We start from the raw sequence: 113,902 nt of genomic DNA, 5'->3' as shown, positions 1-113,902 counted from the left end.
AGACCCAGGAAGCGGTGGACGCGGCCCATCCACTCCGAGTCGCGCTTGGCGAGGTAGTCGTTGACGGTGACGACGTGCACGCCGTCACTGGAGATCGCATTGAGGTACGCCGGCAGCACACAGGTCAGGGTCTTGCCCTCGCCGGTCTTCATCTCGGCGACGTTGCCGAAGTGCAGCGCCGCGCCACCCATCACCTGGACGTCGAAGTGGCGCTGGCCGAGCACGCGGCTCGCGGCCTCCCGGGCCACGGAGAATGCCTCGGGCAGCATCTCGTCGAGCGTCTCGCCGTCGGCGTAACGCTTCCGGAATTCGTCGGTCTTGGCCCGGAGTTGTTCGTCGGACAGCTTCTCGACCTCGGGAGAGAGGGAGGAGACATGGTCGGCGATGTGCTTGAGCCGCTTGACCATGCGACCTTCACCTACACGGAGCAGCTTCGATAGCGACAGTGACGGCACGGTCCTCTTTGTCCTCAATCCTCGGTGTCAGGTAATGACAAACGGAATCCGGCCGAGGTCGGGTGACCCCAGCCGGATCCCATGGTATGCGCAATCACGGTCGGGCGAGTAGACCGACCGTCCGCGACATCACGCCAGACGTATCAACCCGTAGTCGAACGCGTGGCGTCGATACACGACAGAAGGCCGATCGGTCTCCTTGTCGTGGAACAGATAGAAGTCGTGCCCGACCAGCTCCATCTCGTACAGCGCGTCGTCGACGGTCATCGGCTCGGCGGAGTGGACCTTCGTGCGCACGATCTGACCCGGACCGGGCGGAGCCTCGCCGTCCAAGGACAAATCGCGGTCGATCGCCAGCGAGTCGTCCTGTGCCAGCGCGGCTGTGGCCTGCGCGACGGAGACGGGAGTCTTCTCTCCGTAGTGGACCTTGCGGCGATCCTTGGTTCGACGCAATCGACTTTCCAGTTTGGCAGTCACGGATTCGAATGCCGCGTAGAAACTGTCCGCGCTCGCTTCGGCGCGGGCGACAGGGCCCTTGCCGCGAGCCGTGATCTCGACTCGCTGGCAACTCTTCGCCTGTCGGCGATTACGTTCGTGCTGGAGTTCCACGTCGAAGTGGAAGATGGTGGGATCGAAACGCTCGAGTCGTGCGAGCTTCTCGGAAACGTAGACCCGGAAATGATCCGGCACTTCCACGTTGCGTCCTTTGACGACGATTTCGGCGTTGTTCGCGCCCGTAGTACTTGGAGCCTCCGCGTTGGCGGTGTCTTCGTCGACGAAAACCGAGGCTTGCGTAGGGGTCGTCACTCGTACCTCCCGATAAACGGCCGGCTCACATTGGTGGAGACCGGCGAGTTCGATCTCGACCGGGCGGGGAACCACCCGGCTCAGAACGTGAAATATCACCTCCCACCTGTGACTTCGGGTGTGAACGCGACGCTAGTACGTAACCGCTCCGTGTGCCACTGTTCAGCCATATTTCACCGGTGTGTCGTCTGTGACATCTGTCCCGATCCCGCGATTTCGTCGCGCCTCGAGAAGCCCCCCGGAAGGACTCGGAAGGACCCCGCAAGCCTCCGGAAGCCGTCGCGATATCCGCCCGGGATCGCCGCCGGAATTGTCCGATCAGGCCGCGGCGACAACCAATACCGCCCCGACCTGCACACCTTCCGATTCGAGAACCCGAACCGCCTCCGCCGAGGTTGCCCCGGTGGTGACGACGTCGTCCACGAGAACGACCTCGGCACCCATGCAACCGAGCCTGACGATCTCGTCGCGACGGGAAGCGGACACGCAAATCCGGCCCGCCAGATTGTCCTGCCGCTGCGCCGCCGACAGCCCGACGGAATCACGCACACCACGTCGCATCGACAGCGCCGGACAGACGTGGCAACCGGTCTCCAGCAGACGCGCGGCGGCCTGCGTGGACCGCAGCACCGGGTCTCCACCACGGGTGCGCGCCGTGCGGGCCCGCGTCGGGGCCGGAACGAGCACCAGCGGCGCCAGCTGCGGCGGATCCAACTCGCCCCAGCGCCGCAGCGTGTCGACCGCGTCCGCGAGCGCAGCGCCCAGCGGGGCTGCGAGATCTCGCCGACCCCGTTCCTTCGCCGCGATCACCGCACGCCGCCGTGGACCCGCATACGGTCCCAGCGCCCACACCGGGACGCCGGGATCCACCCGAGGATGCACCGCCACCGGGTCGTCGGACAGGGTGCGCCTGCACCGGTCGCACCACCCCGAACCGGGTTCACCGCAACCCCCGCACTCGGCGGGGAGGACCAGGTCGAGGAGCGCGCGCATGCCGGGAGTGTGCCCCGTGCCCCCGACAAGCGCCGACAGGCACCGGCAGACACCCTCGAGCACCGACGGCGGCGAGGTCAGCCCGGCAGCACCGGGACCGCATTCGTCCCGGTCAGGCCCGGAACCTCACGCCAGTACCGGTCGCCGGCCGGGTCGTTGTTGTTGAGCTGGAACACCGCTCGCGAGTCCGCGACGAACTCGGTGGTCGACGACGCGTCCACCGCCACCACCGGCGAGGTGAGGTTGCGGCTCGGCAGCGAGTCCATCCGCGAACCGTCGACGGCCAGCTGCACGACCGGCACGTCCGAACCCGAACGGGCCACGACCACCGTGTCCCCGGTGCTCCAGTCGAGCGACACCGCGGGACTGCCGAGACCGTGCGCGATGGCGCGTGGATTGGTGAGCGAGAACTCGCCGTCCGGCTGCTGCATCACCGTCGCCACATAGACCTTGCCGTCGACGATCAACGCCGCCCGGACCCCGTCGCGGGACAGCCGCAGCTCGGTGATCGGCCCGCCGATCGCATTGATCGCGCCGGTCTCGACGTTCATCGTCGTGAGCTTTCCGGTTCCGGTCTCGCGAACCACCCGCACGACGGTCGAGCCGTTGACGGCGGCCCACACGGTGGAGCCGTCGAACGCCCACGACGGCCGGGTGATCGACTGCGCCTCGAGCGCGGTCGCCACGTTTCCGTCGTAGGTCCCCACGACCAGCGCGGTCTGCGGCTCCGGCGCCGGCCGGCGTGTCTCGGCCACCGCGGCCGTGAGCGTGCCGTCCCGCGACAACGCGATCGACCGGAGATTGTCCGACGCACCGAAGTACCCGGGGACCGGCGCGACGACCCCGTCGTTCACGGAGGCCAGCCCGCCGCCGCGCAGCGCGTGGAGGCCGACGGTCGCGCTGGTCGTCGCGAGCGGATTGAGCGACGCCACGTCCGCCGTCGTCCATCCTTCGGGGTACCGCTCGTCGAGCGGCTGGCCGTCGGCCAACAGGACGTACGGACCGGAGATGTCGGCGTTTGCCAACGTCCAGACCACCTGCGCGGCAAGGAGTTCGCGCGACTGCGTGTTCATCCGCCCGAGGCCCTGGAAGTCGACGCTCACACCGCCCAGCCCCACCCCGACCTGGGAGGCTCGGCCGTCGGCCTTGGTGATGGTGCCGAGCACGGAGACCCCCGAACCCAGTTCGTTGCGCACCGCACCGGCCAGCGACGGTTTGGGACCGTCGATGAGGAGACCGATCAGCTGCGTGACCATCTGGTCCGGGCTCGCCGCGATCCAGCGAGGGTCGGGGACGACCGTCTGAGCCGTCGGGTCGAGGAAGTACAACGATTTGCGCTGATACGAATTGAGGAACTGGGGACGGTCCATGATCACGCCGTTGGGCAGATCGTCGATCCGCCATTCACCGTCCACCTTGGCCCAGCTGAACTTGGCCTCGAACGTGCCCTCCTGCGCCTGGTACAAACCGCCCGGTTCGAGCTCGCCCACCCGGTTGGCGCGAATCGTGTAGACCGCGCGGTCGGCGGTGCGTGACTCGAGGATGAGATCGATCTTGTCGACGATCGTCGCGCTCGCGGCATCGTCCCACCGCGCCGACATGTCCTTGGTCAGGTACTGCCGGGCGGCAAGATGCCGATTGGCCGGGTCGGTGCTGGCCTTGACGAAATCTCGCAGCAGCAGATCCGGCTCGCGTCCGGGCGCCGGGGCCTCCACGCTCGTACTGACCGGCGCACGCTCGATGGTCCCGATCGCCTGCGGCGTCGACGAGTCCGGCAGATTCGCACAGCCCGCCGTGCCGAGCAGCAGCGCGGCCAGCGACGCCGCGGCCACTACCGTCCGCGAGCGCCTGCCGTGGCGCACCCGAATGCCGGTCACGACTCACGCTCCCGCACCCGGGGCACCGTCGGAGACTCGTCCGGGTCCAGCTGCCGGGGAGGCCGCTCAACCGGCTGCGTCGCCGACTGGGCAGCGCCCGACCCGGCGGGCGCCATCTCGTCACCGGCCGAGGACGCGGCCGCGGGCTCAGGTTCGGGCTTGGTCGGAGGCAGCGGTTGTCCCTGGACGAGCTTCTTGGTCGACGGCTTCAGCGGGAGCGGGCTCCGGGTGACCTTGCGCCCGCGCACACGCGGCAACGTCAGGCGGAAGCACGCGCCCTCGCCGGGTTCGCCCCACGCCTCGAGCGTGCCGTTGTGCAGGTTCGCGTCCTCCACGCTGATCGCCAGGCCCAGCCCGGTTCCGCCGGAACGCCGGACGCGGGACGGGTCCGACCGCCAGAACCGGTTGAACACCAACTTCTCCTCCCCAGGGCGCAGTCCCACACCCTGGTCGCGGACGATGAAGGCGGCCGCGTCGTCGTCGGCCCGCAACCGCAACAGGACGGGCTTGCCCTCGCCGTGGTCGATCGCGTTCGCGAGCAGGTTCCGCAGGATGCGCTCCACACGGCGCGGATCGACCTCCGCGATCACTGCCTCGTCCGGCAGATCCACGATCAGTTCCGTCGAGGTCTCCTTCGCGAGGTGGCGAACGGTCGAGACCGCCGCACGCGCACACATCCGCAGGTCCAGTTGTTCGGCCGCCAGCTCCGCGACACCGGCGTCGTGCCGGGAGATCTCGAGCAGGTCCCCGAGCAGGCTCTCGAACCGGTCCAGCTCCGCGACGAGCAGCTCGGACGACCGCTTCAGGATGGGGTCGAGCTCGTCGCTGCTGTCGTGGATCAGGTCCGCGGCCATCCGGACCGTGGTGAGCGGGGTGCGCAGCTCGTGGCTCACGTCCGACGTGAACCGTTTCTGCAGATTGCCGAACTCCTCGAGCTGCGTGATCTGCTTCGACAGACTCTCGGCCATCTCGTTGAACGACATCGCGAGCCGGGCCATGTCGTCCTCGCCGCGGACCGGCATGCGTTCCTTGAGCCGGCCGTCCGCGAACCGCACCGCGATCCGGGACGCCGACCGGATCGGCATGACGACCTGGCGTGCGACGAGCATCGAGATCGCGGCGAGCAGCACCGCCAGCACCGCACCACCGATCAGCATCGTGCCCCGCACCAGGGACAGGCTGCGGTCCTCGCTCGCGAGGGGGAACACGAGGTACAGCTCGAGAGTCGAGATGTCCGACGCCGTGGGGCTGCCGATGATCAGCGCCGGACCCGAGTACCCGTTGGGGTCGGACACCGTCGCGAACTGGTAGCTGATCTGGTTGGCACGAACGAAGTCGCGCAGGCTCGCCGGGATCTGGTTCGCCGGCCCGCTCGTGGTCGGTTCCCGTGGGCCGTCCCCTGGCACGATGAGCACCGGATCGAAGGTACCTGCGGATCCGGACGTCTGACCACCGTCGGGCTGGCGGTTCGTGAGCGCCAGACGGGCAGCGTCGAGCCGCACCTGGAGCGAGCCGCTGTCGTCGGCGCCGGAGAGCTGCGCCTCGACCGTGCTGCGCGCACGATCGAGTTCCTCGGTGGCGGCGGTGATCTTCGCCTCGAGGAGCCGATCGGTGATCTGGCTGGTCAACACCACACCCAGAATCGTGATCACGATCAGCGACAGCGACAACGTCGACACGACGACGCGGAGCTGCAAAGACCGGCGCCATGCGTGGGCAAGCCAGTTGCCGCACGCTCGACACCAGCGGATCAGCGGCGAGAAAGCCCGGCTGGCTCGCCGCCGGTTCCGGCGGGCACCGATCACGGCGGTCCGGCCTTGTAGCCGACCCCCCTGACGGTAAGCACCACCTCGGGATTCTCGGGATCCTTCTCGACCTTGGCGCGCAGACGCTGCACGTGCACGTTCACCAGTCGGGTGTCCGCCGCGTGACGGTATCCCCAGACCTGCTCGAGTAGGACCTCACGGGTGAACACCTGCCGCGGCTTGCGTGCGAGGGCGACCAGCAGGTCGAACTCGAGCGGCGTGAGCGAGATGAGCGCGTTGTCGCGTGTCACCTTGTGCGCCGGCACATCGATCATGATGTCGCCGATGCTCAGGACCTCGGCCGGCTCCTCCTCCGTGCGGCGCAGGCGAGCGCGCACCCGGGCAACCAGTTCCTTCGGCTTGAACGGCTTCATGATGTAGTCGTCCGCGCCGGACTCGAGGCCCAGGACGACGTCGACCGTGTCCGTCTTGGCGGTGAGCATGACGATCGGGACACCCGATTCGGCCCGCAGCACCCGGCACACGTCGATACCGTTCATGCCCGGCAGCATGAGGTCGAGGAGCACCAGATCCGGTCGGGTCTCACGAACGGCCGACAACGCCTGGCTGCCGTCACCGACCACGAAGGGTTCGAATCCCTCACCGCGGAGCACGATGGTGAGCATCTCGGCGAGCGCCGTGTCATCGTCGACAACCAGAATCCTTGGCTTCATATCCCTATCGTTACATCTCTGAGGCTGCTAAATGCGGAAAGGCGCGTTCACTGCCGCGGCGTGCCGCTCAATGTTGCCGTCACGGACCGCCCGGTATTACTGCGCCGCGCCGCGCCGCTTATGCAAGAGTGCCAGTTTATCGGCGAGAGTGCCCGGATCCACATCGGGCGCGACGGACAACCACGGCGAGTTCCAGTCCGCGGCGGCCAGCTCCCGGTACACCTCCCCCGTGCGAGCCTGCAGGCCGCTGTCCTTCTCGTAGGCGTCCAGCGCGCGCGAACTGTCCGCGGCCTCGCGCCGACGCGCCCGTTCCTCCGCGAGCGCCACGGGCACGTCGAGGTACATCTGCAGGTCCGGCCGTGGCAGACCCAATCGGTCGAACTCGAGCTCTTCGATCCAGGTGACGAACTCGCCGTCCCCGTGCTGGTGTAGCCGGGCCGCGCCGTACGCCGCGTTGGAGGCGACGTAGCGGTCCAGGATCACCACGTCGTGGCGGGCGACCAGATCCCGCAGTTGCGGTGCGGCACCGGCACGGTCGAGCGCGAACATCACCGCCATCGCGTGGACCGACTCGCTCAGGTCGCCGTGCTCCCCCTTGAGCGCCTCCGACGCGAGATCGGCATGGATCGACGCACCGTAGCGCGGGAAATCCAGCGTTGCGACCGTCAGACCGTCCTGCTCGAGCTGCGTGACGACCTTTCCGACCAGTGTCCGCTTGCCGGCACCGTCGAGCCCTTCCAGGGCGATCAGAGTTCCCACGATCGCCGAGCCTATCGGTGCCCGCGGCCGCGCCCGCGGATCCGGCCCTGCGAGGGCCGTCACAGCGCTGTCCGGATCATCCGGGGCGAACAGCAGTGGCCGGGGATCGTGTCACGATCCCCGGCCACCGTCGTCAGTGCGACCGACGCGGTCCTACGACTCGGGTCAGTAGCGGTAGTGCTCCGGCTTGTACGGGCCCTCGACGTCGACGCCGATGTACTCGGCCTGATCCTTCGTCAGCTTGGTGATCGAACCACCGAGCGCCTCGACGTGGATCTTCGCGACCTTCTCGTCGAGGTGCTTGGGCAGGCGGTAGACCTCGTTGTCGTACTCGTCCGGCTTGGTCCACAGCTCGATCTGCGCGATCGTCTGGTTCGCGAACGAGTTCGACATCACGAACGACGGGTGGCCGGTCGCGTTGCCCAGGTTCAGCAGACGTCCCTCGGACAGCACGATGATGCTGTGACCGTCGGCGAACGTGAACTCGTCGACCTGCGGCTTGATGTTGATCCGCGTGACGTCACCGGCGCGCTCGAGGCCCGCCATGTCGATCTCGTTGTCGAAATGGCCGATGTTGCCCAGGATCGCCTGGTGCTTCATCTGCTTCATGTGCTCGAAGGAGATGATGTCCTTGTTGCCGGTCGCCGTGATGACGATGTCGGCCTCGCCGATGAACTCCTCGACGGTCTTGACGTTGAAGCCGTCCATCAGCGCCTGGAGGGCGTTGATCGGGTCGACCTCGGTGACCGTGACGCGGGCGCCCTGGCCGCGCAGTGCCTCGGCGCAGCCCTTGCCGACGTCGCCGTAGCCGCACACCAGCGCAGCCTTGCCACCGATCAGCACGTCGGTGCCGCGGTTGATGCCGTCGAGCAGCGAGTGGCGGGTGCCGTACTTGTTGTCGAACTTGCTCTTGGTGACCGAGTCGTTGACGTTGATGGCCGGGAACGCCAGCTCACCCGCGGCGGCGAACTGGTACAGCCGCAGCACGCCGGTGGTGGTCTCCTCGGTGACGCCCTTGACGTTCTCCGCGATGGCCGTCCACTTGCCGCCGTCGGCCTCGAGCGACTTGCGCAGCAGCGCCAGGAACACCTTGTACTCGTCCGAGTCGTGCTCGTCGTCGGTGGGCGGGACGACGCCGGCCTTCTCGTACTGTGCACCGCGCAGCACCAGCATCGTCGCGTCACCACCGTCGTCGAGGATCATGTTGGCGGTGGTACCGGGCCATGTGAGCATCTGCTCAGCCGCCCACCAGTACTCCTCGAGGGTCTCGCCCTTCCATGCGAACACGGGGACGCCCTTGGGCTCCTCGACGGTGCCGTGCGGGCCGACGACGACGGCCGCGGCCGCGTGATCCTGCGTCGAGAAGATGTTGCACGACGCCCATCGAACTTCAGCACCGAGAGCGACCAGCGTCTCGATCAGGACCGCGGTCTGGATGGTCATGTGCAGCGAGCCGGACACGCGAGCGCCCTTGAGCGGCAACACGTCTGCGTACTCACGACGCAGTGCCATCAGACCCGGCATCTCGTGCTCGGCCAGCCGGATCTCCTTGCGTCCGAACTCGGCGAGCGACAGATCCGCCACCTTGAAATCGATACCGTTACGGTGCTCGGCCACGGGCGCCGCTGAAACTGAGGACGTCATGTGTCTCTCCTGTTCGCTGTCTGGAATGACACCCAGGTTATCGGGTACCGATCCCACCCGGGGACGGGCCGTACCCCGTCACACGTGTGCGACGACGTCCACGAACGGGGCCAGCAGCGCGGCAAGGTCACGCGCATCGTCACCATCGGACGCGGGAGGCATCGAAACGTAACTCAGCGCGACTCGTACGACACCCCGCGCCAAGATCACCGAATCGGCCTCGGACGCCTGAATCCAACTCCGCCGGAACGTCTCCGCCAGACGCCCCGACGCCCGCTCGATGAGCGGGGCGCTGTCGGTCGTGACGATCCGCAGCAGGTCCGGTTTGGCGGCACCGGTCCGCAACGAGCACACCAGCGGGTCCTCGGTGCTCGCCTGGAAGAACGCGGCGAACCCGTCCACGAGGGCCGCGCGGGCATCCCCGACGTGCGCGTACACCGCCGACGCCACCGCATCGACGAACCGGTCGACCAATTGCAGCGCATACCCCTCCGCGAGCCCCTGACGCGACCCGAACTCGTTGTACAGCGTCTGCCGACTGATCCCGGCGACCGCGGCGACATCGGTCATCGTCACCTTCGACCAGTCCCGCTCGAGCAGCAGGTCGTGGACGGCGCCGAGGATCGACTCGCGCAGCAGCAGCCGCGAGGCCTCCTGATAGGGCACGCGGGGTTGCGACTCGGTCATGCCACCGACCCTAGTGACACTGCTCGGCTGCGCTCGACCGGCACACGGCTCAGCTTCGCTCGACCTCGACCATGAAGAAGTCCGCCTTCGCCGCCCCGCAGTCCGGGCAACGCCAATCGTCGGGAATGTCCCCCCAGCGCGTGCCGGGGGCGATGCCCTCGTCGGGCCAGCCCTCCGCCTCGTCGTACTCGAATCCGCACTGTGCGCACTGGTAGAGCTTGTACTCGTTCACGATCACCCTCCTACGGGCTCGAAATCGATCTTCTCGCGGACACCGCAGTCGGGGCAGCACCAGTCGTCCGGCACCGAATCCCACGCCGTGCCGGCCGGGAATCCCTCCCGCGGGGCGCCGACGGACTCGTCGAACACGAACTCGCACACGGGACACCGAAACGCACTCATGCCCGGCCTCCGCCCGCTCCGTGCCGCGCCAGCAACTTCTCACGCTTGGCCGGCTGCAGGTTGGCCCGCGTGACGTCGCCGTCGTAGTGCGCGAGCACGCGGCGATCCATCACCGCCCGCCAGAGCGGCGGCACGTACGCGAGCATGATCATGCTCGCGTACCCGCTGGGCAGGTTCGGCGCAATGTCCATGCTGCGCAACGTCTGATAGCGCCGTGTCGGGTTCGCGTGGTGATCGCTGTGCCGCTGCAGGTGGTAGAGGAAGATGTTGGTGCAGATGTGATCGCTGTTCCAGCTGTGCGCCGGCGTGCAGCGCTCGTAACGTCCACTGTCGGTGCGCTGCCGGAGCAGGCCGTAGTGCTCGAGATAGTTCACCGTCTCGAGCAGGGAGAATCCGAACACCGCCTGCAGCAACAGGAACGGGGCCACCTCCCAACCGAAGATCGCGATCATCGCGCCGAAGAGCACGACCGACATCAACCAGGCGTTGAGGACGTCGTTGCGAATCGTCCACGGCCCCTTGCCGAGCCGTTCCAAACGAACCTTCTCCAGCGCCCAGGACGACCGCAGACTCCCCCACACGCTGCGCGGCAGGAAGGCCCAGAAGCTTTCGCCCAGGCGGGAACTCGCGGGATCCTCCGGCGTTGCGACCCGGACGTGATGGCCACGGTTGTGCTCGATGTAGAAGTGTCCGTAGAAGGCCTGCGCGAGGGTGATCTTCGACAGCCACCGCTCGAGATCGTCCTTCTTGTGCCCCAGCTCGTGCGCGGTGTTGATTCCGATGCCGGCCACACACCCGACACTGATGGCCAGGCCGATCTTCGACACCAGCCCCAGCCCGCCGTCGATACCGAGCCAGCTCAGATCGTCGGCCGACCACAGGTAACAGGCGACCACCACCGTCACGATCTGCAGCGGGATGTAGGCGTAGGTACACCAGCGGTAGTACCGGTCGTTCTCGAGTTGCTCCATCACCTCATCGGGCGGGTTCTGCCCGTCCGCACCGAAGGCCAGGTCGAGGATCGGCAGTAGCACGTACACCAGCAGCGGGCCGATCCACCACCAGATGGGCGCCACCGCCTCCAGGCCCACCCGGTTCGTCAGCCACACCAAGCCCAGCGCCAGGAAGATCGCGGTGGGCGGGATGAGCCCCAGTAGCCACAGATAACGCTTCTTGTCCCGCCAGACCCCATCGTCGGCGGTCGCATGCGTCGCCATCGGCGTCCCCTTCCACGAGCCCGCCCACTATGAGCAGGATCACCATGAAATGGACGATACGCGTCGATACGTATGACGTCTAGACAATCACGCCGATTTGTAAAACGATCAGGTGGTGTCGCTTTTCGCCGCACGGGCCCGGATGCTCAGCATCGAGTGCCGGCGACTGTAGGCGAAGTACACGACCACGCCGATCGCCATCCAGACGACGAACCGCAGCCACGTCTCGACCGACAGATTCACCATGAGCCACACACACGCGATGACCGCGAGGATCGGGACCAGCGGCACGAGGGGCACCCGGAATCCGCGCGGCAGGTCGGGACGGGTCCGCCGCAGCACCACGACGCCGATCGACACCAACACGAACGCGAACAGCGTGCCGATGTTCACCATCTCCTCGAGCGTGCCGATCGGGAAGAAGGCCGCGAGGAGTCCGACGATGACGCCGACGAGCACCGTGATCCGCACCGGCGTCCCGTGCTTGCCGGTGGGCGCGAGCGACCGGGGCATCAGGCCGTCGCGGGACATCGCGAACAACACGCGTGTCTGCCCCAGCATCAGGACCATCACCACCGTCGTGAGGCCCGCCAGCGCGCCGAACGAGATGAGGTTCTTGGCCCAGTCCATTCCGTTGAGTGCGAACGCCGTCGCGAGCGTGGAGTTGTCGCCCGCCAGTTCGGTGTAGTTCACCATCCCGGTGAGCACGAGCGAGACCGCCACGTACAGCACCGTCACGATCGCGAGCGAGCCGAGAATGCCTCGCGGCAAGGCGGTCTGCGGATCCTTGGTCTCCTCCGCGGTGGTCGCGACCACGTCGAAACCGATGAACGCGAAGAACACCAGACTGGCGGCGGCGAGCAGGCCGTACCAACCGAACGTGCTGCCACCGGCGCCCGTGACGTACGAGAACAGCGACTGGTGGATGCCCTCCCCGGTGGAGCCGGACTCGGACGGCGGAATGTAGGGCGAGTAGTTGGATGCCTTGATGAAGAAGGCCCCGACCACCACCACGAAGAGCACGACCGCCACCTTGATCGCGGTGATCACCGCCGAGACCCGCGACGACAACTTCGTGCCCGTCGCCAACAGCACCGTGATGACCGCGACGATCAGGACCGCACCCCAGTCGATCTTCAGCGACCCGACATGCACGATCGGCGTGGCACTTCCGAGGACCTCGCCGAGATACAGCGACCAACCCTTCGCAACCACCGAGGCCGCGAGCGCGAACTCGAGGATGAGATCCCAGCCGATGATCCACGCGACGAACTCACCGAACGTCGCGTACGAGAAGGTATATGCGCTGCCCGCGACGGGCACGGTCGACGCGAACTCGGCGTAACACAGCGCGGCCAGTGCGCACGCGACCGCGGCGAAGGCGAACGCGAGCGACACCGAGGGTCCCGCAACGTTGCCGGCGGTGCGGGCCGTCAAGGTGAAGATGCCGGCGCCGATCACGACCGCGACCCCGAACACCGTCAGGTCCCACGCGGTCAGGTCCTTGCGGAGTTTGGTCTCCGGTTCGTCGGTCTCGAGAATCGACTGTTCGATCGACTTGGTCCGAAACAGCACGGAGCGGGGCTTCGCCGCCTTCCGGTCGGGTGTCACCATCACGTCCTCCTCGGGAGGTAGGGATGGTCGTCAGCCTATGCCCGGACGCGGACCGCAGCACGGTTTCCGGATCGGCTACCCCGCGGTGGCGCGGTACAGGTCGGGTTCGAGATAGATCAGGCGAGCGGCCGGAACCGCGGCCCGTACCCGTGCTTCGGCCTCGTCGATCGCGGTCGCGACGTCCTCGATGTCGGCGCCCGGCGTGATCGCGACCTTGGCCGCGACCAGGATCTCCTCGGGCCCCAGATACTGGGTCCGGCAGTGGATCACACGATCGATCCGGACACCGTCGACGAGCGCTGACAGGATCCGGTTCTCCTCGTCCTGCGTCGCGCCCTCACCGATCAGCAGGCTCTTCATCTCGATGATGAGCACGATCGCGATGATGCCCAGCAGGGCACCGATGCAGAGGGTGCCGACGCCGTCCCACACCGGATCGCCGGTGGCCATCGTCAACCCGACGCCGCCGAGCGCGAGAACCAGACCGATGAGGGCACCGGTGTCCTCGAGCAGTACGACCGGCAGTTCGGGGGTGCGCGACGTGCGGATGAAACCCCACCAGGTCGCCTTCCCCTTCAGCGGGCGGGATTCCTTGACCGCGGTGAGGAAGCTGTACGACTCGAGTCCGATCGCGACCAGCAGGATCACGATCGCCACCATCGGCGACGACAGGCCCTCCGGGTGCTGGATCTTGTGGATGCCCTCGTAGATCGCGAACAGCGAACCGAGGGTGAACAGCACGAGCGCCACGACGAACGAGTAGAAGTACCGGTTGCGCCCGTAGCCGAACTGGTGGAGCTGGTCGGCCTGCTTCTCGGCACGGTTCTGACCGAACAGCAGCAGCCCCTGATTGGACGTATCGGCGACCGAGTGAACCGATTCGGCCAGCATCGACGACGACCCCGTGATGAGGAAGCCGGTGAACTTGGCGACCGCGATTCCCGCATTCGCGGTCAGTGCCGCGAGGATCGCCTTCTTGCCCCCGTGAGCCGTCACCGGCTTCTCCTCTCGTCGAATTCGAGTGGATCACACGCTACGGGCACTCAGTGGGTCACATCGCCGACGGCAGCACGGAAGATCTGGGTGTCGTCGGCACATGCCTGAATGTGAACCGCGTTGTCCGACGCGGAGATCCACGCGGCTGCACCCCGCTCGAGCATCAGCGACTGCGAATCGCACTCCAGTTTCGCGGCACCCGACGTGCACAGCAGGATCTGCGGACCGTCCGGTTCGACCATGGTGGCCGCGTCCGGACCCGCCCCCGACGCATCGAGGTCGATCCGGGACAGTACGAACTCCGGGGCCGGCGTCCGGTACGTCGACTCCCCCACCCGGCCGGTCGCGACCGACGTCAGAACGGGAACGTCCACCGACTCGAAATCCAACACCCGCAACAGTTCCGGGACGTCGACGTGCTTGGGCGTGAGGCCACCGCGCAGCACGTTGTCGGAGTTCGCCATGATCTCCACCGCGGTCCCGTGCAGGTAGGCGTGGAGGTTGCCGGCGTCCAGGAAGAGTCCCTGCCCCGGCTCGAGGGTCACCCGGTTGAGCAGCAGGGACGCCATGACCCCCGCGTCCCCGGGATAGCCCTCGCTCAGCTCCAGCGCCGTCCGCGCCTCCTGTGCGAACTCCGCCGTCCCCGACCCCGTGGCCGACAGGTACGCGACGCACCCGTCGAGCACCGCCGGCAGCAGGGCCGCGAGCGCGTGCGGCGGCAACGTGATCCACGTCGTGAACAGGGCCCGCAGGCCGTCCGGGTCGGGCTGCCCGGCGAGCAAACCCGCGTAGGGCTCGAGCTCCGGCACGTTCAGGGCGCTCAGCAGGCGCACCGTCCGGTGTGGATCACGGAAGCCGGCGAGCGCCTCGAACCGGGTGAGCGCCACGACGAGTTCGGGCTTGTGGCTCGCGTCGCGGTAGTTCCGTTCCGCCGAGTCGACGGGGATACCGGACGCCTCCTCGCGCGCGAAGCCCTCGCGGGCCTGCTCGGCGCTCGGGTGAGCCTGCAAGGACAACGGCTCGTCGGCGGCGAGCACCTTGAGCAGGAAGGGCAGCCGCTCCCCGAACGCAGCGATGCTCCGCTCGCCCAGTTCCCGGGCCGGGTTGTCGTCGACGACGTCGCGCAAGGAACGGCTGTCGCCGTCCTCGATCACTCGCGCGGGATCACCGGGATGCGCTCCCAGCCACAGTTCTGCCTCCGGATGTGCGCTGGGGCTCGGACGTCCGCACAGTTCCGCGAGCGCGGTCCGTGACCCCCAGGCGTAGGACCGGAGCGCACCTTCGAGTTGGCGCACTAGTTACCACCGATCAAACGTAGGTAGGCCGCGCTCATCTCGAGCCGACCGACGAGTACTGCTATCTGCTCGATCTCCGTCCGAGTCGCGGACACCGCCGGGGAATCGGCCGGTGATCCGGGCGGCGCGTCGTATCGGGGACCGGCCGTCGCCGCTTCCGATTCCGCGACGACGAGGTCGACATCCGGCAGTGCCGCGACGCGACGCTCGACGAGCGGCCGATTCGCCTCCGCGGCGAACACCAGCACCCGCAGCGGCGCGCCCGGTGGCGGGCCGTCGAGCTGATCGTCGTGGAAGAACGGGTCGTATCCGGCCGGTGCAGCCGGATTCGCCGCCGAGAACTTCCGCACCCCGGAGACGACGTCGGCCAGCTCCGCAGCCGCGGCCACGCCCGCACCCATGCGGAGCAGGGTCTCGCTCCCGTGGCGCGCGAGGTGGGTGGTGGCGCGGGTGTCGCCGCTGAAGACCACCCGGCGGCCCTGCATGCGCGCCGCCAGGGATTTGGCCGGATTGTGGAAGACCTCGTTGCGGGGGTGGTCGCGGAGTGCCTCCTCGTCGACCGCGTCCGCGAGCCGACCCAGGTCGGGGCACACCTTGGCGGTCCGTTCCCCCTCGACCGCGATCAGCACCGCGAGGAACGCTGCGAGGTACCGCAGCAGGCCATGATGATCCGGAACCGCGATCCGCGGCGGGAGGACCGTCGCACGACCCGCGCCGGCGGCACGGAGGGGGCCCTCGTCGGGTGCGGCGACGACCACTTCCGCGCCTCGGCGCAACGCACTGTCCACGGACTCGACGAGCCGTGGATCGCCGGCATCGTCACCGGCGACGACCAGGACGTCGAGTGGCCCGACCCACGGCGGCGCACCGACGCTGACGACCAGCGGCATGCCGGTCCGGCCGCCGAGGGCCGCCACGACGATCTCGGCGGCCCGCGACGCACTTCCGTCACCGGTGACGAACACGATGCTGCGCGGCTGCAGGCCGCGCAGCCTGACCAGCCCGTCCTCCTCGACGGCGGCTTGGGTGGCACGAATCTGAGCGCCGCCGAGCGCGGCGAAACGGAGCACGCCGTCGACGTCGGCGGCCAGCAGAGCATCGGCGTCATCGAGATCGAGCAGAGACGACGGAGCTGTCATCACGAACTCACCTCCCTTTCCCCGAGTCCCTGTTCCCCGACGAGATCAGGTGCCTCGAGTATCCCAGCAATTCGATGACTAGGCGCGGACTGCTCCGAGGATCTCGGCAACGAGAGCGTCGACATCGGCCGACGTGCGCGCCTCGACGTTGAGGCGCAGCAGCGGCTCGGTGTTGGACGCGCGCAGGTTGAACCATGCCCCGTCGCCGAGGTCGACCGTGACGCCGTCCAGGCGATCGACGGAGACGGTCCGGTCCGCGAAGAGGTCGACGACGGCGGCCGTCCGTTCGGCGGCGTCGGCGACCGTCGAGTTGATCTCCCCGGACGCGGCGTAGGCCTCGTACGACTGCATCAGCTCCGACAGCGGACGATCCTGTTCGCCGAGGGCCGCCAGTACGTGCAGGGCCGCCAGCATGCCCGAATCGGCGCCCCAGAAGTCACGGAAGTAGTAGTGGGCGGAGTGCTCGCCGCCGAACACCGCACCCGTCTCGGCCATCTGCTGCTTGATGAAGGAGTGACCGACGCGGGTGCGCACGGCGGTGCCGCCGAGCTTCTCGACCAGTTCCGGCACGAAACGGGACGTGATCAGGTTGTGGATCACCGTGGCCCCGGGCTCCTTCGCGAGCTCGCGGTCGGCGACGAGCGCGGTCACCGCGGACGGCGAGACCGGGTTGCCCTTCTCGTCGACGACGAAGCAGCGGTCGGCGTCGCCGTCGAAGGCCAGACCGATGTCCGCGCCCGTGGCACGCACGTGTTCCTGCAGATCCACCAGGTTGGCGGGATCGAGGGGGTTGGCCTCGTGGTTGGGGAAGCTGCCGTCGAGCTCGAAGTACAGCGGAAGCACGGTGACGGGCATCGGCCCGAAGACGGCCGGGACGGTGTGTCCGCCCATGCCGTTGCCGGCGTCGACGGCGATCTTCAGCGGCCGCAGCTCGGCAAGGTCGACCAGGCCGCGGACAAAACTGGCGTACTGGTCGAGGAGCTCCTCCTCGGAGACCTGTCCGACCGGACCGTCGTACGCGGGGACGCCCTCGGCGACCTCGCGCGTGATCACGCCGAGGCCGGTGTCCTGGCCGACGGGCTTGGCACCGGCGCGGCACAGCTTGATGCCGTTGTACTTGGCGGGGTTGTGGCTCGCGGTGAACATCGCACCCGGGCAGTCGAGGATTCCGGACGCGAAGTACAGCTGGTCGGTGGACGCCAGGCCGATGTGGATCACGTCGAGGCCCTGCGCAACGACGCCTTCCGCGAAGGCACGGGACAGTTCGGGTGACGACTCACGCATGTCGTGGCCGATCGCGACCCGGGTCACGGCCTCGGCACCGGACTGCTCGTCACGCACCAGTCGGGCGAACGAGGCGCCCACGTCACGCACGAAGTCTGTATCGATCTGTTCTCCCACGACGCCACGGACGTCGTAGGCCTTGATCACGGCATTCACGGATTCGACAGATCGAGCCACTTCTGGTTACTCCTGCTTTTCGTAGATGCGACACATAGTTCGTCCACTGAGGTTTGTTCGCCGACCGAGTTGGTTCGACTTGGCCGTCCCACAGAGCCTAGTGGGGAGCAGGCCAACCGCGCTTCCTGAGCGAGATGTCCGGATACGTCGGCCGAGGTCGAGCAGGAAAAGGACAGATCAGGCACGGGCCGAAGCCCCGATAGAACCGATCAGTTCGCGGGGTCGGGTAAGACCCGGAGGTGCCCGCGACGCCCGGTGCGGGCGGTGGGCGGTGCCGACGGAGAGGCTGCGCCGGAGCGCGAATCGGATGCGGATCCGTCGTTGCGGGGACGCTCGCCGAGGCCGGCCTCCCGGACCGCTTCCGCAAGCGCGGTGAGGTCGTCCTCGTCGGGTGTGCTGGAGGAGAATCCGCCCTCGTACCGCACGAGTTCCCAGCCCTTGGGGGCGGTTATCCGCGATGCGTGGGTCTCGCACAGATCCCACGAATGGGGCTCGGCGACGGTGGCCAACGGGCCGACCACAGCGGTCGAATCGGAGTAGACGTACGTCAAGGTCGCGACAGCAGGGTTCTTGCACCCAGGCCGGCAGCATCGACGCAGTGATCTCACAAGGAAGGAGACTAACCCCATGTGTCCGGTTGGCCTACTCGGACACACCGACGCGACCGAGACGTGATGCGGAGGGCGGGCCGGAACGTGACGCGGTGGGGATGTCGGGGCACCGCTGTAATGTCCCCTTCATGGCCAGAGCTCGTCGTCCCCGCCCGCTGACGTCACGTTCGGTCGCGCGGCGAGGTCGCGGAATCCGCGGTCCATTGTTTCCGCCGGATCTACCGGCGGCGCGGACGCGCGCAGAGAAGTTCGATCAGCTGGTTCTGGGCGCGTTCGAGCCCATCGACGCGCGTTGGCACGATCGCTTGACGAAGCTCGACATTGCGGTGGACGACGTGCCACGGATACGCGCGATCGATCCGGATTCGGTGAACTGGCCGCCGGAGGTGGTGGCGGACGGTCCGGTGCCGCTGTCGCGGCTCATTCCGGCCGGCATCGATCGTCACGGGACCGCGACGCGGGCACGTATCGTGCTGTTCCGGCGCCCGATCGAGTTGCGCGCCAAGGATCCTCACGACCTCGAGGATCTGGTTCACGACGTGCTCGTGGAGCAGGTGTCGACGTATCTCGGGGTCGACCCCGACGTTGTCGACCCCGATCTCCCGGAGGCCGACGAGTAGTGACGAACTAGACGATTCCGCGCTTGAGGCGCCGGCGCTCCCGCTCGGAGAGCCCACCCCAGATGCCGAATCGCTCGTCATTGGCGAGCGCGTACTCGAGGCATTCCCCGCGCACCTCGCACCCCATGCAGATGCGCTTGGCCTCGCGGGTGGATCCACCCTTTTCAGGGAAGAACGCCTCGGGATCGGTCTGCGCGCACAGCGCGCGGTCCTGCCACTGATCCTCGATGGAGTCGAACATCTCGTCGAAACCTGGGATCAGACTGAGCTGCGGCACTGTCACTCCGAGCTCGAACTCGTCGTAGCTGACGCCTACTGCTGCGCCCGCTTCGGAATCGGTCCGCGGTTCGTCGCCGACCACGCTCAGAGGAGTTTCGAACTCGTATTGCTGATAGGGCATCGCTCCGCCTCCTCACCTGTATTAGCGCAGAAAATGTCGATTGATCTCGAATTCCGTGCTGTCGTTCCCACCCCGACACCCGTCCTGACAACCGCCCGAACGATGGTTCGAGTCGAGGGCCGCTCCAAGTGAACTCGCCCCTCGAACTTGGAATGACATACATGTGATTAGACATGCCCTGGCGTGTCGGGTCAAGCTGAAACCGAAAAGTCGTTTACCATCCGCCGCCCGTCGCACAGCGTGGTACAACCCGGCCGATGAGACGGCGTCGACCAGCACGCGGCGGGACCGCATAGGCTTCGAGTTGTGAACGTGACTGTATTGGTTGGCGGCGTCGGAGGGGCCCGTTTCCTCCAGGGAGTTCGAAGTCTGCTCGGCGGCCTCGACACCGGAGACGCGAATTCCGGCCCTGCGAACGACCATCGGATCACCGCGGTGGTCAATGTCGGAGACGACGTGTGGATGCACGGCCTGCGCATCTGCCCGGACCTCGACACCTGCATGTACACCCTCGGCGGCGGCATCGATCCCGAGCGCGGATGGGGCCACATCGGCGAAACTTGGAATGCGAAAGAGGAACTCGCGGCGTACGGTGCGCAGCCGGATTGGTTCGGCCTGGGCGACCGGGACATCGCGACACACCTCATCCGCAGTCAGATGCTGCGCGCCGGCTACCCGCTCTCGGCGGTCACCGAGGCCCTGTGCAACCGCTGGAAGCCCGGCGTGGCCCTGTTGCCCGTGTCGGACGATCGCAGCGAAACACATGTCGTCGTAACCGATCCCGAAAACCCCACCGGCGAGCAGCAGCGAGCGATCCACTTCCAGGAATGGTGGGTCCGTTACCGCGCACAGGTTCCCACGCACAGTTTCGCGTATGTCGGTGCGGAACAGGCGAAACCGGCTCCCGGAGTCCTCGAGGCGATCGAGTCCGCGGACGTCGTGCTGCTCGCACCGTCGAATCCGGTCGTCAGCATCGGCGCCATCCTGGCGGTGCCCGGCATCCGCGGCGCGCTGCGGACCACGAAGGCCAAGGTTGTCGGCCTCTCCCCCATCATCGGCGGAAAGCCGTTGCGCGGCATGGCCGATGAGTGCCTCGAGGTGATCGGAGTCGAGACCTCGGCGGAGGCGATCGGCCGCCACTACGGCGCGCGGTCCGGCACGGGCATCCTCGACGGCTGGCTGATCCACTCCACCGACGAGGCCGACGTGCCCGGTGTCGAGGTGCGCAGCGTCCCGCTGCTCATGACCGATCCCGATGCGACCGCCGAGATGGTCCGTGCCGCATTCGACCTGGCCGGAGTGAACTTGTGAACGACGAGTGTCGCGGTAGTGAACTCGTGACGGTGCGTGATCACGGGGCGGGGCGCGCGATCGAGATCCTGCCGGTCCCCGGGCTGCCCGAGTTCCGTCCGGGCGACGACCTGGCCGCGGCGATCGTCGGCGCGGCACCGTGGCTGGCCGACGGCGATGTCCTCGTCGTCACGAGCAAGGTCTTCTCGAAGGTCGAGGGCCGGATCGTCGCGTCGCCCACCGACCCCGAGGAACGAGACGCCGCGCGTCGACGTCTGGTCGACCAGGAGGCGGTGCGGGTGGTGGCCCGCAAGGGACGCACGCTCATCACCGAGAACCGGTTGGGCATCGTGCAGGCCGCGTCGGGGATCGACGGATCGAACGTCGACGGCGCGGAACTCGCCCTGCTGCCGGAGGATCCGGACGGAAGCGCCCGGAGGCTGCGCGAGCAGATCCGGGACCGCCTCGGTGTCGACGTCGCGGTGGTCGTGACGGACACGATGGGTCGCGCGTGGCGGATCGGCCAGATCGACGTCGCGATCGGCGCGTCGGGAGTCCCGGTCCTGCACGCGTATGCCGGCGCGGTCGACGGTCAGGGCAACGAATTGATGGTCACCGAGGTCGCGGTGGCCGACGAGATCGCGGCCGCGGGCGACCTCGTGAAAGGCAAGCTCGGCGGCATGCCGGTCGCGGTGGTCCGTGGGATCAGGCTCGACGACGACGGTTCCGTCGCCGACAAGCTGATCCGCCGCGGTCCGGAGGACCTGTTCTGGCTCGGCACTGAGGAGTCGATGGAACAGGGCCGCCGCGAGGCACTGCTGCTGCGACGGTCGGTGCGCGCGTTCTCCGAGGAGCCGGTGGACCCCGAGGTGCTGCGCGAGTCGGTCGCCGAGGCACTCACGGCGCCCGCGCCGCATCACACGCGTCCGGTACGGTTCGTGTGGCTGCGCACACCCGAGACCCGCAAGCGTGTGCTCGACGCCATGCAGCAGCGCTGGCGGGACGACCTCGCCGCCGACGGGATGAGCGCCGAGCGGATCGAGCGTCGAGTGGGCCGGGGCGACATCCTCTTCCGCGCCCCCGAGGTCGTGATCCCGTTCTGTGTGCCGGACGGTGCGCACGACTACCCGGATGAGCGGCGCACCCGGGCCGAGTCGACGATGTTCACCGTCGCGGTCGGCGCGGCCGTGCAGGGTCTGCTCGTCTCGCTCGCGACCCGCGGCGTCGGGAGCTGCTGGATCGGGTCGACGATCTTCGCGGCCGACACGGTCCGGACCGAGCTCGGTCTGCCGGACGACTGGCAGCCGCTGGGTGCGATCGCCGTCGGACATCCCCTCGAGGCGCTCACGCCGCGCGACCCCGTCGCGCCCGGCGACGCGCTGCTGGAGCTGTAGATGTCGGCACAGTCACTGCACGCGTCGGCGGTGGACTCACTCTGGAACTGGGACACCGATTCCGACGATGCGGAGTCGCTGCGGCACACGATGCTCGCGTTCCTCGATTCCGCACCCGACGGTTGCCTGCGTTCGCATGTGCCCGGGCACATCACGGCCTCGTCGCTGGTGTTGGACGAGGACGGCTCCCACGTCCTGCTGACGCTGCACCCGAGGGTGGGCCGGTGGATCCAGCTGGGCGGGCACTGCGAGCCCGGGGACGGCACCGTCGTCGACTCGGCGCTGCGGGAGGCACGCGAGGAGTCGGGGATCGAGGGGCTACGGATCGATCCGCGGTTGCTGTCGGCGCACACGCACCCCATCACGTGCTCGCTGGGTGTTCCGACGCGCCACCTGGACCTGCGGTTCCTGGTCCGGGCGCCCGGGCCCGCCTCGGCGGTGCCGGCCGTGATCAGCGACGAGTCGCAGGATCTGCGGTGGTGGCCGGTGGCCGACCTGCCCGAGGGGGCCGAGAAGGAGACGATCGACCACCTGGTCCGGTTGGCGGACGGGCGTTGAGCCCGTCCGCCGGCCGGCGGTGAAGCTAGACCAGCAGCTTCGCGGCGGTCGCGGCGACGACTTCGTCGACGCTGATGCCGGGGGCGGTCTCGACCAGGCGCAGGCCCTCGTCGGTGACGTCGAGGACGGCCATGTCGGTGATGATCCGCTGCACGCACGCCTTGCCGGTGAGCGGCAGGGTGCATTCGTCGAGGATCTTCGACTCGCCCTTCTTGGACACGTGCTCCATCATCACGATGACGCGCTTGGCGCCGTGGACGAGGTCCATCGCGCCGCCCATGCCCTTGACCATGTGGCCGGGGATCATCCAGTTGGCGAGATCACCCTTGGCGCTGACCTGCATCGCGCCGAGGACGGCGACGTCCACCTGACCGCCGCGGATCATGCCGAACGACTGCGACGAGTCGAAGTACGACGCGCCCGGCAGGACCGTGATGGTCTCCTTGCCGGCGTTGATGAGCTCGGGGTCCAGTTCGTCCTCGGTGGGGTACGGCCCCACGCCGAGCACACCGTTCTCGGAGTGCAGGACGACGGTGATGTCCTCGGGGATGTAGTTCGGCACCAGCGTCGGCATGCCGATGCCGAGGTTGACGTACTGGCCGTCGGCGAGTTCCTGGGCGACCCGCGCCGCCATCTGCTCGCGGGTCAGCTTCTGCGCAATAGCCTGAGTCATGCTCGTACCGTTCGCTTCTCGATTCCGACAGTGACCTTGCCCACGTGCACGACGCGCTGCACGTGGATGCCCGGGGTGTGGATCTGGTCCGGGTCCAGCTCGCCGGGCTCGACGAGGTGCTCGACCTGCGCGATGGTGATCCGGCCCGACGCGGCGGCCGGGGGGTTGAAGTTGCGGGCGCTGCGGCGGAACACGAGGTTGCCGTGGCGGTCGCCCTTCCATGCGTGGACGAGGGCGTAGTCGGCGGCGATGCCGCGTTCCATCACGTAGGTCTGCCCGTCGAACTCGCGGGTCTCCTTGACCGGGCTCGCGACGGCGATCCCGCCGTTGCCGTCGTAGCGGCGGGGCAGCCCGCCCTCGGCGACCTGGGTGCCGACGCCGGCCGGGGTGAAGAACGCGGGGATGCCGGCGCCGCCGGCGCGCAGCCGCTCGGCGAGCGTGCCCTGCGGCGTCAGCTCCACCTCGAGCTCGCCCGAGAGGTACTGCCTCGCGAACTCCTTGTTGTCGCCCACGTACGAGCTGATGGTCCGGCGGATACGGCCCTTCTCGAGCAGCACACCGAGGCCGAAGCCGTCGGTGCCACAGTTGTTGCTCACCGTCTCGAGATCCGTGGCGCCCTGCTCCAGCAGCGCGTTGATGAGGATCTCCGGCACTCCGACCAGACCGAATCCACCGACGGCGATCGTCGCGCCGTCCGGCACGTCTGCGACGGCCTCGGCCGCTGTGGCAATGACTTTGTCCATCATGCAGGCCAGCATACGACGACTCGTGCGTATTGTGAACCACTGTCCGCATAACGAACACGAGCGTGGCGGATCATTGATTGCGCCACAGAAAGCCACTAGCGTGTTCGCATAGCGTCCTGATGTCCACCTAGCGAACAATCTCGATTCCCCCTCACCCACCGCCCCCACTACGAGGTCGTCACATGCTTCATCTGCCCCCGCAATATCGGCCGGTCAGCACCGGCGTGAATGCCCCGCCGGACTTCGCGGACTACAAGACCACCGGGCTCCGCAGCCCCCGGCAGCCGCTGAAGCTGCTACCGCAGCGACTGGGCGAGCTCACCGGACCGGTGTTCGGCGAGGACCGCGTGCAGCCCGGCGACGCCGACCTGACGATCGCGAACGGCGGCGAGGCCCAGGGCCAGCGGATCGTCGTGCACGGTCGGGTGCTCGACAGCAACGGCAAGCCCGTCCCGAACACGCTGCTCGAGGTGTGGCAGGCCAACGCGGGCGGCCGCTACCGGCACATCGGCGACAACTGGCCCGCGCCGCTCGACCCCCACTTCGACGGCATCGGCCGCTGCGTCACCGACGCCGACGGCCACTACACCTTCACCACGATCAAGCCGGGCGCGTACCCCTGGCGCAACCACGACAACGCGTGGCGGCCGTCGCACATCCACTTCTCGCTGTTCGGTCAGGCGTTCACGCAGCGCCTCGTGACGCAGATGTACTTCCCGGACGATCCGCTGTTCTTCCAGGACCCGATCTACAACGCGGTCCCCGCCGCCGCCCGGCACCGGATGGTCAGCGTCTTCGACTACGACGCGACCGTGGCCGACTGGGCCCTGGGCTTCCGTTTCGACATCGTCCTGCGCGGACGCGACGCCACCCCGTTCGAGGACGACGAGGATCACGATGACTGACACCGCCCCCAAGAACACCGCACCGATCTACGACGTCACCCCGGGCGACTTCACCACCGCCGAGTTCGGCGTCACCCCGTCGCAGACGGTGGGCCCGTACTGGCACATCGGTCTCCCGTGGGCGGACGGCCCGGACGCCGCGCCCGAGGGCGCACCCGGCCGGATCACGCTGCGCATCACCGTCATCGACGGTGATCGCGTGCCGGTCGCCGACGCGATGATCGAGACCTGGCAGGCCGACGCCGTGGGCCGCTTCGCCCACGCCGACGATCCGCGCGGCGCTGCCGAGCCGGTTCCGGCGGGATTTCGGGGCTTCGGCCGTGCCGGGGCCGACGAAACCGGCACCGCCGCGATCCACACCGTCAAGCCGGGACCGCTGCCCGCCGAGAACGACACCGTCGAGGCCCCGCACGTCAACGTGGGCGTGTTCGCCCGCGGCATGCTCGAGCGCCTGTACACCCGGCTGTACTTCCCGGAGGACACCGACGCGCACGCCGTCGACCCGGTCCTGAAGTCACTGCCCGAGTCGCAGCGGCCGAAGCTGATCGCGCGCAAGACCGACGACGGCTACAGCCTCACGGTCTATGTTCAGGACAGCGATCCCGACGGCGTCGAGACGCCGTTCTTCGAGCTGTGACCAGGAGCATTTCGTGACCCACACCCGCGGTGAACTGTTCGATCCTCTCTTCGGCGCCGGCGGCGAGCCCGCTCTCGCCGAGGAGATCTCGGACCACGCCTGGGTTGTGGCGCTGCTCCAGGTCGAGGCCGCCCTGACCCGGGCGGCCGCGACCGTCGGACTGGTGTCGGCCGAGCACGCGGCGACGGTCACCTCCGTCGCCGCGGCGCTCGGCGCGCCGGACGGGATCGACATCGCCGACCTCGGCCGCAGATCCGCCGCCGGCGGCAATCCCGTGATCCCACTGGTCCGCCTCCTCCGGGCGGCCTGTGCCGCCGAGGGGGTTCCGGCCTCGGCCGTGCACGTGGGCGCCACCAGCCAGGACGTCATGGACTCGGCGCTGATGCTGTTGTCGCGCAGGGCGGGCCGTCGGGTGCTCGCCGATCTGCAGGCGGCGGCGAACGCCGGTGCCGAACTCGCGCGAGCGCACCGCGACACCCCGATGGTGGCGCGCACGCTCGGGCAGCAGGCCCTGCCGACCACGTTCGGCGCGCTCGCGGTGTCCTGGTTCACCGGCCTCGACGACGCGACCGCGCAGCTCGAGCGCGCCCTGTCCGCGCTGCCCGTCCAGTTCGGCGGTGCGGCGGGCACTCTCGCGGCCGTCCACCCCCACGGTCTCGCGATGGCCGAGGCCCTCGCGGACGAACTGGGCCTGGCGCGGCAGGTCGTTCCGTGGCACACCACCCGGACCCCGATCGCTGCCCTGGCGTCCGCGCTCGGCGTCGCCGCGGGAGCGATCTCCAAGCCCGCCACCGATATCACCGCGATGGCCTCGACCGAGTTCGGCGAGGTCGCCGAGGACGCACCGGGAGGCTCGTCGGCCATGCCGCACAAGCAGAACCCGGTCGCCGCGATCACGGCTCGCGCCGCCGCCCGGCGGGTGCCGGGACTGGTCGCGACGGTCCTGTCGTCCATGGACCACGAGTTCGCGCGGGCCGCGGGCGCGTGGCACGCCGAATGGGAGACGCTCACCGATCTGCTGCGCCTCACCGGCGGGGCGGCGCACCGGCTGGCCGCGAGCCTCGGCGGACTACGCGTCCACGGCGCCGCGATGGCACGCAACCTCGATATCACCGGCGGGCTCATCCTCGCCGAACGGGTCACCGGAGCACTGTCCGCGCACACCGACTCGGCGCGCGACATCGTCACCGCCGCAGCGGCTTCCGGAGTCCCGCTCGACCGGGCGCCCCAGATCACGGCCCACCTGTCCGCCGACGAACTGCGCGACCTGCTGGATCCGTCGAACTACCTCGGCCACGCCGGCGACCTCGTCGACCGTGCGCTCGCCGCCCGGACCACACAGACCGACCGAACCTTCGGAGGACTCGTATGACCCAGGACGGGCCCTGCGCCCTGCACTACGAACTACACGGCGACCCCGCCGCCCCGCCGGTCCTGCTGCTCGGTTCGCTGGGCTCGGACCTGCACATGTGGGATCCCCAGATCCGTGCGCTGTCGAGCCGCGCCCACGTGATCGCGGTCGACCACCGCGGCCACGGCGGCTCCCCCGCTCCCGCGGGCCCGTACACGATGGCCGATCTCGGCGGCGACGTCATCGCACTGCTCGACACGCTCGGCCTGGACGCGGTGCACTTCGTGGGCCTGTCCCTCGGCGGGGCCGTCGGACAGTGGCTGGCGGCGCACCACCCGCAGCGCGTACAGACGCTCACGGTGATGTGCACGGCCGCGCAGTTCGCCCCGGCCCAGCCGTGGCTCGATCGCGCGGCCGCCGTCCGCGCCGACGGCGTCGCATCCATCGCCGAGTCCGTCGTCGGACGCTGGTTCACCCCCGAACTGGCGCAGCGTGATCCGGAGCTCGTGTCCCGCCACGTCACGATGGTCTCCGGTACCACGAACGAGGGCTACGCCGCGTGCTGCGAGGCGCTGTCCTCGTGGGACGGCCGCGCCGACCTCGCCCGGATCGTCGCGCCCACGCTCGTGATCGCCGCGGAGCAGGACGGCCCGACGCCGCCGTCGGCGCTGCAGTCGATCGCCGACGGCATCGCCGGTGCCGAACTCCACGTCGTGTCCCCCGGCGCGCATCTCGCGAACGTCGAGCAGGCCGGCGCCGTGACCCGGCTGATCGAGGCGCACGTCGCGGGCTCGACGCCGGTGGGTGTGGCCCGCCGCGCGGTGCACGACGTCGGAATGTCGGTGCGCCGCTCGGTCCTCGGCGACGCGCACGTGGACCGCGCGATCGCGGGCAGCACCGCGTTCACCGACCCGTTCCAGGACTTCATCACCCGCACCGCGTGGGGCGACATCTGGGCCCGCGACGGCCTCGACCACCCCACCCGCCGCCTGCTGACGATGGCGATCCTCACCGCGGTCGGCAACGAACACGAACTCGACATGCACATCCGGGCCGCGCTGCGCGCGGGCATGGACCCGGACCTGCTCGTGGAAGTATTCCTCCATACCGCGGTGTACGCGGGTGTGCCGAACAGCAACCGGGCCTTCGCGCTCGGCAAGCAGGCCCTCGCCGACCTGGCGGGTGCCACCGAGGGGAGTACCTGACAGTGAGCAACTCGAGCGGGAGCAACTCGAGCGGGAGCAACTCGAGCGGGAGCAACTCGAGCGCGACCGAACCGACCGCGGCCTCGACGGATTACGTGCAGTCGCTCGCACGCGGCCTGTCCGTCATCCGGGCGTTCGACGCCGAGAACCCGCAGCGCACGCTCAGCGACGTCGCCCGGGCCACCGATCTCACCCGCGCGACGGCTCGTCGGTTCCTGCTCACCCTGGTCGAACTCGGCTACGTCCGCACCGACGGCTCGGTGTTCTGGCTGACCCCCCGGGTCCTCGAACTCGGCTACAGCTACCTGTCGAGCCTGTCTCTGCCCGACATCGCCCGACCGCACCTCGAATCGCTGTCGAACCAGGTCCACGAGTCGACGTCGGTGTCGATCCTCGACGACGGCGACGTCGTGTACGTCGCGCGCCGGCCGGTCAGCCGCATCATGACGGTGTCCATCACGATCGGGACCCGGTTCCCCGCGTTCGCGACGTCGATGGGCCGCGTCCTGTTGGCCGGGCTCGAACCCGCCGACCTCGACGCCTACCTGGACCGCGTCGACCTGACCCCGCTCACCGGCCGCACCATCGCCACCCCCGATGCGTTGCGCGCCGAACTCGACAAGATCCGGGCCGACGGCTACTGCGTGGTCGACCAGGAACTCGAGGAGGGCCTGCGTTCCCTCGCCGCACCGATCCGCGATCGGTCGGGCGCCGTGGTCGCCGCAGTGAACATCTCGACGCAGGCCGCGCGCTACTCGACCGAGGCGGTGTACGCCACGCTCGTCCCCGCCGCCGTCGCGACCGCAGAGGCCATCTCGGCCGACCTCGCCCGCACCCAGACTCAATCATCACCGCACCAAGGAAAACGACATGTCTGACGCAGTCATCTGCGAACCGCTCCGCACCCCCGTCGGCCGATTCGGCGGCGTCTTCCGCGACGTCGCCCCCGAGGATCTCGCGGCCACCGTCATCACCGAACTGGTCACCCGCACCGGCATCTCCGGTGCCGACATCGACGACGTGATCCTCGGCCAGGCCTCCCCCGGTGGCGAGGCCCCGGCCATCGGCCGCATCGCGGCCCTCAATGCCGGACTGGGCGTGGACGTTCCGGGTCTGCAGGTGGACCGCCGCTGCGGCTCCGGCCTGCAGGCGATCATTCAGGCAGTGATGCAGGTGCAGTCCGGCGGCAGCGACCTCGTCCTCGCCGGCGGCGTCGAGTCGATGAGCCAGGCCGAGTTCTACGCCACCGGCATGCGGTACGGCGTCCGCGGCGAATCCCTCGCCCTCAACGACCGCCTCGCCCGCGCCCGCGTCACCGCCGGCGGCCGCAACTACCCGGTGCCCGGCGGCATGATCGAGACCGCCGAGAACCTGCGCGCCGAGTTCTCCATCAGCCGCGAGGACCAGGACGCCCTCGCCGTCCAGTCGCACCAGCGCGCCGTCGCCGCACAGCGCGGCGGCATCTTCGCGCAGGAGATCGTCCCCGTGTCGGTGCCGCAGCGCAAGGGCGATCCGCTGGTCGTCGACACCGACGAGCACCCGCGCGCCGACACCAGCGTCGAGTCGCTCGCGAAGCTGCGCCCGATCCGCGGCAAGTTCGACCCCCAGTCCACCGTCACCGCCGGCAACGCCAGCGGCCAGAACGACGGCGCCGCCATCGCCATCGTCACCACGCCGGAGAAGGCGAACGCCCTCGGCCTGCGTCCGCTCGCCCGGCTCGCCAGCTGGGCCGTCGCCGGTGTGCCGCCGCGCACGATGGGCATCGGCCCGGTGCCGTCCACCGAGAAGGCCCTCTCGCGGCTCGGTCTGTCGCTGGCCGACATGGGCGTCATCGAACTCAACGAGGCGTTCGCCGCACAGGCTCTCGCGGTGACCCGCACGTGGGGTCTCGAGCCCGACGACCCGCGCCTCAACCCCAACGGCTCCGGCATCTCGCTGGGCCACCCCGTCGGCGCCACCGGCGCCCGCATCCTCGCGACGCTGCTGCGCGAGATGGACCGTCGCGAGGCCCGCTACGGCCTCGAGACCATGTGCATCGGCGGCGGCCAGGGCCTGGCCGCGGTGTTCGAGCGCCTGGGCTGACCCGAGCCTGACCCGAGTACGACCTGAGTACGACAAAGGGCCGGTTCCACCGAATCATTCGGTGGAACCGGCCCTTTCGCGTATGTCAGCCCGCAGTCGCGGCCTTCACGATGTCGTGCATCTCGGCGATCGCCCGCGCGCAGTCGTTCCGCGTGTAGGCCAGCAGTTCGACGTCGGCGGCGGCCGGTTCGTACGAGATGACGTTGCCGCGGCCCTGCACGATGAAGCTGTCGGGCAGCAGCGGATGCTCCTCGTCGCGCTCCTCGATGACCCGGTCGCCACCGGCGGCGTCGACGAGCAACTGGAAGTACTCACGGAAGGTGAGGTTCTGGTCGCCGATCAGGTACGCCTTGCCCGACTCGGCGCGCTGCAGCGCACCCCAGATCGCCTCGGCGAGCGAGCCCGCCGACAGATAGTTGGTGCCGCCCGCGGGCGCGAAGTCCGGAATCTGCGGCTCGTTGCCGGCCGCCCACGAGAACAGCTTGCGGTAGCGCTTGGCCGACACCCCGCTGATCGCGCCGAGGATCGACGGCGGGTTCAGGGTCGAGACGTTGAAGTTGTCGTCGGCCAGCGCGCGGGCGCCCTCGTCGGCCGCCTGGCGCGCCGCGACGTACGGCATCGTCTCGGCGTACTCCGGCCGCAGGTGGTGGTAGTAGCTGCCCACCTGGACGAACCGGGCGACGCCGGCCTCCTTGGCCAGCGCGGCGAACCGCGGCACGCCGCCGGTCTGGGTCTTCTCCCAGAACTCGTCCTCGGCAGCGGCATCTGCGACCCGACCCATGTGCCGGATGTCCTGGCCCGCCGCGAAGACGATGCCCTCGAAGGGCGCCAACTGCGCGGCGGTGAAGGTCTGTTCGGTGTAGTCGCCGAGCAGCACCGGGAACTCGCGCACCGGTGAGTCGTCAGCGAGCGGGTTACGCGCGGCGACGGTGACGTCGTTGCCCTGCTCGCGGAGGTGAAGTGCCGCGTGGGCACCGATCATGCCGGTGCCGCCGACGATCAGGATCTTCATGGAAAGCCTCTTCTGTAGGTGGTGCGGTGCTGCAATTTCCGAACCTACGGAACGTCGACTCCACCACATCACGGCTTTCCCGGACAGCGAGAAATGCGCCGCCCCGGGTTTCGGGGCGGCGCATCGCTGCCGTGCGAATCAGCCCAGCGGGGTGCCCACGTAGTTCTCGGCGATCAGCGTGCGACCGGCGACCGAGCGGGTCACCATGTCGAGTTCGGCGACCTGACGCTTGTGGTCGAAGCCGGACGCGTCGGGCAGGCGGTGCAGCATCGAGGACATCCACCACGAGAAGTGCTGCGTGCGCCAGATCCGCGGCAGCACCGTCTCGGTGTAGCGGTCGATCCGACCGCGGTTGCCGGTCTCGAAGAACTCGGCCATGCCCTTCGACAGCTCGTACACGTCGGCGACGGCGAGGTTGAGGCCCTTGGCACCGGTCGGCGGCACGGTGTGGGCGGCGTCGCCCGCGAGGAACAGGTTGCCGTGCTGCATCGGCTCGCACACGAAGCTGCGGAACTGCAGGATCGACTTCTCGAAGATCTTGCCGTCCTTGATCTCCGCACCCTCACCGTCGACGCGGGCGTGCAACTCCGACCAGATGCGGTCGTCGGACCAGTTGTCCACCGAATCGTCCGGATCCACCTGGAGGTAGTGGCGCTGGACCTCCTGGGTGCGGGTGCTGATGAGCGCGAATCCGCGCGGGTGGTTGGCGTAGATCAGTTCCTCGGACGACGGCGGCGCCTCGGCGAGGATGCCGAACCACGCGAACGGGTACTGGCGGAAGTGGTCCTGGCGGATGGACGGCTCGGGGATCAGCTTGCGGGTCTTGGTGCGCGAGCCGTCGCAGCCGCCGACGAGCGCACACCCGAGCTTCTGCTCACTGCCGTCCGCGTCGGTGTAGGTGATGTACGGGTTGTCGGTGGTGTGGTCGTGGACCTCGACGTCGGAGACGCCGAACCGGATTTCGCCCCCGTCCGCGATGCGCTTGGCGATGAGGTCCTTGAGGACCTCGTGCTGCGGGTAGACCGTGACCGCGCGTCCGTCGGTGAGTTCGTCGAACGCGATCCGGTGGCCGCGGCCGCCGAAGCGCAGTTCGATGCCGTGGTGCTCGAGGCCCTCGGCCTTCAGCCGGTCGCCGAGACCGGTCGCGGTCATCAGGTCGACGGTGTTCTGCTCGAGCACACCGGCACGGATGGTGCCCTCCACCTCTTCCCGGGTGCGCGCCTCGAGAACGACGGACTCGATGCCGCGAAGGTGCAGGAGGTGGGACAGCATCAGTCCGGCCGGGCCGGCGCCGACGATGCCGACCTGAGTGCTCGAGTGGGTCATACGGTTACTCCTCGGTAGATCGTGATGGCCACCACTGTTCCCGCGGCCGATCCGCGGCAACACCTCGACTTTCACTCAGCGAAAGACCAATCCCGTGGGGTCGGAGAGATCTCGGTCACGCCAGGCCGCGTGAGACGCCTCGCGCGGCGGCCCGCAACGCGGGGATGAGAGGGGTCGGATCCGCCGACGCGGCCACCACGACGGAGATCGACGCGGCCACCTCCCCGCCGGCCCTGAAGACCGGAGCGGCGACCGCGAGCGTGCCGATGTTGAGGTGCTCGCGGCACACGACGAAACCCTTGCGGCGGATCTGATCGAGGGTGGATCGCAGTCGATGCTCGGTGGTGATGGTGTTGGGCGTGAATCGCTCGAGCCCGGCAGCGAGCACCTCACCGAGGAGTTCCGTCCCACCGTGCGCGAGCAGAACCAGCCCGCCACTCGATGCGTGCAGCGGCAGCCGACCGCCCGCGCGCCCGACCACAGCGACCGCCCCACGTGCGGAAAGTCGCTCGATATAGAGCGCCTCGAGGCCCTCGCGGACGATCAGTTGGACGTTCTCGTGCGTGGCCTCGTAGAGGTCCTCGAGGTAGGGCATCGCCACCTGCCGGAGCCCGTGCGCCCCGGGCGCGAGGGCGCCGATCTCCCACAACCGGACACCGATCTCGTAGCTGCCGTCGGCAGCGCGTTCGAGCGCGCCGTTGTCCGCCAATTGGATGCACAACCGGTGCACGGTCGGCAACGGCAGACCGGTTCGCCGACTCAGGTCGGACTGCGTCATCCGCGGTCGATCCACAGAGAAGGAATTCAGTATTCGGAACGCCCGACCGAGCATGCTGCGGTCGATCTCGCCTTCGTCGATCACCTGTCCAGTGTGGCCGGACCACACGCCGACGGGGCCACCAACCCACCGGTTCGTGGCTTGACATTCACATGTGACCCACCAAACAATGGCCGAGTTCTGAAATTGAACGGTGGTTCGTATTGCGAACACCTTGGCTTCTGGAGATCGAATGAGCACCATCGAACGACCCGCGACACGCGGTCGCGCCGCGATGTGGGTCGCCCCACTGTGTTGGATCGCCGTCCTTCTCGACGGATTCGATCTCGTGGTCCTGGGTGCAGTCATCCCCTCGCTGCGCGAGTACGGCGACTGGAACCTGAGCACGAGCGCGATCACGACAATCTCGACGTTCGGGCTCGTCGGCATGACGATCGGCGCGCTCGTCATCGGCACCCTCACCGACGTCATCGGACGGCGCCGGGCACTGATCTACGCCGTCGCGGCGTTCTCGATCCTGACCCTGCTGTGCGCGGTCGCCCCGAATCCGTTCATCTTCGGTCTGCTCCGCTTCCTCGCGGGCGTCGGACTGGGTGGCGCACTGCCGACCGCCCTGGCACTGGTCAACGAGTTCTCCAAGAAGCAGGGTGGCGGATCCGCGTCCACGATGCTGATGACCGGGTACCACGTCGGCGCCGTCGCCACCGCGGCCCTGGCCCTCGTGCTCATCGACCCGTTCGGCTGGCACTCGATGTTCGTCGTCGGCGCGGCACCGGCCATCGTGCTGATCCCGCTGATGATCAAGTACCTGCCGGAGTCGCCCTCGTACCTGCTGTCCAAGGGCCGCCGCGAGGAAGCCGAGGCCATCGCGGCACAGTACGGTCTCGCGCTCGAGGCCGCGACGGCCGCCGACGCGCCCGTCGCCACGGCCACCGATCCCGTGAAGACGCTCTTCTCGCCCAAGTTCCTGCGGAACAGCATCGCCATCTGGGTCACGTCGTTCATGGGTCTGCTGCTGGTGTACGGCCTCAACACCTGGCTGCCGACGATCATGCGTGAGGCCGGCTACGAGCTGGGCGCGGCCCTGACCTTCCTGCTGATCCTCAACGCCGGCGCCGTCGTCGGCCTGCTCATCGCGGGCCGCGTCGCCGACAAGGTCGGCCCCCGCACCGCGGCCATCGTGTGGTTCACCGGCGCTGCCATCTTCCTCGCGCTGCTCAGCATCGACGTCGCCGGCGGCATCTACGTGATGGTGTTCCTGGCCGGCTGCTTCGTGTTCAGCGCCCAGGTTCTCGTGTACGCCTTCACCAGCGCCAACCATCCCGCGAACATCCGCGCGACCGCGCTGGGCTGGTCGGCCGGCGTCGGACGCGTCGGCGCGATCTGCGGCCCGATCCTCGGCGGCGCGCTGCTCGGCGCCGGATACGCGGTGCCGTGGGGCTTCTACGCCTTCGCGTTGGTCGGCCTGATCGGCCTGGTTGCGATCTCCTCGACCCGCAACCTCGGTACCGACTGACGGACCTGACATGAGAGAAGGCCGACCGAGATTCCCGGTCGGCCTTCTCTCGTCGGTCGGTATCCGCTAGCGAATGGGCGCGAGCGCGGGCCGCTTGGCGCTGACGCCGTCGCCCGACGACGTGCCACGGACGCGCCGCCCGATCCACGGAATCAGGAATCCCCTGGTCCACTCGAGATCGGCGCGACGCTGGGAGGCCTTGTCGGTGGGCAGATCGGGACCCAGCGGATCCATCACGATGTGGTGCTCGACGCCGAGCGTCTCGAGCACCCGGATCGCCATGTTCTGGTGGCCCGGCGTGGACATGTGCAGCCGGTCCCAGTCCCACATCCGCAGATCCTGGTACTCGTCGAAGCGCCAGAAGTCGACGAGCTTCGCGCCGTGCCGATCCGCGACCTCACGGACCAGTTCGTTGTAGACGGCCGAGCGGCCACGGATCTTCGAGAACACCGCAGACCAGCCCGCGTCGTACGCGGTCCACACCAGCACGGTCGCGCCGGTCGCGGTCAGCTTGCCGATCGCGTCGTCGTACCGCGCGACGAGGGCGTCGAGGTCGATCTTGGGGCGCATCAGGTCGTTGCCACCCGCGTAGATCGTCACCAGATCGGGTTCGAGCGCGACCGCGGCGTCGAGCTGTTCGTCGACGATCGGGCCGAGCAGCCGCCCCCGGATCGCGAGATTGGCGTAGCCGAAGTCGGCGCTGCGCCGGGCGAGCTCCTCGGCCACCCGGTCCGCCCAGCCGCGCAGGCCGTTCGGTCGGGTGGCGTCGGGGTCGCCGACACCCTCGGTGAACGAGTCACCGAGGGCGACGTACCTGTGGAAGACGGGTTCCTGCGACATCATGCTCCCAGTATTTCAGTAGCAAGACTAAGGAAGCCGGCTCAGTGCCGAATCACACGTCGCCGAATCACACGTCGGTGCTGAAGCGCACTCCGCCGTCGGGCAGCTTGACGCCGGGCCACACTCGCGCCCCGCCGATCAGTTCGCACCGCGCACCGACATCCGCGCCGTCGCCGATCACGGCGTCGCGGATCAACGCGCGCGGACCGATACGGGCGCCGAAACCGATGATCGACCGCTCGACCACGGCACCGGCCTCCACCTGGGCGCCGTCGAACAGCACCGCGCCGTCGAGTCGGGCGCCCGCGCCCACCTCGGCGCCCCGCCCCACGACGGTGCCGCCGATCAGCAGCGCGCCCGGTGCGACACCCGCGCCGGGATGGACCAGCGACTCGCCGCGCGGACCCTCGAGTGCCGGCGACGGCGCGATGCCGCGCACCAGGTCCGCGGAGCCGCGGACGAAGTCGTCGGGGGTACCCATATCACGCCAGTACGACGTGTCGACGTGACCGAACACGCGGGCCCCGTCGGCCAGCAGGGCCGGAAACACCTCACGCTCGACCGACACCGGGCGATCCGACGGGATCTTCTCGATGATCTCGCGGCGGAAAACGTAGCAGCCGGCATTGATCTGGTCGGTCGGCGGATCCTGGGTCTTCTCCAGGAACGCCTTGACCCTGCCGTCGTCGTCGGTGGGCACGCAACCGAACGCTCGCGGATCGCCGACCCGCACGAGGTGCAGCGTCACATCGGCGTTGGTCCGGTGATGGGTGTCGAGCACCGCGCCGAGATCGGTGCCGCCCAGGACGTCACCGTTGAAGACCATGATGTTGTCCGCACGCAGGCTCGGCAGCACGTTGCGGATGCCGCCGCCGGTACCCATCGGCTCGACCTCGGTGACGTACTCGATCTCGAGTCCCAGGTCGCTGCCGTCACCGAAATGCTCCTCGAACACCTCGGCCTTGAACGACGTGCCCAGCACGACGTGCGTGATCCCGGCCTGCTTGATCCGGGCCAACAGGTGCGTGAGGAACGGCACCCCGGCAGTGGGGAGCATGGGCTTGGGGGCGGACAGCGTCAGCGGACGCAGCCGGGTCCCCTGACCCCCGACCAGAATGACGGCATCGGTCGCCGAAGCAGTTGTCATGCTTTCCCCTCAATCTCGATCTCTCGACGCTCGTTCTGCTTGCGCTCGTCTTCCCGGCGCTCCCGAACCGCTGCCGCGACCGCGAGCTTCGAACGCAAGGCGAGTCCACCCCGCAGAGCCCACCGCAGCGGGGCCTGCCACCACGCGGGGTGGCGATCGGCCTGGAAGCGGTAGGCGCTCTGATGATGGGCGGGCAGCATCAACTCGGGATGCCGGCCCGCGGCATGGCCCTTGGCATGGGTCACCTCGGCCGACGGCACGAAGACGTTGAGCCAGCCCGCCTTACCGAGCCGGTCACCGAGGTCCACATCCTCCATGTACATGAAGTAGCGGGAGTCGAAGCCGTCGATCGAGTCGAACGCGACCCGGCGCAGCAGCAGGCACGAGCCGGACAACCACCCGGCGGGACGCTCGGTGATGGTCTCGTTCTCCTGGAGGTACCGCTGCGTCCACGGGTTGGACGGCCACACGGAACCGAGGACGGCGTGGCCGGCACCGGAGATCAGATCGGGCACGCGACGGGCCGAGGGGTACATGCTGCCGTCGGGTTCGCGGACCATCGGCCCGAGGGCACCGGCCCGCGGCCAGCGCGCTGCCGCGGCGAGCAGTTCGTCGATCGCGCCGGGCGACCAGCGCACATCGGGATTGACGACGACGACGAACTCGATGTCGGGGTCGATCTCGGCGACGGCGCGATTGATCGCACCGCCGTACCCGATGTTGCCGCCGGTGCGGAGCAGTCGGACGTGATCGTGAGCCGCCGCAGCGGCCTCGGGCGCCCCGTCGGTCGACCCGTTGTCGGCCAGGATGACCTGCGGGTTTTCGACCGTCGCATCGGCCAACGTGTCGAGGAAATGCTCCAGATGCTCGCCGGGCGAGTAGGTCACCGTCACCACGGCCAGCTTCGAACTCACGCGGGCAAGCGTATCCCGAAAGCCCGCATCGTCCTCATTCGAGCCGGGCCAGCGCGTCGCCCAGCGCGTCCTGCCACGGCCGCAGCGGGGTCAGACCGGCTGCAACCCACGACGCGGGCGAGAGCACCGAGTAGGCGGGTCGCGGCGCGGGGCGCACGAACTCGGCGCTGCTGCACGGCCGGACCCGCGCGGGGTCGGCGCCCACCCCCTCGAACACGGCACGGGCAAGGTCGAACCATGTCGCGGTACCCGAGTTGGTCGCGTGCAGCGTGGTCGCGCCCCCGCCGCCGGTGCGGGCCAGTTCGAGCAGTCCGGCAGCGAGGTCCGCGGAGTACGTGGGCGAACCCACCTGGTCCGTGACCACCTGGACGGTGTCGCGGTCGCGCTCGAGCCGCAGCATCGTCGCGACGAAGTCGTTCCCGACTCCCGTGTACACCCATGCCGTCCGGACGATCTGCGCGTCGGGCAGCACCTCGCGGATCGCAAGCTCGCCGGCGAGCTTGCTCCGGCCGTACACCGTCTGCGGATCGGTGGGGTCGTCCGTCTCGTACGGCACGGCACGGTCCCCCGCACGGTCCCCCGCGAAGACGTAGTCGGTGGAGACGTGGATCAACCGCGACCCCGCACGCGCACACGCCGACGCCAGGTTCCGCGGCCCGGTCGCGTTGACCGCGGCGGCGGTCTCCTCGTCCGACTCCGCCGCGTCCACGGCGGTATAGGCCGCGCAGTTCACCACCACCGAACCGGGTTCCACCCAGGCGTCGACGGCACCGCGGTCGGTGATGTCGAGCTCGTCCGAACCCACTCCGACGATCGGAACGTCGACGAGGTTCTGTAACGCCAGCAGGCGACCACCCAACTGCCCGCGTGCGCCGGTCACCAGAATCCTCTTCACGGGTTCCGAGTCTGGCACGCCGGACAGCTGTATCGCGTGCTGCGCGCAGAACACCAGTAGCCTTGACAGCGGTTGTAATCGCGCAGTTGCTCGGATTGCGATTCGGAATGCAGTTCGGATCTGCTCGGATTTTCAAGGATCTTCAGGGAGGGGCCACAGGTGCCGCAGGAGCCCACCGCATCGGAAGTGCCGCGACCGCCAGCCCCGGTCTCGCGCATCCAGATCGCCATCGCGGTCGCTGCGGTGCTGGTGCTCGTGATCACCGGATTCGCTTGGCGCAGTGTCGACTCGCTGCGGTCGAGCCTCTCGACGATCGGCGATCTCGGACTGGGCGGCACCAAGGACGGCGCCGTCGACATCCTGCTCGTCGGTACCGACAGCCGCACCGATGCCCACGGCAATCCGCTCAGTCAATCCGAACTCGAGTCGCTGCGTGCGGGCGAGGAGGTCGCGTCCAACACCGACACGATCGTCCTGGTGCGCGTGCCCAACGACGGCAGTTCGGCCACCGCCATCTCCATTCCCCGCGACGCGTACGTGGACGTGCCCGGGATCGGGATGTCGAAGATCAACGCCGCTTACGGCGCGACCAAGGAAACCGAGCGGCAGAAGCTGGTCGAGGACGGGGAATCCGATTCCGACGCCGAGAAGGAATCGACGCAGGCGGGCCGCGAAGCGCTCATCAAGTCCGTCGCGAAACTGACCGGCATCACCGTCGACCACTACGCGGAGATCGGCCTGCTCGGCTTCGTCCTGCTAACCGACGCGGTCGGCGGGGTCGACGTGTGCCTCAACGCGGCTGTCGACGAACCGCTCTCGGGTGCGAAGTTCCCCGCCGGCGACCAGACACTCGACGGCTCCGATGCCCTGAGCTTCGTCCGCCAGCGACACAACCTGCCCCGCGGCGACCTCGACCGGATCGTCCGCCAGCAGGTGTTCATGGCCTCGCTGGTGCGCGAGGTGCTGAGCGCGCAGACCCTCACCAACCCCGGCAAGCTGAACCAGCTCAGTTCCGCGGTGCAGCGGTCGGTGGTGCTCGACGCCGACTGGGACATCATCGAGTTCGCCACCCAGCTCAAGGACCTCGCGGGCGGCAAGGTCAAGTTCGAGACCATCCCCGTCGTCGACATCAACGCGATGACCGACTACGGCGAGTCGATCGTGCAGGTCGATCCCAAGGCCGTCCGCAAGTACGTCGCCGGACTGGTCGGTGAGGAACCCACCGAGGACAAGTCCGACCAGAGCACCACGTCCGCCGTCCCGACCGAGATGCCCGACATCGATCCGTCCTCCGTCACCGTCGACGTCTCCAACGACAGCAGCATCAGCGGTCTCGCCTCGAGCGTCGGAACGACCCTCGACGGCAAGGGCTTCGGCCTCGGCGAGGTCGGGAACAACACGGGCAAGTCCGTGACGCGATCCACCGTGTTCGCGAACAAGTCGGACAGCAAGGGTGCCCAGGCCGTCTCGGTGACTCTCGGTGGCCTGCCGATCGAGACCGACAAGTCGCTGTCGTCGGGCACCGTCCGTGTCGTCCTCGCCGGCGACTACAAGGGTCCCTCCGGAACCTCGTCGGGCTCCGGATCCGGATCCTCGGGCATTTCCAGCGCCGGCACCTCGCCCACCCCCGTCGAACCCGGTCCCGCGATCGACGCGGGCAACAACGGCCCCCACTGCGTAAATTGAGCGGTCACCACTGCGTCGACCGAGTACAGATCGGAACACCGTGCCCAACCTGACCACCGCGCTGCTCGAACCGATCCTGGCCACCGACCCGGCCGGCCCGCGGATCACGTACTACGACGACGCCACCGGCGAGCGGGTGGAGCTGTCCGCGATCACGCTGGCCAACTGGGCGGCCAAGACCGCCAACTTCCTGTGCGACGAGTTCACGCTGATGCCCGGCGCGCGGGTCTCGGTGCTGCTGCCGGCGCACTGGCAGACCGCCGCCGTCCTGCTCGGCGCGTGGTGGGCCGGGCTCGAGGTGACGCTGGAGGCCGATCCCGACGCCGACGCGGCCCTGGTCACGGCGGATCGACTCGACGACGTCGCCGATGCGCCCGAGGTTGCGGTGCTGTCGCTGGACGCCTTCGGCCGTCCGGTCCCCGACCTGCCGGTGGGCGTCACCGACTACGCGACCGCGGTGCGTGTGCACGGCGACCAGTTCCGTCCCGGCAGTGCCGGGTCCGCGGCGCTGGACGGCCGCGGTGTCGACGATGTCCTGACAGCGGCCCGGGCGGTGGCCGTCGCGCAGAACGTGAGCGGCTCGGACCGGGTCCTGTCCACCCGTTCGTGGGCGACCACCGACGACCTGATCGCGGGGCTGGTCTCGGTCCTCGCCGCCGGGGCGTCGCTGGTGCAGGTGTCGAATCCGGACGACGCGGCGATGACGCGGCGCGTCGAATCCGAGAAGGTCACCGCTCAGCTCGCGACGTAGCCGCCGTCCTCGAGTCCCGCCGCGATCTCGTATCGATTGCGGGCGCCGGGATGACGGATCTCCTCCCACAGGTACATCAGCGCGAAAACCGCGCCGTGCCAACCCCACTGGTCGGCGTGGACGGCCTCGTGCCGGATCACGCGATCGGCGGTGTTGCCTCGCGTCAGGTAGGCGCCGCCGAGCGTGGTGCCGCCGCGACCGAATCCGCCCCGCATCCCCGAACACACGAAGATCCCGTACCGGTCGTCGAATTCGATGCGGGCCCGCCACAACCGGGCGTACCGCAGGGCCACGACGGTCACGAGGCGCGAGGTCCGACTGCCGCGAGCGGCCCGGGTCAGCATGGTCTGCCGATCCCGGGCCCCTCGCGTCGTGCTCACACACCTCACGCTAGCGTCGTCACCCGGCCAGCGCCGCCACCGGCGCGGTGCGCGCTGCCCGCCGCGCCGGCAGGATCGCGGCGAGCACTCCGGCCGCTCCCCCACCCAGCACGATCAACGCGAGTGTCGGCCACGGCAGCGTGCCCAGCACGAGGTCGTCGAAGCCGAACACCGACGCCGATCCGGTGATGCCGAACGCAAGGCCCAGCGCCACACCGAGCGCCGACGCCACCCCGGCGATCAGCACCGCCTCCCACAGCAGCAACGACCGCAGGCCCGCGCGTGTGAGCCCCACGGCGCGCAGCAGGCCCGACTCCCGGCGCCGCTCGAGCACCGACAGCGCCATCGTGTTGCCGACGCCGATCAGTGCGATCACCACGGCCACCGACAGCAGTCCCGCCACGACCAGCAACAGCGTGTCGAGGACACTGTCGAGGGTCGCGCGCATCGCCAGCGATCCACCGACCTCGCTTCCCGGTGCCAGTTGCTCCGCGAGCGCAGTGATCTCGTCCTGCACCACACGGCGCTCGTCGTCGCTCAGTCCGTCGGCGAGCCGGATCCACATCTGGTCGGTCGTCACCTGCGACGACAGGGCCGCGAGCAGGCGCGCCTCGGTGAGGGCCGGCTGGCCCGTGGACGCGCCGACCGTCAGCTCGCTTCGTCCGACGTTGCCCGTGAGGGACACCGTCTCGCCGAGGTCGAGCCCCAGATCGAGCCGGTCGTCCGGCGACAGCAGCAGCTGGTGCGGACCGGGCAGGTCGACGTCGGTGCGCAGGGTCGCCCGGACCGCCGCGACGTCCACGCCGACCACCGGCAGCGTCCGGCCGTCGGGCAGGGAGACGTCGGCAGTGCCGAGCGGGGCCACCGCGTCCACACCCTCGAGGCCGCGGATGCGCTCGGCCAGGTCGCCGGGCAGTCCGGTGCTGCCACCCGCCTCGACGCTCACGTCCACCGGGAACTGGTCGTCGACCGCGCCGGGCGCACTGGCCTTCGTCACGGCGATGCCGACGACGAGCGTGCTCGTGAGCGTGACGCCGATCAGCAGGGCCGTCGCGGTCGCCGCGGTCCGGCGCGGATTGCGGCCGGCGTTGCCTGCGGCGAGCAGCCCCACCGGCCCACCGAACCGTCCCAGCAGCGCACCGACCCGAGAGATCACCGCCGGGACGATCCGCTGACTCAGCATCACGATCGCGACGAACGTCAGCAGACCGCCGACGCACGCGATCAGCACCTGACCGGTGGTGGCCCCCAGCGCGAGGATGCCGACACCCGCGATCAACGCGAGCGTCCCGAGGACGCGGCGCGCCCGTGACACCGCGACGGGTTCGGGCGTCGATTCGAGCGGCTGCAGCGCCGCGAGCGGGGAGACCCGGGTCGCGGCACGGCTGGGAGCCGACGCCGCGGCCAGGGTCATCACGACGCCCACCACCACGCCGACGATCACCGTCACCGGCGTCACGCTCAACCCGCGCAACGGGATCGGGACGTCCGCCGCGGCCGCGATCCGGGCCACGAGCCACGCCGTTCCGACGCCCAGCATCACGCCCAGGACCGACGCGGCCACGCCGACACCGGCCGCCTCGACCCGCACACTGCGGCGGACCTGCGCCGCCGTCGCGCCCACGCACCGCAGCAGCGCCAGTTCCTGCGTCCGCGCGGCCAGCAACACCGCGAACGTGTTGGCGATCACGAGCGCCGCGACCACGACGGCGATGGCACCGAACGCCAGCAGGACGCTCGCGAGGAGGTCGGAATCGCCGAGGAACTGCTGCGATGCCAGTTCCGCCTGGTGGACACCGGTGTCGACCGTCGCATCCGCGGGCAGCGCGCCGCGCACCCGGTCCGCGAGCTGCTGCTGCGACATCACGCCGTCGCCGGCGATCCGGATCTCGCGGTTCCCGCCGCCCGACGTCCACGCGTCGAGCTGCTCGACCGTCGCGAAGACGGTGGTGCCGTTCATCTGCTGTGCCGTGCCGGACAGATCGACCAGCCCGACCACCTTCGCGGTGTCGCTGATCTGCGCCTCGGAGCTCAGCGTGGTGACGGTCAGATCGGACCCGATCGGCACGCCCGAGCCCGCATCCACGGCGATCTCGCCCGGCGCCTCGGGGAATCGCCCGTCGGACAGGGTCTGCCAGCGCAGTCCCGGATCGTCGGACAGCGACTGCGCCGACCCGAACGACGAGCCCTCCCCGTCGCGGCGCACCTTGACGCTCGCCGAGACGTCCTCGGTGACCGCGTGGACACCCGGCACCGCCCGGATCGCCGCCAGGTCGTCGCTGCCGCTGACCACGACGTCCGTCGTCGCGTACTGCCCGGCAAGCGAATCCGTCACGCCCGCCTTCAACGTCGAATTCAGCGTCAGTGTCGCCACGATGAACGCGACGGCGATCACGACCGCCAGCACCGACGCGAGGTAGCGTCCCGCATGTGCGCGCATCTGCGCCCACGCCAGCCCCCGCATCAGCGCGCCCGACTCAGGTCGTCGGCGCCGAGGAGGCGCATCGTCTCGATCACCGAATCGGTCGTGGGACGGTCGATCTCACCGGCGATCCCGCCGTCGGCGATCAGCACCACCCGATCGGCGTACGACGCGGCCACCGGGTCGTGCGTCACCATCACCACGGTCTGCCCCGTCTCGCGGACACTCGACCGCAGCAGGTCGAGCACCTCGGCGCCGGTCCGCGAGTCGAGGTTGCCGGTGGGCTCGTCCGCGAAGATGACATCCGGCTGCGGCAGCAACGCCCGCGCGACGGCGACGCGCTGCTGCTGACCCCCGGACAGCTCGTGCGGGCGATGTCCGAGCCGGTCGGACAGCCCGAGCCGGCGCACCACCTCCTCACGCCATTTGGGTTCGGGCACCCGGCCCGCCAGTCGCATCGGTAGCAGCATGTTCTCCTCCGCCGAGAGCACCGGCAGCAGGTTGAACGCCTGGAACACGAACCCGATCCGCTCGCGACGGAGTTCGGTGAGCGCCTTGTCGCCCAGCGCCGTGATCTCGGTGCCGCCGATCGTCACGGTCCCCGACGTCGCCGTGTCCAGTCCGGCCAGGCAGTGCATCAGCGTCGACTTGCCCGAGCCCGACGGCCCCATCATCGCGGTGAACGCCCCGGCCGCGAAGTCCACATCCACGCCACGCAGCGCGTGCACCGCGGTCTCGCCGGCGCCGTAGGTCTTGGTCAGGCCCCGCGCCCGCACCTTCTGGTCATCAGTTCTCATGGTTACGACGTTATGGCTGGTCAGTGGCCTTCCACATCGGAGCGCGGGGCGATCTCTCGGCGGATCGCGTCATCCCGGAGTAGGACGCCGGGTCAGCCCCAGAGCCCACTCCTGCGCGATCGCCGCGGGATCCCGCGCTGCGGCCCGAGGAGTGGGCGCTCAGGCCGAACTGTCCACAGCGCCCAACTGATCCACAGGCGAACTCCTGCGCCCGAGCCTGTAGCCGACTCCGTCACCGGGCGCCCCCAGGCTGCAGCCATGAACCACTTCGGAGTCCACACGTTCGAGGAGTTGACCGCCGCCGGGGTGCCGCCGAGCACGATCGGCAGCCGCTGTCGCACCGGCCGGTACCGGCGCGTCCTCCCCCGGGTCTACGCGACCGGCGAGCCGACCACGCTCGCACTCTGCTGCGCGGTGACGCGCTGGCAGCCGACCGCGACCCTCAGCCACCGCACCGCGGCGTGGCTGCACGGGTGGACGGACGAGCCGAAGATCCTCGAAGCGACGGTCCCGCCGAACATCCGGGCCCGCGCCCCCGAGTGGCTCCGGATCCACCGCCGGGTCCTGGACCCGGCCGAGGTCGTCGAGCGCCGTTCGCTGCCGACGGTGTCGGCCACGCAGGCACTCGTCGACTGCGCGACCGTGATGCCCGCGCCCGAGTTCGAGCCCCTCGTCGACGCCGAACTGTGCCGGTCCGTGAATCCGGAGCGCGTGCGGGACCTGTGCACTGCGCACCCCGGGCGCTGGGGAAACACCGCGGCGGTGGCGCAACTGCGGGTCGCCGCGGTGCGCGCGGCGTCCGAACCCGAGCGGATCCTCGCACGGGCGTTCCACGCTCGACGCTGCCCGCTCGCCGCCAACGAAGCCGTCGGGCCGTACGTCTGCGACTTCGTCGATGCACCGGGGCGGGTGGTCGTCGAGGTCGACGGCCGCGAGTTCCACAGTGCGCCCGAGGTGTTCCGGTCCGACCGCCGACGGCAGAACTGGCTGGTCCGTCAGGGGTGGCTGGTGCTGCGGTACGCCGCGTACGACGTCCTCGAGGACTCCGGGCGGGTCGCGGACGAGGTGGTCGAGGTGGTTCGACGGCGCAGGCACGCGCGGCGCTGACGGCGTGGATGTCCACTCCTCGAGTGTGTGCGCGGGAATCCGCGCCGCGGCCTGAGGAATGGGCGCGCAGGCCGACGTCAGTCGGAGCCCAGGAGATCCTGCGGCCGCACGAGACCGATCTGGAACGCATACAGCACGGCCTGCACCCGGTCCCGCGAGCCGGTCTTCGACAGCACCCGTCCCACATGGGTTTTCACGGTCGCCTCGGAGACCACGAACTTCTCGGCGATCTCCGAGTTCGACAGCCCGCGCGCCATCGCCTCGAGCACCTCGACCTCGCGGGGCGTCAGGTCGTCCGGAAGCGACGGCCGTACCGCATTGCCCAGCATCGGGCCGACGTGCTGCAACAGCTTGCGGGTGGAGCGCGCCTCGATGACGGCGTCGCCGCGGTGCACGGTCCGGATCGCGTCGAGCAGTTGCTCCGGCGGGACGTCCTTGAGCAGGAAGCCGCTGGCGCCCGCGCTGATCGCCGACATCACGTACTCGTCGTTCTCGAACGTGGTGAGCACCACCACCTTCGGGGACGCGTCCTGCGCGGTGAGCCGGCGGGTGGCCTCGATGCCGTCCATGATCGGCATCTGCACGTCCATCAGCACGACGTCGGCGGGGGTGCGCGCCAGCTCGTCGACGCCGCGGGCACCGTCGGACGCCTCCATCACCACTGTCAGGTCCGGCTGCGAATCGATCACCATCCGAAACCCCGCCCGCACCAGTTGCTGATCGTCGACGAGGGCGACGCGGATCGGCTGCGTGGCGGTTTCTTCCATGTCGACCAGCCTAGGGCGCGACGTACGGCAAACGGCCGCGCACCCGATAGCCGCCGCCCGGGACCGGGCCCGCGACGAGCTTGCCGCCGTGCAGCTTGGCGCGTTCGGTCATGCCGATGACGCCCTGCCCGCCCGGGGACGCGTCGATCAGGGCCGCCGCGCCGCCACGGCCGTCGTCGTCGACGACGAGTTCGAGTTCGTCGCCACCCCAGTTCACCTCGACGCGCGCCACCGCCCCCGGCCCGGCGTGCTTGAGGACGTTGGTGAGGGACTCCTGGACGATGCGGTAGGCCGTCAGACCCGTGCCGGTCGACAACTCGCGCGGCTCGCCCGTCACGTGCAGGTCGACGTCGAGTCCGCCACGCTGCAGCTCGGCGACCAATCCCCCGATGTCACCGGCGCCGGGCATGGCCGCGAACTCGCGGGGCCGATCCTCGCGCAGCACCGACAGCAGCGCCCGCATGTCGGTGAGCGCCTGCCGGCCCGTCGACGAGATGGTTTCGAGCGCATCGATCGCGGCCTGCGGATCCTGCGCGGCGCCGTAGCGGCCGCCGTCGGCCTGCGCGATGACGACGGTGAGCGAGTGCGCGACGATGTCGTGCATCTCGCGGGCGATGCGGGTGCGCTCGTTGACGGCCGCGAGTTCCGCCTCCTGGGCGCGTTCGAGTTCCAGCAGTCGCGCCCGCTCGGCGAGGCCCTCGAGTTCCTGGATGCGCACCCGCCGCAGGTCGCCGAACGCCCACACCGCGAGGACGAACACGATGAGGAACATCGCGGTGATCACGGCCTGTTCCCAGCCGCGTCCCTCGTACGCGAAGTACTCGGCCCCGGCCGCCGCGGCGCCCAGGATCGCGATCGCCAGCGCCGTGTAGCTGCTCCACCGCGGCGTGTACGCCGCGAACGCGTACAGCGCGACCGGCACCGCGAATGCGCTCGGCAGCAACGTGTCCGGGATCAGCACCAGGTGCGCGACCGCGAATGCCGCGACGACGAAGCCCGAGATCACGGTCCGCGACCGACGCCACGCCAGCGGCAGCGTCATCCCGAGGGTCACCGCGACGCTGACGGCGTTGCCGTCGATGAGCGCGTTCGGCAGGCACACCAACGTGAGGAGCACCGCCTCCACGCGGTCGATTCCGACCGCGTGGGCGGCGCTCCAGCGATACCAGCGCTCGCTCAGGGGGAACCGGGCCATGCCGTCAGCCTAGAACCCGGATCGAACCGGTCAGCCGAGCAGCTTGGCGCGCAGCGCCTCGTCCTTCTCCAGGACCATCTGCTCGAGACCGGCCTGGAAGGCGGCCATCCGCTGCTGCAGGGCCGGATCCGACGCACCGAGGATGCGTGCGGCCAGCAGGCCCGCGTTGCGCGCGCCGCCGATCGAGACGGTCGCGACCGGGACGCCCGCGGGCATCTGCACGATCGACAGCAGCGAATCCATGCCGTCGAGGTACTTCAGCGGGACGGGCACGCCGATCACCGGCAGCGGGGTGGCCGACGCGACCATGCCCGGCAGGTGCGCGGCACCGCCGGCGCCCGCGATGATGACTTTGAGTCCCCGAGCTGCGGCGTCGCGGGCGTAGTCGAGCATGCGCTGCGGCGTGCGGTGCGCGGACACGACACCCACCTCGAACCGGACACCGAACTCGGCAAGCGCCTCGGCGGCGGCCTCCATCGTCGGCCAGTCCGAGTCGCTGCCCATGATCAGCCCGACTGCGGGCCCGTTCGATTCAGTCACTTCGTGTCGCTCCCGTGCTCGTTCCGAACAGTGTCATTCCCGCCCATGTTCATCCCACCCGTCAGTCCATTCGGCGTGCGACAGCCAGTGCGCCGCCCGCTGCGCGCGCTCGCGCACGGCCGCCACGTACTGCGGGTCGTCCGGCGAACCGTCGGCCCCGCCGAGCACGTTGACGTGCCCGATCTTGCGGTCCTTGCGCTCACCCTTGCCGTACAGGTGCACCTTCGCGTCGGGCATCCGTGCGAACAGGTGGTGCAGACGCTCGTCCATGCTCATGACGGGCGCAGTCGGTGCCCCCAAGACGTTCGCCATAACCGTGACCGGGGCGAGGGGCGACGTGTCACCGAGCGGGTAGTCGAGGACCGCGCGCAGGTGCTGCTCGAACTGCGACGTCCGCGCACCGTCCTGGGTCCAGTGACCCGAGTTGTGGGGGCGCATCGCAAGCTCGTTCACGACGAGCCGGCCGTCGGTGGTCTCGAACAGCTCCACCGCCATCGATCCGACGACGCCCAGCTCGGCAGCGATCCGCAGCGCGAGCTGCTCGGCCTCGGACGCTCGCTCGCCCGACAGCTGGGGCGCGGGCGCGAGGACGACAGCGCACTGTCCGTTCAACTGCACCGTCTCGACGACGGGCCACGACGCGCCCTGCCCGAACGGCGAACGCGCGACCATCGCGGACAGCTCACGGGTGAAGTCGACGGCCTGCTCGACCATGAGCTCGACGCCCTTGTCGAGCTGCTCGGTGACGATGGCCTCGGCCTCGTCGGAGTCGTCGGTGATCCAGACGCCACGGCCGTCGTAGCCGCCGCGCACAGCCTTGAGGACGATGGGCCAGCCGTGCTCGGCACCGAAGCGGACCACGTCCTCGGCCCAGGTGACCGCGGCGAAGGCCGGGACCGGGGCGCCCATCTCGCTGAGCTTGCGACGCATCGCCAACTTGTCCTGCGCATACACGAGCGCCTGCGGCGGCGGCTGCACGTTGACGCCCTCGGCCACCAGCACGTCGAGGTGCTCGGTGGGGACGTGCTCGTGGTCGAACGTCAGCGCGTTCGAGCCGAGCGCTGCCTTACGCAGAGCCGCGAGGTCGGTGTGGCTGCCCAGGACGACGTCGGGGCTGACCTGAGCGGCGGGCTCGTCGATGCTGCCCGCGAGCACCCGCAGCGTCTGTCCCAGCTCGATCGCGGCCTGGTGGGTCATGCGCGCGAGCTGGCCACCACCGATCATCGTCACCACGGGCATACCGCTGGGGAGATCGCGAGGAGGCGCGGGGCGAGGTTCGGAATCAGATTTGCCGGTCACGACACACCATGGTGTCACGTTCACCTCGGACCGGTTCTTCCGAGGTCATCGACGGTGTCAACCTGTGAAGAACCTGATAATGGACGATCCGCTGCATCGATCGAGATCCCGGGTTCGTAGAATACGATGTTGTGTCTTTCGTCGACGCGGCGATGAGCCGAGTTCCACAGCCGTTCAGAGCCATCGTTCTTCGCCACCACGAATTGATCAAGTTCGCAATCGTCGGCGGCACGACCATGGTGGTCGACCTCGCCATCTTCTACTCCCTGAGCCTCACGATCCTCGAGCAGAAGCCCGTGGTCGCGAAGGTCCTCTCCGGCGTGGTCGCGACCATCCTGAGCTACGTCCTCAACCGCGAGTGGTCGTTCAAGCATCGCGGCGGGCGCGAGCGCCATCACGAGGCGCTGCTCTTCTTCACGATCAGCGGCATCGGTGTCCTCATCGCGGCGGCACCGCTGTGGATCGCGAACAACGTCTTCGACATCCGGACGTCCATGAGTTTCGGTGCGCTGGTGGTGGTCGACTTCGTGCTGAACTACATCATCGGCAACCTGCTCCAGATGGTGTTCCGGTTCTGGTCGTTCCGGCGGTGGGTGTTCCCCGAGGAGAACACAGTGAACACAGCGAACACCGAGAACACAGCGATCGCGGCGACGACCGAGCACGAGGCGATCGCGCAGCCGGAGCCGATCGAACTCGCAGGCGAGGACCCCGCCCGCCCCTAGCGCGGTTCGTGGATCCCGACCACCCGGGTCGGCGCATCGTCCTTGACCGGGGCGAGGAACACCGCGAACAGGGCGGGCCGTCGGCGCTGCAGTTCCAGGCGGCCGCCGTCCGCCTCCACGAGGGCCCGCGCCAGCGCCAGTCCGACGCCGGTGGACCCGGCACCCGAGAAGCCCCGGTCGAAGATGTGCGGCGCCAGCTCGTCGCTCACGCCCTCCCCCTCGTCCGACACCTCGACGCACACCCGCGAGTCCTTGCCGGCTTCGCGGCCCACCGGGCCGGACACCAGACGCACCGACACCGTGCAGGTGCCTGCGCCGTGCTGGAGGGCGTTGTCGATCAGCACGGACACCGCCTCCCGGAGGCGCGATCCGGTCGCCGACGACGTCAACCGCGGCTCGCCGCGCAACCGCAGCACCCGGCCCGCGTCCTTGAACGGCCCCTGCCAGTCGGCGACGACGCTCGCGAGCTCCCCCACCACCGACACCGGCTCCCGGTCCGCGGCACCGCTGGCCCGCGAGGACCGCACGAGATCGTCCACCGCGACGGTGAGCCGGTCGACCTGCGCCATCGCTTCCTCGGCCTCGTGGACCACCGCCGGGTCGGGGTGCCCGGACAGCTCGTCGAGCCGCAGTCGCACGGCGGTGAGGCGGCTGCGCAACTGGTGGGAGACGTCGCCGACGAGCGCGTGCTCGCGCTGCAGGCGCCCGGCGATCTCGACCGTCGCCGAGTCGAGCACGTCGGACACGCGGTCCAGTTCGGGGATCCCGTGACGCCGGGAGTCGGGCCGGAAGTCGCCCTCCGCGAGCCGGGCGGCGCGGTCGGCGACGTCCTTGAGCGGATCGGCGAGACGTTTCGCGGTCACGACGGCCACGCCCGCTCCGGCGCCGATCGACGCGAGCACCAGCAGGGTCACCGCACCGACCGCCTGACGCTGCAGGGTCCGCATCCGATCCGACGGCACCTCGAGGCGCAGCGACCCGGACGTCCCCATCGAGAGGGATTCGACGAGCGGTGACGGCACCGATTCCGCGCCGATGTCGAGTCGCGACGCCCCCTCCTCCGGTGTCGGGTATACGACCACGAGTTTGCCGCCCTCCGGCACGACCAGCCGCAGCCCCGTCGTGTCGAGTCCGCCTTCGACGACGCCGGAGGCACCCTCCTGCACGATGATCTCGGCGGCCATTCGGTCGAGCCGACCCTGCAGGTCGCTGCGAGTGAAGTCCTCCACCCACAGCCACGCGGTATAGATCAGTGGAACACCGAGCAGCAGCCCCGTGAAGATGACGACGGCGAGGATCGATTGCAGGATTCTGCGGCGCACGGCGCGGGAAACCTAGTCGGTGTTGATGCGGAAGCCGACGCCACGCACGGTCGCGATCCGGCGATCGGCGCCCGCTCCCTCGTCACCGATCTTTCGGCGCAGCCAGGACATGTGCATGTCGAGCGTCTTCGATCCGCGCAGTTCGACGTCGCCCCACACCTCGCGCAGGATCGTGTCGCGCGAGACGACCTGACCGGCATGTTCGAGCAGCACACGCAGCAGCTCGTATTCCTTGTTGGCGAGCGCGACCTCGGACCCGTTGACGAGCACTCGCCGGGCCGCGGGCTCGAGGCGGATACCGGCCACCTCGACGGCCACGTCCTCCCCGCTGCCACTGCGGCGGAGCAGGGCCCGAACCCGTGCCATCAGCTCGGCGAGACGGAACGGTTTGCCGACGTAGTCGTCGGCGCCGGCGTCCAGACCGACCACGAAGTCCACCTCGTCGGTGCGCGCGGTCAGCATGAGCACGGCGAGATCGAGGCTGTGCGCACGCAGCTGGCGGCACACCTCGAGTCCGTCCATTCCGGGTAGACCGAGGTCGAGGATGAGGAGCTCGAAGTCACCGGTGAGCGCACGATCGAGCGCGGACGGCCCGGTCTGTTCGATCGTGACGGTGTAGCCCTCACGTCCGAGTGCACGCGACAGCGGCGCAGCGATGGCCTCGTCATCTTCGGCAAGTAGTACAGCGGTCACGACGACAGCCTACGGTCGGTTTAGCCGGCGCGGTTCCATTACCAGCCTTTCCGGAAATTCCGGCCGTCGTCTCCGGAGTCGTCCGGCGCCCGTCCCGGCCCCGGGTGACGGTCGTCCCGGTACTCGTCCCGATGCATGGACGTCGAATCGAATACCTGGTGGTACAGCCGCGAATGCACCTTCTGCACCTCCGGAATGTCGTCGAATTCGAGCGGATCGTCGGACGACGAGACGATGACGAGGGTTCCGGTCCGCAGCATTCGGTCGACCAGGCCGTGACGGAACTGCACGTTGCTGATTCGGTTCATCGGGATGTCGATTCCGGTGTGGGTCATCACGCCGTGCCGAATCATCACCCGGCGGTCGGTGACGATGAAGTGCGTCGAGTTCCACCGCAGCACCGGGACGAGAACGCGCCATCCGACGACGGCGAGCCACACCGCGGCGATCACGAGGAGCACCACGGTCACCGCGCCGCCACTCAGCTGCGACTGTGCGATCCCCGCCGCGAAGCCCGCGATCGCGGTGACCAGGATGAAGATCAGGGCCGGGGCGACGAGCATCTTCCAGTGCGGATGCCGGTGCAGCACCAGCTCCTCGTCCGCCGCCAGCGCGTCCTGCGGATAACCCATGCGAAGAGTGTGCCAGGTCGGGCGGGCCGACAGGACGTCCGACGGTTCACGGACTCCGGGGTTCCTCCGGTGGCGGCCGCTCGACCTCCCGGGCGCCCTTGATGAACACATCGGCCCAGCGCGTCGACGGGTCGATGTCGATGAAGAACGCCTTCACCAACAGCGACATCGGAATCGCCAGCAGCGCGCCGAGCGGGCCGAGCACCCACCCCCAGAACACGAGGGCGAGGAACGTGGTCGTCACCGACAGCCCGACGGCGTCGCCGACGAACTTGGGCTGGATCACCGATTGGATGACGACGTTGATGACGCTGTAGGCGATGATCACGATGATCGCGAGTTTCGGTCCGCCCTCGAGCAGACCGAGCAGTGCGGGCGGTATCAGTCCCAGCACGAACCCGATGTTCGGGATGTAGTTCGTGATGAACGACAGCAGGGCCCACAGGATGGGGAGCGGAATGCCGAGCCACCACAACGCGAGGCCGTCGATCACCGCGACGATCAACCCGAACACCGTCGACACGATGAGATAGCTGCGGGTTCCCGAAGCGAACGTTTCGATGGCATAAGCGATTTCGGGCCGGTACCGGGCGACGACGGCCAGCCGATCGTGCATCGACATACCGTCGAATGCCATGAACAGCAGCAGCGCGAGGATGAAGAACAGGTTCGAGAACACGCCCAGCAGGCCCGAGACGAGAGCCTCCGCGTAGCCGACCGCCTTACCGAAGTCGATGCCCGACAGCGCGTTCTGGATCTGGTCCGATCCGATGCCGTGCTGTTCCAACCGCTGCTCGACCTGGTCGAGCAGCTGCTGTGCGTCGTCGGAGTACTGCGGGAGGAGCGTCGCGAGCTGCGCGACCGAGATCGCGAGCGCTCCCACGAGACCGAGCAGGATCGCGTACACCGCGACCAGGGCGCCGAGCATCCCGATCCAGCGTGGCCAGCCCCGATGGCGCACCCACTCCTGAATGGGCTGGACGCCGACCGTCAGCATCAGTGCGAGGAACACCGGGCCCAGCACGCCGGAGAAGGCCTTCATCCCGGTCACGGCGACGACGCCGCCGGCGATGGCGAGGAGAACGATCAGGCCGCGTGGGATCGCCCAGTCCGACCGGTTCGTCGGAGCGGGCGGTTGCCGATCGTTCCTGCGTGCCATCCGACCTCCGCTCGCGGCGAGAACCGGTTCGGTGCTGGCGGATCAGCTCGTACGTCGTGCGAGGAACGCCGCGGCGACCACGATGATGCCGTACAGGATCATCCAGACGCCGACGACGATCACGAAGACGCCGAGCGAGAGCTCGGGCTGGAGCAGCACGATTGCGCCGGCCACCACGCTGATGATGCCCAGCACGATGCCCACCGCGCGGTTGCCTGGGACCTCCGACGCTCCGGCAACGATGTCGAGGACACCGCGGAACACCCACCATGCACCGATGACGAGCGCGATGATCACGAGCGTCTGCAGCGGACTGCGGAGAACGAGGAAGCCCAGCAGGATCGCGAGAGCACCCGACAGGCCGGTCAGGGTGCGCGCCGCGGTCGGGGCGCCGACTTCGGCGAAGGACCGCACGATCTGGATGATGCCGAACGCGAAGACCTGGATCGCGATGAGGACGGCCGCCACCACCAGGGTCGCGTCGGGCCAGACCAGCATCGCAATTCCGAGGCCGAGCGTGAGCAGACCGAATACGACGGTCAGTCCGGTGAGAAACCGCCGAGCAGTTTCAAATTGCCCGGAATCACCGACCCAGACTTCGTCCGATCCCGCCGACATGCCTTGTTGACCATTCATCGTTTTCCCTCCGCGTCACGCGAATCGTGGATGAGCGTCAAAGTAGCAGCAATTCACACGATTGCCAGCGATGAACGACTTTGTGGTTCCGACTGCGATTCTGCGCGGTTTCACCCGCAGCGGGTGAGGTTCCCCGCAGAATTCGGTACGACACTCCTGCTGATGGAGTGGCTTCTCCAGCGATGTCTTCTCGACCGATCGAAAGGGGAACTGCGATGACGGATCGCACACCGACGACCCACAGTTCGGGCGGCGCCAAACAGGGATTCGCTGCGGGAGCGTCGATCGCCGCCGCGATCATTCTCATGACAGTCGGAATCCTGCAGATCTTCCAGGGAATCTCTGCACTCGCGGACGACAACTTCTTCGTCGTCGGCCCCGAGTACGTCTATCAGTTCGACCTCACCACGTGGGGTTGGATCCACCTGATCCTCGGCATCGTCGTGGTCCTCGTCGGACTGGGACTGCTGACCGGTGCGACGTGGTCGAGGGTGACCGCCATCATCATCGCGGCACTGTCGATCATCGCGAATTTCCTGTGGATCCCGTGGTACCCGATGTGGTCGATCCTGATCATCGCGCTCGACATCGTGGTGATCTGGGCCGTGTCCACGTGGGACACCGAGCGCGCCTGACGCTCACACCGATCGCAGATGGGTGATGTCGCCGGCCGACACCGCGACCGGCGACTCACCGTCTGCCTCGATCACGATTCGTCCTTCGACGTCGACGTCGGTCGCGATCCCGACCAGTTCCCGATCGCCGGGAAGCTCGGCGCGCACCAGCCGTCCGAGCGTTCCGCACCGCTGCCGGTACGCCGCCGCGAGGTCCTCCACTCGCCATCCGACGGACTGCCACTCCCGCCAGCGTCGCGCCAACTCCCGGAGCACCGCCCGCACCAGGATGTCGCGATCGGTGACGGCAGCCTCCTCCAGCAGCAGCGAGGTCGCGGTCGGCACCGGCAACTCATCCTCGGTCAGACTCACGTTCAACCCGATCCCGATGACCACCGTCGGCACCGGTGCCGTGGCGGCAACTTCCGCGAGAATGCCGGCAACCTTCTTCCCGCCGATGAGAACGTCGTTGGGCCACTTGAGTTCCGCATCGACCTCCGCGATGGTGCGCAACGCGTCGACCACCGCGATCCCGGAGAGCAGCGGAAGCCATCCGATGTCGGAGAGGTCCATGCCCGGCATGTCGAGCACCGCGGACACGGTGATCAGCGCTCGGGGTGCGCTCACCCACGGTCGCGAGTGCCGGCCCCGGCCGCCCGACTGGTACTCCGCGACGAGAACGCTGCGTGCGTAGTGGGCGTCCCGCGGCCGGGCCAGCAGATCGGCGTTGGTGGAACCGGTCTCGGCCACCACGTCGACCCGCGCCCAGAACGCATCCGGGTCACCCCCGGCGTCACGAACGAGCGCGCGCCGAAGCGCGTCGGCGTTCAGCGGGGGTCGGGTGAGATCGGTCCACATGTCTCCAGCCATTCGACCAGCCTAGAATGCGCCCGGGGACACGGTTGGAATGTGACTCGTCAGTAGCTTAGGTTGAATAATTCAACGCAACCAGACCTCACTCGACGGAGGCCTCGGAGACCTGGTTAAGCTCACATCCCATGACCAGTGTGCAGGAGCCAGCCGCGGCGGAGGCGGCGAATACCCCGGATATTCACACGACGGCGGGAAAGCTCGCTGACCTGCGGAACCGCCAGGCGCAGGCAATGCAGCCGATGGGTGAGGCCGCAGTCGAGAAGGTCCATGCGAAGGGCAAGCTGACGGCGCGCGAGCGCATCACCGCGCTCCTGGACGAGGGCTCGTTCGTCGAGCTCGACGCCCTGGCCCGCCACCGCAGCACCAACTTCGGCCTCGCCGACAACCGCCCCGTCGGCGACGGCGTCGTCACGGGCTACGGCACCATCGACGGCCGCGACGTCTGCGTCTTCAGCCAGGACGCCACCGTGTTCGGCGGCAGCCTCGGCGAGATCTACGGTGAGAAGATCGTCAAGGTCATGGACCTCGCGATCAGGACCGGCCGCCCGTTGATCGGCATCAACGAGGGCGCCGGCGCGCGTATCCAGGAGGGCGTCGTCTCGCTCGGCCTGTACGGCGAGATCTTCCACCGCAATGTCCAGGCGTCCGGCGTCATCCCGCAGATCTCCCTGATCATGGGCCCGGCGGCCGGCGGCCACGTCTACTCCCCCGCGCTGACCGACTTCGTGGTGATGGTCGACGAGACCAGCCAGATGTTCGTCACCGGCCCCGACGTCATCAAGACCGTGACCGGTGAGGACGTCACCATGGAGGATCTAGGCGGCGCCCGGACCCACATGGTCAAGTCCGGTGTCGCGCACTACGTCGCCTCCGGCGAGCAGGACGCCCTCGACTACGTCAAGGACCTGCTGTCCTACCTGCCGAGCAACAATCAGGCCGCGACCCCGCGCCTGGCACCGTCCGACCCGATCGACGGCTCCATCGAGGACTCGCTCACCCCCGAGGACCTCGAGCTGGACACGATCATCCCGGACTCGGCGAACCAGCCGTACGACATGCACGAGGTCATCCGTCGCCTGCTCGACGACGACGAGTTCCTCGAGGTGCAGGCCGAGCGCGCCGCGAACGTCATCGTCGGCTTCGGTCGCGTCGACGGCCGCAGCGTCGGCATCGTCGCCAACCAGCCCATGCAGTTCGCGGGCTGCCTGGACATCGACGCGTCCGAGAAGGCCGCGCGCTTCGTCCGTACCTGCGACGCGTTCAACGTCCCGATCATCACCCTGGTCGACGTCCCGGGCTTCCTGCCCGGCACCGAGCAGGAGTACAACGGCATCATCCGCCGCGGCGCGAAGCTGCTGTACGCGTACGGTGAGGCCACGGTCGGCAAGATCACCGTCATCACCCGCAAGGCGTACGGCGGCGCGTACGACGTCATGGGCTCCAAGCACATGGGCGCAGACGTCAACCTGGCGTGGCCGACCGCACAGATCGCGGTCATGGGCGCGTCCGGCGCCGTCGGCTTCGTCTACCGCAAGCAGCTGCTCGAGGCCGCCAAGAACGGTGAGGACGTCGACGCACTGCGCCTGAAGCTGCAGGCCGAGTACGAGGACACCCTGGTGAACCCGTACGTCGCGGCCGAGCGCGGCTACGTCGATGCGGTCATTCCTCCGTCGCACACCCGCGGACAGATCGTCTCCGCTCTGCGCCTGCTGGAGCGCAAGATGGTTTCACTTCCGCCCAAGAAGCATGGGAACATCCCCCTATGACAGCGACCACCCGGGAAGAAGTACTCGCCGACGCCGAGCTGCTGGACGCGTCCTCGCTCGAAGGAGCCGCGTTGGCTGAAGCTGTCGCAGGTCTGGAGCCCGACGTCGCAGCGGGGTCGCAGGGTCCCGTGATCAAGATCGTCAAGGGCAACCCGACGGATCAGGACATCGCGGCACTCGTCGCGGTCCTGTCCGCGGCAGCTGCTTCGGCCGGCGACGCCGTGTCCGATCAGCGGCCGCCCGAGACGTGGGGTGCACCGACCCGCATGCACCGGGTTCGCGCGCCGTTCTCGCCGTACTCGTTCGGCAACCCGGTCGCGCCGCGTCCGTTCTGATCGAACGGCTCACGCAGTGACCCATCTGGTTCTCGCCTCGGCGTCCCCGGCACGGCTGTCCGTGCTGCGGGGCGCCGGGGTCGAGCCGACCGTCCGAGTGTCCGGTGTGGACGAGGACGCCATCATCGACCGTCTGGGCCCGTCCGCGGCTCCCGAACTGGTCGTCACCACGCTCGCCGAGGCCAAGGCCCGCGACGTGATTCCCGCCCTGGTCGCCGACGGCATCACCGATGCCGTCGTGATCGGGTGCGATTCCATGCTTCTCATCGACAGTGAACTGCAGGGCAAACCGCACACCGTCGACGTCGCGCGTCGACGCTGGCAGTCGATGGCGGGCCGCAGCGCAACCCTGTTGACCGGGCACAGCGTCCTGCGGATCGCCGACGGCGCGATCATCGCCGACGCGGCCGATCACAGTGGCACCGTCGTGCACTTCGCGAACCCGTCGGCCGAGGATCTCGAGGCGTATCTCGCGACCGGTGAACCTCTGACGGTGGCCGGCGCCTTCACCCTCGACAGTCTCGGCGGCTGGTTCGTCGAACGACTCGAGGGCGATCCGTCGAGCGTCATCGGGATCGGTCTGCCGCTGGTCCGGCGACTCCTGTCCGACGTCGGCGTCTCGATCGCCGAACTGTGGGCTGCGAACGCTCTGGTGCGCTAGCTCCAGCTCATTTCCACCCTCGCTGCAGGGACCCTGCCATCGCCCGCGCCTTCGCCTTGGCCCGCTCGGCGTCCGGCCCCGCGAACTGCTCGTCCACCGCTGCGCACCACAACTCCAGCCAGCGCTCCATCCGTTCGCCCGCGAGCCCGTGCTGACGGTTCAAAGCCTCGTGCACGGCAGTGAAGCTGCCCTGGTAGCGCGTGGTGCGGAACAGGATCTGTTCCCAGAAGTCGCCGACCACGGGTAGGTGTTCGTCGAGTCCGACAACTGCGAGCGTCTCGAACGTGGGAGCGAGCACGGGGTCCACGAGTGCGCGCTGGTAGAACGCGCGCAACAGGCGATCGACGTCGGCACGGGTGGCCAGATCGCCAGAGGGGTCGGCGGGACTCGTCACGGGGCCCGACGGTACCCGTCGGTAGCGCCGAACCGGCCGGGGCGATATCGCCCACCCTGTGAATCGGGCCACCACCTAGAATTGGTGACGGACAACCCTCCACCCTCGTCAGCCTCAGGAGCCCACCCGTGCCCGTCGCGCCCGACCCCAATCCCGCGTTCGCTGCGTATACCCATCCGGAGCGACTCGTCTCGACCGAGTGGCTGTCCGTCAACCTGGGCGCCCCCGGTGTGAAGGTGGTGGAGTCGGACGAGGACGTCCTGCTGTACGACATCGGCCACATCCCCGGCGCGGTCAAGATCGACTGGCACCTGGACCTCAACGATCCGGTCACCCGCGACTACATCGACGGTGAGGCGTTCGCCGACCTGATGAGCCGCAAGGGCATCGAACGCGACGACACCGTGATCATCTACGGCGACAAGAGCAACTGGTGGGCGGCGTACGCGCTGTGGGTGTTCACGCTGTTCGGCCACGAGGACGTCCGCCTGCTCGACGGCGGCCGTGGCGCGTGGCTGTCGGAGAACCGGGACACCACGCTCGACGTGCCGATGCCTGCGCCCACGCAGTACCCGGTGGTCGAGCGCGACGACTCCTCGATCCGGGCGTTCAAGGACGACGTGCTCGCGCACCTCGGGGCGGGCCCGCTGGTCGACGTGCGGTCCCCGCAGGAGTACACGGGCGAGCGCACCCACATGCCGGACTACCCGGAGGAGGGTGCGCTGCGCGGCGGTCACATCCCGACCGCGATCTCGATCCCGTGGGCGCGGGCCGCGGCGCCGGACGGGCGTTTCCGCAGCCGCCCGGAGCTCGAGGAGATCTACGCCGATTTCTCGCACGACGACGACGTCGTCGCGTACTGCCGCATCGGTGAGCGGTCGAGCCACACGTGGTTCGTCCTCACCCACCTGCTCGGGTTCCCGAGCGTCCGCAACTACGACGGCTCGTGGACCGAGTGGGGCAACGTCGTGCGCGTGCCGATCGTCAAGGGTGACGAGCCGGGTGTCGTGCCGGGTTCGCCCGCGGAAGTGGCGTCGTGAGCCTGCCCGAGAGCCTCACCGAGATCGTCGACGACTTCGCGGCGGTCAACGGGCAGGACAAGCTGCAGTTGCTGCTCGAGTTCAGTCGCGAGCTGGCACCGCTGCCCGCCGAGCTCGAACAGGGCGCGATGGAGCCGGTGCCGGAGTGCCAGTCGCCGCTGTTCCTGTTCGTCGACAGCGCGGACAGGGAAAAGGTGCGGCTGTACTTCAGCGCTCCCGCCGAGGCCCCGACGACGCGGGGCTTCGCGTCGATCCTGCACCAGGGGCTCGACGGGCACAGCGCCGCAACGATTCTCGCGGTTCCCGACGACTTCTACTCGGATCTCGGCCTGGCCGACGCTGTCAGCCCCCTGCGGCTGCGCGGCATGAGCGCGATGCTCGCACGGATCAAGCGGCACCTCCGCAACTGATCGCGTGCACTTCGCGTAACACCTGACACATCACCCGAAACAGCAATGCACCGGGGAGCGACCCTCCCCGACAACCTCGACTGTGACGATCTTCACCGCCGCCACCGCGGCGGAACAAGAGACTGGATTCTCCACGATGGAATTCACCGAGCTCGCGGACTACGCGATCTCCCCCGGCATGCTCACCGAGTGGTTACCCGAAGCGGGACCCGGGTGGGTGGAGGACGGCCGTCCCGCCTCCTACATCCACGAGGCGCACCTGCGCCGGACCGCGGACAGCACCCACGACGACGGCCGCGAGTCCTGGCTCGGCACCGCCTTCCGCCTGCCCGAGCCGCTCGATCACGACGCCTTCCGCACCGCGGTCCGCGCATGGATCGCGCGGCACGAGCCGCTGCGGAGCCACGCGGAGCTGCTGTCCGACGGCCGGATCCGCAGGTACACGATCGACGCGGACCAGATCGATCTCAACGAGGTCCGTCACGAGTACGAGTTCGACGCCGACACGGTCTTCGAGCGCGTGCACGACCTGTTCGACGAGCTCACCTCGCCGCACCGCTGGCCTGCCTACCTGTTCGTCACGCTCGAGCACTCCGACCCCGAGCCGGGGTGCACGGTGTTCTTCGCCGCGGACCACTCGCTGATCGACGGACTGTCGGTGGTGCTGGTCGCGCACGAGATCAGCCGCCTGTACACCGAGGCGCTGACGGGCAGCCCGTCCGATCTGGTTCCCGCCGGCAGCTACATCGATTTCGGCGCCGAGGAGCGTGCCTCCGCTGCAACGATCGATCACCGGCACCCCGCCGTCGAGTGCTGGCGGACGGCGTTCGTGCGCAGCAAGGGCCGGCTGTCGGATTTCCCACTCGACTTGGGTCCGCGGCCGGAGAATCGGGTCGCGCAGCGCGCGGTCTCGGAGTGGGTGCTCGATGCCCGTCAAGCCGCGGCGTTCAACACGGTGTGCCACCGCGCCGGTCAGAACTTCTTCGCCGGCGTCCTTGCGTGCCTGGCCCAGGCCAGTACCGAACTGACCGGCAACACGGTGTTCCGGACCGTGACCCCGGTGCACACACGCAATGATCCGCACTGGGCGACGTCGCTCGGCTGGTTCGTGGGCCTGTCCCCCATCGAGTTCGACATCGCCGGCGCCGAGGACTTCGCGGAGTCCGCCGCGCGTGCTGCTGCCGCGGTGTCGCTGACGAAGTCGGCGGCGAAGGTGCCCTTCGCCCGCGTGGAGGAGATCCTCGCGACGCCGATCCGGCCCCGATTCGTCGTGTCGTACATGGATGTCCGCTTCGTCCCGATGGCGCAGCAGTGGCCCGAGGTGCAGGCCCGGGCTCTGCGCAGCCGCCACTACACACACGACGTGTACGTCTGGGTGAATCGAACGCCCCACGGCGTCAACGTGTCCGCCCGGTTTCCGGGAACGCCGGCCGCCACGGAAGCGGTCATGCTCTTCCTGGCGCGGGCCCGGCGGGCCCTGCTGGAGGTGGTTCCGACCGAGGAACCGGCTCGCACCGTCGCACCGGCGGTCGCCGCGGGTATCCACACCACTACTGGTCAGTAGGGTTGCGGCGACGACCACAGCCCTTAATGTGTAAGCGCTATCCGGTTACATCGTCTATCGGATTGGTGCCTACACTCCGATGAGATGCCAACAGATACCTGCCGGTGATGCTCACGGGTGAACCGCGGGGACAGACCATGCGAAACACAGGAGGCTCAGTGCCCAGTCATGCCAGCGCGCACATCACGAAGGTGCTCGTCGCCAACCGCGGCGAGATCGCTGTGCGGGTCATCCGAGCCGCGAAGGACGCCGGATACGGCAGCGTCGCTGTCTACGCGGAGCCCGATGCGGATGCACAGTTCGTGAAGCTCGCCGACGAGGCGTTCGCCCTCGGTGGCCAGACCTCGGCCGAGTCCTACCTGGTGTTCGACAAGATCCTCGACGCGGCCAAGAAGTCCGGCGCCGACGCGATCCACCCCGGCTACGGCTTCCTGTCCGAGAACGCCGACTTCGCGCAGGCCGTCATCGACGCGGGCCTGATCTGGATCGGCCCCTCGCCGCAGTCCATCCGTGACCTCGGCGACAAGGTCACCGCCCGCCACATCGCCGAGCGCGCCAAGGCTCCGATGGCCGCCGGCACCAAGGACCCGGTCAAGAACGCCGACGAGGTCGTCGAGTTCGCCAAGCAGTACGGCGTCCCGGTCGCGATCAAGGCCGCCTTCGGTGGCGGTGGCCGCGGCATGAAGGTCGCCCAGACCATCGAAGAGATCCCGGAGCTGTTCGAGTCCGCTACCCGTGAGGCCATCGCCGCCTTCGGTCGCGGCGAGTGCTTCGTCGAGCAGTACCTGGACAAGGCCCGCCACGTCGAGGCCCAGGTCATCGCCGACCAGCACGGCAACGTCGTCGTCGCCGGCACCCGCGACTGCTCGCTGCAGCGCCGCTTCCAGAAGCTCGTCGAGGAGGCCCCCGCGCCGTTCCTGACGGACGACCAGCGCGCGCGCATCCACGCATCCGCGAAGGCCATCTGCAAGGAGGCCGGCTACTACGGCGCCGGCACGGTCGAGTACCTGGTGCAGGGCGACACCGTCTCCTTCCTCGAGGTCAACACCCGCCTGCAGGTGGAGCACCCCGTCACCGAGGAGACCGCGGGCATCGACCTGGTGCGTCAGCAGTTCCGCATCGCCAACGGTGAAGAGCTGGAGATCAAGGAGGATCCGACTCCGCGCGGCCACTCCTTCGAGTTCCGCATCAACGGCGAGGACGCCGGCCGCGGCTTCATGCCCGCTCCCGGCCCCATCTCGGTCTACAAGGAGCCGTCGGGCCCCGGCGTGCGCGTCGACTCGGGTGTCGTCCAGGGCGACGTCATCGGCGGCCAGTTCGACTCGATGCTCGCCAAGCTGATCGTCACCGGCGAGAACCGCGAGCAGGCACTGCAGCGCGCCGCTCGTGCGCTCGCCGAGTTCGAGGTCGACGGTCTCGCGACCGTCATCCCGTTCCACCGCCACATCGTCGAGAACCCGGCCTTCGTCGGTGACGGCGAGAGCTTCGAGGTCTACACCAAGTGGATCGAGACCGAGTGGGACAACACCATCGAGCCGTTCACCGGTTCCGGTGCTGCTGCCGACGAGGAGGAGAACCTCCCCCGGCAGTCGGTCGTCGTCGAGGTCGGCGGCCGCCGCGTCGAGGTCTCGCTGCCCGGTCAGTTCTCGATCGGCACCGGTGGCGCTCCCGCGGGTGCCATCCGCAAGAAGCCGAAGGCGCGCAAGCGTGGCGGTGCCGGCGCGGGTGCAGCGTCCGGTGACGCCGTGACCGCCCCGATGCAGGGCACCGTCGTCAAGGTCGCCGTCGAGGAGGGCCAGGAGGTCGCCGAGGGCGATCTGATCGTGGTGCTCGAGGCCATGAAGATGGAGAACCCGGTCACCGCCCACAAGGCCGGTGTCGTGACGGGTCTGTCGGTCGAGGCCGGCGCCGCCATCACCCAGGGAACGGTCCTCGCCGAGCTGAAGTGATGCTTCGATAGGAACACACTGCTCCACCCTGTGCGCGCCTTGCGGATCTCGGATCCGCAAGGCGCGCACAGTAGTATCCAGGCATGGCCGACGTCCCCGATATCCGAATCGGCACCGCCGAACGCGAGCAGGCGCTCGACGCGCTCACCCGGCACTTCAGCGACGGGAGGCTCACGGTCACCGAGTTCGACGAGCGCAGCGGCCGGATCGCGGCTGCCACCACGCGCGGCCAGCTCGACACCCTGTTCGCGGACCTGCCTGCCCTCACGGCATCCGCGCCCGCGACCGCGCCCGAGCCGTCCGGCGACTCCGACGACACCCCGGGATGGCGCAACAGCGTCATGGCGGTGATCCCGTTCGTGGCCCTCGCGCTGTTCTTCCTCGTGCCGATGGACAACAGCTGGTTGTTCTTCCTGCTGATCCCCGCGACGGCCGCGATTCTGTTCGGCGGCAAGAAGGGACGCGGCGGCTGCTGATGGAACCGATCGAGATCAATGCCGGATCCTGGTACCTGCGCGCGCTGCGGGCCGACGAACGGGTCGACGACCGTCCGGCGCTGCGCGACGGCGGCATCGCCGATCCCGGCTACGTCGCCGAGCGGTCCCGCCAGTGGGCCGCCGACGAGCACTATTCCTGGGCCGTGTGTGCGCCGACGACGGGCGAACTGCTCGCCGAGGTGGGTGTGGCCCCCTCTGGGGACGCCGGCGTCCTGAGCGGCTGGGCACGGCCCGGCCACGACGACGTGCTCGCCACCGCGACCGACGCGGTCCGACGATTCGCCGAGGGCGCCCTCGGGCTGACCCTCACCGAGCGCTGAGGGGCCCCGTGTTCGACAAGCTCGACCGGCGTCACGTGCCGCTCGCGATCGCGACGGTCGTGGTTCTCGTGATGCTGTTCTCCCCCGGTTCCACGGTTCCGAGCGGACCGGAGAACAGCGACAAGGTCACTCACGCCCTGATGTTCACGGCGCTGGCGCTCACATCGCGGTACGCCCGCATCGGCGTCGCGTGGACCGCGGCGTGGCTGCTGGCGTTCGCGGCCGTGTCGGAGGTGCTGCAGGGGCTGCTGCCGATCCAGCGCAGCGGATCAGTGTGGGACGCGGCCGCGGACGCCGTGGGCATCGCGCTCGGTCTGGTACTGGCCCGGGTGTTCGCCCGGCCGTTGCGGATACCCGTCTGACAGTCAGCCCTCGACGAGGTGCTTGCGGATCGTCTCCTGTCCGTCCTTGTCGATACCGAGACCGTCGGCGAAGTAGCCCTCGATCGTGCCGAAGGATTCCCGCATCTGCTTCAGCGCCGCGTCGAGGTACTCGGACCGCACGCCGAGCACCTGCTTCAGGAGTTCTGGATCCCCGCCCGCGACGGTGAACTTGTCGAACACCGACGCGAACGCGGGCAGCAGCTGCGTGTTGGTGAGCAGGTAGTCGTGGTAGACGTCGTCCTCGTCGACGCCCAGCAGAAGCAGCAGCGACGCGGTGGCCCAGCCGGTGCGGTCCTTGCCGGTCGTGCAGTGCACGAGGGCCGGGAGGGCGTCCGGGGCGGCGAGGTCGGTGAACATGCCCCGGTACGACGCGATCGCGCTCGGCAGCGTGACGAAGTCGCGGTAGCTGCCGAGGAAGTAGTCGACGGCCTTGTTCTCGCCGAGCATCGTCACCGCGATCGACGGATCGGCCAGCACGGCCTGCATCTGCGCGGGCACGGAGCGGTAGGCCTTGTCGGCCAGGACGTCGAGTGCCACCTCGCGCGCCGACGCGGGCAGTCGGTCTGGTGCGGCTTCACGCTCGGAGTGCGTGCGCAGGTCGAACACGGTGACCAGGCCCAGGTCCGCGAGACGCGGTGCGTCGTCAACGGTGATCTTGCTCAGGTCGGTCGACCGGTAGAAGCGCCCGAAGCGAACCGAGCCGCCGTCACTCGTCCGGTAGCCGCCGATGTCGCGCAGGTTCGGGACGGACAGGATGGGGATGCTCGCGCCGGGCTTCGCGCCGGGGATTGACGTCATACGCCCACGGTAAACGACACCGCCGGCCGGGGCTCTCTCGAGCCTCGGCCGGCGGATTCGTGTCGTGTGTGGTGGCCGTCAGCTCAGCTTCTTCGAGCGCAGTTCGTGGCCCTTCGAGGTCTTGCAGCGACCGGTCTCGAGGTCCCACTGCCAGCCGTGCAGGTTGCACGTCAGGTTGGAACCCTCGACGACGCCGAACTTGCTCAGGTCCGCCTTCAGGTGCGGGCAGCGACGCTGGATCTCGTAGCCGCCCACCTCGATCGACGCGGTGTCGTCGTGCGCCTCGGCGAACCAGCCGTCGGCGTACGCGATGCGCTCGTCGGTCAGGCACTTGAAGAACGTGTAGAGGAACTCGTTGTAGCCGCCGACGCGCCACGCCTCGAAGCGGGTGGACAGGAAGATCGTGTTGACCCAGTCGGGCTCGTCGTCGCGCAGCACCGTGCGCACCAACTCGGGCGCGATGCGGAAGCCGTAGCGGTACTTGCCGTCACCTGCCTGCGGCGCGCGGACCGTGCGGTTCGGGAAGTCGAGGACGACGGTCTCGTCCCCGATCTCGAGGCCGACGGGGTAGCCGATGCCGTCGCAGATCAGATCGGACTGCGCCATGATCGGCTCGAACTTGGCCTTGAGCGGACCCAGCAGCGGCTCACCCTCGGCGGGCGCCCACGCGGCCTTCTCCGCGGCGATGACCGGTGCCATGCGCTGGGCCATGTCCTCGATGTAGGTGGCCTTGTCGGTGAAGATCTTGTCGACGTCGGCGTCCGGGATCGGGTGCGCCAGCGTCGCCTTCTCGCCGTGGATGTCCACGGTGGATCCGGGGATCATCAGCAGGCCGCCGTCGTTGCCGTGGATGCGCATCTGTTCGAGGAACACGATCTGGTCGGGGAAGATGTTGCCCTCGTCGCCGTGGTCGTCGTTGAGCGAACGCAGCGCGTCGTCCAGGAACACCGGCGGACCGGCGGACGGCACGACCCACGTGGCGCCGACCTGCTCGATGTAACTGCGGCAACGGTCCATGCCACGCTGACGCTTCTGCTTGCCGAAGTTGCGCTTGGTGCCGGCCGGGATGTCGTAGACCATCGGGTACCAGATGGCGCCCGAGTACTGCAGCAGGTGGATGTCGATCTTGCCGAATGCCTCGAGCATCGGATCCATGTCGACCGGGCGCGCGTCGTTCATGTTGAAGCACACGGTCTCGCCGTCGGAGACGACCAGGCCGGAGTCACCGATCGGGCCGTCTGCCGGGGCGCGCAGCGCGATGATCATGACGTCGAGCTCGCCCGCCTGGAGCGGAGCCTGCGGAGCGACCTGGATGCCGGCTGCGCTCACGCGGTGCTTGACGGAGTCCTGCGTCTCGAAGAACTTCGTGAACCCCAGCTTGCGGAGTTCACGCTCGAGGTCCGGCACCGGGTAGTCCGGGAGCAGCACCGTCGCGTCCTTGTTGACGTGCTTGGTGAGCGTCTCCGGATCGAAGTGATCCTTGTGCAGGTGCGAGACGTACAGGTAGTCGACGTCGCCGAGGGCGTCCCAGTCCAGGCCGGTGTTGTCGGGGAACGGGAACCACGACGCGAAGTACGCGGGGTTCACCCACGGGTCGCAGAGAATCGACCCCGCTTCGGTCTGGATGTGGAATCCGGCGTGTCCGACGCTGGTGATCTGCACTCGTCTGCCTCCTCGATAGACCTCGACAATCGTAACGAGACCACGCACCGGACCCGCCCGGCGCACCGTCGATGTGGGACGAAACACCTGGATGGGGGTCTCAGGACCCTACGGAGTCAGCGGACGAGGACCCGGTCGAGCGCGTCGAGGGCGGCGTCGAGTTCGGCGATCGTCACGGTCAGCGGCGGCCGGAACCGGATGCCGCGCTCGCCGGTCGCGAGGAACAGCACGTGTTCGCGCTCGCGCAACTCGGTCACCACCCGATCCCGGTACTCGGGCGACGGCAGCGTGATCGCGCACATCAGGCCGCGCCCCCGCGGCTCGGTCACGGCGTCGTACCGGGCGGCCAACTCCTCGAGTCGCCGCAGCAGGTGCGCGCCGCACAGTCGGGCGCGGTCGATCAGCCGGTCCTCCTCGATCACCTCGAGGATGCGCCGGGCGCGGACCATGTCGGTGAGGTTGCCGCCCCACGTCGAGTTGATCCGCGAACTGACCTCGAAGACGTTGTCGTGGACCTCGTCGACGCGGCCGCCGGCCATGATCCCGCACACCTGGGTCTTCTTCCCGAACGCGACCACGTCCGGGGTGACACCCATCTGCTGGAACGCCCACGCGGTGCCGGTGAGCCCGCAGCCCGTCTGGACCTCGTCGAAGATCAGCAGCGCGTCGCGTTCGAGGCACAACTCGTGCATGCGGTGGAAGAATTCGGGCCGGAAGTGGTGGTCGCCGCCCTCCCCCTGGATCGGCTCGGCGATGAAGCACGCGATGTCGTGCGGGTGTTCTTCGAAGGCGCGACGCGCCTGCGCGAGCGCAACTTCCTCGGCCTGTTCCGGGTCTCGTCCGTCCGCGAGGTACGGCGCGTCGATGCGCGGCCATCCGAACTTGGGGAACCGCGCGATCTTGGTGGGGTCGGTGTTGGTGAGCGAGAGCGTGTAGCCGCTGCGACCGTGGAACGCCTCCGTCAGATGCAACACCTGTTTTCCGAGCGAGGGGTCGAGCCCGCGAGTTTCGTTGAGTCGGCTCTTCCAGTCGAACGCGACCTTGAGCGCGTTCTCGACGGCGAGGGTGCCGCCGTCGACGAAGAACAGGTGCGGCAGCGCCGGGTCGCCGAGCACGCGCGCGAACGTGTCGACGAACCGCGCCATCGGGACGGTGTAGACGTCGGAGTTGCTGGGCTTGTTGATCGCTGCCGTCACGAGTTCGTGGCGGAACTGTTCGTCGTCGGCGAGCGCGTGGTGGTTCATGCCGAGCGCCGACGACGCGAAGAACCCGAACATGTCCAGATACGTCGTGCCGTCGCGGAGGTCGACGACGTGCGCGCCGCGGGACGTCTCGAGATCCAGGACGAGGTCGAACCCGTCCGCGAGCATGTGCGCGCGCAGGACGTCGTGAACGCGCGCGGCCGGCAGGTCCGAGTCACCGGCCGCGGGGCGGACCGCGGTGCTCATACGGAAAGGCTACGTCAGCGTTCCGGGTCACGGAGGGCTGTCGGGACTCGTACGATCGAGGTGCGATGGCCGAAATCCACGAACTACGGTCGAGATTCGCTGCGGCGCTGTCTCGCACGTACGGCCGCGAGGTGCCGGCCTACACGACCCTGGTGGAGGTCACCGGACAGGTCAATGCGGACTTCCTGGCCGCTCATCCGGATTCGGCCGAGCGCCTCGGCAGCATCGCGCGGGTGACGGCGGAGCGCCACGGCGCGATCCGGGTCGGCACCGCGGCCGAGATGCACGACGTCGCAGTCCTGTTCGCCGGATTCGGCATGTATCCGGTGGGGTTCTACGACCTGAGGGAGGCCACTCCCCCGGTTCCGGTGGTGTCGACCGCGTTCCGCCCGATCGACCCCGAGGAACTGGCCCGGAACCCGTTCCGGGTGTTCACGTCGATGCTCACCACCGCGGACCGACGGTTCTTCGACGCCGATCTGCAGCGGCGGCTCGACGGCTTCCTGGACAGGCGGCGACTGTTCCCGGACGTGCTGCTCTCGCTCGCCCGCCGCGCGGCCGACGACGGCGGACTGGACGAGTCGCAGGCGCAGCGGTTCGTCAAGCTGGCCACCGGGGTGTTCGAGTTGTCGGGCGAGCCGGTCGACCGCGGCTGGTACCGGGAACTCGAGCAGGTCTCCGCGGTGGCCGCCGACATCGGGGGCGTGACCAGTACCCACATCAACCACCTCACGCCGCGGGTCCTCGACATCGACGACCTCTATGCGCGGATGTCGGCGCGCGGCATCGCGATGATCGACCGGATCCAGGGCCCGCCGCGGTGGGACGGACCGGCGGTGCTGCTCCGGCAGACGTCGTTCCGCGCGCTGGCCGAGCCGCGCCGCTTCCTCGACTCCGACGGCTCGATCACCGACGGCGAGCTGCGGGTGCGGTTCGGCGAGGTCGAGGCGCGCGGGATCGCGCTCACCCCGGCGGGACGGACGCTGTACGACGAACTGCTGGGTGCGGATCCGTTCAACGAGAACCGTTTGTGGGACAAGCGGTTCCCACGGTCCGAGGACGACCTCGAGCAGCGCGGCATGGCCTACTTCACGTACCACGACGGGGTTCGCGCACCGATCGTCTACGAGGACTTCCTGCCGAAGTCCGCGGCGGGGATCTTCCGATCCAACCTCGACACGGACACCCGCGCGACGGCCGGGGAGTCCGGCGTCGGCTACGACCGCGATGCGCTGGCGGCGGCGATCGACCGCGAGGTGCACGACCCGTACGAGCTGTATCGGCGACAACAGCAACGCTCAGGAGGGACCGGATCATGACGCTTCCCGGCACCGGCACGTTGGCGGACCGCGCGATCGTCGCGCTCGGGCGTTGCGGCGCCACACTTCCCGAGATCGCCGGCGATGCCGGTCCCGCGCCGCTCACGGCACACACCCCGATCGACGGCTCGGTGCTCGCGTTCGTGCATCCCAGCACCTCCGCCGTCGTCGACGCGGCGGTCGGTCGTGCCCACGACGCGTTCGCGACGTGGCGGACGGTGCCCGCACCCCGGCGCGGCGCCGTGGTCCGCCGGCTCGGGGAGCTGCTCACCGAGCACAAGAGTGATCTGGCCGAGCTGGTGACGCTCGAGGCGGGCAAGATCCGCTCGGAGGCGCTCGGCGAGGTGCAGGAGATGATCGACGTCTGCGAGTTCGCGGTCGGCCTGTCGCGGCAGCTGTACGGCCGCACAATGGCGTCGGAGCGCCCCGGACATCGGCTGTCGGAATCGTGGCACCCGCTCGGTGTGGTGGCGGTGATCTCGGCGTTCAACTTCCCGGTCGCGGTGTGGTCGTGGAACACCGCGCTCGCGCTGGTGTGCGGCGATCCGGTCGTCTGGAAACCGTCGGAGCGCACACCGCTCACCGCGATGGCGTGCGATGCGCTGCTGCGCCGGGCCGCGTCCGAGACCGGCGCCCCCGACGGCCTGCACCATGTGATGCTCGGGACGGTGGTGGTCGGCGAGCAACTCGTCGACGACCCGCGCGTGGCGCTCGTCAGCGCCACCGGATCGGTGCGGATGGGCCGAGCCGTGGCGCCGCAGGTGGCGGCCCGCTTCGGACGGTGCCTCCTCGAACTCGGCGGCAACAACGCGGCGGTGGTGACGCCGTCCGCCGACCTGGATCTGACGGTGCGCGCCGTCGTGTTCGCGGCCGCCGGTACCGCCGGCCAGCGGTGCACGACGCTGCGACGGTTGATCGTGCACCGGTCGATCGTGAACGAGGTGACGAACCGGATCGCCGACGCGTACCGGCAGTTGACGGTAGGTAATCCGTTCGACGACGGGGTGCTGGTGGGTCCGCTGATCTCGGGTGCCGCGTTCCACTCGATGCACGCGGCGCTGGACACCGCGCGTGCCGACGGCGGTGTCGTGGTGACCGGTGGCGAGCGGGTCGGCGGCGGTGGCTCGTTCTACGTCACGCCCGCGTTGGTCCGCATGCCGTCGCAGACCGCGATCGTGCGCGCCGAGACGTTCGCCCCGATCCTGTACGTCCTGCCCTACGACACGTTCGACGAGGCGATCGAGCTGCACAACGGTGTCCCGCAGGGGTTGTCGTCCGCTGTCTTCACCACCGACCAGCGTGAGGCCGAACGCTTCCTGACCGCGGACGGCTCCGACTGCGGCATCGCGAATGTCAACATCGGCACGTCGGGCGCCGAGATCGGCGGCGCGTTCGGCGGCGAGAAGGAGACCGGTGGCGGACGCGAGTCCGGTTCGGACGCCTGGAAGGCGTACATGCGCCGCGCCACCAACACCGTCAACTACTCCGATGAACTCCCCCTCGCCCAGGGGGTGAAATTCGGGCCGGATCCCTCCTGAACTACGCCCGCACCCTGTTGACTGTATGAGGCGCGTCACACACACTACGGTGACGATCGGACAGGTGCCCGGTCGGGCGAATTCCGCAGAGGGGCCGACGGGGTCGTGGCGGTCGGCTTCCGGGACGACTGACGCAGGGGGACGCTGTGACCACCAGCAGGCTCGCATCGCGGCCGAGATTCTTCGCACGCACGCGTTCCCGCCGAGCGCTCGCGGTCGCCGCTGCCGCCGCCATCATGGTGCCCGTGGGCAGTGTTGCCGCCGCGCGGGCGGACTGCGGTGCGGGTTCGATGCCGGAAACCGGCCTGCAGGGTGACGTCCCCGCCGCCGAACGCGACAGTGGTCGCAGCAGCAGCGGCTACAGCTGCAACATCTCCCGACTGGGCGCGTACGAGGGCCGCGGGGCCGGCATCGTCTCGGCGAGCTTCGACCACTGCGTCTACATGGGCAGCTTCTTCCCCGGAAACATGCTCGACCAGGCCCAGGGCGTCCAGGTTCTCGACGTGACCGACCACGAGGGCCCGCGCACCGGCATGATCGCCGGCGGCGACCTGTCCATGCCGGGCATGGCGACCATGGCGGAACTCGACGCGCTGGCGGCGAGCCGGGGCCCGGACGCCGAGATCCTGTTCCTGCAACTGATGGAGCGTCACCACCGGGGCGGGATCGCGATGGCGCAGGCCGCGGACCGACAACTCGCCGACGGACCGGTGAAACAGGCGGCCCGCGAGATGCTCCAGTCCCAGACCCAGGAGTCCGGTCTGATGACGGTCATGCTCGCGCAGCGCAACGCGGCGCCACTCCCCTAGTGCCGTCGAAACCTCCCCGCGCCGACCGCGGGATTCATTCCGACTCGGTGCGCCGCAGCCGCGCGTCATAGTCGGCCCGCGCGGTGGGGTCGACGTGGGTGAGCGCCCGCTCCCCGCCGATGACGCGTCGGATCAGCCGCACCAGCCGTTCGGGCGCCACCGCCACCCCGACGTCGAGGGCCGCGAGGTACCCGGGGACCGGGGTCTCGGCGCGTCGCGTGCGGACGGTGCGCAGGACGGCGTCGGCGATGTCCTCGGGGTCCACGGTGGGCAGGCCCTTGCCGAGCGGGATCCCGGACGTCAGTGTGGTGCGGACCGCGCTGGGCAGCACGGCGCTGACGCTGACTCCGTGCTCGGCGAACTCGAGGCGCGCCGCCGACGAGAGTCCCACGGCCGCATACTTACTCGCGTTGTACACGGCGAGCCCGGGGATGGCGATCTTCCCGGCGAGCGACGCGACGTTCACGACGTGGCCGCGGCCGCGTTCGATCATGCCGGGTACCACGGCCCGCATGCCGTGGATCGGTCCCCATACGTTGACGTCGATCGTCATCTCACCGGTCGCGTCCGGCTCGTCGAGGAACGCCCCGGCCGGCATGACGCCAGCGTTGTTGACGAGAATGTCGATCGGCCCCACCTCGGCCACGCACGTGTCCCACGACGCCCGGGACCGGACGTCCAGCACGTGGGCGGTACCGAGACCTGCGGCGGCGTCCTCGACCGCACTCCGGTCGATGTCGGCCAGAGCAACGGTCGCGCCGTGGGCCGCGAACGCCCGCGCGGTGGCCCTGCCGATGCCGCGTCCGGCGCCGGTCACGAGCACCCGCGCGCCGCCGAGAGCAATCGCGGGATACCGGGTCATGACGAAACCTCCGTCGAGGTCAGGTAGGCCGATTCGTCGAAGTGCCGCAGCCTCTCCCGCATCCGCCCGGTCGACCACGGCCAATTGAAGCTGTTGCGGCCGTTGACATCGAGGAAGTAGCTCTGGCAGCCGCCGGCGTTGTAGACGGTGGTGGCGAGTGCCTGCTGCACCTCGGCGTTGAACGCGGCCTGCACCTCGGGACGGGTCTCCATCCGGGTCCAGCCTGCGGCGCGGGCGGTGGCGATCGCGGCGGCCAGGTAGTCGAGTTGCGCCTCGAGGATCATGAACGCCGACGTGTGGCCGGTGCCGAGCGCGGGACCGAGCAGCACGAACGCGTTGGGGAACCCGGCGACGGTGGTGCCGAGGTACGCCTGCGGGCTGCCCTTCCAGTGGTCGCCCAGGCTGCGGCCCTGACCGTCGAACACCCTTCCCGCGATGGGCATGTCGAGGATGTGGAAGCCGGTGCCGAAGATGATGGCGTCCACCTCGCGCTCCTGGCCGTCGGCGCCGACCACCACGTTGCCACGCACCTGCTGTACCGCGTTCGCGTGCACCTCGACGTTCGGGCGATTCAACGCGGGATAGTACGTGTTCGACATCAACAGGCGCTTGCAGCCGAGCGTGTAGTCCGGGGTGAGCGACTTCCGCAGGTGCGGGTCGCGAACCTGCGCCCGCAGCTGCACCCGACCGATCTGCTGGACCACCCGCAGGATCCACGGGTTGCGGAAGCCGATCCCGAGCGCCTCCATGATTCCGTACTGGATGCGCCGCAACGCCTTCAGCGCGCCCGGCACCCGCCCCATGGCCGCTCGCACCGCGCCCGGGATCGTGGTGTCCGGCTTCGGCAGCACCCACTGCGCGGTGCGCTGGTACAGGTGCAACTCCGCCACGGTCGGCGCGATCTCCGGCACGAACTGCACCGCCGACGCGCCGGTCCCCACGACGGCCACCCGCTTGCCCGCCAGCTCGTAGTCGTGGTTCCACCGCGACGAGTGGAAGACCTCGCCACCAAAACCGTCGAGCCCCGGGATGCCGGGGATCAGCGGCTGGTTCCACGGTCCGGCGGCCGCGATCACCGCGTTCGCGGTGAGCACACCGTTCGACGTCTCCAGCAGCCAGCGGCGCGACGGCTCGTCCCACTGCGCGCGCAGCAGTTCGGTGCCGAACTCGACGCGCTCGTGGACGCGGTGCCCGGCCGCGGTCCGCTCGATGTACTCGCGGATCTCGTCCTGCCCCGCGAACAGTCGACTCCAGTCGGTGTTGGGCGCGAACGAGTACGAGTACAGCGCCGACGGTACATCGCACGCACACCCGGGATAGGTGTTGTCGCGCCACGTCCCACCGAGCGAATCGCTCTTCTCCAGGACGACGACGTCGTCGACCCCCATCTGCTGCAGCCGGATCACGGCGCCGATTCCCGAGATTCCGGCGCCGACGACGATCACCTCGTGGTGGCGGGTCATCCGCGAACTCCTGTCGTGAGGGCGTGCTCCACCGCGGTCCGGGTGCTGCGCAGCGCGTGTTCCAGCGTCGCGAGCCGACGCCGGTCGTCCATGAAGTTGGCGCCCATCACGGCGAGATCCTCGGCGGTCGCGTCGATCCGGATCACCCGGGTGCCGGACGCCTCCAGCGCCGCGCATTCGGCGTCGAGTCCGGCGCTCATCCAGTTCCGCAACACCGTCCGCTCGAGGATCGCCGGTCCCCGAGCGCGGATGCGTCCGCCGGACGCCATGGGAGCCAACACGATCACCTCGTCCAGTCCGCGCCCGGCCAGCAGGTCGGCGGACGCCGTGGACGCCGCACCGCCGTCGACGAACCGTCGGCCGCCGATCCGGACGGGCGGCATCCAGCCCGGGATCGCCCACGACGCCCGGAGCGCCTCCGACAGCGTCGCGTTCGGTGCCCCCTGCGCACCGAACGCCACCCGCTCGCCGGTGCCGTAGTCCATCGCGACCAGCCGGGTGTCGGGATGCGAGACCCAGCCACCGGCACCGAGACCGGTCGCGAGCCGGTCAAGCCAGCCCGCGTCGCCACCGCCCTCCGGGAGCATCCCGCTCAGCCCGGTCACGGTCGGCAGGCCGCGACGCAGCAGCCCGGGCGAGCCCAGGCGCGGTCGCGGTAGCGGCGGGAAACGTCCCGGCGCGCCGGCGAGATGTCCGGCGAGCACGGGATGCGTCGACTCGCCCAACTGCACAGCCAGGATCTCGTCGACACCGATTCCGCTGCCCAGCATCGTCACCAGCTCGGCCCCGGCCGACGTGCCCATCAGGACGTCGGCGTCGCGCGGATCCCAGCCGAGCGCGTCCCGCACGGCGACCAGCGCCGCGACCGCCCACGCCGCCCCCAACGTTCCCCCGCATCCGATCACCAAGCCGCGACTGAGATGTGTGTCACTCGACGTCATATCTAGAAACTAACAGCATCCAGATACTCTGGGTAGCCCAAATGCGCGAGGAGATTGGCGATGCCCCGTCTGACCAGGTCGGAGAGTCAGGCCCGGACCCGGGCCGAGTTGCTGTCGACCGCCCGCGACCTGTTCCTGACCGACGGATACGCGGCGACGTCGCTCGAGAAGGTGGCCGAGACGGCGGGCTATTCGAAGGGTGCGGTGTACTCGAACTTCCGCGGCAAGAAGGAGTTGTGCCTCGAGGTCCTGGACCTGATCCACTCGACCAAGTTCGCGGAGGTCGCCGCACTGCTCGCGGCGGACGGCGAACTCGACACCACACTCGCCCGTTTCCAGGACTGGGCCGAACGAACACTCGGCGATGTCGACTGGACGATGCTCGAGTTCGAGTTCATCGCCGCGTCCCGACACGACCCCGAGGTCCGGGCCGCGCTCGCGTCGACGCTCGGCATGGCGCACGGAATGGTTCTGGCCCTGCTGAATTCGCTGACCGAGACGACCGGCGTCACGCTCCCGATCCCACCCGACGACGCCGCCCGCAGCGTTCTCAGCCTGGGCGTGGGTCTCGGCATCCAGCGCGCCATCGACCCCACCATCTCGGCCCGCATCGTCACCGACAACCTGCGCGCGCTGCTCCACCGGAGCTCGCCCCTCCCCGACTCCGAGGCGAGCGACCGGCCGGGTCAGTAGAGCGTGGCGATGAAATCGAACACGGCGGGCTGGACCGCCGGGTTGTTGTTGGTGATTCCGGTCGCTGCTCCGATCGCGCCACCGATCGCGGCACCCGGGATGCAGCCGACGAACAGGAACAGAACGCAGCCGACGACGGCACCGACACCCGCGCCGATCTGCGCGGACATCTGTCCTCCGTTGAACCAGCCCTGTTCGATCTGCCGGACCATGTTGTCGTAGGCGTCCTGGCGGGCGTCCACGTTGTGCAGCGCAGCGACGCCCTGGGCCGGGACCGCCGGCGTGAGGGTGAGCCTGCTGCCGTCGACCGACGGGACCAGCGAGATGTCGGTACCGGCCACCGGGTAGGTCAGCGGGATGGTGCCGACGGTGGCGCCCGCGGGATCGACGACGTCGACGACATTGCCTGCGACCCGGAAGGTGCCGGCATCGAGCACAGTGTCGAGCGATGTTCCGTTCGAACCGATCTGGGTCTGATAGTGAATGACCCCAGGACTCGGCGGAGGTCCGGGCTCGGCGTAGGCGGTGCCGGTGGCGACACCCAGAGCCGCGATGGCCAGCACGGACACGGCGGCTGTTCTGTGGAGTTTCACGGGGAGCTCCCCTCCTTGCAGGAAGACGGCCCCGACCTGGTCAAAGACCGTCCGGAACATCCACTAGACTAGTGAGTGGAGGCCGGTCTGTACGGCCTTACCGGGATTCTCGACCGAATCTCGAGCGACTTCGACGACGCGGCCCGTCGCCCGTTCGGCAGCGCTCCCCACTGTCCGATTCGACCGCATTTCCCTACCGCCCCAAAGTATTCCGAGACGATATGGTCGAGCCATGACTGGCACGCCCCTGTTCCTCCCTGCCGGAACCGAATTCACGCCCGAGGACCTGGTGTTCTACGCCGACCCAGGCAATCGAACGCTCGATCAGGCGCTGGCCGAGGCGGATCTGCTGGTGAGTTGCCCGCATTCGGGTTACGCGATCCCCGAGGAGCTCGCACCGTTCCTCGCACCCGAGTTCACTCGCAGACTCCAGTTCGATTTCACCGATATGTCCACCGGGCCGATCGTGCGGCGTTGGGCCGAGATCGACCCCCGGATCGTGTATGTCGAAAATCCGCACCCGCGCATGATCCGCGACCCCAACCGGGCCCGCCCGACGGATCTCGAGGCGACGCTGCGCGAGGCATTCGCGCGGGTGCGGCAGGCCGGCCCCGGCAACCGGGCCGACCTCGGCGGCGTCGACGCCGTCCGACCGGTCACGTTCTCGTTCTACCCGCTGCTGCTCGAACCCACCGACGACGCCGGATGGAAGCATCTGGCCGACACCTTCACCGAGGTCGCCGACCGCGGCCTGGGCGTCTACGAGCGCACCCGCGACGAGTTGGTCGACCGCATGGCGGAACTGGCCCTGCGCCGCGGCACCGACTTCACGACCCTCTCGTTCCACGACACGATGAACCACACGACCCGACGCGACGGCGCGGTGAACGTCCTGCGGGCCGAGCCCGACCTGCTACCGGATGTCGTGGCCCTGTCGAATCGCGGGGACCACGAGGGCCATCCGCGGGGCGACAATCCGGTCACGATGGACCCCGCCCGGGTCCGCGCACTCGCGCAGGCACATCGCAAGGGATTCGTGGACTTCACCGCCGAGGCGGAAGCCGTGCAGCTCAACCAGCCGTACCTGGGCAGCCAGGAGATCATCACGGCCGGCGCCCGTTTTGCCGCGCTGCGGCACCGCACCGAGGCCGCCGGGGTCGTCCTCGGTGCGGTGCAGGCCGAATTCCGGCGCGAGTTCCTGCTCGGCGAACGGGCGACGGCCGAACTGATGGAACCGGGCGTCGACTGGCCGACCGCCGATCAGGACCGGATCGACCACCTCGCCCGCGCGTGCAAGGCGAGCTGGGACGAGTACCGGAGCCGGTTCCCGCTCAGACCGTCTCGGTGAGCAGGCGATCGCGGAGCGCGTTCTTCTGCACCTTGCCCGTGGCCGTCGTCGGCAGCGCCTCGATGAACCGGACCCGGGTCGGCACCTTGAAACGCGCCAGCCGTTGCCGAGCGAAGGCGATGACGTCGTCCTCGGCGAGTGCGGCACCCTCGGTCGGCACGACGAAGGCCACCGGCGTCTCGCCCCACTTCTCGTGGGAGGCCGCGACCACCGCCACGTTGCGCACTCCGGGCATCTCGGCGATCACCACCTCCACCTCACGGGAGTACACGTTCTCACCGCCGCTGATCAGCATGTCCTTCTTCCGGTCGACCAGGGTGATGAAACCCTCGTCGTCCGCTCGTGCCATGTCCCCGGTGTGGAACCATCCACCCCGCAACGCATGGGACGTCTCCTCGGGACGCATCCAGTACCCGGCGAACACGTTGTCGGCTCGGACCAACAGTTCTCCCACCGTTCCGACGGGCACGTCGCGGTCCAGGTCGTCGACCAACCGCGTGTCGATCCCGAAGAGCGGCCGTCCGATCGATCCGGCCTTCTCCCGAACGTGCTCGGAGTCGAGCAGCGCGATCGACGGGGCACACTCGGTCATCCCGAACCCCTCCCGGAACGGGATACCACTGCGCGCCAGGAAGTCCAGCACCGAGACAGGCGCAGGCGCACCGGATGTCAGGGCACAGTCGAGCGAGGACAGGTCGTAGCGTTCCAGATCGGGCACACCCATGACGGCCTGCCACATCGTGGGCACCAACAACAGTTGAGTCGCCCGGTGCGCGACCACCGCGTCGAGGACCGCGACCGGATCGAACGACGGCATGATCACGTTCATGGCGCCCACATAGATGAACGGCAGTGTGTAGAGCCCCAGCCCGCCGATGTGGAACATCGGAAGTGCCGTCACGGTGACGTCGCACGAACGCAGTCCGAACGCGGAGGTGACGGCGGCCGCGTTGGCCCGGAGGTTCTCGTGGGTGATCATGGCGCCCTTGGGTCGCCCGGTGGTTCCGGACGTGTACATGATCACCGCCACGTCGTGGCGATCCGTCAGCGCCGGCAACGGGTCCGGATCGGCGGTCGCCACGAGGTCGTCGTACTCCGCCCCCAGTGCGACCACGTCGCGCACCCGCACGCCCGGTTCGTTCACCGCAGCTGCCGCCTGGGTGAACGCCCCATGCACGAAGAGTAGCTGTGCTCCGAGATCGGCCAGGACATAACCGATCTCGGACGCCGTGAGCCGGACGTTGATCGGTGTGAAGACGGCGCCGAGCTTCGCTACCGCGAAGAGGATCTCGAGGCACTCCACGGACGTGGGTACGACCGCGGCGATGCGGTCTCCGCGCCTGACGCCGAACCGATCGCGTAGCTGGTTCGCCAGCCGGTTCGCGCGGTCGTCGAACTCGCCGTAGGTCCAGGTGCGCTCACCGGACACGAAAGCGACCTTGTCGCCGCTCAATTGGGCCCGCCGGGTGGCCCAGTCACCGATTCCCTGCATTGATCGACTCCTTCGACATTGTGTTCCGGGCCGCGGTCGGCTCTGTCAGCCGACCTTCGAGGTGACGCGATCGATAATTGCTGCGAAGTCCACGCCGGCGGGCAGCGTTCCGTACACGCTGCCACGGTCGCCGTCGATTCTGGTGGCAATGAAGGCATCGGAGACCGCATGATTGCCGTGCCGCACCAGGAGCGACGCCTGCAGAACCAGTGCCATCCGCTCGATCACGCGACGGGCGAGGACCTCCGCGTCCGCCAGATCGGTCAGCTGGGAACGGATCTCGCGGACCGCACGCTGAATGCTCGGCTCGGGACCGGCCAGCGCGACCTCGTCGAAGAACCCTTCGACGGTGCGCGGATTCTTGCCCATCGCCCGCAGCACGTCGAGCGCCGCGACGTTTCCGCTGCCTTCCCAGATCCCGTTGAGCGGGGACTCGCGGAACAGGCGCGGCATCTGAGACTCCTCGATGAAGCCGTTGCCCCCGAAGCACTCCATCGCCTCGGCCGCATGAGCGGGCCACCGCTTGCACACCCAGTACTTCCCGACCGCGAGGGCCAGACGCAGGAAGTCGGACTCCGCCACGTCACCGCGAGTGGCACGGTCGTGGGCGCCGGCGAGGCGCATCATCAGCAGCGACGCCGCCTCCGACTCCACGGCCAGGTCGGCCAGGACGTTCCGCATCAACGGCTGGTCGATGAGGTAGTTGCCGAAGGCCTGCCGATGCGTCGCGTGATGCACGGCCTGGGTGACGCCCCGACGCATGCCCGACGCCGCCCCGATCAGGCAGTCGAGGCGAGTCATGTTGACCATCTTGATGATCGTCGGCACACCACGGCCCTCGTCACCGACACGCCACGCGAAGGCGTTCTCGTACTCGATCTCGGCCGACGGGTTGGACCGATTGCCCAGCTTGTCCTTCAGCCGCATCAGTCGAACGTTGTTGCGGGTGCCGTCGGGAAGGACGCGGGGCACCAGGAAGCACGTCACGCCCGCGTCGGTCTGCGCCAGGACCAGGAACAGGTCGGCCATCGTCGCCGACGTGAACCACTTGTGGCCGACGATCCGGTAGGTGCCGTCGGGCTGCAGGACGGCGCGCGTCGTGTTGGCTCGAATGTCGGAGCCGCCCTGCTTCTCGGTCATGGACATCGTCGCGAGCAGGCCCGCCTTCTCCAACGGAGGCCTCAGGCCGCCCTCGTACGACGAATTGGACAGCAGCGGTTCGTAGATCGCGGCCAGCTCGGGGTTCTCCCGCAGCGCGGGGACGGCGGCGTACGTCGCCGAGATCGGGCAGGTGTGGCCGGCCTCGACATTGCTCCACACGTAGAACTTGGCGGCGCGCGCCACGTGGCTGCCCGGCCGGGCGTCGCTCCACGGTGCGCCGTGCATCCCGTTGGCGACGGCCGTGGACATCAGCTCGTCCCACGCCGGGTGGAACTCGATGTCGTCGGTGCGGTGACCGAACCGGTCGTAGGGCCGCAGGACCGGCGGGTTCTCGTTCGCGAGCCGGCCCAGTTCCTGCACGTGCTCGGTTCCGGCCAGCGCGCCGAGGCGGCTGACGTCGTCGACGGCCCATTCCGCGCCCTCACGGACGAGCCCCTCGAGCAGCGTCGGATCGTCGGCGACGTTGTGGCCGTACAGCGGAACGGACTGGTTGAACACCTCGTGTGTCTGCATGACTGCCTCCTTCGACTGATTCGGACATTACGTTTTCCGAACAGTCGAAGTCAATGAGTAATATTCGGTCAGTTCGTGTGACCGACCTCCGGAATCGACACGAACTCCTCCTGGTACGCGCCCCACGCCGCATGCACACGGTCGGCCGTCCACGAATTCGGTCGAAGTTCCTGCGGTAAAACAGGATCCGTGAGAAGGTGTCGGACAATCGCGGTGGCGACCGTGAATCGGTCGACCGCGCTCTCGGCCAGATCCATCAGCTCGAGCAGCCGCCGGGACTCCCGCTCCCAGACCGGGAGGTCCCACAACGATCCGAGGAGTTCACCGGCGTCGCGCACCGGACTTCCCGTCAGCACCTCCACCGGCTCGGCGGCCAGGTCGAGCGCCCGCGTCAGGTTGGCCGGACGCAGCCAGACGCCCTCGCGCAGTTCGGCCAACCGGAGCCGGGACAGCCGCTCGCGCAGGGCGGCGCGATCGCCGGGATCGCGTCCGGTGCCGGTGACGACGACGATCTCCCACTCCCCGTTCCACGGGCGGGTCCCCTGCTCCACCTCGTGCAGCACCCGCTGACGACGTTCGAGCAGCGGTGCACTCAGATGGAACCCGTCGGGTGTTCGTGTGAGATCGCCACCGGAGACCATCCGGCTCAACGCGACCCGCGCCGCAGATTCCTTGATACCGAACACTCCCGCGGCCCGGACGATCTGTGCCGGCGTCGGCCGCGCCGGGTGATTGCTCACGAGGAGACTGAGAATCACCCCGCGCGCCGTCAGTCGCGGCAGATGGGCCCCCAGGTCGAGCGACGGAGAGCCGATCGCATCGTCCACGTTTGTTCGCTCCTTGTCACGCAGGCAGGGCACCGGGACATGCCCCTGCGGCATTATCCAATCGCACGCGGGTGACATTCAAATTTTTTAGTGTCATAGTTCAGTCATGTCCCTCCGAATGGCTCTGCTCGTCCTGATCGCCGGACAACCTCGCAGTGGGTACGACATCGGCCACGAGTTCGACGGAATGCTCAAGTTCGTCTGGCACGCCAAGCCGACGCAGGTGTACCCCGAGTTGAAACGTCTTGCCGCCGAGGGCCTGATCCGCGAGCAGGACGAAGGGCCGCGTGGCCGCAAACCGTACGAGATCACCGACGCCGGCCGTGCCGCGCTGCGGCACTGGTTGACCGCCACCACGCCGGACCACTCGTTGCGCAACGAGACCGTTCTTCGCTCCTTCGCATTGTGGCTCGTCGAACCCGATGAGGCGACGGCATTCCTCTCCGGCGAACTCGAGTACCACCGAGCCCGACTACGCGGAATGCGAGCACTGAAGGCGGGTCTCGATCTCGCCAGTCCCGCAGACCGGGCCGCTCTGCTCGGCCTGGAAGCAGGACTACGACGCCTCGAGGCGATGATCTCCTGGTCCGAATGGGCAATCGAGACCGTCGCGACCTGGCCGCCCCTCGAGGAGTCGGCTTCCGCATGACGGACAACTCGACAAGCATCGAACTCGAAGACGGTCGCCGGATCGGATACGCCGAATTCGGGGACCCCGCCGGAAAGCCATGCCTCTTCGTCCACGGCTACGCCTCGTCTCGGTGGATGGCGGGCTGGGCCCTGCCTGCCGACGCGCTCGCGCGGAGCGCGGTCCGGATCATCGCCGTGGACCGCCCGCATTACGGTCTCTCGTCACCGCACCCCGACGCAGGATTCCTGCAATGGGCTGCGGACGGGTCCGCGCTCGCCGAGCATCTCGGGCTACGGCGGGTGTCGGTGATCGGTGTGTCGATGGGTGCGGGACCCGCGTTGGCGCTGACGGTGCAACGGCCCGACCTCGTCTCGGGTACGACGATTCTCAGTGGCATGCCCCCGATCGACGCCCACGAACGGTGGACCCCCGCCAGCCGGGGCGATGCCCTCTACTGGTGGCTCGCGCGCCATGCCCCGCGGGTGCTGCAGAAGCTCTGTGAGTTCTCCTCGTCGATGCTGGCACGGGCCGCCGACGGAGAGGCCGACACGCTGATCACGAGAATGGAGCGCGCGCTTCCGGTGCCCGATCGGCAGGCCTTCCGCTCACTCCTCGACGACGATGCCCGTCGGGTAGCGTTCGTCTCCGACACACGCGAGGCCTCACGCCAAGGTGGGTCGTCGACGGCCGGCGACCTCCAGCAGTATCTGCGGCCCTGGGGATTCGAACCGGCCAACGTCCGAAGCGCGGTCAGGTTGTGGCACGGGATCGACGATCCGAAGGTGCCGGTCGAGTCGGCGAGGCGATGGGCCGATCGCCTCCCGCACTGCGAGGCACGGTACGTGCCGGGCGGGCACTTCGCCCCGTTCCTGCACGTTGAAGACATCCTGCGTGAGCTGTGATGCCGGGAGCCCCCGACCTCCTCACCCCAGCAACACGCCCAGGCCCGCACCCGCCGCGACGGTCGTGGCCGCGAGGACCACGGTCGGGATGAAGAACGAGTGGTCGACGAGCTTGGTGCCGAGCTTGGTGGTGCCCGACAGGTCGAAGTTGGCGGCCGCGATCTGGGAGCCGTTGGTGGGCAGCAGGTAGACGCCGGCGAAGGCGCCGGCCCACATTCCGCTGAGGACGCCCGGCGCGATGCCCGCCGCGAGACCGATCGGCACGATCGTTCGGGTCGCGGTCGACTGGCTCGTGGTGAGGACACACACGAGGAACACGCCGAGCGCGAAGATCCACGGTGCCGCGTTCACCCAGTCGCCGACGGTGTTGGTGATGGTGTCGCTGTGTGCGCTGATGAACGTGTCGGTCAGCCACGCGAGTCCGAACAGGGCGATCGCCGAGACCATGCCGGCACGGAACACCGTCGAGGCGGGCACCGTGGACACGTCGGGCCGCGACACCAGCAGGATCACGGTGCCGACGAGGAACATGATCATCTCGATGATCGGCGTCATGCCGAGCGGGGTGCCGTCGGCGGCATCCGGCCGGATGTCCTTGAACAGACCGAACACGACGATCGCGGCGACACCGGCGAGGAAGATCAGCGCAGCGTTGCGGCCCTTCGTGGTCGATTCGAGTTTGAGGGCGCCCGGACCACCGGCCCCCGCGACCTCGAGTTCCCCGGACTCGATCCGGGCCTGCACCTCGGGGTCGTCGCGCAGTTCCTTACCGAGCTTGTTGACGACGAACGCCGAGAGCACGATGCCGATGATCGCGGCCGGCAGCGTGATCTTGATGATGTCGATGAGTTCGAAGTCGTACGGCGAGACGTCGGTGAGCGTCACCATCGCGGCCATCGCGGCCGAGACCGGGCTGCAGGCGAGCGCGACGCCGGTCGACACGACCGACAACGACAGCGGACGCGACGGCCGGACCCCGTTCCGGTACGACAGGTCGTAGATCACCGGGAGCAGCGGGTACAGGATGTTCGACGTCCCGGCGCCCACCGAGAACAGGAACGCGACCAGCGGCGCGATCAGCGTGATCTGTTTCGGCCGCTTCGAGATGAGCCGGGCGGCAATGGTCACCATCCAGTCGATGCCGCCGGCCACCTGCATCATCGACGACGCCAGCACCACCGACAGGACGATCAGCAGCGCGTCCACCGGCGGCGTTCCGACGTCCTCGCCGAACACGAACACCAGCACGGCCACGCCCGCGCCGCCCCACAGGCCGAGCGCGACGCCGCTCGAGCGGGTGCCCATCACGATCGCGCCCAGCACGACCACGAGTTCGAGCACCATCTTCAACGTCTCCATGCCGCCCCGCCCGTTCTTTGTGAAGACCGATCGTTTGTTCAGGAAGCTACTACGCGGTCGGGCCGGGACGCTGGCTGAAAGTGCGTGTCGGTGCCTGCGGGCAAGATGGAGCGCATGGACGCCGTCCTCGACCGCTTCTCCGCGCCCACCCGGGAGTGGTTCGACGGTGCCTTCGATGCGCCGACGGCCGCACAGCTCGGGGCGTGGGACTCCATCGCGAGCGGGTCGCACACGCTCGTCGTGGCACCCACCGGCTCCGGCAAGACCCTGTCGGCGTTCCTGTGGGCGCTCGACCAGCTGTCCACGTCGACCGAGTCCGACCGGGCCACCCGTGTCCTGTACATCTCGCCGCTCAAGGCGCTGGGCGTCGACGTCGAGCGGAACCTGCGCGCCCCGCTGGTCGGGATCACCCAGACCGCGAAGCGGCTCGGGTCGGAGCCCCCGGAGATCCGCGTGGGTGTGCGTTCCGGTGACACCCCCACCGGTGAGCGCCGCAAGCTGATCAAGACCCCGCCGGACATCCTCATCACCACCCCCGAGTCGCTGTTCCTGATGCTCACGTCGTCGGCGCGGGAGACGCTCGCGGCAGTCGACACGGTGATCGTCGACGAGGTACACGCAGTCGCCGGCACCAAACGCGGCGCCCACCTCGCGCTGTCGCTCGAGCGCCTCGACCAGCTCCTGACCAAGCCCGCCCAGCGGATCGGGCTGTCGGCGACCGTGCGTCCGCACGAGGAGGTGGGCCGGTTCCTGGCGGGCGCCGCGCCCATCCGGATCGTGGCGCCGCCCGCAGCGAAGACCTTCGATCTCACCGTGCGGGTCCCGGTCGAGGACATGACCGAACTCGGCGTCGCGGAACCGGATCCGGACTCGATGTCGCCGGCGCCGCAGGCCGGGTCCATCTGGCCGCACGTCGAGGAGCAGATCGTGGACCTGATCCTCGCGCATCGCTCATCGATCGTGTTCGCGAACTCCCGCCGCCTCGCCGAGAAGCTCACCGCACGGCTCAACGAGATCTACGCCGAACGCCTCGGCGGCGCCGTCGAGAAGCAGGGCCGGCCGCCGGCGCAGATCGGCGCGCCCACCGAGGTGAACTACGGCGCCGATCCCCTACTGGCCCGCGCCCACCACGGTTCGGTGAGCAAGGACCAGCGGGCCATCATCGAGGACGATCTCAAGTCGGGACGGTTGCGCTGTGTCGTCGCGACCAGCAGCCTCGAACTCGGCATCGACATGGGCGCGGTCGACCTCGTCGTCCAGGTCGAGGCGCCGCCGTCCGTCGCGAGCGGACTGCAGCGCGTCGGCCGCGCCGGACACCAGGTGGGCGAGATCTCCCGCGGCGTGCTGTTCCCCAAGCACCGCACCGACCTGATCCACTGCGCCGTCACCGTCGAACGGATGACCAGTGGCAAAATCGAGGCGCTCGAGATCCCGGCCAACCCGCTCGACATCCTCGCGCAGCAGACCGTCGCCGCCACCGCGCTCGAACCGATCGACGTGGAGCAGTGGTACGAAATGGTCCGTCGCAGTGGGTCGTTCGCGACGCTACCCCGCTCGGCGTACGAGTCGACGCTGGACCTGCTCGCGGGCCGCTATCCGTCCGACGAGTTCGCCGAGCTTCGGCCCCGGCTCGTCTGGGATCGCGACGCCGGCACCCTCACCGGACGGCCCGGGTCGCAGCGCCTCGCCGTCACCTCCGGCGGCGCCATCCCCGACCGCGGCCTGTTCGCGGTGTACATGGTCGGCGAGAAGGCCTCTCGGGTGGGCGAACTCGACGAGGAGATGGTGTACGAGTCCCGGGTGGGCGATGTGTTCGCACTCGGCGCCACCAGTTGGCGGATCGAGGAGATCACGTTCGACCGCGTGCTCGTCAGTCCCGCGTACGGACTGCCCGGACGGCTGCCGTTCTGGCACGGCGACGGTCTGGGCCGTCCCGCCGAACTCGGGGAGGCGCTCGGGGGGTTCCTGCGCGAGCTGTCCACCAGCACCCCGGACGAGGTGGCCACCCGACTCGCCGCGAGCGGACTCGACGCCAACGCCACCACCAACCTCGCGGCCCTGATCGACGATCAGCAGCAGGCCACCGGACGCGTCCCCACCGACCGCACGCTCGTCGTCGAACGTTTCCGCGACGAACTCGGCGACTGGCGACTGGTGCTGCACTCGCCCTACGGGCTGCGCGTGCACGCGCCGTGGGCGCTCGCGGTGGGCGCCCGACTGCGGGAACGCTTCGGCGTCGACGCCGCCCCCACCGCGTCTGACGACGGCATCATCGTCCGCCTGCCCGACACCGAGGACAACCCGCCCGGCGCCGAACTGTTCGCGTTCGAACGCGACGAGATCGAGGACATCGTCACCGACGAGGTGGGCGGCTCGGCACTGTTCGCGTCGCGGTTCCGCGAATGTGCCGCGCGCGCACTGCTGTTGCCGCGCCGTACCCCCGGCAAGAGAGCGCCGCTGTGGCAGCAGCGGCAGCGTTCCGCGCAACTGCTCGACGTCGCCCGCAAGTATCCGACGTTCCCGATCCTGCTCGAGACCGTGCGCGAATGCCTGCAGGACGTCTACGACCTGCCCGCGCTGCGGGACCTGTTCGGCCGCATCGCCCGTCGGCAGATCCGCATCGTCGAGGTGGAGACCGCGTCGCCGTCGCCGTTCGCGAGCTCGCTGCTGTTCGACTACGTCGGCGCGTTCATGTACGAGGGCGACAGCCCGCTCGCCGAACGCCGCGCTGCCGCGCTGTCCCTGGACTCGACACTGCTCGCCGAACTGCTCGGCCGGGTGGAACTGCGCGAGTTGCTCGACGCCGACGTCATCGCCAAGGCCGAGCACGAACTGCAGCGCCTGGTCCCGGAACGGCGCGCCCGCGACGTCGAGGGCATCGCCGACCTGCTGCGCCTGCTGGGGCCACTGACCACCGAGGAGGCCGCCGCCCGCGCCACCGCCGACCCGCTGCCGTGGCTCGAGGAACTGGTGGAACACCGACGCGCGCTGCACGTCTCGTTCGCGGGCCGCCAGTGGTGGACCGCGATCGAGGACGCCGCACGGCTGCGCGACGGGCTCGGCGTACCGCTGCCGATCGGCACGCCCGCGGCATTCATCGAGCCGGTCGACGACCCGCTGGGTGATCTGCTGAGTCGCTTCGCGCGCACCCACGGCCCGTTCACGCTGGCCGAGGCCGCGGACCGGTTCGGCATCGGATCGGCCGTCGCGCGGGACGTGCTGGTCCGGCTCGCGAACGAGAAGCGCGTGGTCGAGGGCGAGTTCCGTCCCGGTGCCACCGGCAGCGAGTGGTGCGACGCGGAGGTGCTGCGGCGCCTGCGCCGGCGTTCGCTGGCCGCGGCCCGCGAGGACGTCGAGCCGGTGAGCACCGCGACCCTCGGCCGCTTCCTGCCGGGCTGGCAGCACGTCGGGGGGTCGCTGCGCGGTATCGACGGTGTCGCGACCGTCGTGGAACAGCTTGCAGGAGTTCCGGTTCCGGCGTCCGCCCTCGAAACCCTGATCCTGGGCTCGCGCGTCCGCGACTACTCCCCCGCGATGCTCGACGAACTCACCTCCACCGGCGAGGTGCTGTGGGCGGGCGCCGGACAGATCTCCGGGAAGGACGGCTGGGTGAGCCTGCACCTGACCGAATCGTCCCCGCTCACGCTCGCGACACCCGCCGACATCGAACTCACCGAGATGCACCGTGCCGTCCTCGACACCCTCGCCGGCGGCGGCGCGTACTTCTTCCGGCAACTCTCGGACACACTCGGCGCGACGGACGATCCCGCGCTCACCTCCGCGCTGTGGGACCTGGTGTGGGCGGGATACATCGGCAACGACACGCTGGCCCCGCTGCGGGCGCTGCTGTCGGACACCTCGCGCTCCACACCCAGCCACCGCACGCCGCGGCGCGCACCCCGCGCGCACGCCTACCGGCGGCTGGGCCGGCCCACCATGCCCACCAGACCCGGCCCGCCCACCGCGGGCGGACGCTGGTCGCTGCTTCCCGAACCCGAGCCGGACCCCACGCTGCGCGCACACGCCACCGCCGACCTGCTGCTCGAACGCTACGGTGTCGTCACGCGCGGATCGGTGGTGAGCGAGAACGTTCCCGGCGGCTTCGCCTTGATGTACAAGGTCTTCAGCGGCTTCGAGGACGGTGGCCGCTGCCGCCGCGGCTACTTCGTCGACACCCTCGGCGGCGCCCAGTTCTCCACCTCCGACGTCGTCGACCGGCTGCGGACCTACAGCGACTCGATCGAAGGCCGGCACACCTCCATCCCCGCCGTCACGCTCGCGGCATGCGATCCCGCGAACCCGTACGGCGCGGCACTGCCGTGGCCGCCGTCGATGTCGGGCGAGGACGCACCGCGGCACCGGCCCGGCCGCAAGGCCGGCGGCTTGGCAGTGCTCGTCGAGGGCGAACTGGTGCTGTTCGTCGAGCGCGGCGGACGCACCGTCCTCACCTTCACCGACGACATCGGCGCACTGCGCACCGCCGCGGAATCGCTCGCCGGCACCGTCAAACGCGGAGGCATCGACAAGGTCGTGGTCGAGAAGGTCGACGGCGCAACGATTCACGGACACAACTTCGCACAACTGCTCGCCGAGGTCGGATTCTCGGCCACCCCGCGCGGCTACAGATTGCGGGCGTGAGGCGATGCCCGAGGGAGACACCGTCTGGCGGACGGCGCAGCGGCTCGACGCAGCCCTCACCCGCCACGTGCTCACCGAGTGCGACGTCCGGGTCCCGCGCTACGCGACCGTCGACCTGTCCGGCAACACGGTCGACTCGGTGATCGCCCGCGGCAAACACCTGCTGACCCGGGTCGGCGACCACACGATCCACACCCACCTGAAGATGGAGGGCGCCTGGCACGTGTACCCCCGGGGCGCCCGGTGGAAGCGCCCCGGACATCAGGCCCGCATCGTTCTGGGCACCGATGACGCCGTCGCCGTGGGATTCTCACTCGGCATCACCGAAGTGATCGGCCGCGACGAGGAGGAGAGCGTCGTCGGCCACCTGGGCCCCGACCTGCTCGGCCCCGACTGGGACGCGGCGGTCGCGGCCGCGAATCTGGCTGCGGCCGAGGATCGTCCGATCGGCGAGGCCCTGCTGGACCAGCGCATCATGGCGGGCATCGGCAACGTGTACCGCAACGAGATCTGCTTCCTACGCGGCGTCGATCCGCGAACCCCCACCGACCGGGTGCCGGACCTGCCCAAGGTGGTCGACCTGGCGCACCGACTGCTCCAGGCCAACCGCGACCGCGCCGTCCGCGTCACCACCGGTGATCGACGGCCCGGCCGACGGGACTGGGTGTACGGGCGCGGCGGCAAGCCGTGCCTGCGCTGCGGCACCCTGATCGTGGCCGACGAGTTGGCCGAGGAACCCGGCCGCGAGCCCTCGATCTTCTACTGCCCCAACTGTCAGCCGCTGCGCTGACCGGCACCGTCGAGCAGTGCGACACAGTGTCCGACGAACCGCTCGCGGGATGTCACGATCGTGCCGTCCAGGTACCCGATGAACAGACTCGTGAGCGCCCCGACGAGGCCGACCGCCGTCATCTGCCGTTCGTCGCGATCGGTGATCTGCGACAGCTGCTCGTGTACGAGCAGCACGAAGGCCGGGGCGAGTTGGAGCCCCTGCCCACCGAGCGCGGGCTCGACGAGCGGCGCGAGCAGCAGCACCCGGCCACGCGCCGGGTCGTCGACCATCAGTTCCACGAAGGCCGACACGGCCGCGGCCGCGCGGTCGTGTGGTGCCGGTGCCGCTCCGACCGCCGCCACGAGTGCGGCGTGCGCCTGCCGGCCGACGTCGTCGTACACCGCTCGGACGAATCGGTCGCGGTCGGCGAAACTCTCGTAGAAGTACCGTTCGGTGAGTCCGGCGGCGCGGCAGACCGCGCGGACGCCGACGGCCGCACCGCCCTGTGTGCCCAGCAGTTCGATGCCGGCGGCGAGCAGTGTGTCGCGCCGGGCGGCACGGCGTTCCTCGATTCCGGTGCCCGCCCACGTCCGCTGCGTACCCACCGCACCTCCAGCCCTTGACCGCGTACCGCCCCGATCCTAATCTGACAACGGGTGTAGTCAATTGCTCCCGGAAGGCGGCTCGCATGACCCGTTCGGACACGTCGGCGCCGATACCGCTCGGTCCCGACTCGCTCACGTGGCGCTACTTCGGCGACTGGCGCGGCATGCTCCAGGGTCTGTGGGCGGGGTCTATGCAGAACATGCACCCGGGTCTGGGCGCCGGAGTGGAGCAGCACTCCCGGTTCTTCGAGGAACGGTGGGAACGCCTGTTCCGGTCGCTGTACCCGATCGGCGGCGTGGTGTTCGACGGTGACCGCGCGCAGCAGACGGCCGAGGAGGTCCGCAACTACCACCGCGACATCAAGGGCGTGGACGCGAAGGGACGGCGCTATCACGCACTCGACCCCGAGACGTTCTACTGGGCGCACGCCACGTTCTTCATGGGCACGATCCTCACCGCCGACAACTTCATGGGCGGCATCACCGAGGCCCAGAAGCGGCAACTGTTCACCGAGCACATCCAGTGGTACCGGCTCTACGGGATGAGCATGCGTCCGGTGCCGCAGACGTGGGAGGACTTCCAGCGGTACTGGGAGCACATGTGCCGCGACGTCCTCGAGGACAACAGGGCTGCCCGTGACGTGCTCGACCTGTCCGACATCGGCCGTCCCCCGTTCCTGATGTGGGTGCCGGAGCCGATCTGGCGGGTCGCCCGGATTCCGGTGTCGAAGGGGTTCGTGTGGCTCACGGTCGGGATGTACGACCAGCCTGTGCGGGATCTGCTGGGCTACCGCTGGGGGCCGCTGGACGCGTGGCTGCACCGCCGCGTCGGCGAACTCGTGAATGTGGCATTCCGACTCGTTCCGGAGCGCAGGCGCAAGCATCCGCGGGCCCGTGGCGGCGTCGACCGGGTCAGCGGGCGGTCACCGGCCGACGCTCCACTGGTGCACACGCCGACGCGCAACCTTCCGCCGCTCGAGCATCGCAACGATCCAAGCCACTACGTTCCACCCCTCAACTGAGGTATGCGACGCTTTTACGCATGGAACCGGACCTTCGCTCGCTGCTGCACCGCCCCCTGTTGAGTCGTTCGGTTCCTCTCGACCGGGAGAACGCGGCCAGTCGCATCAGCGCCTACGTGTACGGCAACATCCTGATCCTCGCCGCGCTGATTCCGGAGACCGTCTCTCGCAGCGACTCCCGCACCATCGCCGTCGTGGCCGGAACCGCGGTGTCGACATTCATCGCCCACGCCTTCGCGGAAGGCGTCGGCAGATCGGTGCGCTCCGGCCGTCAGCTGACGACCGCCGAACGCCTGGCCGAACTGCGCGATTCGGTCCCGGTCCTCAGCTCGGCGGTCCTTCCCATCGTCCTCCTCGCGACCGCCGTCTTCGGTTGGCTCGAGCCGTTCACCGCCCAGGTGATCGCCGAGGTCACGATCCTCGTCCGCATCGCGTCGATGGTCTTCGTCATCGCCCGTCTCCGCGGCGAACGACCCTCGCGCGACACCCTGATCGCCGCGGGGCTGCTGGCCGTCGCAGCCACCGCGGTCGTCGTCGTCAAGATCGTGCTGACCCACCACTAGGCAGCACCGTGCCCGGTACCGGCTCGAGGATCTGCGCACGCGCCTCCGGGGCCGCGGCCCGCAGCGCGTCGGCGGACGCGTCGTCCGGCTGCGCCTGCGACATGATCTCGGCCTCGACGCGCGCCCGATACGTCTCGACCTCGCGGTCGATCGTGGCCGCGTCCCAGCCGAGGATCGGCGCGACGAGCTCGGCCACCTGCTCGGCGCAGTTCACGCCGCGGTGCGGGTACTCGATCGAGATGCGGGTGCGGCGCGCGAGGATGTCCTCGAGATGCAGCGCACCCTCGGCCGCGGCCGCATACACGGCTTCCACCTGCAGGTAGTCGGGCGCGTCGGTGATCGGCTGGAGCAACTCGGGTGAGTCCTGACCCAGTTCCAGGACCTCGTCGATGAGCGAGCCGTACCGGTCGAGCAGGTGCTTGACCCGATACGGGTGCAGTCCGTACAGCTGGCCGAGGTGCACGGCCTGGTTGACCAGCGCGAAGTAGCCGTCGGCGCCGACCAGCGGCACCTTCTCGGTGATCGACGGCGCGACGCGGGCCGGAATGTCCTCCGAGGCCAGGTCGACGGCGTCCTGCCCCATCACCCGGTAGGTCGTGTACTTGCCGCCGGCGATCGCGACGAGGCCCGGCGCGACGCGTGCGACGGCGTGTTCCCGCGAGAGTTTCGACGTCTCGTCACTCTCCCCCGCCAGCAGCGGACGTAGCCCGGCGTACACGCCGTCGATGTCGTCGGGGGTGAGCGGGGTGACCAGCACCTTGTTGACGTGGCCGAGGATGTAGTCGATGTCGGCCTTGGTCGCGGCCGGGTGCGCGAGGTCGAGATTCCAGTCGGTGTCGGTGGTGCCGATGATCCAGTGGCCACCCCACGGAATCACGAACAGCACCGACTTCTCGGTGCGCAGGATGATCGCGGCGTCGCTCACGATCCGATCGCGCGGAACCACGATGTGCACGCCCTTGGACGCCCGCACCCGGAACCGTCCGCGCTGGCGGGACAGCGACTGGATCTCGTCGGTCCACACACCGGTGGAATTGATGACGACGTGGCCGCAGACCTCGGTCGTCTCACCGGTCTCCGAGTCGCGGACCCGCACGCCGGACACCCGGTCGGCCTCCCGAAGGAAGCCCACCACCTGTGTCGAGGTCCGAACGACCGCGCCGTACTGGGCCGCCGTGCGTGCCACGGTCATCGTGTGGCGGGCGTCGTCGACGACGGTGTCGTAATAGCGGATTCCGCCGACCAGCGAGTGCCGCTTGAGTCCGGGCGCCATCCGCAGTGCACCCGCCCGCGTCAGATGTTTCTGCGCCGGGACCGACTTCGCGCCGCCCATCCGGTCGTAGAGGAGGAATCCGGCCGCCATGTACGACCGCTCCCACACCCGATGTGTCAGCGGGAAAAGGAATTTCAACGGCTTGACCAGATGCGGCGCGAGCGTCGACATCGACAGTTCCCGCTCGTGCAGCGCCTCCGCCACCAGACCGAACTCGAGCTGCTCCAGATAGCGCAGTCCGCCGTGGAACATCTTCGACGAGCGTGACGACGTGCCCGAGGCGAAATCGCGGGCCTCGACGAGCGCCACCTTGAGCCCGCGCGTCGCGGCATCGAGCGCCGCGCCGGCACCGACGACGCCGCCACCGATCACCACCACGTCGAATTGCTCGGTTCCCAACTTCTCCCAGGCCTGCTCGCGCTGCTGCGGACCGAGGAATTGCACACCAGGCTGCTTGTCCAACTCGGGCTCCCGTGGTTGTCGGCAAATCTGCCCCCAGGCTAGTAGCTTCGTGCCCAGACTGCCCGAGAGACGAGGATGCCCGTGAGCCAGTACATAGCCGCGATCGACCAGGGAACCACGTCGAGCCGCTGCATGATCTTCGACCACGCCGGTCAGGTCGTGGGCGTCGCGCAGAAGGAGCACGACCAGATCTTCCCGAAACCGGGCTGGGTGGAACACGATGCCGTGCAGCTGTGGAGCAACACCCGCGAGATGGTCGGCTCGGTGCTCGCGAAGACGAACCTCACGGCCGGCGACATCGCCGCGGTCGGCATCACGAACCAGCGCGAGACCACCGTGGTGTGGGACCGCGAGACCGGTGAACCCGTCTATAACGCGATCGTCTGGCAGGACACCCGCACCGATCGGCTGTGTGACGAACTGGCCGGCGAGGAGGGCCGCGGGCGGTTCCGCGAGGTCACCGGGTTGCCACTGTCGACGTACTTCGCGGGCCCCAAGGTGCGCTGGATCCTCGACAATGTCGAGGGCGCCCGACAGCGCGCCGAGGCCGGCGAGCTGTGTTTCGGCACGATCGACTCGTGGATCGTCTGGAACCTCACCGGCGGTCTGCACGTCACCGACGTGACCAACGCGTCACGCACGCTGCTGATGAATCTGCGGACCCTCGACTGGGATCGGGACATCTGCGAGGCGATGGGCATCCCGGTCTCGATGCTGCCGGAGATCCGAAGCTCGTCCGAGGTGTACGGCGACCTCGCGCTGCCCGGCATCTCCGCCGGCATCCCCATCGCGGGTATCCTCGGTGACCAGCAGGCCGCGACGTTCGGGCAGGCGTGTCTGTCGGAGGGCGAGGCCAAGAACACCTACGGCACCGGAAACTTCCTGCTGCTCAACACCGGAACCACGCCCGTACACAGTGAACACGGCCTGCTCACCACGGTCTGCTACAAGCTGGGCGACAAGCCCGCCGTCTACGCGCTCGAGGGATCGGTCGCCGTCACCGGTTCCCTCGTCCAATGGCTGCGCGACAACCTGGGAATCATCCAGTCAGCCAAGGATATCGAGCCGCTCGCCAAGAGCGTCGCCGACAACGGTGGCGCCTATTTCGTGCCCGCGTTCTCGGGTCTGTTCGCACCGCGCTGGCGGCCGGACGCCCGCGGCGTCATCGCCGGCCTGACCCGCTTCGTCAACAAGGGACACCTCGCCCGCGCCGCCCTCGAGGCCACCGCCTACCAGACCCGGGAGGTCATCGAGGCGATGCGCGCCGACTCCGGCGTCGAACTGAGCTCGCTCAAGGTGGACGGCGGCATGGTCGTCAACGAGACGCTGATGCAGTTCCAGTCCGACATCCTCGGCGTCCCGGTCATCCGCCCCGTCGTGAACGAGACCACCGCACTCGGCGCCGCGTACGCCGCGGGTCTCGCGGTGGGATTCTGGAAGAGCGAGGACGACATCCGCGACAACTGGGCGCAGGACAAGACGTGGGAACCGAAGATGGACGAGTCCGAGCGCGAACGCCTCTACAGCGGGTGGAACAAAGCCGTCGAACGTACCTACGGTTGGACCGACGACGCAGGCGAGTCGGGCGACACCGCCGACGCCCCTTCGACGTAGCCCTTCCACGCCGAGAGGCGTTCACGCCAGTACTCGGTCGCGGGACCCGGGCCGACCTGACGCACCCGGACACCGACTTCGCCGGCCTCGACGGCAAAGTCGATGCGCACCTCGATACGGGACTCGGCCGGATCCCTCTCCTGAGATCACGAGGTTTTGTACAAAATCGTTCACGCGTCGAAAACAGTCTCCGAGCGCTCGTGCGCGTCGTGGGCCTCCCGCATCCGCCGGACGCCGTCGGCCAGTACCGCGCCGTCGTACGTCGCGAAGCAGAGCCGCGCCGCGTGCGGGTGGGCGGCAGCAACTCCGAACGCCCCGCCCGGCACATAGGCGACGCCGTGCCGAACCGCGGTGTCCAGCAGAGTCGCGGTGTCTGTGCCATCGGTGAACTCGGCCCAACAGAACATGCCGCCGTGGATCGTGGAGTGCGCGATCCTGTCACCGAAGGCCTCCTCGAGCGCGCCGACGAGCGCGCCCGCCCGCGACCCGTACGCCGCACGGATCGTGTCGAGGTGCCCGCCGAGCCACGCCGTGTCGCCGAGCAGTTCGGTCGCGATCTGCTGTGTGAGGGACGATCCACACAGGTCGGCGCCCTGCTTGAGAAGTTCGACGGCCTCACACACCCGGCGGTCGCCATGCAGCCAGCCGATCCGCAACGCCGGTGCGAGGGTCTTGGATCCGCTCGACAGTCGCAGCACCCGGGCCGAGTGGGTCGCGACGGGGTCGGGGGTCGGTTCGCCGAACCACAGTTCGCCGTACGGATCGTCCTCGATGATCCAGAAGCCGTACCGGTCAGCGAGATTCGCGAGGTGCGCACGCCGAGCCGCGGACAGCACCACCCCGCGCGGGTTGTGGAAGTTGCTGACCGTGTGGACAACCTTGGGCCGCAACCCTTCCCGCAACGACCGCTCGAGGGCATCGGTGTCCATGCCGTCGCCGTCCAGTCCGATGGGCACCAACGCGGCCTGCGCGGTCCGGAACACCTGCAGCGCCCCCGTGTAGCCGGGCTCCTCGACCACGACGACATCGCCCGGATCGAGCAGCACCTGCGCGAGCAGGCTCAGCGCCTGCTGCGATCCGTGGGTGACGACCACCTCGGCTGGTTCGATTCTCCGCCCCACCCGCTCGCTCTCACGCGCCGCGATCGTCTCGCGCAGCGGCGCCCAGCCGGACGTCTCGCCGTATTGGACAGCGCGGGGATCGGCGAATGCCCGCTCGGCGGCCAGCGCAATGCGTTCGCGCGGAACGAGTTCCGTGGCCGGCAGCCCACCGGCCAGGCTGATCACATCTGGGCGGGCGGTGAGAGTGAGCAGATCGCGGATGGCCGAGCTGCGTAGCCCGGCCATCCGTGACGACAACACGAGAGACGGACCGTGCGAGGAATCGAGGGACATAGAGCAACTCCGTAGTCGGGGAAACTGCCGTCGCGCACGACGGCGAAGGACGAAGGCAGATACACCCAGGTCGTCCCGGATCGACGGGGCGGAGAGCGATGCGATGGGCCGATGGTTCTCGACCGACTTATCGCATCGTCCCACAGATCGCTCCACTATATGAAATCATCGTCTCACATGGTGAACAGGACGTCGGTCAGTCCAGGTCGTCGTGACGCATCAGCTGACGCGAGGCCTCGGTGATGGAACCCGACAGCGACGGGTACACCGAGAACGTCTGCGCCAGATCGTTGACCGTCAGGTTGTTCTGCACCGCGATCGCGATGGGCAGGATCAGTTCCGACGCCGTGGCCGCGACCACGACACCACCGATGACGACGCCGGTGGCCGGGCGACAGAAGATCTTCACGAAGCCGCGGCGCAGACCCGACATCTTGGCGCGCGGGTTCGTGTTGAGCGGCAGCATCACGGTGCGGGCCGGGACCTCACCGTTGTCGATCGCGGCCTGGCTGACGCCGACGTTCGCGATCTCCGGGCGGGTGAAGACAGCCGACGCGACGGTCTTGAGCTTGATCGGGCTCACGCCCTCGCCCAGCGCGTGGTACATCGCGATGCGGCCCTGCATCGCGGCAACCGACGCCAGCGGCAGCAGGCCGGTGCAGTCGCCGGCGGCGTAGACGCCCGAGACCGTCGTGCGCGAGACACGGTCCACGCGCAGGTAGCCGCCCTTGTCGAGTTCGATGCCGACCTTCTCGAGTCCCAGGCCCTCGGTGTTGGGTGTGGAACCGACCGCCATCAGGGCGTGGCTGCCGTGCACGGTACGACCGTCCGCGAGCTTGACGACGATGCCGTCCTCGGTGCGCTCGACCGCGTCGGCGCGCGCGTGCTTGACGAGGGTCACGCCGCGCTCGGCGAGCACGTCCTCGAGGACGAGTGCCGCGTCGGCGTCCTCGTGCGGCATGACGCGGTCACGGCTGGACACCAACGTCACCTTGACGCCCATCTCGGTGTACGCGGACACGAACTCGGCACCGGTGACGCCGGAACCGACGACCACCAGGTGCGACGGCAGTTCCTCGAGGTCGTACAGGTGACGCCACGTGAGGATCCGCTCGCCGTCCGGCACAGCGCCCGGCAGCACGCGCGGGCTGGCGCCCGTGGCGATGAGGACGACGTCGGCGTCGAGGACCTTCTCCTCGCCGGTGGTCAGCGTGGCGCGGACCTGGTGCGCCGCCATGCCGATCTGCCGGTCGATGAGCTCGGCGGTACCCGACAGGAGCTGGACGCCCACGCTCTGCAGGCGGGCCCGGATGTCGGACGACTGGACCTGCGCGAGGTTCTTGACGCGGGAGTTGATCTGCGGAAGCGAGATGGTCGCGCTCGCGGGATCGAGGGAAATGCCCAGGTCGGTGGCGCGGCGCATGTCGGTGCGGATGCCGGTGGACGCGATGAACGTCTTGGAGGGAACGCAGTCGAACAGCACACACGCGCCGCCGATACCGTCGGAGTCGACCAGGGAAACGGAGGCGCCGTGCTGTGCGGCCACCAGCGCTGCCTCGTATCCGGCAGGTCCGCCACCGATGATCACGATCCGGGTCATTCGTCCTCCAAGCTCACCGCGCCGGCCGGGATCTCCAGCCAGGCCCGTGCACAACGCTATTCCAGTGACCGGGAACACGCAGGCCGCGACCCCCCTCTGACCCCCATCATGCGCTCTCGGAATCGCCGAATGCGCCGGATCGTGCGCGCGGCGGTTCTCCCGCTACCCGAGCGTCGAGTACAGCGATTAGGCTTGCCGCCGTGCCGATCTATGCCGCCTACGGGTCCAACATGCATCCCGAACAGATGCTCGAGCGCTGCCCGCACTCGCCGATGGCGGGCACCGGGTGGCTCCGCGGGTGGCGGCTGACCTTCAGCGGTGGCGACATCGGCTGGGAGGGCGCGCTCGCGACGGTCGTCGAGGATCCGGACAACCCGGACGCCAAGGTGTTCGTCGTCCTGTACGACGTCCCGTCCGAGGACGAGGAGCGCCTCGACCGCTGGGAGGGTTCCGAACTGGGCATCCACCGCAAGATCCGGCTGCGTGTCGACACCGCCGACGGACCCGTCCTGGCCTGGCTGTACGTGCTCGACGCCTACGAGGGCGGACTGCCGTCCGCCCGCTACCTGGGTGTGATGGCCGACGCCGCGGAGATCGCCGGAGCCCCCGCCGACTACGTGCGGAGCCTGCGCACCCGCAACAGCCGCAACGTGGGACCCGGCACCCCGTAGGGCCGCCACAGCGCCGCCACAGGGCCGGCTCAGTGTCGACTCAGGACTGGAGCACCAGGTTCGTCAGCACCCGGACCCCGGTCGTCAGCGCCCGCTCGTCCAGGTCGAAGGTGGGCTGGTGGATGTCGAGTTGTTCGCCGTGCCCCGACCACACGCCCAACCGCGCCATCGCGCCCGGCGCCTCCTCGAGGTACCAGGAGAAGTCCTCCCCGCCGCCGGACTGTGGGGTGTCGGCCAGCGCGTCGGGGCCGATCGCGCGGACCGCGTCCTCGAGCATGCGCGCCGACACCTCGTCGTTCACGACCGGCGGCACACCCCGTCGGTAGTTCAACTCGTACCGCACGCCGGTCGGCGCCAACAGCCCGTGCACGATCTCCCGCACCGTCGGCTCGAGCAGCGCCCACGTGTCGTGGTCGCCGGTCCGGACGGTTCCGGTGAGGATGCCGCTGCGCGGGATCGCGTTGGGCGCCTGCCCCGCGCTCACCGCGCCCCACACCATCACGGTGCCGCTGCGCGGATCGATGCGGCGGCTGAGCATGCCGGGCAGACCGGTGATCACCGTGCCGATCGCGTACACCAGATCGGTCGTCAGGTGCGGCCGGGAGGTGTGCCCTCCCGGCGAGTCGAGGACGAGTTCGACGGTGTCGGCCGCCGACGTGATCGCGCCGACGCGCACCCCCACCCGGCCCGCCTCGAGCCGCGGATCGCAGTGCAGCGCGAAGATCCGCGACACCCCCTGCATGCCACCGGCGGCGACGACGTCGAGCGCACCGCCCGGCATCACCTCCTCCGCCGGCTGGAAGATGAACCGCACACCGATCGGCAACTGCGGCAACGCGTTCAGCGCCAGCGCGGCACCCAGCAGAATTGCGGTGTGCGCGTCGTGGCCGCACGCGTGGGCCACCCCCGGCACCGTCGACGTGTACGGCGCACCGGTGGCCTCCTGCATCGGCAGCGCGTCCATGTCGCCGCGCAGACCGATCCGCATGCCGCCGGGGCCGATGTCGCAGATGACGCCCGTCCCACCGGGCAGCAGCAGCGGCGACATGCCGGCCGCGGACAGCTGGCTCGCGACGAACGCGGTGGTCGCGAACTCGTGCCGCGCCAGTTCCGGATTCACGTGGAAGTGCCGTCGCCACCGCGACAGGTCGATCGTGTGCTCGGCGAGCCACTTCTCGATGCCCTCGTTCACCGCCGCGCCACCCCCTCGAGCAGTCGCCCGCGCTGACCCTCGTCGAGTGCAGCACGGATCGCGGTGCGCGCCAACGCTGTAGCGCCGTCCACCACGGCCTGGTCGGCCGACTCGGTCACGGCGGCAGCAGCGAACTCGGGCTGATGGGTCACCGCCCCACCCGAGTCGATCCCCACCACCGGATGAATGCCGGGGAGAACGTGCGTCACGTTTCCCATGTCCGTACTGCCCAGGGGGCGAGACGATTCCAGCTCCACCGGAAGCGGGGTTCGACCGAGGTCGACGATCTCCTCGCGGTAGGCGTCCGCCAGCCACGGATCGGGCCGCAGCTCGGTGTAGGTGGGCGAGACCGTCCGCACCGCGTGCGTACACCCCGTCGCCAGGGCGCCCGCCGCGAAACACGACTCGGCGCGGGCGGCCAGTTCGTCGAGCGACTCCGCGGTCCGCGCCCGCAGGTAGTACAGCATCTCGGCGCGCGCGGGAACGATGTTGGGCGCCACGCCACCGTCGCTGACGATGCCGTGCAACTGCTGCCCGGGCGACAGATGCTGTCGCAGCAGCGCCAACGCGACCTGAGAGACGGTGGTCGCGTCGGCGGCGTTGCGGCCGAACTCCGGTGCCGCCGAGGCGTGCGCCTCCCGACCCGTGAACGTGACCGCGATGTCCGCCAGCGCCAGCGAGGTGGCGCCGACGATGTCGAACGGGCCCGGATGCACCATCAGGGCCGCAGCCACGTCGTCGAACACACCCCGCTCGAGCATCAGAACCTTGCCGCCGCCGGATTCCTCCGCCGGGGTTCCGATCACCCGAACGGTGATCCCCAGCGTGTCGGCGATCGGTGCGAGCGCGAGGCCGGCGCCGACCGCGGATGCCGCAATGATGTTGTGCCCGCACGCATGACCGATCTCGGGCAGCGCGTCGTACTCGGCGAGCACGGCGAGCACCAGTTCCCCGTCCCCGAAGGTCGCATCGAACGCGGTCGGCAGCTCCGCGACCCCGGTACGCACCTCGAAACCGCGGCCCCGCAACACCTCGGTGACCTTGGCCGCGCTGCGGTACTCCTCGAACGCGAGCTCGGGTTCGGCGTGAACGGAGTGCGACAGCGCGACCAGATCGGATCGCGCCGCCGACACCGTGTCCGACACCGAGGCGAACAGCGAGGCCGACAGGGATCCTGATTTCACAGATCCCAGTCTCTCACTCCTGCCCGCCCGGGCCCGCCTATCCGAACTTGAAGTTGCTCTCGTCGGTCTCGGTACCCAGCGCCTCGAGCGTCTCGCGATGGATTCCACGCTTGATCCCGGCCAGGTTCGCGCCGTGCGTGGACGCAAGCGCCGACGCACGCGCGACGGCAGCGCCGAGCACCAGGTCCCCCTCGACCGCGTCGTCGACGATCCCGGCAGCGAGCGCGTCCGCGCCGCCGTACCGGCGACCGGTCGTCATCGCCTCGACCGCCGTCTGACGGGGCAGCCGCGTCGACAGCAGCGTCGACATGCCCACCGTGAACGGCATGTTCAGGTTGACCTCGGGGAGGCAGAAGTAGCCGCGGTCGCTGCGCATCACCCGGAAGTCGTGGGAGGCGACCAGCATCGCGCCGGCGCCGAACGCGTGCCCTTGCACGGCGGCGACGGTCGCCATCGGGAACTCGAGGATGCGGGAGAACACCGTGTGGACCCGGTCGAGGTAGCCCGGCAGCTTGTCGAGATTGCCGAAGATCCAGTCGGTGTCGAGGCCGTTCGTGAAGAACTTGCCGGTGGCCGTCGTGACCAGCGCCGCGGGTCCCTCGTGCGCCTCGACCTCGTCGAGCAACGCGTGCGTCGCATCGATCCAGTCGGGATGGAACCGGTTCTCGTTGTCCGTCTCCCCCTCGTTGCCGAGGTAGAGGACGAAGACGTCGCCTTGGCGATTCAGGTATGGCATGTTCCGGATACTACCCGTGAGTAACATTTCGTGGCGTCGCTACCGGTCGCACTACTGTGTCCCTTCATGGGCACACTCGAGCAGCAGGCCGCCGACGTCCTCGCCGACCGCACCGGAATCGCGAAACACGCCGCCGTCGTCGTCCTCGGATCCGGCTGGCAGGCCGCGGCCGACGCCCTCGGCCGGGCGTCCGCCGCCGTCCCGATGGCCGACCTGCCCGGCTTCGCGACACCGTCCGCGTCCGGCCACGCCGGGACGATGCTGTCGATCCGTGTCGGTGACACCCCGGTGCTGGTGATGCTCGGCCGCGCGCACGCATACGAAGGCCACGAGTTGTCCCGCGTCGTGCATCCGGTGCGCACCGCGATCGCGGCGGGCGCCGGAACCGTCATCCTCACCAATGCCGCCGGCGGCATCCGGGAGGGCATGAGCGTCGGCGAACCGGTTCTCATCAGCGACCACCTCAACCTCACCGCACGCTCGCCCCTGGTGGGCGCGCAGTTCGTCGACCTGGTCGACGCCTACAGCCCGCGACTGCGCGGGCTCGCCCGCGAGATCGACCCGACGCTGAGCGAGGGCGTGTACGCGGGCCTGCCCGGGCCGCACTACGAGACCCCCGCGGAGATCCGGATGCTGCGCACCCTCGGCGCCGACCTGGTCGGGATGTCCACCGTGCACGAGACCATCGCCGCCCGGGCGCTCGGCGCCGAGGTACTGGGTGTCTCGCTGGTCACCAACCTCGCGGCCGGGATCACCGGCCAGCCACTCGACCACGCCGAGGTCCTCGCGGCCGGGCAGGCGTCCGCTGCACGCATGGGTGGGCTGCTGCGCGAGTTGCTGGCGCGGTTGTGAATCTCCGTTTCGGCACCGCGGGCCTGCGCGGGCCCGTCGGGGACAGACCCGGCTGCATCAACGTCGGCGTCGTCGAGCGCACGACGGCCGGCCTCGCACAGTGGCTGCGGGACCGGTGCCTCGGCGGCGGGACCGTGGTGGTCGGCCGGGACGCACGACACGGGTCGGAGGAGTTCGCCCGCGCCGCCGCGGAGGTCCTGACCGCGGAGGGATTCGCGGTGACCGTGCTGCCGCGACCGCTGCCCACTCCCCTGGTCGCGTTCGCGGTGCGCCGCCTGGGCGCGGTGGCCGGGGTCCAGATCACGGCGTCGCACAATCCGCCCGCCGACAACGGCTACAAGGTGTATCTGTCGGGCGGCGCGCCGCTGGCCGCGCCCGCGGACCGGGAGATCGAGGACGCGATCGGACGGGTGGGGCAGATCCGCCGCCAACCGGTCTCCCCCGCCGACGACACTCTGCTCGACGACTACCTCGAGCGCGTGGCCACACTGCCGTACGGGGATCGCCGCGATGTCCGGATCGCGTTGACCGCGCTGCACGGCGTGGGCGGCGAGACCGCAGTCGCAGCACTGCGTGCCGCCGGCTTCACCGACATCCACACCGTCGCGTCGCAGTTCCTGCCGAACCCGGACTTCCCCACGGTGACCTTCCCGAATCCCGAGGAACCGGGTGCGACCGACACACTGCTGGCCCTGGCCGCCGAGGTCGATGCGGACGTCGCGATCGCGCTCGACCCCGACGCCGACCGCTGCGCCGTCGGTGTTCCCGCCGGGGACGGCTGGCGGATGCTCACCGGCGACGAGACCGGAGCGCTACTGGGGCAGCGGATCCTGCAGCACGCCCCCGACGGGGCCCTCGTCGCGACCACGATCGTGTCGTCGACGCTGCTCGGGAAGATCGCCTCTGCCCGCGGTTTCCGCTCGGCCCGCACCCTGACGGGATTCAAGTGGCTCGTCCGCGCCGGGGACGGCCTGGTCTACGCGTACGAGGAAGCGGTCGGACACTGCGTGGACCCCGACGTCGTGCGAGACAAGGACGGCATCTCGGCGGCGGTGCTGGTGGCCGACCTGGTCGCCGACCTGGCCGGTTCGGGCCGCACCATGCAGGGCGTGCTCGACGAACTCGCCGTCGAGTTCGGGGTGCACGCGACCGGCCAGGTGTCGATTCGCTTCGACAACCTCGGCGACATCGCTCGGATCATGGCGCGGCTGCGTACCGATCCCCCGACCGAGATCGCCGGGATCCCGGTCGAGGCAACCGATCTGGGTCGGTCGCGCGGCGCGATGCACACGGACGCCGTCGTGTTCACCGGACGCGATCTGCTCGTGACGGTCCGCCCGTCGGGCACCGAACCGAAACTCAAGTGCTACTTCGAGGTGGTCGAAGCCGTCCCGGCCGGTGACGTCGCTGCGGCGCGGGCGACCGCGTTCGTGCGCGCCGGGCTGGTGCGTCGTCAGCTGGAGGATGCGGTCACGTGAGAGCCTGAGACAAACATCAATACAACGAGGGGTCGCGACATGAAGGTCATCGGCAGCACGAGAACGAAGACGGCCGCGCTCGTCGGCGTCACGTTGGTTGCTCTCGTCGGCTGCGGAAACAACGACGGCGACACCGCCACCGCAGCGGCCACGCCGACGACAACCACGTCGACTGCTGTGGCGACGAGCGCATCCCAGTCGTCCAGCGCGACGGCCGCCGCCGCGAACGCCACGACTCCCGCGCCGGCCACGAAATCACCGGCGAGTTCGGGCGGGGCCCTGGCACCGGGCTGGAACACGAAGGTCTTCGAGCACGCCGGCCGGACCGCGATCGCGGCGGTTCCCGGCGGCTCGCTGGTCTCCATCGAGGAGAACCGCGACGGTAGTTGGGTGGTCCAACTCATCAACACCGACGGCGCCGCGATCGAGGTCGGTGTCTCCCCCGACGGCGACAGCATCATCGCAGGACCCTCGGCAACCGGGGAACGAAACCCGGGTACCGAGGAGGCGAACCTCGATTACACCGCCGCTACGGGCGTCGTCCTCGCGGAGGTCCCGGGCGGCCGGATCATCGACCTGGAGCTCGTGGTGGAGAAGGGCGGCACGTACGTGTGGGAGGCCGACGTGATCGACGCCTCAGGCGTGCAGCGCGCAGTGGACGTCGATGCAGTCACCGGCCGCGTCCTGCAGAACACGACGCGCTGACCGAACGGAGGCGGCCACCGGTCCGGTAGCCACCTCCGTCCACGCACGATCGAGCTAACGCGGACCGAACTGGCGATCACCCGCATCGCCGAGTCCCGGCACGATGAAGGCGTTCTCGTCGAGGCCCTCGTCGACGGTCGCGGTCACGAGCCGCACCGGGTGGCCGGAGTTCGCGAGAGCGTCCACACCCTGCGGGGCCGCGACGACACACACGGCGGTGACATCGGTGGCGCCCCGCGCGACCAGCAGGTCGATCGTGTGCACCATCGAACCACCGGTCGCGAGCATCGGATCGAGCACGTACACGGGAATGCCGGACAGGTCGGCCGGCAGCGACTCGAGGTACGGCACCGGCTGGTGCGTCTGTTCATCACGCGCCATGCCGACGAATCCCACCTGGGACTGCGGGATCAGCGAACTGGCCTGCTCCACCATGCCGAGACCGGCCCGCAGGACCGGGACCAGCAGCGGCGGATGCGCCAGCCGGATTCCGGTCGTCACGGCGACGGGCGTCTTGACCTCGAACTCCTCGACCGGGGCGTCGCGGATGGCCTCGTAGATCAGCATCTGGGTGAGTTCACGCAGCGCGGACCGGAACGTTGCGTTGCTGCTGCGTTCGTCCCGCATCGTTGTGAGGAGAGCTGCTGCGAGCGGATGGTCGACCACGTGCGTATCCATGACTTCACAGGATAGTGGGGCGCCGCCGCCACTCGAACTCGCCCGGAAACTTGCCGGAACCGAATCCACCGCCCGTGCGTCCAACCCTGCGACGGAATCAGTTCGACGGGGATGCACGGGGGGATGCAATGAGCGAGTTCTCAGCGGTGACGGAGGGAATCACCGCGTTCGGCGTCACCGCCGCGACCATGGCCGCACAGTCCGAGGCCGCCCAGGCGGGCGCCGCAGCCGCAGGTTCGGCACTGCTCGGACCGGTGTTCGGACTGATCGGCGGCGACTTCGTCACGGCGTTCGAGACCGCCCAGGCCGCACATGCAACGGAACTGGGGCGCCTGGCCGCGGCCTGGTCGGCGATGAGCGCGGCCGCGGCGACCACCGCCGCCACCTACGACGCGACCGACGCCGGGACAGCGGCGTCGCTCGGTGCAACCGGAGTCGCGCCGTGATCGACCTGCTCGCGCGACCCGTCCTCGACCTGCTCGGCGCCTTCGGTTCGGGCGCCCTGCCCAGCGGGTCCCCCGCCGACGCCATCCGAGCCGCGTCCGATGCGGTCGACGCCGTCCACGCGCTCGGTCGCATCGGGATCAGCGACCTCGGCGGCGTGTGGACCGGGACCGCCGCCGACGCGGCGATCGACAAGGCCGAGGCCACGCAGGCCGCGTCGGTACACCTGTCCGATCGGGGCCGGGAGATCGCGGCGGTCGTCGAGGCCGCGTCCGAGTGCGTCCGGGCCGGTACCGCCGAACTGCAAGGCATCCTCGACTCCTTCCTGTCCATCGCCTCGTCCGCGCTGCCCATGCTGGCGACGCCGGCTGGGCAGGCAATGCTGATCGGCGCCGCGATCGAGCACCTCGGACGGGCCCTGGCCGTGGTCGATCGGGTACGCGGCGAGCTGGCCGTGCACACCGGGAAGATGGTCGAGCTGACGGCACCGGACCCCGTACCCAGCGATGCCCGCACCGTCGCGGCCTCGGCCAGCGCACCCGCGCCCGTCACACCTGCGGCCGCCGCGCCGCCGACCGGCACCCCGCAGTCCGACGCCGCGGGCCGTCTCGTGTCGGCGTTCGCCGGCTCCTACCGCTCGCCGACACCGCCGGTCGGCGGCGCACCTGCGGGCACCGTCTCCTACGGGTCCGGGTCGTCCGCCGGCTCGGTCGAGACCGGGAGCGCCGGCGGGTCCAGCTCGTACGACCCCCGGTTCGGTGGCAGCGGCATCGAGATCCTGCTGCCCGACGGCAGCACCGCCGTCGCCCCCAACGAGGAAGCCGCGAACGCCGTCCGCAATGCGCTCACGCAGCAGGGCGTCCCCTATCAATGGGGTGGCACCACGCCGGGGCAGGGTCTGGACTGCAGTGGCCTGACGCAGTGGGCATACGGCGAGGCCGGTGTCGAGCTGCCCCGGCTCGCTCAGGAACAGGGTGTCGGGATCCCCGTCGACCAGGAGAGCCTCATGCCCGGCGACCTCGCCGTGTGGGACGGGCATGTGGCGATGGTGATCGGCAATGGCCAGATGGTCGAGGCCGGCGACCCGGTCTCGGTGAGCTCGATCCGTACAACGAACAGCGGCATGGGCTTCTACGGCTTCTACCGCCCCACCGAGTGACCGGAGGAACATGACCCTCGAACCACCGTCCCCGCCGGCCCCCGAGGTCGCGACCGCGGTCAACCGCGCGCGGACCGTCGCGGTGCGCGCCACCGAAGCCGGCCTGCCACTCGACATTCGGATCGACGAGCGCGAACTGCGCTACGGCGGCGAGCGTCTGGCCGACGAGATCCTCCGGCTCTGCCGAGAGGCCGCGCGGGAGGCCGGCAGCCGCCGACGCGAGCAGCTCGCGCACGACGGCATGCCCGAAGACGTCCTCGACCGGCTCGGGCTACCGACCCGTGAGCAGGTCGCGGTCGCCCAACAGGCCGAGGACGAGAACCAGGCCCCGACGAGCTGGATGCGACGGGTATGAGCGGACACGACATGGACGCCATCGTGCGGCGGGCGTCGGCGCAATTGAATATGTTCGACGACGCGCTGTCGGGGCTGCGATCCATCCGGGCGCACGCGGTCAGCGACGACGGCAGGGTGCGTGTCGAGGTCGACGGGAACGGCAGCCCGACCGGGCTGTGGCTCAGCGATTCCCTGCTCGGGCTCGACGCCCGTGCCCTCGGCCGGACGATCACACACACCGCGCACCGGGCGGCGGCCGTCGCCGCCGAGGAACGGAACCGGATCACCGCGGCCCTGTTCACCGACTTCACGAACAGCTGACCTGTGTCCGGCTATATCTTTGCGCGTGAGCTGGCTAGGCTTCCGGCCATGGCTGGAGACATCGTCCCGATCGAACTCGGTCTCACCCGAGGCGACCTCGTCACGCTGTGGGCTCCTCGCTGGCGCGAGGGCGACGACGAGTGGGAGGCGTTCCTCGGTCACGAGGAGGACCTGTACGGCTTCCCCTCCGTCGCCGAACTCGCCGCCTTCATCCGCACGAACAACGACAACGACCTCGTCGAGCACCCGTCGTGGCCGGTCGTCTCCAAGCTGGCCGCGCCCGAGCTCGAGCCGGACGAGAACTTTGCGTTCGATCTGATCGGCGTTCCCGAACTGGCCGCCGGCGATCCGGAAGGGCTGACCATCTCGGAGCTCGAGAGCACGCTGGCGATGGTGCGCAACATCGGTGAGGTGTGCGATCTCGAGCCGGTGATCAAGTTCTTCGAGAACCACCCCGAACTCGCCTACCTGCGCGGCGGCGCCGACGAGTTCGTCGGCCGCGAGGGCGAGGCGCTGTGGGACCGGATCGGCACCGCGGTCGCCGAGGACTGGGACGCCGTGCTCGACGCGATCGATTCGATCGTCACCACCCCCGACATCGACGCCGACGCCCTGTCGATCGCGGAGGCGGAGGTCCTCGCGGCGGAGGAGAACGTGGTCGACGCCGACGACGACGCCGAATCGGACGAGGACTACGAGGAGTACGACACCGACGAGACCGAGGAGGAAGAAGAAGAGACCTTCTGGACTCTCGTCGGAATCGACCCGATCAAGATCATCACGTCGGAGACCACGTACTACTCGCTCCGCTGCTACCTGAACGATCACGCGGTGTTCCTCGGACACGGCGGCCGGATCTCGGTGTTCGGTTCCGAGCGCGCGCTCGCCCGCTACCTCGCCGACAACCACGACCACGAGCTGGCTCGGGTCAGCACGTACGAGCAGGTGCAGAACGCCGCGGTGGACGGATCGCTCGACGTCGAGGTCACCGACGAGAACGTCTACGTGCTGCCGGGCCTGGCCGACGACCTCGCCGCGGGCCCCGACACCGTCGATGCCGATCAGCTCGAACTCGCCGTCGAGCTGTTCACCGATGCGGCGGACTTCGCGAAGGACGACGCGACCGACGCCGCGCTGGCACCGTCGACCCCGCTGGGCTGGTACGTCTCGTACATCATCGAGCCCACCCCGAGCCGGATGACGCCCAATCCGCCGTTCCAGGCTGAGTCCGAATCGTGGCGGGCGCTCGAGAACGAGTTCGAGAACCGGCTGCGTCCCGAGTAGGCCGGGATCGGCCCGGCTCAGCCGATGAGGACTGCGTAGCCGGGCTTGATGACGTCGTCGATCAGCGCCAGCCGCTGGTCGAACGGTATGAAGGCGGACTTCATCGCATTGATGGTGAAACGTTCGAGGTCACTCCAGCCGTACCCGAACGTGTTCACCAGCGCCAGCATCTCGCGGCTCATGGAGGTGTCGCTCATCAGCCGGTTGTCGGTGTTGACGGTGACGCGGAACCGCAGGCGCGCGAGCAGATCGAAGGGGTGCTCCTCGAGAGTCGCCACTGCCCCGGTCTGGACGTTGGAGCTGGGGCACAGCTCCAACGGAATCCTCTTGTCGCGCACGTAGTCGGCGAGCAGTCCGAGTGTGACGTCGCCTTCCGGTCCGATCGTGATGTCGTCGGTGATCCGGACTCCGTGCCCCAACCGGTCGGTGCCGCAGAACGCGATGGCCTCGTGGATGGACGGCAGACCGAACGCCTCACCGGCATGGATCGTGAAATGGGCGTTGCAGGTCCGCATGTATTCGAAGGCATCGAGGTGCCGACTCGGCGGGTAGCCGGCCTCGGCGCCCGCGATGTCGAAGCCGACCACGCCGCGGTCCCGGAACCGGACCGCCAGTTCCGCGATCTCGCGCGAGCGCGCCGCGTGCCGCATCGCGGTGAGCAGGCACCCGATGCGGATGTCGGTCCCGGCGGCCCGGGCCACCGCCGTGCCCTCCTCGAAGCCGGCCAGGACGTGCTCGACCACCTCGTCGAGGGTCAATCCCGCGTCGAGATGTTGTTCGGGCGCGAAGCGCACCTCGGCGTAGACGACGCCGTCGGCGGCGAGGTCCTCGGCGCACTCGCGCGCGACCCGGCGCAGACCCGCCGGTGTCTGCATCACCGCGACGGTGTGAGCGAAGGTTTCGAGGTAGCGCTCGAGCGATCCGCTGTCGGCGGCGTCACGGAACCATTCGGCGAGTTCGTCGGGCGTGTGCGCGGGAAGTTCGGTGTAGCCGCACTCGGTGGCCAGTTCCGCGACGGTCGCGGGCCGCAGACCACCGTCGAGGTGGTCGTGCAGCAGCACCTTCGGCGCTCGGCGCAGGTAGTCCAGATCCAACGGCGCTGTCATGGCTAGACGGTAGCCGCGGATCCCGGCGATCGCGTGGCATCGACATGCCGGATGTCGGAACGTGAAGTGACAGAAGCATGGCGAAATAAAGTTACCGGCGAGTAGGTTATCGACACGCAATGTTCACCCGCGTGAGACATTTTCCACATTGCATATGGCGGCGTTATACCCGTCGTTCACCGTCGCCGCCACTCGCCAGTCCACCCCGGATGCAACCCGACGAAACGCCCACGCACCCGATCAACAGTGTCGCGCAACAACTTCCGCCGAAACAGGGCCGAAGGTCCTCACCCGATCACACGGGCTGAATGGATGCAGAGAATCGACAGGCGCCCCCAAACTTGCCATGGGAAGGCAAACCTAACAAGCATTTTCGACGCCGTACGAACCGCACAGAGAATTAGTTCCCGGATTCGGTTGGGTTTAGAGTTCACAGAAGTCGGTTTAGGTTCTCGTCGAGCCCGAGCTGCGGTACTCCCGAACAGTGTTGCAGGCTCGACGCGCCCACCAAAGACGTTGGAGGCACAGCACTCGATGAGCAGCACGACGGAAGCCGCTCCCACGAAGGAGCGCACCCGGTCGCTATACCGGGGCGACCCCGGAATGTGGTCCTGGGTTCTACACCGGATCACCGGCGTCGCAACATTCTTCTTTCTCTTCGTCCACGTCCTGGACACCGCGCTCGTGCGCGTCAACCCGGACACCTACGACCGCGTCATCGAGACCTACAAGAACCCCCTTGTCGGTCTCATGGAGCTCGCGCTCGTTGCCATGGTGCTGTACCACGCACTGAACGGCATCCGGGTGATGCTGGTGGACTTCTGGTCGAAGGGCCCCCAGTACCAGCGCGTCATGCTCTGGGTCATCCTCGCCATCTGGTTCGTGGTGATGATTCCGGGCGCAGGTCGCATCTTCTACAACATGTTTGCGGGGCACTGACATGACGACAGAAGCCAAGTCTCTGGGCACGGCGTACGACCGCCCTGCCAGCCTGGACAACCCCCGCTCGCCGCGTCGCGCCGCGAAGAACAACTTCGAGCTCTACGCATGGCTGTTCATGCGGTTCTCCGGCCTGGCACTCATCGTGCTGGTCCTGGGCCACCTGTTCATCATGCTGATGCTCGACGACGGCGTGCACCGCATCAACTTCGCGTTCGTCGCGGGTCGCTGGTCCAGCCCGTTCTGGCAGTTCTGGGACCTCACCATGCTCTGGCTCGCCCAGCTGCACGGCGGTAACGGTCTGCGCACGGTCATCGCGGACTACTCGCGTAAGGACTCCACCCGGTTCTGGCTCAACACGATCCTGGTCGTGTCGATGATCCTGATCATGGGCCTGGGTACCTACGTCATCTTCACTTTCGACCCCAACATCTCGGCGAGCTAGGGGAGCAGACACTTCATGCAGGAACATCGTTATGACGTCGTCATCGTCGGCGCCGGCGGCGCAGGCATGCGCGCAGCCATCGAGGCCGGGCCCCGCGCCCGCACCGCGGTCCTGACCAAGCTGTACCCCACTCGCAGCCACACCGGTGCCGCACAGGGTGGCATGTGCGCCGCGCTGGCCAACGTCGAGGAAGACAACTGGGAGTGGCACACCTTCGATACCGTCAAGGGCGGCGACTACCTCGCCGACCAGGACGCCGTCGAGATCATGGCCAAGGAAGCCATCGACGCGGTGCTGGACCTCGAGAAGATGGGTCTCCCGTTCAACCGCACCCCCGAGGGCAAGATCGACCAGCGTCGTTTCGGTGGTCACACCCGCGATCACGGTAAGGCCTTGGTGAGAAGGTCGTGCTATGCCGCCGACCGCAC

General features: G+C 69.0%; 112 protein-coding genes (1 of these 112 cut by a window edge). 50 read left to right on the top strand and 62 right to left on the bottom strand.

Annotated features, from left to right (window positions below):
- The 18 genes from secA to DEU38_RS13470 all read right to left on the bottom strand — a co-directional run.
- Positions 1-407, bottom strand: the 5' end (the start) of a protein-coding gene (secA, locus tag DEU38_RS13555) for a preprotein translocase subunit SecA (RefSeq protein ID WP_254622601.1). Its footprint begins 2,407 nt before the window's first position; only the first 407 of its 2,814 coding nucleotides appear in the window; its start codon is at positions 405-407; its stop codon lies beyond the left edge, outside the window.
- Between the two features lie 177 nt (positions 408-584).
- Entirely contained in the window at positions 585-1,262 is a 678-nt protein-coding gene (gene hpf / locus DEU38_RS13550) for a ribosome hibernation-promoting factor, HPF/YfiA family (protein WP_114721931.1), read from the bottom strand.
- Positions 1,263-1,580: 318 nt separating this feature from the next.
- Positions 1,581-2,255, bottom strand: coding sequence for a ComF family protein (locus DEU38_RS13545; RefSeq protein ID WP_114721930.1), 675 nt, complete (start codon positions 2,253-2,255; stop codon positions 1,581-1,583).
- A 77-nt stretch (positions 2,256-2,332) separates the two neighbouring features.
- Positions 2,333-4,087 (bottom strand): MtrAB system accessory lipoprotein LpqB, encoded by a 1,755-nt coding sequence (gene lpqB, locus DEU38_RS13540; RefSeq protein WP_397484713.1) that lies wholly within the window; start codon positions 4,085-4,087, stop codon positions 2,333-2,335.
- A gap of 41 nt (positions 4,088-4,128) precedes the next feature.
- Entirely contained in the window at positions 4,129-5,937 is a 1,809-nt protein-coding gene (gene mtrB / locus DEU38_RS13535) for an MtrAB system histidine kinase MtrB (RefSeq protein WP_114721929.1), read from the bottom strand.
- The gene (gene mtrA / locus DEU38_RS13530; protein WP_114721928.1) at positions 5,934-6,611 is read right to left on the bottom strand and encodes an MtrAB system response regulator MtrA; all 678 of its coding nucleotides are present in this window, start codon (positions 6,609-6,611) and stop codon (positions 5,934-5,936) included. Before mtrA ends, mtrB begins: the two co-directional genes overlap by 4 nt.
- A gap of 96 nt (positions 6,612-6,707) precedes the next feature.
- On the bottom strand, positions 6,708-7,370 hold the full coding sequence (locus DEU38_RS13525; protein WP_114721927.1) for a dTMP kinase: 663 nt from the start codon (positions 7,368-7,370) through the stop codon (positions 6,708-6,710).
- 165 nt (positions 7,371-7,535) lie between these two features.
- The gene (ahcY, locus tag DEU38_RS13520) at positions 7,536-9,014 is read right to left on the bottom strand and encodes an adenosylhomocysteinase (protein WP_114721926.1); all 1,479 of its coding nucleotides are present in this window, start codon (positions 9,012-9,014) and stop codon (positions 7,536-7,538) included.
- Between the two features lie 78 nt (positions 9,015-9,092).
- Positions 9,093-9,701, bottom strand: coding sequence for a TetR family transcriptional regulator (locus tag DEU38_RS13515; protein ID WP_114721925.1), 609 nt, complete (start codon positions 9,699-9,701; stop codon positions 9,093-9,095).
- Positions 9,702-9,750: 49 nt separating this feature from the next.
- A complete protein-coding gene (locus DEU38_RS13510; protein ID WP_114722009.1) occupies positions 9,751-9,933 on the bottom strand; it encodes a rubredoxin in 183 nt (60 codons plus the stop codon).
- A gap of 2 nt (positions 9,934-9,935) precedes the next feature.
- Positions 9,936-10,103, bottom strand: a complete 168-nt coding sequence (locus DEU38_RS13505) for a rubredoxin (RefSeq protein ID WP_114721924.1) — start codon at positions 10,101-10,103, stop codon at positions 9,936-9,938.
- Positions 10,100-11,320, bottom strand: a complete 1,221-nt coding sequence (locus DEU38_RS13500) for an alkane 1-monooxygenase (RefSeq protein WP_114721923.1) — start codon at positions 11,318-11,320, stop codon at positions 10,100-10,102. Before DEU38_RS13500 ends, DEU38_RS13505 begins: the two co-directional genes overlap by 4 nt.
- A 108-nt stretch (positions 11,321-11,428) precedes the next feature.
- Positions 11,429-12,934 (bottom strand): amino acid permease, encoded by a 1,506-nt coding sequence (locus DEU38_RS13495; protein ID WP_114721922.1) that lies wholly within the window; start codon positions 12,932-12,934, stop codon positions 11,429-11,431.
- Between the two features lie 75 nt (positions 12,935-13,009).
- Positions 13,010-13,930: a cation diffusion facilitator family transporter gene (locus tag DEU38_RS13490; protein WP_114721921.1), complete on the bottom strand. Its 921-nt coding sequence runs from the start codon at positions 13,928-13,930 to the stop codon at positions 13,010-13,012.
- A gap of 47 nt (positions 13,931-13,977) precedes the next feature.
- On the bottom strand, positions 13,978-15,225 hold the full coding sequence (gene manA / locus DEU38_RS13485; protein ID WP_114721920.1) for a mannose-6-phosphate isomerase, class I: 1,248 nt from the start codon (positions 15,223-15,225) through the stop codon (positions 13,978-13,980).
- The gene (locus DEU38_RS13480) at positions 15,225-16,364 is read right to left on the bottom strand and encodes a tobH protein (RefSeq protein WP_114721919.1); all 1,140 of its coding nucleotides are present in this window, start codon (positions 16,362-16,364) and stop codon (positions 15,225-15,227) included. Before DEU38_RS13480 ends, manA begins: the two co-directional genes overlap by 1 nt.
- A gap of 78 nt (positions 16,365-16,442) precedes the next feature.
- On the bottom strand, positions 16,443-17,825 hold the full coding sequence (locus DEU38_RS13475; RefSeq protein WP_114721918.1) for a phosphomannomutase/phosphoglucomutase: 1,383 nt from the start codon (positions 17,823-17,825) through the stop codon (positions 16,443-16,445).
- A gap of 209 nt (positions 17,826-18,034) precedes the next feature.
- Positions 18,035-18,433, bottom strand: a complete 399-nt coding sequence (locus DEU38_RS13470) for a DUF3499 domain-containing protein (RefSeq protein WP_114721917.1) — start codon at positions 18,431-18,433, stop codon at positions 18,035-18,037.
- A gap of 131 nt (positions 18,434-18,564) precedes the next feature.
- Between DEU38_RS13470 and DEU38_RS13465 the strand changes: the two genes are divergently transcribed.
- The gene (locus DEU38_RS13465; protein ID WP_114721916.1) at positions 18,565-19,056 is read left to right on the top strand and encodes a metallopeptidase family protein; all 492 of its coding nucleotides are present in this window, start codon (positions 18,565-18,567) and stop codon (positions 19,054-19,056) included.
- 7 nt (positions 19,057-19,063) lie between these two features.
- On the opposite strand, the gene DEU38_RS28460 is transcribed toward DEU38_RS13465, so the two are convergent.
- Complete coding sequence (locus DEU38_RS28460; RefSeq protein WP_174914882.1) at positions 19,064-19,297, bottom strand: WhiB family transcriptional regulator; 234 nt, start codon at positions 19,295-19,297, stop codon at positions 19,064-19,066.
- A 465-nt stretch (positions 19,298-19,762) separates the two neighbouring features.
- On the opposite strand from DEU38_RS28460, the gene cofD reads away from it, so the two are divergent.
- Genes cofD through DEU38_RS13445 form a run of 3 tightly spaced genes read left to right on the top strand, consistent with a single transcriptional unit; the run spans position 19,763 to position 22,698 of the window.
- On the top strand, positions 19,763-20,767 hold the full coding sequence (cofD, locus tag DEU38_RS13455; protein ID WP_114721914.1) for a 2-phospho-L-lactate transferase: 1,005 nt from the start codon (positions 19,763-19,765) through the stop codon (positions 20,765-20,767).
- Positions 20,764-22,140: a coenzyme F420-0:L-glutamate ligase gene (locus DEU38_RS13450; RefSeq protein ID WP_258557877.1), complete on the top strand. Its 1,377-nt coding sequence runs from the start codon at positions 20,764-20,766 to the stop codon at positions 22,138-22,140. The genes cofD and DEU38_RS13450 overlap by 4 nt, the downstream gene beginning before the upstream one ends.
- Positions 22,141-22,698, top strand: coding sequence for an NUDIX hydrolase (locus DEU38_RS13445; RefSeq protein ID WP_114721913.1), 558 nt, complete (start codon positions 22,141-22,143; stop codon positions 22,696-22,698). It abuts the gene before it with no gap.
- 25 nt (positions 22,699-22,723) lie between these two features.
- Here the strand turns inward: DEU38_RS13445 and DEU38_RS13440 are convergent, their stop codons facing one another.
- Positions 22,724-23,371: a CoA transferase subunit B gene (locus tag DEU38_RS13440; protein WP_114721912.1), complete on the bottom strand. Its 648-nt coding sequence runs from the start codon at positions 23,369-23,371 to the stop codon at positions 22,724-22,726.
- Complete coding sequence (locus DEU38_RS13435; RefSeq protein WP_114722007.1) at positions 23,368-24,114, bottom strand: CoA transferase subunit A; 747 nt, start codon at positions 24,112-24,114, stop codon at positions 23,368-23,370. Before DEU38_RS13435 ends, DEU38_RS13440 begins: the two co-directional genes overlap by 4 nt.
- A 185-nt stretch (positions 24,115-24,299) precedes the next feature.
- Between DEU38_RS13435 and pcaH the strand changes: the two genes are divergently transcribed.
- The 6 genes from pcaH to DEU38_RS13405 all read left to right on the top strand — a co-directional run bounded on the left by pcaH (position 24,300) and on the right by DEU38_RS13405 (position 30,297).
- Positions 24,300-25,022, top strand: coding sequence for a protocatechuate 3,4-dioxygenase subunit beta (gene pcaH, locus DEU38_RS13430; RefSeq protein WP_114721911.1), 723 nt, complete (start codon positions 24,300-24,302; stop codon positions 25,020-25,022).
- The gene (gene pcaG / locus DEU38_RS13425) at positions 25,015-25,659 is read left to right on the top strand and encodes a protocatechuate 3,4-dioxygenase subunit alpha (RefSeq protein ID WP_114721910.1); all 645 of its coding nucleotides are present in this window, start codon (positions 25,015-25,017) and stop codon (positions 25,657-25,659) included. The genes pcaH and pcaG overlap by 8 nt, the downstream gene beginning before the upstream one ends.
- Before the next feature lie 13 nt (positions 25,660-25,672).
- Positions 25,673-27,031, top strand: coding sequence for a 3-carboxy-cis,cis-muconate cycloisomerase (gene pcaB / locus DEU38_RS13420; protein WP_114721909.1), 1,359 nt, complete (start codon positions 25,673-25,675; stop codon positions 27,029-27,031).
- The gene (gene pcaD, locus DEU38_RS13415) at positions 27,028-28,215 is read left to right on the top strand and encodes a 3-oxoadipate enol-lactonase (protein ID WP_114721908.1); all 1,188 of its coding nucleotides are present in this window, start codon (positions 27,028-27,030) and stop codon (positions 28,213-28,215) included. Before pcaB ends, pcaD begins: the two co-directional genes overlap by 4 nt.
- A 95-nt stretch (positions 28,216-28,310) precedes the next feature.
- Complete coding sequence (locus DEU38_RS13410; protein WP_254623022.1) at positions 28,311-29,093, top strand: IclR family transcriptional regulator C-terminal domain-containing protein; 783 nt, start codon at positions 28,311-28,313, stop codon at positions 29,091-29,093.
- Positions 29,086-30,297 (top strand): acetyl-CoA C-acetyltransferase, encoded by a 1,212-nt coding sequence (locus DEU38_RS13405; RefSeq protein WP_114721906.1) that lies wholly within the window; start codon positions 29,086-29,088, stop codon positions 30,295-30,297. Before DEU38_RS13410 ends, DEU38_RS13405 begins: the two co-directional genes overlap by 8 nt.
- Before the next feature lie 85 nt (positions 30,298-30,382).
- Here DEU38_RS13405 and DEU38_RS13400 read toward each other — a convergent pair whose 3' ends face one another.
- The 3 genes from DEU38_RS13400 to DEU38_RS13390 form a co-directional block, all read right to left on the bottom strand.
- Positions 30,383-31,309 (bottom strand): NAD(P)-dependent oxidoreductase, encoded by a 927-nt coding sequence (locus DEU38_RS13400; RefSeq protein WP_114721905.1) that lies wholly within the window; start codon positions 31,307-31,309, stop codon positions 30,383-30,385.
- Between the two features lie 138 nt (positions 31,310-31,447).
- Positions 31,448-32,635, bottom strand: a complete 1,188-nt coding sequence (locus DEU38_RS13395) for a 4-hydroxybenzoate 3-monooxygenase (protein WP_114721904.1) — start codon at positions 32,633-32,635, stop codon at positions 31,448-31,450.
- Positions 32,636-32,750: 115 nt separating this feature from the next.
- On the bottom strand, positions 32,751-33,467 hold the full coding sequence (locus DEU38_RS13390) for an IclR family transcriptional regulator (protein ID WP_114722006.1): 717 nt from the start codon (positions 33,465-33,467) through the stop codon (positions 32,751-32,753).
- A 178-nt stretch (positions 33,468-33,645) separates the two neighbouring features.
- On the opposite strand from DEU38_RS13390, the gene DEU38_RS13385 reads away from it, so the two are divergent.
- Complete coding sequence (locus DEU38_RS13385) at positions 33,646-34,929, top strand: aromatic acid/H+ symport family MFS transporter (RefSeq protein WP_114721903.1); 1,284 nt, start codon at positions 33,646-33,648, stop codon at positions 34,927-34,929.
- Positions 34,930-34,995: 66 nt separating this feature from the next.
- Here the strand turns inward: DEU38_RS13385 and DEU38_RS13380 are convergent, their stop codons facing one another.
- The 4 genes from DEU38_RS13380 to rfbD all read right to left on the bottom strand — a co-directional run bounded on the left by DEU38_RS13380 (position 34,996) and on the right by rfbD (position 38,725).
- On the bottom strand, positions 34,996-35,772 hold the full coding sequence (locus DEU38_RS13380) for an SGNH/GDSL hydrolase family protein (RefSeq protein WP_114721902.1): 777 nt from the start codon (positions 35,770-35,772) through the stop codon (positions 34,996-34,998).
- Positions 35,773-35,836: 64 nt separating this feature from the next.
- Entirely contained in the window at positions 35,837-36,916 is a 1,080-nt protein-coding gene (locus tag DEU38_RS13375; protein WP_114721901.1) for a sugar phosphate nucleotidyltransferase, read from the bottom strand.
- Positions 36,913-37,830: a glycosyltransferase family 2 protein gene (locus DEU38_RS13370; RefSeq protein WP_114721900.1), complete on the bottom strand. Its 918-nt coding sequence runs from the start codon at positions 37,828-37,830 to the stop codon at positions 36,913-36,915. Before DEU38_RS13370 ends, DEU38_RS13375 begins: the two co-directional genes overlap by 4 nt.
- Positions 37,831-37,864: 34 nt before the next feature.
- Entirely contained in the window at positions 37,865-38,725 is an 861-nt protein-coding gene (rfbD, locus tag DEU38_RS13365; RefSeq protein ID WP_114722005.1) for a dTDP-4-dehydrorhamnose reductase, read from the bottom strand.
- A 186-nt stretch (positions 38,726-38,911) separates the two neighbouring features.
- Here rfbD and DEU38_RS13360 point away from each other — a divergent pair, with 186 nt between their 5' ends.
- Both DEU38_RS13360 and DEU38_RS13355 read left to right on the top strand, forming a co-directional pair.
- Entirely contained in the window at positions 38,912-40,411 is a 1,500-nt protein-coding gene (locus DEU38_RS13360) for an LCP family protein (protein ID WP_114722004.1), read from the top strand.
- A gap of 40 nt (positions 40,412-40,451) precedes the next feature.
- A complete protein-coding gene (locus tag DEU38_RS13355; protein ID WP_114721899.1) occupies positions 40,452-41,162 on the top strand; it encodes a TIGR03089 family protein in 711 nt (236 codons plus the stop codon).
- Here the strand turns inward: DEU38_RS13355 and DEU38_RS13350 are convergent.
- The 3 genes from DEU38_RS13350 to DEU38_RS13340 are packed head-to-tail and all read right to left on the bottom strand — an operon-like array spanning position 41,147 to position 44,761.
- Positions 41,147-41,506, bottom strand: a complete 360-nt coding sequence (locus tag DEU38_RS13350) for a hypothetical protein (protein WP_114721898.1) — start codon at positions 41,504-41,506, stop codon at positions 41,147-41,149. The genes DEU38_RS13355 and DEU38_RS13350 overlap by 16 nt on opposite strands.
- A gap of 55 nt (positions 41,507-41,561) precedes the next feature.
- On the bottom strand, positions 41,562-43,982 hold the full coding sequence (locus DEU38_RS13345; RefSeq protein ID WP_258557876.1) for an FtsX-like permease family protein: 2,421 nt from the start codon (positions 43,980-43,982) through the stop codon (positions 41,562-41,564).
- Positions 43,983-44,005: 23 nt separating this feature from the next.
- Positions 44,006-44,761 (bottom strand): ABC transporter ATP-binding protein, encoded by a 756-nt coding sequence (locus DEU38_RS13340; protein WP_114721896.1) that lies wholly within the window; start codon positions 44,759-44,761, stop codon positions 44,006-44,008.
- Positions 44,762-45,019: 258 nt separating this feature from the next.
- Here DEU38_RS13340 and DEU38_RS13335 point away from each other — a divergent pair, with 258 nt between their 5' ends.
- Entirely contained in the window at positions 45,020-45,868 is an 849-nt protein-coding gene (locus tag DEU38_RS13335; protein ID WP_114721895.1) for a DUF559 domain-containing protein, read from the top strand.
- 77 nt (positions 45,869-45,945) lie between these two features.
- Here the strand turns inward: DEU38_RS13335 and DEU38_RS13330 are convergent, their stop codons facing one another.
- The 4 genes from DEU38_RS13330 to DEU38_RS13315 form a co-directional block, all read right to left on the bottom strand.
- Positions 45,946-46,635 carry a response regulator transcription factor gene (locus DEU38_RS13330; protein WP_114721894.1) on the bottom strand — a complete coding sequence of 230 codons (690 nt, stop codon included), beginning with the start codon at positions 46,633-46,635 and terminating at the stop codon, positions 45,946-45,948.
- Between the two features lie 10 nt (positions 46,636-46,645).
- Positions 46,646-47,830: a sensor histidine kinase gene (locus DEU38_RS13325; protein ID WP_114721893.1), complete on the bottom strand. Its 1,185-nt coding sequence runs from the start codon at positions 47,828-47,830 to the stop codon at positions 46,646-46,648.
- A 30-nt stretch (positions 47,831-47,860) separates the two neighbouring features.
- A complete protein-coding gene (gene purE / locus DEU38_RS13320; protein ID WP_114721892.1) occupies positions 47,861-48,334 on the bottom strand; it encodes a 5-(carboxyamino)imidazole ribonucleotide mutase in 474 nt (157 codons plus the stop codon).
- Between the two features lie 69 nt (positions 48,335-48,403).
- Positions 48,404-49,669: a 5-(carboxyamino)imidazole ribonucleotide synthase gene (locus tag DEU38_RS13315; protein WP_114721891.1), complete on the bottom strand. Its 1,266-nt coding sequence runs from the start codon at positions 49,667-49,669 to the stop codon at positions 48,404-48,406.
- 131 nt (positions 49,670-49,800) lie between these two features.
- On the opposite strand from DEU38_RS13315, the gene DEU38_RS13310 reads away from it, so the two are divergent.
- Entirely contained in the window at positions 49,801-50,394 is a 594-nt protein-coding gene (locus DEU38_RS13310; RefSeq protein WP_114721890.1) for a GtrA family protein, read from the top strand.
- On the opposite strand, the gene DEU38_RS13305 is transcribed toward DEU38_RS13310, so the two are convergent.
- Genes DEU38_RS13305 through DEU38_RS13285 form a run of 5 tightly spaced genes read right to left on the bottom strand, consistent with a single transcriptional unit; the run spans position 50,391 to position 54,818 of the window.
- Complete coding sequence (locus DEU38_RS13305; protein ID WP_114721889.1) at positions 50,391-51,716, bottom strand: HAMP domain-containing sensor histidine kinase; 1,326 nt, start codon at positions 51,714-51,716, stop codon at positions 50,391-50,393. The genes DEU38_RS13310 and DEU38_RS13305 overlap by 4 nt on opposite strands.
- Before the next feature lie 12 nt (positions 51,717-51,728).
- Entirely contained in the window at positions 51,729-52,409 is a 681-nt protein-coding gene (locus tag DEU38_RS13300; RefSeq protein WP_114721888.1) for a response regulator transcription factor, read from the bottom strand.
- A 38-nt stretch (positions 52,410-52,447) separates the two neighbouring features.
- Positions 52,448-53,041, bottom strand: a complete 594-nt coding sequence (locus tag DEU38_RS13295; protein WP_114721887.1) for a PH domain-containing protein — start codon at positions 53,039-53,041, stop codon at positions 52,448-52,450.
- A gap of 46 nt (positions 53,042-53,087) precedes the next feature.
- Positions 53,088-54,200 carry an AI-2E family transporter gene (locus tag DEU38_RS13290; protein WP_114721886.1) on the bottom strand — a complete coding sequence of 371 codons (1,113 nt, stop codon included), beginning with the start codon at positions 54,198-54,200 and terminating at the stop codon, positions 53,088-53,090.
- Positions 54,201-54,242: 42 nt separating this feature from the next.
- Positions 54,243-54,818 (bottom strand): HdeD family acid-resistance protein, encoded by a 576-nt coding sequence (locus DEU38_RS13285; RefSeq protein ID WP_114721885.1) that lies wholly within the window; start codon positions 54,816-54,818, stop codon positions 54,243-54,245.
- A gap of 233 nt (positions 54,819-55,051) precedes the next feature.
- Here DEU38_RS13285 and DEU38_RS13280 point away from each other — a divergent pair, with 233 nt between their 5' ends.
- Positions 55,052-55,471, top strand: a complete 420-nt coding sequence (locus tag DEU38_RS13280; protein WP_114721884.1) for a hypothetical protein — start codon at positions 55,052-55,054, stop codon at positions 55,469-55,471.
- A 3-nt stretch (positions 55,472-55,474) separates the two neighbouring features.
- On the opposite strand, the gene DEU38_RS13275 is transcribed toward DEU38_RS13280, so the two are convergent.
- Positions 55,475-56,308: a biotin--[acetyl-CoA-carboxylase] ligase gene (locus DEU38_RS13275; RefSeq protein ID WP_114721883.1), complete on the bottom strand. Its 834-nt coding sequence runs from the start codon at positions 56,306-56,308 to the stop codon at positions 55,475-55,477.
- A 140-nt stretch (positions 56,309-56,448) separates the two neighbouring features.
- Here DEU38_RS13275 and DEU38_RS13270 point away from each other — a divergent pair, with 140 nt between their 5' ends.
- The 3 genes from DEU38_RS13270 to DEU38_RS13260 are packed head-to-tail and all read left to right on the top strand — an operon-like array spanning position 56,449 to position 59,085.
- Positions 56,449-58,089 (top strand): acyl-CoA carboxylase subunit beta, encoded by a 1,641-nt coding sequence (locus tag DEU38_RS13270; protein WP_114721882.1) that lies wholly within the window; start codon positions 56,449-56,451, stop codon positions 58,087-58,089.
- Positions 58,086-58,424, top strand: a complete 339-nt coding sequence (locus DEU38_RS13265; protein ID WP_114721881.1) for an acyl-CoA carboxylase subunit epsilon — start codon at positions 58,086-58,088, stop codon at positions 58,422-58,424. Before DEU38_RS13270 ends, DEU38_RS13265 begins: the two co-directional genes overlap by 4 nt.
- A 16-nt stretch (positions 58,425-58,440) precedes the next feature.
- Positions 58,441-59,085, top strand: coding sequence for a nucleoside triphosphate pyrophosphatase (locus DEU38_RS13260; RefSeq protein ID WP_114721880.1), 645 nt, complete (start codon positions 58,441-58,443; stop codon positions 59,083-59,085).
- A 7-nt stretch (positions 59,086-59,092) separates the two neighbouring features.
- On the opposite strand, the gene DEU38_RS13255 is transcribed toward DEU38_RS13260, so the two are convergent.
- Positions 59,093-59,479: a group III truncated hemoglobin gene (locus DEU38_RS13255; protein WP_114721879.1), complete on the bottom strand. Its 387-nt coding sequence runs from the start codon at positions 59,477-59,479 to the stop codon at positions 59,093-59,095.
- 128 nt (positions 59,480-59,607) lie between these two features.
- Between DEU38_RS13255 and DEU38_RS13250 the strand changes: the two genes are divergently transcribed.
- The 7 genes from DEU38_RS13250 (at position 59,608) to DEU38_RS13220 (ending at position 65,621) form a co-directional block, all read left to right on the top strand.
- Positions 59,608-60,519, top strand: coding sequence for a sulfurtransferase (locus tag DEU38_RS13250; RefSeq protein ID WP_114721878.1), 912 nt, complete (start codon positions 59,608-59,610; stop codon positions 60,517-60,519).
- Positions 60,516-60,929 (top strand): SufE family protein, encoded by a 414-nt coding sequence (locus tag DEU38_RS13245; protein WP_114721877.1) that lies wholly within the window; start codon positions 60,516-60,518, stop codon positions 60,927-60,929. The genes DEU38_RS13250 and DEU38_RS13245 overlap by 4 nt, the downstream gene beginning before the upstream one ends.
- Before the next feature lie 82 nt (positions 60,930-61,011).
- Positions 61,012-62,493 (top strand): condensation domain-containing protein, encoded by a 1,482-nt coding sequence (locus DEU38_RS13240; protein WP_254622605.1) that lies wholly within the window; start codon positions 61,012-61,014, stop codon positions 62,491-62,493.
- 158 nt (positions 62,494-62,651) lie between these two features.
- Positions 62,652-64,442, top strand: coding sequence for an acetyl/propionyl/methylcrotonyl-CoA carboxylase subunit alpha (locus DEU38_RS13235; RefSeq protein ID WP_114721876.1), 1,791 nt, complete (start codon positions 62,652-62,654; stop codon positions 64,440-64,442).
- Between the two features lie 83 nt (positions 64,443-64,525).
- Positions 64,526-64,918: a DUF1707 domain-containing protein gene (locus DEU38_RS13230; RefSeq protein ID WP_114721875.1), complete on the top strand. Its 393-nt coding sequence runs from the start codon at positions 64,526-64,528 to the stop codon at positions 64,916-64,918.
- The gene (locus DEU38_RS13225; RefSeq protein WP_114721874.1) at positions 64,918-65,259 is read left to right on the top strand and encodes a hypothetical protein; all 342 of its coding nucleotides are present in this window, start codon (positions 64,918-64,920) and stop codon (positions 65,257-65,259) included. Before DEU38_RS13230 ends, DEU38_RS13225 begins: the two co-directional genes overlap by 1 nt.
- A gap of 8 nt (positions 65,260-65,267) precedes the next feature.
- Positions 65,268-65,621: a VanZ family protein gene (locus DEU38_RS13220; protein WP_397484705.1), complete on the top strand. Its 354-nt coding sequence runs from the start codon at positions 65,268-65,270 to the stop codon at positions 65,619-65,621.
- A 3-nt stretch (positions 65,622-65,624) separates the two neighbouring features.
- Here DEU38_RS13220 and DEU38_RS13215 read toward each other — a convergent pair whose 3' ends face one another.
- The 3 genes from DEU38_RS13215 to lat form a co-directional block, all read right to left on the bottom strand.
- On the bottom strand, positions 65,625-66,440 hold the full coding sequence (locus DEU38_RS13215) for a tyrosine-protein phosphatase (protein WP_114721873.1): 816 nt from the start codon (positions 66,438-66,440) through the stop codon (positions 65,625-65,627).
- Between the two features lie 78 nt (positions 66,441-66,518).
- Entirely contained in the window at positions 66,519-68,102 is a 1,584-nt protein-coding gene (locus tag DEU38_RS13210; RefSeq protein WP_114721872.1) for an MBL fold metallo-hydrolase, read from the bottom strand.
- A gap of 116 nt (positions 68,103-68,218) precedes the next feature.
- A complete protein-coding gene (gene lat / locus DEU38_RS13205; protein WP_114721871.1) occupies positions 68,219-69,550 on the bottom strand; it encodes an L-lysine 6-transaminase in 1,332 nt (443 codons plus the stop codon).
- A 65-nt stretch (positions 69,551-69,615) separates the two neighbouring features.
- On the opposite strand from lat, the gene DEU38_RS13200 reads away from it, so the two are divergent.
- From DEU38_RS13200 to DEU38_RS29195, 3 genes are all read left to right on the top strand, one after another.
- Complete coding sequence (locus DEU38_RS13200) at positions 69,616-70,869, top strand: VOC family protein (RefSeq protein WP_114721870.1); 1,254 nt, start codon at positions 69,616-69,618, stop codon at positions 70,867-70,869.
- Positions 70,866-72,407: an aldehyde dehydrogenase family protein gene (locus tag DEU38_RS13195; protein WP_114721869.1), complete on the top strand. Its 1,542-nt coding sequence runs from the start codon at positions 70,866-70,868 to the stop codon at positions 72,405-72,407. Before DEU38_RS13200 ends, DEU38_RS13195 begins: the two co-directional genes overlap by 4 nt.
- 146 nt (positions 72,408-72,553) lie before the next feature.
- Entirely contained in the window at positions 72,554-73,216 is a 663-nt protein-coding gene (locus DEU38_RS29195; protein ID WP_258557873.1) for a DUF305 domain-containing protein, read from the top strand.
- Positions 73,217-73,250: 34 nt separating this feature from the next.
- Here the strand turns inward: DEU38_RS29195 and DEU38_RS13185 are convergent, their stop codons facing one another.
- The 3 genes from DEU38_RS13185 to DEU38_RS13175 are packed head-to-tail and all read right to left on the bottom strand — an operon-like array spanning position 73,251 to position 76,482.
- Positions 73,251-74,078: an SDR family oxidoreductase gene (locus DEU38_RS13185; RefSeq protein ID WP_114721868.1), complete on the bottom strand. Its 828-nt coding sequence runs from the start codon at positions 74,076-74,078 to the stop codon at positions 73,251-73,253.
- Positions 74,075-75,541, bottom strand: a complete 1,467-nt coding sequence (locus DEU38_RS13180; protein WP_114721867.1) for an NAD(P)/FAD-dependent oxidoreductase — start codon at positions 75,539-75,541, stop codon at positions 74,075-74,077. The genes DEU38_RS13185 and DEU38_RS13180 overlap by 4 nt, the downstream gene beginning before the upstream one ends.
- Complete coding sequence (locus DEU38_RS13175) at positions 75,538-76,482, bottom strand: patatin-like phospholipase family protein (RefSeq protein ID WP_114721866.1); 945 nt, start codon at positions 76,480-76,482, stop codon at positions 75,538-75,540. Before DEU38_RS13175 ends, DEU38_RS13180 begins: the two co-directional genes overlap by 4 nt.
- Before the next feature lie 60 nt (positions 76,483-76,542).
- On the opposite strand from DEU38_RS13175, the gene DEU38_RS13170 reads away from it, so the two are divergent.
- On the top strand, positions 76,543-77,175 hold the full coding sequence (locus DEU38_RS13170; protein ID WP_114721865.1) for a TetR/AcrR family transcriptional regulator: 633 nt from the start codon (positions 76,543-76,545) through the stop codon (positions 77,173-77,175).
- Here the strand turns inward: DEU38_RS13170 and DEU38_RS13165 are convergent.
- On the bottom strand, positions 77,169-77,768 hold the full coding sequence (locus tag DEU38_RS13165) for a hypothetical protein (RefSeq protein ID WP_254622606.1): 600 nt from the start codon (positions 77,766-77,768) through the stop codon (positions 77,169-77,171). The genes DEU38_RS13170 and DEU38_RS13165 overlap by 7 nt on opposite strands.
- 232 nt (positions 77,769-78,000) lie before the next feature.
- On the opposite strand from DEU38_RS13165, the gene DEU38_RS13160 reads away from it, so the two are divergent.
- Positions 78,001-79,116, top strand: coding sequence for an N-formylglutamate amidohydrolase (locus tag DEU38_RS13160; RefSeq protein WP_114721863.1), 1,116 nt, complete (start codon positions 78,001-78,003; stop codon positions 79,114-79,116).
- Here the strand turns inward: DEU38_RS13160 and DEU38_RS13155 are convergent.
- The 3 genes from DEU38_RS13155 to DEU38_RS13145 form a co-directional block, all read right to left on the bottom strand.
- Complete coding sequence (locus tag DEU38_RS13155) at positions 79,100-80,608, bottom strand: long-chain fatty acid--CoA ligase (protein ID WP_114721862.1); 1,509 nt, start codon at positions 80,606-80,608, stop codon at positions 79,100-79,102. The two genes, DEU38_RS13160 and DEU38_RS13155, sit on opposite strands and share 17 nt — an antisense overlap.
- A 45-nt stretch (positions 80,609-80,653) precedes the next feature.
- Positions 80,654-82,282 (bottom strand): acyl-CoA dehydrogenase family protein, encoded by a 1,629-nt coding sequence (locus DEU38_RS13150; protein WP_114721861.1) that lies wholly within the window; start codon positions 82,280-82,282, stop codon positions 80,654-80,656.
- A 68-nt stretch (positions 82,283-82,350) separates the two neighbouring features.
- Positions 82,351-83,109, bottom strand: a complete 759-nt coding sequence (locus tag DEU38_RS13145) for a PaaX domain-containing protein, C- domain protein (RefSeq protein WP_258557872.1) — start codon at positions 83,107-83,109, stop codon at positions 82,351-82,353.
- A 106-nt stretch (positions 83,110-83,215) separates the two neighbouring features.
- Between DEU38_RS13145 and DEU38_RS13140 the strand changes: the two genes are divergently transcribed.
- Positions 83,216-83,758 (top strand): PadR family transcriptional regulator, encoded by a 543-nt coding sequence (locus DEU38_RS13140; RefSeq protein WP_114721859.1) that lies wholly within the window; start codon positions 83,216-83,218, stop codon positions 83,756-83,758.
- Positions 83,755-84,642: an alpha/beta fold hydrolase gene (locus DEU38_RS13135; RefSeq protein ID WP_181818770.1), complete on the top strand. Its 888-nt coding sequence runs from the start codon at positions 83,755-83,757 to the stop codon at positions 84,640-84,642. Before DEU38_RS13140 ends, DEU38_RS13135 begins: the two co-directional genes overlap by 4 nt.
- 21 nt (positions 84,643-84,663) lie before the next feature.
- Here DEU38_RS13135 and DEU38_RS13130 read toward each other — a convergent pair whose 3' ends face one another.
- Positions 84,664-86,001, bottom strand: a complete 1,338-nt coding sequence (locus tag DEU38_RS13130; protein ID WP_114721857.1) for an anaerobic C4-dicarboxylate transporter family protein — start codon at positions 85,999-86,001, stop codon at positions 84,664-84,666.
- A 114-nt stretch (positions 86,002-86,115) separates the two neighbouring features.
- Here DEU38_RS13130 and DEU38_RS13125 point away from each other — a divergent pair, with 114 nt between their 5' ends.
- Both DEU38_RS13125 and DEU38_RS13120 read left to right on the top strand, forming a co-directional pair.
- Positions 86,116-90,639, top strand: a complete 4,524-nt coding sequence (locus tag DEU38_RS13125) for an ATP-dependent helicase (protein WP_114722000.1) — start codon at positions 86,116-86,118, stop codon at positions 90,637-90,639.
- A gap of 4 nt (positions 90,640-90,643) precedes the next feature.
- Positions 90,644-91,429 carry a DNA-formamidopyrimidine glycosylase family protein gene (locus DEU38_RS13120; protein ID WP_114721856.1) on the top strand — a complete coding sequence of 262 codons (786 nt, stop codon included), beginning with the start codon at positions 90,644-90,646 and terminating at the stop codon, positions 91,427-91,429.
- On the opposite strand, the gene DEU38_RS13115 is transcribed toward DEU38_RS13120, so the two are convergent.
- Complete coding sequence (locus tag DEU38_RS13115; RefSeq protein WP_114721855.1) at positions 91,414-92,016, bottom strand: TetR/AcrR family transcriptional regulator; 603 nt, start codon at positions 92,014-92,016, stop codon at positions 91,414-91,416. The genes DEU38_RS13120 and DEU38_RS13115 overlap by 16 nt on opposite strands.
- An 83-nt stretch (positions 92,017-92,099) precedes the next feature.
- Here DEU38_RS13115 and DEU38_RS13110 point away from each other — a divergent pair, with 83 nt between their 5' ends.
- Positions 92,100-93,038: an oxygenase MpaB family protein gene (locus DEU38_RS13110; protein ID WP_114721854.1), complete on the top strand. Its 939-nt coding sequence runs from the start codon at positions 92,100-92,102 to the stop codon at positions 93,036-93,038.
- Positions 93,039-93,058: 20 nt separating this feature from the next.
- Entirely contained in the window at positions 93,059-93,601 is a 543-nt protein-coding gene (locus tag DEU38_RS13105) for a hypothetical protein (protein ID WP_114721853.1), read from the top strand.
- On the opposite strand, the gene DEU38_RS13100 is transcribed toward DEU38_RS13105, so the two are convergent.
- Positions 93,576-95,336: a glycerol-3-phosphate dehydrogenase/oxidase gene (locus DEU38_RS13100; protein WP_114721852.1), complete on the bottom strand. Its 1,761-nt coding sequence runs from the start codon at positions 95,334-95,336 to the stop codon at positions 93,576-93,578. The genes DEU38_RS13105 and DEU38_RS13100 overlap by 26 nt on opposite strands.
- A gap of 75 nt (positions 95,337-95,411) precedes the next feature.
- On the opposite strand from DEU38_RS13100, the gene glpK reads away from it, so the two are divergent.
- On the top strand, positions 95,412-96,950 hold the full coding sequence (gene glpK / locus DEU38_RS13095) for a glycerol kinase GlpK (RefSeq protein WP_114721851.1): 1,539 nt from the start codon (positions 95,412-95,414) through the stop codon (positions 96,948-96,950).
- A gap of 170 nt (positions 96,951-97,120) precedes the next feature.
- Here the strand turns inward: glpK and DEU38_RS13090 are convergent, their stop codons facing one another.
- Together DEU38_RS13090 and DEU38_RS13085 are read right to left on the bottom strand one after the other, a co-directional pair.
- Positions 97,121-98,344 carry a PLP-dependent aminotransferase family protein gene (locus DEU38_RS13090; protein WP_114721850.1) on the bottom strand — a complete coding sequence of 408 codons (1,224 nt, stop codon included), beginning with the start codon at positions 98,342-98,344 and terminating at the stop codon, positions 97,121-97,123.
- Positions 98,345-98,540: 196 nt separating this feature from the next.
- Complete coding sequence (locus DEU38_RS13085; RefSeq protein WP_114721849.1) at positions 98,541-99,944, bottom strand: NAD(P)H-quinone dehydrogenase; 1,404 nt, start codon at positions 99,942-99,944, stop codon at positions 98,541-98,543.
- 200 nt (positions 99,945-100,144) lie between these two features.
- On the opposite strand from DEU38_RS13085, the gene DEU38_RS13080 reads away from it, so the two are divergent.
- Entirely contained in the window at positions 100,145-100,615 is a 471-nt protein-coding gene (locus DEU38_RS13080) for a gamma-glutamylcyclotransferase (protein WP_114721848.1), read from the top strand.
- Between the two features lie 40 nt (positions 100,616-100,655).
- On the opposite strand, the gene DEU38_RS13075 is transcribed toward DEU38_RS13080, so the two are convergent.
- The 3 genes from DEU38_RS13075 to DEU38_RS13065 form a co-directional block, all read right to left on the bottom strand.
- The gene (locus DEU38_RS13075; protein ID WP_114721847.1) at positions 100,656-101,807 is read right to left on the bottom strand and encodes an amidohydrolase; all 1,152 of its coding nucleotides are present in this window, start codon (positions 101,805-101,807) and stop codon (positions 100,656-100,658) included.
- Entirely contained in the window at positions 101,804-102,940 is a 1,137-nt protein-coding gene (locus DEU38_RS13070) for a M20 family metallopeptidase (RefSeq protein WP_181818774.1), read from the bottom strand. Before DEU38_RS13070 ends, DEU38_RS13075 begins: the two co-directional genes overlap by 4 nt.
- A gap of 88 nt (positions 102,941-103,028) precedes the next feature.
- Entirely contained in the window at positions 103,029-103,727 is a 699-nt protein-coding gene (locus tag DEU38_RS13065) for an enoyl-CoA hydratase/isomerase family protein (protein WP_114721846.1), read from the bottom strand.
- A gap of 66 nt (positions 103,728-103,793) precedes the next feature.
- Here DEU38_RS13065 and DEU38_RS13060 point away from each other — a divergent pair, with 66 nt between their 5' ends.
- Genes DEU38_RS13060 through DEU38_RS13050 form a run of 3 tightly spaced genes read left to right on the top strand, consistent with a single transcriptional unit; the run spans position 103,794 to position 106,762 of the window.
- Positions 103,794-104,579 (top strand): purine-nucleoside phosphorylase, encoded by a 786-nt coding sequence (locus DEU38_RS13060; protein ID WP_114721845.1) that lies wholly within the window; start codon positions 103,794-103,796, stop codon positions 104,577-104,579.
- Positions 104,576-106,057: a phospho-sugar mutase gene (locus DEU38_RS13055; RefSeq protein WP_114721844.1), complete on the top strand. Its 1,482-nt coding sequence runs from the start codon at positions 104,576-104,578 to the stop codon at positions 106,055-106,057. The genes DEU38_RS13060 and DEU38_RS13055 overlap by 4 nt, the downstream gene beginning before the upstream one ends.
- Positions 106,058-106,096: 39 nt before the next feature.
- Positions 106,097-106,762, top strand: a complete 666-nt coding sequence (locus DEU38_RS13050) for a PepSY domain-containing protein (protein WP_114721843.1) — start codon at positions 106,097-106,099, stop codon at positions 106,760-106,762.
- A 54-nt stretch (positions 106,763-106,816) separates the two neighbouring features.
- Here the strand turns inward: DEU38_RS13050 and upp are convergent, their stop codons facing one another.
- A complete protein-coding gene (gene upp, locus DEU38_RS13045; RefSeq protein ID WP_114721842.1) occupies positions 106,817-107,440 on the bottom strand; it encodes a uracil phosphoribosyltransferase in 624 nt (207 codons plus the stop codon).
- 128 nt (positions 107,441-107,568) lie between these two features.
- Between upp and DEU38_RS13040 the strand changes: the two genes are divergently transcribed.
- The 5 genes from DEU38_RS13040 to DEU38_RS13020 are packed head-to-tail and all read left to right on the top strand — an operon-like array spanning position 107,569 to position 110,984.
- Entirely contained in the window at positions 107,569-107,886 is a 318-nt protein-coding gene (locus tag DEU38_RS13040; protein ID WP_114721841.1) for a type VII secretion target, read from the top strand.
- On the top strand, positions 107,883-109,043 hold the full coding sequence (locus DEU38_RS13035) for a C40 family peptidase (RefSeq protein ID WP_114721840.1): 1,161 nt from the start codon (positions 107,883-107,885) through the stop codon (positions 109,041-109,043). Before DEU38_RS13040 ends, DEU38_RS13035 begins: the two co-directional genes overlap by 4 nt.
- Positions 109,044-109,053: 10 nt before the next feature.
- Positions 109,054-109,398, top strand: a complete 345-nt coding sequence (locus tag DEU38_RS13030) for a hypothetical protein (RefSeq protein WP_114721839.1) — start codon at positions 109,054-109,056, stop codon at positions 109,396-109,398.
- The gene (locus DEU38_RS13025; RefSeq protein ID WP_114721838.1) at positions 109,395-109,700 is read left to right on the top strand and encodes a YbaB/EbfC family nucleoid-associated protein; all 306 of its coding nucleotides are present in this window, start codon (positions 109,395-109,397) and stop codon (positions 109,698-109,700) included. The genes DEU38_RS13030 and DEU38_RS13025 overlap by 4 nt, the downstream gene beginning before the upstream one ends.
- Positions 109,701-109,748: 48 nt before the next feature.
- Positions 109,749-110,984 carry a primosomal protein gene (locus DEU38_RS13020; protein WP_114721837.1) on the top strand — a complete coding sequence of 412 codons (1,236 nt, stop codon included), beginning with the start codon at positions 109,749-109,751 and terminating at the stop codon, positions 110,982-110,984.
- Positions 110,985-111,001: 17 nt separating this feature from the next.
- Here the strand turns inward: DEU38_RS13020 and DEU38_RS13015 are convergent, their stop codons facing one another.
- Positions 111,002-112,090 carry an adenosine deaminase gene (locus tag DEU38_RS13015; RefSeq protein ID WP_114721836.1) on the bottom strand — a complete coding sequence of 363 codons (1,089 nt, stop codon included), beginning with the start codon at positions 112,088-112,090 and terminating at the stop codon, positions 111,002-111,004.
- 534 nt (positions 112,091-112,624) lie between these two features.
- On the opposite strand from DEU38_RS13015, the gene sdhC reads away from it, so the two are divergent.
- From sdhC to DEU38_RS13000, 3 genes are all read left to right on the top strand, one after another.
- Positions 112,625-113,029 carry a succinate dehydrogenase, cytochrome b556 subunit gene (sdhC, locus tag DEU38_RS13010; RefSeq protein WP_114721835.1) on the top strand — a complete coding sequence of 135 codons (405 nt, stop codon included), beginning with the start codon at positions 112,625-112,627 and terminating at the stop codon, positions 113,027-113,029.
- Position 113,030: 1 nt separating this feature from the next.
- Positions 113,031-113,474, top strand: coding sequence for a succinate dehydrogenase hydrophobic membrane anchor subunit (locus DEU38_RS13005; RefSeq protein ID WP_114721834.1), 444 nt, complete (start codon positions 113,031-113,033; stop codon positions 113,472-113,474).
- A gap of 15 nt (positions 113,475-113,489) precedes the next feature.
- A partial coding sequence (locus DEU38_RS13000; RefSeq protein WP_114721833.1) for an FAD-binding protein occupies positions 113,490-113,902 on the top strand: 413 nt, incomplete at its 3' end.

This window comes from Rhodococcus sp. AG1013 (genome assembly GCF_003350365.1).
GTDB lineage: Bacteria > Actinomycetota > Actinomycetes > Mycobacteriales > Mycobacteriaceae > Prescottella.
Note: the sequence above shows the minus strand (reverse complement) of the source record. Positions and strands in the feature narration are given on the sequence as shown.

Bases quoted from the DNA above. Each gene is read 5' to 3' on its own strand.
- DEU38_RS13545 (WP_114721930.1), bottom strand. From the start codon at position 2,255: ATGCGCGCGCTCCTCGACCTGGTCCTCCCCGCCGAGTGCGGGGGTTGC.
- mtrA (WP_114721928.1), bottom strand. From the start codon at position 6,611: ATGAAGCCAAGGATTCTGGTTGTCGACGATGACACGGCGCTCGCCGAG.
- ahcY (WP_114721926.1), bottom strand. From the start codon at position 9,014: ATGACGTCCTCAGTTTCAGCGGCGCCCGTGGCCGAGCACCGTAACGGT.
- DEU38_RS13515 (WP_114721925.1), bottom strand. From the start codon at position 9,701: ATGACCGAGTCGCAACCCCGCGTGCCCTATCAGGAGGCCTCGCGGCTG.
- DEU38_RS13505 (WP_114721924.1), bottom strand. From the start codon at position 10,103: ATGAGTGCGTTTCGGTGTCCCGTGTGCGAGTTCGTGTTCGACGAGTCC.
- DEU38_RS13500 (WP_114721923.1), bottom strand. From the start codon at position 11,320: ATGGCGACGCATGCGACCGCCGACGATGGGGTCTGGCGGGACAAGAAG.
- DEU38_RS13495 (WP_114721922.1), bottom strand. From the start codon at position 12,934: ATGGTGACACCCGACCGGAAGGCGGCGAAGCCCCGCTCCGTGCTGTTT.
- DEU38_RS13480 (WP_114721919.1), bottom strand. From the start codon at position 16,364: ATGACAGCTCCGTCGTCTCTGCTCGATCTCGATGACGCCGATGCTCTG.
- DEU38_RS13465 (WP_114721916.1), top strand. From the start codon at position 18,565: ATGGCCAGAGCTCGTCGTCCCCGCCCGCTGACGTCACGTTCGGTCGCG.
- DEU38_RS28460 (WP_174914882.1), bottom strand. From the start codon at position 19,297: ATGTTCGACTCCATCGAGGATCAGTGGCAGGACCGCGCGCTGTGCGCG.
- DEU38_RS13445 (WP_114721913.1), top strand. From the start codon at position 22,141: ATGTCGGCACAGTCACTGCACGCGTCGGCGGTGGACTCACTCTGGAAC.
- DEU38_RS13440 (WP_114721912.1), bottom strand. From the start codon at position 23,371: ATGACTCAGGCTATTGCGCAGAAGCTGACCCGCGAGCAGATGGCGGCG.
- DEU38_RS13435 (WP_114722007.1), bottom strand. From the start codon at position 24,114: ATGGACAAAGTCATTGCCACAGCGGCCGAGGCCGTCGCAGACGTGCCG.
- pcaH (WP_114721911.1), top strand. From the start codon at position 24,300: ATGCTTCATCTGCCCCCGCAATATCGGCCGGTCAGCACCGGCGTGAAT.
- pcaG (WP_114721910.1), top strand. From the start codon at position 25,015: ATGACTGACACCGCCCCCAAGAACACCGCACCGATCTACGACGTCACC.
- pcaD (WP_114721908.1), top strand. From the start codon at position 27,028: ATGACCCAGGACGGGCCCTGCGCCCTGCACTACGAACTACACGGCGAC.
- DEU38_RS13405 (WP_114721906.1), top strand. From the start codon at position 29,086: ATGTCTGACGCAGTCATCTGCGAACCGCTCCGCACCCCCGTCGGCCGA.
- DEU38_RS13400 (WP_114721905.1), bottom strand. From the start codon at position 31,309: ATGAAGATCCTGATCGTCGGCGGCACCGGCATGATCGGTGCCCACGCG.
- DEU38_RS13395 (WP_114721904.1), bottom strand. From the start codon at position 32,635: ATGACCCACTCGAGCACTCAGGTCGGCATCGTCGGCGCCGGCCCGGCC.
- DEU38_RS13390 (WP_114722006.1), bottom strand. From the start codon at position 33,467: ATGCTCGGTCGGGCGTTCCGAATACTGAATTCCTTCTCTGTGGATCGA.
- DEU38_RS13385 (WP_114721903.1), top strand. From the start codon at position 33,646: ATGAGCACCATCGAACGACCCGCGACACGCGGTCGCGCCGCGATGTGG.
- DEU38_RS13380 (WP_114721902.1), bottom strand. From the start codon at position 35,772: ATGATGTCGCAGGAACCCGTCTTCCACAGGTACGTCGCCCTCGGTGAC.
- DEU38_RS13375 (WP_114721901.1), bottom strand. From the start codon at position 36,916: ATGACAACTGCTTCGGCGACCGATGCCGTCATTCTGGTCGGGGGTCAG.
- DEU38_RS13350 (WP_114721898.1), bottom strand. From the start codon at position 41,506: ATGCTGACCCGGGCCGCTCGCGGCAGTCGGACCTCGCGCCTCGTGACC.
- DEU38_RS13345 (WP_258557876.1), bottom strand. From the start codon at position 43,982: ATGCGCGCACATGCGGGACGCTACCTCGCGTCGGTGCTGGCGGTCGTG.
- DEU38_RS13340 (WP_114721896.1), bottom strand. From the start codon at position 44,761: ATGAGAACTGATGACCAGAAGGTGCGGGCGCGGGGCCTGACCAAGACC.
- DEU38_RS13335 (WP_114721895.1), top strand. From the start codon at position 45,020: ATGAACCACTTCGGAGTCCACACGTTCGAGGAGTTGACCGCCGCCGGG.
- DEU38_RS13330 (WP_114721894.1), bottom strand. From the start codon at position 46,635: ATGGAAGAAACCGCCACGCAGCCGATCCGCGTCGCCCTCGTCGACGAT.
- DEU38_RS13325 (WP_114721893.1), bottom strand. From the start codon at position 47,830: ATGGCCCGGTTCCCCCTGAGCGAGCGCTGGTATCGCTGGAGCGCCGCC.
- purE (WP_114721892.1), bottom strand. From the start codon at position 48,334: ATGGGCAGCGACTCGGACTGGCCGACGATGGAGGCCGCCGCCGAGGCG.
- DEU38_RS13295 (WP_114721887.1), bottom strand. From the start codon at position 53,041: ATGGGTTATCCGCAGGACGCGCTGGCGGCGGACGAGGAGCTGGTGCTG.
- DEU38_RS13290 (WP_114721886.1), bottom strand. From the start codon at position 54,200: ATGGCACGCAGGAACGATCGGCAACCGCCCGCTCCGACGAACCGGTCG.
- DEU38_RS13285 (WP_114721885.1), bottom strand. From the start codon at position 54,818: ATGTCGGCGGGATCGGACGAAGTCTGGGTCGGTGATTCCGGGCAATTT.
- DEU38_RS13280 (WP_114721884.1), top strand. From the start codon at position 55,052: ATGACGGATCGCACACCGACGACCCACAGTTCGGGCGGCGCCAAACAG.
- DEU38_RS13275 (WP_114721883.1), bottom strand. From the start codon at position 56,308: ATGTGGACCGATCTCACCCGACCCCCGCTGAACGCCGACGCGCTTCGG.
- DEU38_RS13270 (WP_114721882.1), top strand. From the start codon at position 56,449: ATGACCAGTGTGCAGGAGCCAGCCGCGGCGGAGGCGGCGAATACCCCG.
- DEU38_RS13265 (WP_114721881.1), top strand. From the start codon at position 58,086: ATGACAGCGACCACCCGGGAAGAAGTACTCGCCGACGCCGAGCTGCTG.
- DEU38_RS13230 (WP_114721875.1), top strand. From the start codon at position 64,526: ATGGCCGACGTCCCCGATATCCGAATCGGCACCGCCGAACGCGAGCAG.
- DEU38_RS13225 (WP_114721874.1), top strand. From the start codon at position 64,918: ATGGAACCGATCGAGATCAATGCCGGATCCTGGTACCTGCGCGCGCTG.
- DEU38_RS13215 (WP_114721873.1), bottom strand. From the start codon at position 66,440: ATGACGTCAATCCCCGGCGCGAAGCCCGGCGCGAGCATCCCCATCCTG.
- lat (WP_114721871.1), bottom strand. From the start codon at position 69,550: ATGAGCACCGCGGTCCGCCCCGCGGCCGGTGACTCGGACCTGCCGGCC.
- DEU38_RS13200 (WP_114721870.1), top strand. From the start codon at position 69,616: ATGGCCGAAATCCACGAACTACGGTCGAGATTCGCTGCGGCGCTGTCT.
- DEU38_RS13195 (WP_114721869.1), top strand. From the start codon at position 70,866: ATGACGCTTCCCGGCACCGGCACGTTGGCGGACCGCGCGATCGTCGCG.
- DEU38_RS13185 (WP_114721868.1), bottom strand. From the start codon at position 74,078: ATGACCCGGTATCCCGCGATTGCTCTCGGCGGCGCGCGGGTGCTCGTG.
- DEU38_RS13180 (WP_114721867.1), bottom strand. From the start codon at position 75,541: ATGACCCGCCACCACGAGGTGATCGTCGTCGGCGCCGGAATCTCGGGA.
- DEU38_RS13175 (WP_114721866.1), bottom strand. From the start codon at position 76,482: ATGACGTCGAGTGACACACATCTCAGTCGCGGCTTGGTGATCGGATGC.
- DEU38_RS13170 (WP_114721865.1), top strand. From the start codon at position 76,543: ATGCCCCGTCTGACCAGGTCGGAGAGTCAGGCCCGGACCCGGGCCGAG.
- DEU38_RS13160 (WP_114721863.1), top strand. From the start codon at position 78,001: ATGACTGGCACGCCCCTGTTCCTCCCTGCCGGAACCGAATTCACGCCC.
- DEU38_RS13155 (WP_114721862.1), bottom strand. From the start codon at position 80,608: ATGCAGGGAATCGGTGACTGGGCCACCCGGCGGGCCCAATTGAGCGGC.
- DEU38_RS13150 (WP_114721861.1), bottom strand. From the start codon at position 82,282: ATGCAGACACACGAGGTGTTCAACCAGTCCGTTCCGCTGTACGGCCAC.
- DEU38_RS13140 (WP_114721859.1), top strand. From the start codon at position 83,216: ATGTCCCTCCGAATGGCTCTGCTCGTCCTGATCGCCGGACAACCTCGC.
- DEU38_RS13135 (WP_181818770.1), top strand. From the start codon at position 83,755: ATGACGGACAACTCGACAAGCATCGAACTCGAAGACGGTCGCCGGATC.
- DEU38_RS13130 (WP_114721857.1), bottom strand. From the start codon at position 86,001: ATGGAGACGTTGAAGATGGTGCTCGAACTCGTGGTCGTGCTGGGCGCG.
- DEU38_RS13125 (WP_114722000.1), top strand. From the start codon at position 86,116: ATGGACGCCGTCCTCGACCGCTTCTCCGCGCCCACCCGGGAGTGGTTC.
- DEU38_RS13120 (WP_114721856.1), top strand. From the start codon at position 90,644: ATGCCCGAGGGAGACACCGTCTGGCGGACGGCGCAGCGGCTCGACGCA.
- DEU38_RS13110 (WP_114721854.1), top strand. From the start codon at position 92,100: ATGACCCGTTCGGACACGTCGGCGCCGATACCGCTCGGTCCCGACTCG.
- DEU38_RS13105 (WP_114721853.1), top strand. From the start codon at position 93,059: ATGGAACCGGACCTTCGCTCGCTGCTGCACCGCCCCCTGTTGAGTCGT.
- glpK (WP_114721851.1), top strand. From the start codon at position 95,412: ATGCCCGTGAGCCAGTACATAGCCGCGATCGACCAGGGAACCACGTCG.
- DEU38_RS13090 (WP_114721850.1), bottom strand. From the start codon at position 98,344: ATGTCCCTCGATTCCTCGCACGGTCCGTCTCTCGTGTTGTCGTCACGG.
- DEU38_RS13085 (WP_114721849.1), bottom strand. From the start codon at position 99,944: ATGACCCGGATCGTGATCATCGGTGGCGGACCTGCCGGATACGAGGCA.
- DEU38_RS13065 (WP_114721846.1), bottom strand. From the start codon at position 103,727: ATGCCATACCTGAATCGCCAAGGCGACGTCTTCGTCCTCTACCTCGGC.
- DEU38_RS13060 (WP_114721845.1), top strand. From the start codon at position 103,794: ATGGGCACACTCGAGCAGCAGGCCGCCGACGTCCTCGCCGACCGCACC.
- DEU38_RS13050 (WP_114721843.1), top strand. From the start codon at position 106,097: ATGAAGGTCATCGGCAGCACGAGAACGAAGACGGCCGCGCTCGTCGGC.
- upp (WP_114721842.1), bottom strand. From the start codon at position 107,440: ATGGATACGCACGTGGTCGACCATCCGCTCGCAGCAGCTCTCCTCACA.
- DEU38_RS13040 (WP_114721841.1), top strand. From the start codon at position 107,569: ATGAGCGAGTTCTCAGCGGTGACGGAGGGAATCACCGCGTTCGGCGTC.
- DEU38_RS13030 (WP_114721839.1), top strand. From the start codon at position 109,054: ATGACCCTCGAACCACCGTCCCCGCCGGCCCCCGAGGTCGCGACCGCG.
- DEU38_RS13025 (WP_114721838.1), top strand. From the start codon at position 109,395: ATGAGCGGACACGACATGGACGCCATCGTGCGGCGGGCGTCGGCGCAA.
- DEU38_RS13020 (WP_114721837.1), top strand. From the start codon at position 109,749: ATGGCTGGAGACATCGTCCCGATCGAACTCGGTCTCACCCGAGGCGAC.
- DEU38_RS13015 (WP_114721836.1), bottom strand. From the start codon at position 112,090: ATGACAGCGCCGTTGGATCTGGACTACCTGCGCCGAGCGCCGAAGGTG.
- sdhC (WP_114721835.1), top strand. From the start codon at position 112,625: ATGAGCAGCACGACGGAAGCCGCTCCCACGAAGGAGCGCACCCGGTCG.
- DEU38_RS13005 (WP_114721834.1), top strand. From the start codon at position 113,031: ATGACGACAGAAGCCAAGTCTCTGGGCACGGCGTACGACCGCCCTGCC.